The organism is Coprococcus sp. HCN-4056 (assembly GCF_037892645.1).
Lineage (GTDB): Bacteria > Bacillota > Clostridia > Lachnospirales > Lachnospiraceae > Coprococcus > Coprococcus ammoniilyticus.
Window position 1 is genome coordinate 230,685 of record NZ_JBBKBL010000005.1, and the last position, 115,343, is coordinate 346,027.

Consider the following 115,343-nt stretch of genomic DNA (forward strand, 5'->3'; position numbering starts at 1 on the left):
CATTATTAATCCTCCATTGATCTGAATTCTCTTGATATTTTCAGTCTATCATGAAGCAGCTCCGCATTCTACAACAGATTTCATTTTTTTGCATCCGCTACATGAAATGTCACTATATGTGCATGAAATGTCCGTCGATTTGATCAGAACTATGCTATAATGAACTCAGGTCAATGAGTACGCCTGTACAAATGACGATCAACGACCGGCTTATCATATATTTGTTAAGCCATGATAAGGAGTAGATTTTTTGATACATATAGCGATTTGTGACGACAGCAAACAGGAACGGCAGATACTGGCAGCGCTTTTCAAACGATATCAGGAGCTTCATGCCACACCGCTTCAGATTCATATATTTCAAAATGGCTTCTCATTACTAGATGCCATTGATCAGGGAAAACGATTTGATATTACGATCCTGGACATTTTAATGCCAGGAGAGAACGGAATTGAAATTGCGAGAAATATCAGAGCCTCCGGAACAGATACCGAAATCATATTCCTGACAAGTTCTCCGGAATATGCGGTAGACAGCTACGAAGTAAAAGCCCAGAACTATCTGTTAAAACCGGTAACCGAAGAAAAATTTTTTGCCTCCATAGATTCCATTCTTGCCGAACTGGATGAGAAAGATACCGCAAGCTTCATCATTTATACGACAGAGAAGCAGTACAGCCGGATCCGGGTATCCTCTCTGGTCTATGGTGAGGTCACACACAGAACCATCACCTTACATCTGGCAGATCAGACCATAATCTCTGCCGTAATGACCTTTACGGAATTTCAGGATATTCTGAAAGCCTATCCGGACTTTATATATCCACACCGTTCTTATGCGGTAAATATGCATTACATTCAATATGTTACGAAAAGCGATATCATCCTGACAGACGGTCAGAAGATTCCACTTTCCAGAAATAACTACACGAAGATTTCGGAACAGTTTTTAAATTTTGCCTATACAAACTCTTTTGGGAAATAATAAGGAGACAATGATATGAGTTTTCTCTGCGACAGTATTTATTTTATTACCGTATTCCTCTTTGGTACAGTAGCAAGCGTATGTTTTACCGGTGTTCCTTTTAACCGGAAAAACATACTCACTCTGTCTGTTTTCTGTGCCCTCGACGGAATACTTCAGATCATTTCTTTCGCAGTCTTCGGACAGGAGATTTCCCGAGGGCTGTATCCGGTCGTTGTACATCTTCCGTTGGTGCTTTTTCTCTGGCTGATATACAAATGCTCATGGATCACTTCGATCGTCAGTGTCTTGACTGCCTATATGTGTTGTCAGATCCCTCTCTGGTGCGGGCTGGCGGTTCGCTTATTTTCTGACAATAAGATCATCTATACGATCGTTTATGTAGGATGTGCCTTTGTAACCTTTTATTTCCTATACCACTATGAATCAAATCTGGCGCAGCATTTTATGCCAAAAGCAAATAAATCCGTCTATATTCTTGGCATCCTTCCTCTCTGCTACTATCTTTTCGATTATGCCTCTACGATTTATACCGATATGCTTTATACCAGCAACGAATTTGTAGTTCAGTTTATGCCGTCCATTTGCTGCATTTTCTATTTTGTTTTTATCTTTTATTATTATCATAAACTGGAAGAACAGGAACAGGCAGAACGCCTGGCAGAATCTCTTCATATGCAGCTTACACATGCTGCCATTGATCTGAATCATATGCGCACCATGCAGACACAGGCAGCCTCCTACCGTCATGATATGCGCCATCATTTTACTTATTTGCAGGCACTTGCAGGAACCGGGAATCTGGATAAGATTCAGGAATATATACAAACCGCCCAATCCGACTTAGATGCGATCACTCCAAAACGCTTCTGTTCAAACGAGCTGATCAATCTGCTTCTGTCCGCCTATGATACCAAAGCGGAATCAGAGGGCATCTCCCTGCTGGTTCAGGCTTCTATCCCTGCGGAACTTCCTCTGTCCGACACAAAGCTATGTGCGATTCTGTCAAATGCTCTGGAAAATGCGCTCCATGCATCGATCGAAACAGAGGAAAAATTCATACAGGTTCAGCTCGCCGAACGGAATCAGACGCTTCTGATCCAGATCAGCAATCCGTTTATCGGAACGGTTGCTTTTCAAAATGGGCTGCCTGTCTCCACGCAGACAGGACATGGTTTCGGAACTAAGAATATTGCTGCGATCACAGACTCCTATCATGGTCAGTTCCAGTTCTTTGCAAAAGACGAGATCTTCACCGTCAGAGTATTACTGCCGCTGGTGGAAACCTGATACTTCTTACTCTGTCCGTCCGAAAAGCTCATATATGATCACATCACGCTATGATCAGCAACCAGCCATCATTCTCAGCTTCATTTTTCCATTTTACAAACAAATATACAATATAGAAATAGCCATGCAACTATTTTCTTTGTTCATCATTTTCCTTCGAACTGCCTTCATTTGCCTTTGCCATCCGTATGAGTTTTTCAAAGGATTGAGCAAAACGTAAATCATCATCTTCTGTACGTTTCCTCGGTCCTTTCATATGATGCTTATGAGAACTTCGCCTTGCTTTCTTGTTAAGATGCCGTTCCATCAGCATCTGGTCAATATTTTCATTTGTATACCACTTACCGGATTGATGAATGGCATATGCTCCTTTACCAAGTGCCATGGCAGCAACGCCATAATCCTGTGACACTACGATATCCCCTTTATGGCATATGCTGATCAGCTTATAATCTACTGCATCCGCACCGGCACCAACCACTATAACTTCACTGTAATCAGAATACAGCACATGGTTCGTGTCACACAAAAGTGTAGTTGGTATATTATATTTTTCTGCGATCGTCTCAACAATGTCCACTACCGGACACGCATCTGCATCAACAAATATCTGCATTATTATTTCTCCATCTAAATCATCCTTATCAGCCTTCACCCACTTAAGAAAAGCCTTATTCGCAAAATCAAATAAGCCTAATGAAATTCCATAAAGATTACACTATACTTTTAATCCAATTTTTTTACAAATGCCTTAATCATAAATGCACAGAAATACGGAAACGTATATATATTGTTTACATATCCAACATTAAAATCACCAAGCTTAATTCCGTTTTTTATATCACTGTAATTTTCATTTTTTATCAGCGAAGACAAAGATTTTGATCTGGCGTTGTTTGATTTAACTTCTACCGGCAGCAACTCACTTTTTGATCTGACAAAAAAATCTTCCTCTAAAGTTGAGTTTTCTTTTTTATAGTAAAATAACCCCAATTTCTGTTTAATAAAGGCTTCAGCTACAAAATTTTCATATAACGCGCCCTTATAAACACCAAGGTTCTTATTTACACGTAAATCCTCCTGTGCTTCTTCATCAAGTGCAGAAATCAGTAATCCCGTATCCGGATAATACAACTTAAATTTTCCTTCATCTACATTTCCTTTAAGTGGCAGCTCAGGATACCCAAGGCACTGACACTCTATAATAACTCCTGCATCAATTAACCATTCAATGCAACCGGTATATTCCCTTGATCTGGCATTTTTATCTATTTTATTAAACTGAAACTTCTTATTTTCTTTCGCTAACTGAGAGGGCACACTTCTATATACACTTATGATTTTTGCCTGATCCAGCCCTTCTGCATATTTACGAACATCCTCCTCATAATCAAGCCTGATCTGTTCTTGCACAGCAGTCGATCCGGAAAATGTACCTGTTTCTATATACCCTCTGATTACATCCGGCATTCCACCTAATACACAGTAATCCAGAAACAATGCCTTATATACATTTAATTCCGTTTCGTTAAATGGCTTGAGCTCAATCATATGCCTTAAAATGTCATCTATGTGTTCCTGCGTATATCCTTTTGCCCACAAAAATTCTTCAAAGTCCATAGAATACATTTCATAATCCGTTTTGTTTCCAACGCTATTACTATGAATCTTCTTATAATTAATCCCAAGCATAGAACCACTGCAAATAATATCGAACCTTCTGTCTATATTAAATGATTTCAAACATGTGGCTACATCCGGATATTCCTGTATTTCATCAAAAATTATAACTGTCTCCCCAGGAACAAATTTCAAATTTGGATCAACCAAAGAAATATTCTTTATTACCGTGTCTACATCATAGCCATCACTTACAATTGCACGAAATCTTTTATCCAACACAAAATTTATATATACAACATTTGCATAGACATTACCTGCAAAATGTAATATAGACTCTGTTTTTCCAATCTGTCTTGCACCTTTTATGATTAATGGTTTATGCGATATATCTTCTTTCCAATTCAAAAAAAAGTCATCTATTTTTCTCTTAAAATACATACTTCTACCTCCTCACAGAATACTATATCACATAATTATAGCTTTTACTAACTTATTTTTCACATTTTATGAGTGTGTATAATTATTAAAATCACATTTTATTATTGCATTCCGCCTGTATCACAAATGGGACCCATTTACTGCTGCGTCCCTGCTTGCTTATTTATTTTTCTCCCTATCCTTTTTTCTTTGATTTTCTGCAATATTTCTAAATATCTTTCTTGAGATAAGATAGGTTTATCATCCATTAATTTTATTATTTCCTTAAGAACACACGCAAAATCATTAATCTCTGTTGTTTTCCCTTCAAATACCCGTACAAAACCGCCTTCATTCTTTGAAAAGCACACCACTTCTCCATCACCATTAATTTCCCCAATTATAACCAATCCTTCTGGTACATATTCAGAATGGAATTCATTCGGTCCCCAAAATGTTGCTATATTACCTGCTATACGACATTTTCCTGAAAATCTAAGCCACTCCTTATATGATTCTGGTATTTTCGCTCTGTTTCTCTCCTCCCAATTTATCATCTCTTCTTCCTAATAATATGTGGTATATATGATTATTTTTTTGTTCACCAGCCACATATTATAGGAAATGGAATTATGAGTCAATGCACTTTTGAATGATTACACTGTCCAAATGTTAGATTGTACAAAAAAGAAGACCGGAAACTCTCCGGTCTTCAGGGTTAAGGGAAAATTTTATGTGAAAAATTGTAGTACACTTACTTTACTGCGAGTCTCTCAAATGTCTCGCTCTCTTCAGGAATCGATCTGAGTCCTCCGCGCTTCTCGACACACAGGCTCGCCACCGCATTTCCATATCTTGCAAATTCTTCAAGCTCGTCTATACTGAATTCCTCCAGGCTCTTGTCCGCCCTTATAAGCTGCGATACAAATGCCCCCCAGAACGAATCTCCAGCTCCGGTTGTGTCGACCACATGGCTGACAAATCCAGGAACTTTTCTGCTGCCATCCCTGCTGCATATCAGCACACCCTCACTTCCCAGGGTGACCGCAACAAGTCTGACGCCTATTCCAAGGAGATACTCCGCAGCCTCCTTCGGATCTTCAAATGGTGTGAGGAGTGCCGTCTCCTCATCCGAAAGCTTCATTATATCTACAAATGGGAGAATACTCTTCATTCTCTCCATCGCATTTTCTCTGTTGTCCCACAGCGGCTCTCTGTAATTTGGATCATAGGATATCACCGCTCCGTATTTTCTCGCCTCTCTCACCGCCTGGAATGTGGTGGTTCTGGCCGGTTCATCCGTGAGAGACAGCGAACCTATATGGAACACCTTTGTGTCTCTTAGCAGGTCGGCATCCACTTCCTTGTAACAGAGCATTGTGTCCGCTCCCGGCTTTCTGGCAAATGAGAATTCACGCTCTCCGTTCTCATCCAGAGTGACAAATGCCAAAGTGGTAAATACCGTGTCATCGACAACTATACCTCTGGTATCTATCCCTGCCTGCTTTGCCGTCTCAATAAGGAAATTGCCATGCATGTCATCCCCGACCTTTCCTATAAACGCGGTCTTAAGTCCGGCCTTGCTGACTGCCGTGAGCATATTTACCGGAGCGCCTCCGGGATTCTGCTCGAAGAGCTTCATCCCGGAATCAGTGCTTCCGGCAGGGGTAAAGTCTATCAGGAATTCACCAAGAGCCACAACATCATATTTCTTTTCCATGTTGGATCCTCCTTGTGAATTTTACTTTCCTGTAATCTCTATGTCATAGAATTCTACTCTTGCATCCTGTGCCAGAAGTCCCGTCTCAAACTCAGGCTTTGCATATATCCTGTATGTAAATGCCACCTGTTCTCCGACAAATACCTCCACCATATCATGGTCAACGATGATCTTCACATCTATCTCGCTGCCCTCTGTTATGTCAAATGTCTTCTCGCACACTCTGACTCCATCAGGGCCCGGCTCCGTTGCAGGAGGCACAGCCTGACAGGACTGAACCCAGAACGGGTCAACTCCCATAGGAAGATTTACCAATGACACTCTCTGCATGGCCACATCGAACTCAAGGAGAAGGCATCCGCTTGCTTCCTTATCTGACTTGAGCAGTATACCGAAATGGTCATACACCTCTCTAGGCATGATCTTGCACTTCAGCATGTAGCTCTCCTCGTTGTGTCCAAGGAATCCGTATGTACATGTGCTTACTGAATCCATCTCAACCAGTCTGTCTCCGTGAAGCTCTGCATTTCCAAGTACAGGGATGTAAGCCCATGCCACAGGCTTCTCAAATACATGCTCATATTCCTTTGGAAGCTTTACGTCAAGTCCTCCATCCGCTGTGGCAACTACCTCGTGCGGCACGCAGAAGGTTCCGCCCCAGTACCATTCACCTCTGTCGCTTCTGTCTGCTCTGTCGTGAGCCCAACCGAAGTAGAAGCGTCTGCCGTCATCATCCTGCATGGACTTGGCTGCGTAGAATCTTCTTCCGCCTATGCCATCCTTCTTTGGCTTTCTCCATGGGCCAAATGGTGACTTTGCAACTCTGTATATTGTATTTACATATTCTGAGAATCTTGAGTATGAGAGATACCAATTGTCTCCCATCTTGTACATCTCAGGGCACTCAGGACAGTTGGTGTGTCCCGGTGAATATATCGGTCCGTAATATTCCCAGTTGACCAGATCCTTTGATCTGTAGAGAACTATACATCCTCTTCTGGTTATCGGCATATCCAACCTTCTCGCTGATATGAGGATCCAGTAACATTTGTCCTCCTCATTGTAGAATACATATGGATCTCTCCAGTCAAGCTTCTCGTAAAGCTCTATCATAGGTGTGATGACCGGATTGGCTGCATCCTTCACCCACGTGATTCCATCGTCACTTGTAGCGTGGCATATGGTCTGCTGATACTCTGCGGTGAGGCAGTAGCCTGTATAGAATGCATGGTATTTGCCCTCGCCGTATATGACTGATCCAGTCCATACTCCTGATGCATCCGGCTCGTCGCCCTCGCCCGGATAGAGCGCTGTAGGAAGCTCCTCCCAGTGCACCAGATCATCTGATACACTGTGGCTCCATGTTGTTCTGAGTCTTGCCGGGTACACTGTTGTTCCCGGAGGGGAAGTCAGTGAGAATATATGATATTTGCCCTCGTGGTAGAAAGGTATTGCATCTCCCGTGGAATCCGCGAAGGACATCTTTCTAAAAATCTCCATATTATCATTCCTCTCTTTCTACTAGTTTGCTGCAAGTTTCTTCTTTTTGAGGAGCTCAAGCTTGCCCTTCTGTCCATCAAGGAGTACCGCACATGCGATGATGAGACCCTTGATGATGAGCTGCCAGTATGATGACACTCCGATAAGGTTAAGACCATTTGAGATGATTCCGATGACCATGGCACCAAATACTGTTCCACTGATCCTTCCTTTACCACCTGTCATAGAGGTTCCGCCAAGTACACAGGCTGCGATGGCATCAAGCTCGTATCCGCTTCCAACTGAAGGCTGGCCTGAGTACATTCTTGAACAGAGTACAAGTCCTGCGAATGCTGAGAGAAGTCCTGATATTGTAAACACTATGATCTCTATCTTCTTGATAGGTACACCTGAAAGTCTTGCGGCCTCGCGGTTACCACCTATCGCGTATACGTATGTTCCGAACTTTGTCTTACTGAGGATGAAGCTGAACAGTATGATGAGCACTACCATGTACACTACCGGAAGTGGAATCACATTGAACAGATATCCTGTACCGATCTCGATGAAGAGCTTGTTTGTGATACGTGTTGACTGTCCACCTGTGTAGACATAAGCTATACCACTTGCTATATTCATCATGGCCATTGTGATGATGAATGCAGGCACCTTGAAATTGGCTACTATGAAACCACTTACAAAGCCAGCCGCTGTGCCGACCAGAAGGCCTGCTGCTATTGCTACACCGAGAGGAAGTCCCTGATTAACTATAAAACCTACAGTCAGAGTTCCCGACATAGCTACTATCGATCCAACTGACAGGTCAATGTGACCAAGTATGATTATGAGTGTCATTCCAAGTGCTATGTATGTGTTGATCGATATCTGTCTAAGCACTGATATGATGTTGTTGGTCGTTAAAAACTTGTCTGTGGCAAGTGCTACGGCCACACACATGATTATCAGAACCACTATGATTCCTATGTTGCCCTTGACTATGGATGTCAGGGGATTGTTTTTTAATATAGAAGTTGCTTTTGAATTCTTCTTTGTCTCGCCCATATTATTCGATACCTCCTGCAGCGTATTTCATTATCTCTTCCTGTGAGAGCTCGTCCTTTGACAGCTTCTTCACGAGTTTTCCGGCTCTGACCACACATACGTTGTCGCACATGTTGATGATCTCAGGAAGCTCACTGGATACCATGATTATCGCTATGCCTTCCTTTGCCAGTTCATTGATTACTGTGTATATCTCAAATTTTGCATTTACATCAACGCCTCTGGTCGGCTCATCCAGAATGAGCACATCCGGCTTGGTTGCAAGCCATTTGCCCAGAACTACCTTCTGCTGATTTCCACCTGACAGGCTGCCCGCCTCGATCTCAGGTGACGCCGCCTTGATCCGCAACCGCTTTGAATAATGGTCTATGACCTCACCGCGCTTTTTCTCGCTTATGGCGATTCCATTCATATAGAATCTGAGGGATGAGAGTGTGAGGTTGAACGCCACGCTGTTGCCGAGCACCAGTCCCTGCTTCTTTCTGTCCTCAGGAACCAGGGCTACGCCTGACTTGATCGCCTGCATCGGATTCTTGAAGTGTACCAGCTTTCCGCCGAGTATCACCTCGCCTGATGTAGGCTGTGTGGCACCAAATACCGCCTCCATGATCTCGCTTCGTCCGGCACCGACCAGACCTGAGAATCCCAGGATCTCACCCTTGTGTACCGAAAAACTTATATCTTCAAAGACACCTGTCTGTGAAAGGTTCTTTACCTCCAGAGCAACCTCTGCCTTGTCCATGTCACAGTAATCCCTGGCATAGAAGCTCTCCAGATCTCTTCCTACCATCATCGCAACCAGCTCATTCGGGTTGGTCTCAGATGTCTTTTTTGTTCCTACGTATGCACCATCCCTGATGACGGTAACTCTGTCAGATATCCTGAAGAGCTCCTCCATTCTGTGGGAGATGTAGATTATACTTACCTGTTTCTTTCTGAGATTCTCAATGATCTCAAATAACTGCTCCACCTCTTCATTTGAGAGTGATGAGGTAGGCTCATCCATAACTATGATCTTACCGTTGAATGAGACCGCCTTGACGATCTCCACCATCTGCTGCTGTGCGATGGTCAGATTCTCTACTATCGTGTCTGCTTTTATATTCACACCGAGGGACGATATCATCTCCTCTGCTCTTCTGTTCATCTCTGCAAAGTCCAGCGTTCCAAGCTTTGTCCTTATCTCTCTGCCGAGAAACAAATTCTGTGCCACCGAAAGATATGGAACAAGTACGATTTCCTGATGTATTATTCCTATACCATTTTCTCTGGCAGCCGGAACTCCGTTGATCTTGACCTCCTTGCCATTTACCTTGATGATTCCGCTGTCGGGCTGGTAAATTCCGCCGAGGACCTTGATCAGTGTGGACTTTCCTGCACCATTCTCACCGAGCAGTGCATGTACCTCTCCCAGCTCAAGGGAAAAGTCGATGCCACTTAAAGCATATATTCCGGAGAAGCTTTTCTTTATCCCTATCATTTCCAGAACTGTCTGTCCCATATTAAACCTCCAAGTTTCTAAAATAAATCTTTTGTTATCCTGCTTTTTCGGGATCTCGGCCGGAGATCTAAGATCCCCGGTCTCTCCCGTGTTATATACACCTACGTTGTGTCATGTATGTCCAGCCGGGGGCAACCCCGTGCTGTTACTGCCAATCGTTAACTGTCTTCTCAGCCTCATCCTTAAGTACGAGGTGTGAGTCAAGATATACCTTCTTCTCGTCGATCGTTGTATCTCCGCCCACATACTTCTGTGCTGCGTTGAATGCGTACTCAGCAATCTGTACAGGAACCTGACATGCAACTGCTGTGAACTCGCCGTCGAGGAGTGCCTGCTTGCCATCTGGTGAAGCATCGATACTGTATACACCAATCTGACCTGTCTTGTTGGCTGCCTTAACTGCTGCTGCTGCGCCAAGTGCTGAAGGATCATTGATACAGAAGAATGCCTGAAGATCTGTGTTTGCTGTGATGATATCCTCTGCAAGGCTCATTGATGCATCAAGTGCTGCCTCGCCATCCTGCTGTGCTACGATGTTGAACTTATCCTTGTTATCACCGAGTCCGTCAAGGAAACCATTTACACGGTCTACACAACTCTCATTTGATGGGAAGTCAAGGATCGCAATGTCTGCTCCGTCCGGATAATCCTTAGCCATCTGCTCACCGACAAGCTGTCCTGCCATGTAAGCATTTGTTCCAACGAACTGTGTTACGAAGTTCTCTATGTCATCCTCGATAACTGCTGTATCTACATTGAAGATTGGGATTCCTGCATCCTTGATCTCTGCAAGACCTGATGTGATACCTGCTGAATCAACCGGGATGATGAACACTGCGTCGTATCCACTATTTGCCACGTCTGATAACTGGCTGAGCTGTGTGTTCAGATCGTAGTCAGGATCAAGACATGTATATGATATTCCGTTCGCATCGCAGAGCTCCTTGAGCTTGGCATCAATTGAACTCTGGAATGTATTGTTGAGTGTGTTTGTACAAAATGCAAATGACAGGTCAGATGACTTTGTGCTCTCCTGCTTTGTACCTGAATCAGATGAACCGTTGCCCGAAGTGTTTCCTGATCCACAACCTGCCAGTAAACTGAGTGACATGCACAGGCATGCTCCAACTGCTAATAATTTTTTAAATTTTCTCATAATTTTTACCTCCACTATCATGTATTTTCTTTGCTAACTCGTTGTCGAAAAACTGTTCTTAACCGGTTTATTTACGTAAATTTTAAACTGTTTTTCGTCCCTTGCATGTTTTGATGATATAACTTTTGTCGGTTATTGTCAATATCAAGTGTTTTATTTATTGTTTATTCGTCGTTTTGCACAAATAAGACTCTATTGTATTATAGGGTTCGCAGGTCTTTTGTCGTTTTTTACGTAAATATTTTACCAGATGTCATGCTTATGGGATTTGTAGTGTATGATTGACACCCGTTACTTGTCACCTTGTCTCTTGTGTATAAACGCAAAAAATCCGCCAGAAAGATACAATTTTCTCTCTAACGGATTCTTTTTTAGATAAAAAGATACAGTTTCTAACTCTGTCCGACACAGACTAACTAAAGATGTCATATCACCTCACTCTGTCCGGCACGGACTAACTAAAGATGTCATATCACCTCACTCTGTCCGGCATGGACTCATGGAAGATTTCCTTCCATGCAAGCCTGAGCTGTTTTGGCTCAACCTGATATGGCTGAACTCCCACATACTTTGGAAGCTGTTCTTCACTTACCAGGGACTTGGCAACAACTGCCGCGGCCGCTCTTCCCTGCTCGTATGGTCTCTGCGTGCTGAGTCCCTTGACGATTCCTTCCTCCATGCACCTGGCAATTCCATGATCAAGGTCCGTGGTAAACACCGCCACATCCTCCCTGCCAAGCTCCTTGAGTGCCTTTATAACCAGAAGTGCCGGGCGATCCCAGCTCACATACATTGCCTCAATTTCAGGATTGGCAGTTATCACGTCCCGGGCTACCTGATATGCATTGGATATCTCTCCAAAACTCCTGATCGTAACTATGTCAATATCAGGATAACTGTCCTTGATTATCCTCTCAGCGGCGTTATCCCTAACTCTTGTTCCATAGAATGCCGCACCATGAATAATGAAACCTGCCTTTTTTTTCTTGTTCTCCTTGCAGTATTCCCCCAGCATTCTTCCCGTGTTCGTTCCATTCTCCGACTCATTTACTGATACACAGGACACATAGCTGTTCTTGGACATGCCATCCGGAACATTGCTTATGAACACCAGCTTTGACACTTTGGAAAGTTCCTGAAACTTCTCTCTGGTACGGCTATCATCCGCCGGAATAGCTATAACTGCGTCCGGCTTCTGAAGTCTTATTCCATCAAGCTGCGCATTCTGCAGTTCCGAGTCAAAGTGCGCATCCATAACCGACACCACATCTATCCCGAACTGCTCAAGCTCCTCACGGATACCCTTCTCATGAAGCTCAGCCCATGACGTACCTGTGTAATGGAATGATATGGCAACTCTGAAATGTCCTGCCTTCAGCCTCTGTTTTTCCTCCTTCGTCAGCACCACGGAATCAGGGGCAGCTGCCTTATCTCCAAATGGTCCATTATCCAGCATCTTGGTGGATTTCCTGACAACCAGTTCCACATCGGCATAGCAGTCATGGGATATGACCGCACCTGTGTTGATCTTCTCAAAAAGCATTCCAACCGCCTTGGTGCTTAACCCCTTCACATCTCTTCTGATTATGGTAAGCGGAGGATATGTAAGTTCTGACCAGCTCTCGTCACCAAACCCAACCACAGATATCTCTCCCGGACAGTCGATTCCCATATCTCTCAATGTCTTCATGAGGTAGAGCGTTATTCTGTTGCCCCCCGCAAGAACTGCGGTAGGCCTGTATCTGCGGAGCGCCTTCTGGATAACGAGCATACAGTCATCTTCGCCATTTTCCAGTGTCACATCCACTATATTCGCATCGTTTGTATTTATATTGTATTTCTGCAGAGCACTCAGGAAACCTTTTGTTCTCTCATCCCTGGTGGTACTGTCCGTACTCTCTCTGAAAAACAAAACATTCTTGTGTCCACTCGCGAGCAGATAATCTGCGCCCTTAAATATAGCCTCCCTGTCTCGGAACTCAACTGAGTCTATCCCTGATCCAAGTATATTTCTCTCCACGCAGACAAATGGAACGCCTGACTGTATAAGCTTTGTGTAGTTGGTTGCCACATCGCTCACCGGCGCATGTATGATACCGGCAACCTTCTTGTTGACCAGAAGTCCGTCAAGCACCTGTGCCTCCTCCTTAAGATCATTGTCTGTTATCGCCACAAGGAACTGATATCCCTGTACACTGACAAGCCGCTTCACATAAGCTACCATATCTCTGTATATCGTACTTTCAATGTTCGGAATGACTGCAACGATCGTAGACTCTCGGCCAACCAGCAGTTTTCTCTCCTTATCTGCTATCTTATTCTGATATCCCGTCTCTACAATAATCTTCTCTATCTTATCCACAAGCTCAGGTCTTACATACCTTGTCCTGTTGATAACATGGGAAACTGTAGCTATAGACACCCCTGCCATATCCGCAATCTCTTTTATTGTAACCTTTGACTTGCCCATATCTCGTCCTTTCTCCCTTATCACAGATATAACTCTGGCTTCCGTACATTGCCACTGGCAACGCCCTTTTCCGATATTATAATCTACTTTTCTATGTTTGTGCAACCACTGTCATCATCCAGACTGCCGGCTCTGTTGGAGGGCTACTGGCTCTGCGATGGCTACTGGCACCATGCAGTTGCCGGCTCCACCATTACATAAAACAGCACAATTTTTTCGCAAAATGCAGAAAAAAAGATAAAAACGCCAAGTTATTTCATGGTATTTCCCGAGTCCCAGGGGCAGCAGATACTTAGTTCTGCCAGTTGATGTTCTCCCCCCTGCAGCAATGGATATCTGGCAAGTTCTGTGCCTTCTGTGCCTTCCTGCCCATATATCTGAATTCAAACGGATAATTTCTTGGAGTCACGGTGATCTCATCGCCATACGAGAATTCATAATCCAGCGTTCTTCCAAAATAGAAATTCTTTGTCTTATATGTCGCCGCTGTGCACATATTTTGTCTCCTTTCCAATCTCCTCAGATAATTTATATCATCAGTTCAAAGCCATAACAGATCTTTTCAAATCCATAGTGTTCGTAGAAACCATGTGCCCCTGTCCGCGGAAGACCGGAATCAAGGGTGACGGCCTTGCACCCCCTCTGCTTTGCAAGCTCCTTTGCATGATCAACTAAATTACAACCAATGCTTACATTATAAAATATCAAAGTGATTATTAACAGACCGCCACCCATAAATTTATTATAAAATATCCCGGAAAATACTTAGGCAAGGCTCTGTACAGCGGTCACAATGACCACAACTATTTTGAAATTGCGCACATCGTCCATATTTATCTCACCATTATTTACAAAGTCAGCCGACATGACCTCCTTGCCCTTATCATCGTAAAGCACAAGTGTCTTGGTCATTTCCTTCTGCTCTTCAAGTACCTGTTCGGAAGCCATCTTCAGTAATGCTGCCACCTGATCTATGCTTTTCACTTCACAAAATGCAGTATGCGTGATGGAACCATCCGCTCTCGTTACTTCTTTCATATCCATTGGAATATGACTTTTCTTACAGGCTTTCTCCAAAAGCTCCGCTGTTCTCTCATCATTCACATCAATATGCGTGACATCTTTGCCCTCTCTGTTGAATCCCTTTAATGAGCCATGCGTTTCCTTATAATTCGACATTACCTTATCGACAACCTTGCCGAGCAATGTCTCCTTCTGTTCCTCGCTCATACCAGGATTCTGCTGTTCAGACCGCTTGCACGCATCTGCAATGGCAGTAATCAGATCTACGCTGACAGTCACAATCGCCTTTCCTGTCTGGAACGACTCCTGCGTCAATTCATCGACCATTGTTCTGTCCTCCCGATATTATTTTCTCTATGCTTCCTGTCCTGTGTGGGTGGTCTTACCCACGGAATACCATTTTTGCTATACATCAGGTATCCTCCTTCTTTTTTATTTGAACTTCTGGACAATTTGTCCAAAAGCTGCTTTCTTGTTCTTTGTCCATGAAAGAACAAAAAGAGCATTCATGCTTTTACACATAAATGCTCTGACGCTGTTTTATTATAAAATTATCTTAGCTGTTGTTCCCTACAAACTGGAATTCACAGTTCTTCCATCCTTCCCATCTTCAGCGCCATAACAAGAGTTCCGGCTGCCATCACAAAGACACCAATTTCAATCACATAGATGGGAAGAAGCGCCGGACCTGCCACGGCAAAGAAGTCCACGATAAAATGAATCCCATATGCAAGAACCGCTGTAAAAGCCGCTGTCCTGTATTTGCCTGCCTTTACCGCCCGGTAGATCAGCAGTGACAACCCGATATGCAGAATGATAGCACTGATTCTTTCGATTCCGCTTACAAAAAAGAGTGGTGCCGGTGTTGTCCATAGGGCCGACAGCTGTGACACGGTCTGATTTGCAGACTCAGCAGGAAGTGCCGCCAGCGTATTCTGCATGGCTCCGCTGTTGATCATCAGCATGGACACAAGATTGCTGATTCCGGAGAGTCCTCCGAGCAGAATAGCCTCCACACCGCCATGCCCGATTCCATACATCAGTGCATTTGGAAAATCCAGCCATTTCTTCATCCAGAACTTCATGGCAATCAGTCTTCCGGTCTCTTCAAAAACAGCTGCAGCCAAAGCCGCGTACACATAGTAAAGCCATGGCCTGCTCTGTGCGTTCAGTCCGCAGAACCGAATGACAAGAACATGCAACAGCTGCTCCAACAGCATGGCAAACAGCAGATAGGTTCCTGCTCCGATAAAGAACGAGGAAATCCTTGCCTTAAGCTTCACCCTTCCTGCAATGAACAAAGCAATCGGTACCCCCATCGAGAGGACAACGGAGCAGATAACTCCCGCTATCGCCAGACCTGATATTGTGTTCAATTCCATCTTTATATCTCCCTGATTCTCAAAAAATTCCTTTATTGTATTTGAACTGTCCATACAATATAAAGCCTAATCCGACAATAACTGCTGGAAGAATGATATAATCTATAATTATTTCACTCCAAAACGAAACAATAAAACCTAATATAAGAGATATTCCTATAATCAGCGTTCCTGTGCCGACTGTTTTTCCATACTTTGGTATATCTTCTTCCTTTACTTTTCGCCTGTTATAAGAGTGAATTGTGCTGATATTGCCTTTGATATTTACAATTCCCACAACAGATATGAACACTCCCAAAATCAACAGTATAATATTTTCCATAGTGACCTCCTAAAAATAGAATAGTTCCTCAAATTTTTTGTCCAATGCAATACAAAGAATTAGAGCCAATTTTGCAGTTGGATTAAACTGTCCTGTTTCAATAGAACTAATGGTATTTCTTGATACCCCTACCATTTCTGCAAGCTGAGCTTGAGAAAGATTTGCTTCTGTGCGAACTTCCTTTAAGTGATTTTTCAGTTGTAATTGTTCTTTCATATTCTCACCTCTAAAAGGTGGCTAACAAATCCAACAAATGCAAAAATGGAAAGCACAAAAAACAGAACGGTCAAGACCAAATCACTCTTTCGCTTCATTTTGATAAAACGAACTAACCATTGTGTTGCAATAATGCTGAAGTATATAACCCACGGACTGTAAATCATAGTATGAGCAAGCACAGAAGATAACAGCGAAAGCAAACAACACACTAAAGCACCAACTCTGCTTGCGTGACTTCCGGCTTGATATACCACTTCCATTTCAGCCAAGTCCTTATTGCGATGTTCTTTTCTGCTTGCATTTAAGATTTCGTCCTTTTTCATAAAAACACCTCCATGCCAAGTTTTCTTTGCATGTTTTAATTATACACATACCAAGTTTTCTTGTCAATAGAGTTCATAAAAAAGTTACAACCGATATAATAGATAACTTTTCTACCACTTCGATTATACTCGCAACTTAATGACTTCTTGAATACTTGCCGAAAAAGAAAAACTGCCATCGGTTTGACAGCAGTTCTTCTTCGGTTGGTATCCGTTAGGAATACACAATATCATTCATTACAATCTCATCGGCACAGGCTCGAATGTTATTCATCAATCCTATCCATCTCATCATATCCGTTGCTTTCAGTTCTTCTGTTACACCTTGCTTCTTTGCCATTTCCTTTATCAGGTATTCCGCCATATCACGAGCCGAAGTATCAATTTCGGCAAGGTGTTCATATAACTTTCCGCTTGTCAGCAGATTAAAATATAGCACACTTTTCGACAAATTCTTACAAATAACTACAAATTTTTTCACAAGAAACGAAAAAAACGATACTGCATCTCTGATAAGGCTTTTCATACAGATCCATAAAATCATCCGGACAGGAAATCTGATTACCAATATGGTATCTACAATCAGATATAGTGCAAATGCTTCGTCAGACCCCCCCCGAAACAAGTTCCCGGAATATTGATTATCATGAATCCGAAACAACCCAATCTCCCTACTTGTTCTGTGACCTCAACATATTTATTGTTCCACTTATTATCAAATCCATCTTTGCACTTAATCGCAAATACAACATTGGGTATCATAATGACTGCAATAAAAATCAGCCCCAAAACATTAAATCATTCCATATTATCTACCATCACAAACTGGAATTTATACCCGGTACTTGTCTCGATTTATAGTCATATCAACCAAATGAAATACAAGTAAGATAATAAAAAAAACGGAAGCTATTATTATTCCTGCGCCCAGCTTGATAAAATCAATTATACCGCCAAGACAAAAGAGCATTGCCCATGTCTTAATCCGTTTTCCAGTAACTCTGCATATTTTCTCTGTGTTTAATCCAGTATAATCTCCTGATAAAAACAGCACACTTCTTTCTGTATTCCTTGATTTGATAAAAAATCTTCCAACAAAAAAGAGAACAGTTGCCATCAGTAAATCAATAAATATAATTATTATTTTCATTTTCAACACCTCTAATTCTAAGTTCACAACTTCAAATTGTTTTAATTCTTCTCAGTTCCACCTTCTTGCCCTTCGGACAAGAAGTATCCCTCGCTCAAAGAGCTCGGTCAATTCAAATCTTCTGTTGCTTTCAGTCTCTGCTGAAGACTGAAAGTTCCACTATTGCATACTTACATATATCTTTGCGTTGAGATAAAATTTCAAGCAAAATCTGCCCTCCAAGCGATAGTCCTCCCATCATTAAAACAGAACCGCCCAATTTGCTATTTACAAATTCTATAATATCCAAAGCATTATTCTCTATCGTTGTAAACTGCTTATCACATCCTGCATGACCATCTAATATAGGCAAAACCACATGATAATCTGTTTGAAGTCTTTCAGCAACCTCTTTGTAATTCCACCATGATAAACCGCCTCCGTGTAAGAGGATAATTACATCGCTGTTTTCTTTTCCATATTCTACATAATTCAACCTCTTTCACCTCGCTGTAAACTTCCGATTTTTCGTTCTCTGCGACTTCCCAATAAACGGGAAGTTGTAAATATCATTTTACATTTTTATATGAAATCACAATATGACTTGGTGCAAATAATACTGATGCAATAATCAATAGCACTGACCTACTCATAATCCCACTAAATAAGAACAACATTGAAGGAATAATAGAAAGTGCTAATGCTCTGAAAACGCTGTTTTTCTTAAAACATATAATCCAAATAGCACAATAAAGCATTACCAATATGGTATCTACAATCAGATATAGTGCAAATGCTTCGTCAGACCACCACCCGAACCAAGTTCCCGGAATATTGATTATCATGAATCCGAAACAACCCAATCTCCCTACTTGTTCTGTGACCTCAACATATTTTTTGTTCCACTTATTATCAAATCCATCTTTGCACTTAATCGCAAATACAACATTGGGTATCATAATGACTGCAATAAAAATCAGCCCAAAAACATTAAACCATTCCATATTATCTACCATCACAAACTTCGATTTTCTCAATTCTCCAAACTGGAATTTACCTTCTGCTCATATAAAATATATCAATAGCTTTACTTGCAAACTCTGCTGTGCCAACTCCTCCAACATCATCAATATTTTCCGTAAGTTCCCCTCCACCGGCATACATTCTTCCAAGACCGCATAAAATCTTATCAGAACATGTATAAAAATGATTTGTAATGTAATCCTGAAGTTTCCTTACCTGCAACTGCACCTGTTCATCTTCTGGGTCCATTTCTTTCATTTGTCCGAATTCAACAAATAATTGCATAAACTCATTTGCAACAGCAGCTTCATCGTCTTTCGTCCAGTTCTTTGTTTTCTCTTCAAACTCCTTATACTCAGAGGTTTCTCCCCATTGTTCTTTTGCTCGTTTAGAATACTCATCAATCTTTGTTGTATCAAATACTTTAAAATCCATATATTTCACTCCTATTCCTTTTATTCCTCGAGCGAAACTAATAAGATTTTCAAGATGCTCTTTTTTCATAGTTAGCAATTCAATCTGCTGCTCTAATGCTTTGTTCCTGTCAAAGTTATGGGCATCAATTATCTTTTTAATCTCCTTAAGCGGAAATTCCAATTCTTTAAACAGTAAAATTTGTTGCAGCCTTTCCAAGGATGTATCGTCATACAACCTATAACCTGACTCTGTATATTCAATAGGTTTTAAGAGACCAATGGTATCATAATACTGCAGAGTGCGTATACTCACTCCTGTTAATTTACTTACCTCATTCACTGTCATCATTGTCATTTCCTCCTCTCGATAAACATATCGTAAACTATTACGTTGCGTAGGAGTCAATAGTTTTTCAAAGAAATTTTCAAAATTAACAGCTTGATAAATTCCGATTTGTAAAACTGTTGCATTGATTATATCAAAGAATCATGTTTGCATCAATCTCCTTAAAACGAGAGGCAGGTGTGCCCTCCTGCCCCTCAAAAAGGAAGGGGAGGTGAAAATATATAGTCAACTGCTATTTCCAGAAGCTATGAATCGTTACTTACCATAGAAGTCATACAGCAACTATATTTTATCAAGAAAAGCCTTACTTTACTGGTGATAAAATCAAAGTTATGTCTTATCGTGACTGCGAATTAAATCCAGAGCTTGCTTGCTATCTTCTAACAGTAATGAGAAAAGCATTTCAAAATTTTGCATGTGGACAATCTTCGTTTAATGAAAATATATTAAAAAATATGGAAATACGTCTTCCTGTGGATTCAAATGATAACAGCGACTACACATATATTACAACATTCATACAAGCACAAGAAAAATTATCAATTAAGAATGTTATTGATTGGAAAAATAAAATAATAAATACGTCAAAGAAATGTATATAAAAAATAGGACTTCCTCACTTTTATATCGGGAAGTCCTATTTCTTTAGCGTGTTCTCTTTATTTTAATATAATTTCGCTCCAGCGGGAATATGGTTATCAACCATAAGAAGATGAAGCTCCTCATCCTCTGAATCTTTAAGATTATTTAGTTATGTAATAAAGAATAGTACGAGCATTTTTAATTTTATCAGCTATCATAATTCTGTATGCCTCCTTCTTCCATGAGATTACAGCAAACGTAGTAGTAATGTCTATCAAAAGGCTTTTACATATTAGATAAAAGCATGTAAAATTTCTTTTACATAGCTTAATTGCGGTCTATTTAGCTTGTTTCTTGACTACTCAGGAAAAATATTTCTACCCTCGCCCCACCTGTATTTTCAGAATTTGAAAGTTTAATACCTCCACCATATTTTTCAGCCACAGTTTTTGCAAAAAATAGTCCCATCCCATAATGGGCTTCGCCATTTCTACTTGTGTCATCCATAAAAAACTGCTCTGTGCCATGCAATAATGCTTCTTTTGTAAATCCTGATCCGCTATCCTCCACAATGAATGTCAGCCGATCATCCTGCTCCTTTGCGTCAATATAAATGATTCCATTTTCTTTTGTATGCTCCACTGCATTCTGAATCACATTCATTACGGCCCGGAACATTGGATCATAAGCAATCGTTACCTTTTTATCACTTTGTTCCGCCTTCCAATCTATCTTCTGGTGATAGCTTTCTACCAGTCCGAGTGCCTGTTCCTTTATATCTGCGAAAAAATCTTCTAACCTCACCGTTGTATAGGTAACATCACTGCAATTCCATGATTTTGTGACATCTATCAACTGTTTTACATAACTTTGTATCTGTGTTGTGCCGTTCAAAACATAAGTGATATTTTTCTTCTGTTCTGTGGTCAGTTCAGTCTCTGAAAGTAGTTCTGCATTTCCCCGTACAATCGTAAGAGGTGTTTTAATATCATGCGCCAAAGCAGACATCTGCTGTTTCTTTTCCTGCTCTGTTTTCCACTGCTTTTCTAAAGATTCTCGCAATGCATCTCGCATATCATCGATTGCCGATAAACAGTCATCAAACTCTTTGATACCGGAACAGGATGTCTCATATTCCAGATTTTGATCCTTTATTTGTCCGATTGCGTCTAATACAGGCTGCATCTGCTTTTTGATTCTTTTTCCAAAACGTATGGACGGAATGATGATAATCGCTACCGCTCCAATCACAGACATAATAATCATCACATTCTGTGGTCCTATAAAATGCTCCCTCAAAAAAGCTGAATGATATTGAGGTGTCAGGCGATATTGCAATACAACATATTCATTTTCCCTTACAATTACTTTATAAAAATATTTCCCGGATGCGTTTCCGTACTTTGCAACATTCCATGCTATCTGTTCGTATTGTTCTGACAGATCTCCACCTATTTTCTCTCCATTCTCTGAAAAGATTACATAATCACAAAGTGTGGGAATCATCTCAGCAGTCACTTTATCTGCACGTAGAATCGTATCATATGCTTCATTAATCTTTTGCTCTGCATAATTTGCCGGATAAATACAGCCCACACTAATCAAAAGGTACAGCAGCAGATAAGCAACAATCACCAAACCAACTAATGATCCAAGCATGACCAGTACATATCTCATAAAAATCCTGCTGAGTGCATTGCTTCTCTTTACTCTTCCCATTTATATCCAATCCCCCAGACTGTTTTTATCGGTGTATAATCATAATCCGCAAATTTTGCTCTTATATTTTTGATATGCGTGATTATAGTACTGTCATTACTCTCATTGTCAAAGCCAAAGACCGCTTCCAATATCTGTTCCTTCGAGAAAACCTGTCCTCTGTTTTTAGCCAGAAATTCACAGATTTCGTACTCCGCTTTCGTAAGAGGAAGTTCCTTATCATCAACCAATAGTTTCTTTTGAGATATTTGAATACAGACCCTCCCCAAAACCATCCGGACAGAATGTTCCCTGTGCTCTCTTCTAAGATGTGCATTGATCCTTGCCCGAAGTTCCATCACTCCAAATGGCTTTGAAATATAATCATCTGCTCCTAAAGAAAGTCCGTTTACCAGACTGTTTTCCTCCGTTTTTGCTGTAAGAAACAAAATCGGACAATCCACAAGTATCCTAATTCTTTTGCATAATTCGAAGCCATCAATTCCAGGCATCATAATGTCCAGTAAAATCAGGTCATAACGATGTAATTCTTCCATATTAATTTTTAGTGGATTACTTACTTTGGTAACCAGATGTCCATCCTTATTCAAAATGCTTTCTATCATTTCCAAAATTGCCGGTTCATCATCAACTGCCAGTATTTTTGCCATAGTTTCCCTCGATTCTATTCCGATATTCTGTTTCCTTCCCAGTGGTTTACCCACCAAAAATAGTATACCATACTAATCCCTGTAAATATTAAGCAACCTGGTATGAATGACAACCATTCACCTACACTAGTTTCTCCCAATACAGATTGCAGATAAGTATATGGTACTCTTCCCGTCCAGCAGACAAATACATATTTCCACACATAATCTCCAAGTCCGGTAAGCATCAATGCACTAATTAATCCTGATATAATCCCTGCTCCAATGGATACCCCTTTTCCAAACTGAAAAGCCAGAATCAGCTGCCACAGATAAAGTGGAACACTGCTTCCCCACAGCAGCAATGCTGCAACAACACATATTTTTACAATTTCAATATTGCTGTTACTCCAGCTACCACTTGCTGATATCATTCCAAATCCAGTTCCAAATATCAAAGCAGTCAATAAGACAGAGCCAAGACAAAGCATCAGTAACAGCATCAGCTTCGATATAAATGCCACTCCTTTTTTCGATAAGGATAACATATTCTGAAAGTTACCTGCATTTTGTTCTTGTTCCATCACACTTGCTGTAAAAATTCCAATAAGTACCGGAAGTCCTGCTCCTATTGCCTGATAAAATGCAATCACTTTCATATTTTCATTCCATGGTGAAAAAAAGTAATATATTAAAAATATAACGCTGGTTATAATCGGAATCAGTAAGTGTGCCAGAATCACAGATGTTCCTTTCATCTTTCGCAAGTCTGCATTAAGAGCTCTTCCAATCATCTTATTTCACCTCTCTTCTCTCAAACCATTTCAAAAACAGAACCGTTACAAAAACAAACCAGATGATTGAGAGACACATTCCCGGAACAATGACTCCCGTATCCAAAAGAGGATTCCCTGCTTCTGCGGCAAGTCCATTTGGTAAAACATGAAGCAACGGGCACATCATTCGCATAGGGATTGCAGAAACAAGTACATACCAGATTCTGGTTTGTGATATTATCACACCGCTGACGGTAATAAACAGGCAGACGAACAGGTTTACAATCATTCCAAATCGTTCACTTAAAAATAAAGCTACCGGAATCTCCCATAACTCAGAAACCGTCAGAAACAATACTGCAATCAACGCTCCTCCAACTGGAACATGTGTCGTTAGAAGAAAGCCTCCAAGCGTTGCTCCTGCAAACACAATCACATTAGAAAACAAAATCATGTACCCAATATAAATAATTTTCCCCAGCAACAATTTTCTTCTGTCTGTGGGAATAGTCATTAAATGATAGTATTTTATCTTTTTCTCCTGCGCCACAGAAAGATAACAAAATAGAGCAATCATCCCCGGCAGCAAAAGTGTATACCACCAGTTCCAAACACTTTCTGCATAAGCATTTGTCATCCCAAGAGTAAATATAAATGCCATGACAAATGTAAGTAGAGGAAATCCCCAGATAAACTTTTTTCGCATGGTTCTTTTGGCTTTTTGATGTTCTGCTTTTACAATATTAACCATGGATTTCACCTGCTTTCTGGTTTTTTCTTACCACATTCATAAACAAATCTTCAAGATTATCTCCCTGCTTTAATGCTCCTTCGTATCCTAAGATTCCACCTGAAATAATCCCGACTTTATCTGCAAGTAACTGTACCTCTGAAAGAATATGACTGGAAAGAATTACAGTTATTCCCTGTCCTGGGAAGGAGCGAATCAGTTCTCGTAATTCCTCGATGCCTATTGGATCTAATCCATTCGTAGGCTCATCCAATATCAAAAGTTCCGGTTCTCCAAGCAATGCCATTGCAATACCTAGTCTTTGTTTCATTCCCAAAGAGAACTGCCCAGCTTTCTTCTTTCCGGTATTTGTAAGTGATACAATCTGCAAGACCTCATCAATTCTGTTTTCATCTGTACCAAGCAATAATTGTCTTACTTTCAAATTCTCTCTGGCGGAAAGATTTTCATAAATAGGCGGATTTTCAATTAACGCTCCTATTTTTGATAAATCTTTCCTATCCAAAAGTTTTCCATCAAAGTAAATCTTTCCTGCAGTTGGTTTCATCATACCGGTCAGCATTTTCAATGTGGTAGATTTACCAGCGCCATTCGGTCCAAGCAGTCCATAAATCTGTCCCTTTTCGATATTAAGTGAAACATTATTTACCGCTTTCTGTTTTCTAAAATATTTACATAGATTTTGTGTCTGTAACATCATTTCCATCTTTACTATCCTTCCTGCTATATTTCATTTCTTACTGAAATATAACCTAACAGAAAAAAATAAAGATTTGATGAAGATTTATTCCCGTATGGAATAAACCATCAATTGAATATCATTATCAGAACTCGGCTTTCCACTGAAATCAGCAAAGCTGTTACAAATACGAAGTCCTAATTTACAGAATATCTCCGTGATTTCATCCAAACTATATAACCTTATAGGATTTCTTGTCCTTAATTCGCTCCGTAAGCGACTTATCCTTCTTCGGATTATGTTTTCTCGCCGCTTCCTTGATTTCCTCCTTTGCATTTGGTGTGATACTTCCGGATTCCAAAACTTCATTCTTGTGATCCTTGATCTCAAATCTCGTAGAGAATCTTGACAGTGTTTCCACATCATCCATATTTATCTCACCATTATCTACAAAGTCAGCCGACATAACCTCCTTGCCCTTATCATCGTAAAGTACAAGTGTCTTGGTCATTTTCTTCTGCTCCTCAAGTACCTGTTCGGAAGCCATCTTCAGTAATGCTGCCATCTGGTCTATGCTTTTCACTTCACAGAATGCAGTATGCGTGATGGAACCATCTGCCCTCGTTACCTTTTTCATATCCACCGGAATATGACTTTTCTTACAGGCTTTCTCCAAAAGCTCCGCTGTTCTCTCATCATTCACATCAATATGCGTGACATCTTTGCCCTCTCTGTTGAATCCCTTTAATGAGCCATGCGTTTCCTTATAATTCGACATTACCTTATCGACAACCTTGCCGAGCAATGTCTCCTTCTGTTCCTCGCTCATACCAGGATTCTGCTGTTCAGACCGCTTGCACGCATCTGCAATGGCAGTAATCAGATCTACGCTGACAGTCACAATCGCCTTTCCTGTCTGGAACGACTCCTGCGTCAATTCATCGACCATTGTTCTGTCCTCCCGATATTATTTTCTCTATGCTTCCTGTCCTGTGTGGGTGGTCTTACCCACGGAATACCATTTTTGCTATACATCAGGTATCCTCCTTCTTTTTTATTTGAACTTCTGGACAAAATGTCCTAAAGTTACATTCATATCCATTGCCCAACGGGCACAAAAAAAGAGCATCTATGTTTCAATCACATAAATGCTCTAACGCTGTTGTTTATAATAATATGTAATATCGGTTGAAACTGCATTACTACTAGCTAGTATACCATAAACATACTGTTTTAGTAAGAAATGTCCTATTTCATCCATGTATGCATATTGTCAAGTGTATGTGTCATATTTTATATTCAAAATAAAAAAAGCTGCTACTCTCTAAAAAATAACAGCCTTTCTTACTATATCAGCCTTTTGGAATTTGACCATCGACATACAGAATGTGATTAACTAACCGCTATGTGAGATATTTTAAAGTTCCCATAATCTGTTCATCTTGATCTTCTACCTCATCATTGTGTTGTTCTGTAACCTTAATATGTATAAATGCTTTTAGCATTTCCATAATCCATGCAGGTTACAATATGCATATACTTCTTCTACCTGTTCACCATCGCAAAGACAAAAATCTGCTGCCGGCTCCTGCCCTGGATTTAACTGTTTTCTATATATTCCCTGGTTTGTATTTAATGTAATCCACTCAATGAAATGCTCTTCAAGCATTGGATGTTTTGTCTCTCCGACCACGACATGAACATGACTGCCTTCTATCGTATATACAGGTACATGCTTCTCGACAGCAGCATCTGTCACTCCGGCTTTTAATTCCTGCATAGGTTCTCCGCAACAAATTACAGGTACACCCTTATCCTTTACCTTTTCAACAATGTTTCCACAATGCTTACAAATATAATACCTTACTTCCATGACTTTTTCTCCTTCCATGTGTAAAATTTATAATTCAATTGTCTCCATAATCTTTTTCAATGAATCTGCAGATTCCTTAAGCTTTAACGCTTCCTCGCCACTTAAATTAATAGGTATATCAGACTCAATACCATCTGCACCTACAATAGCTGGCATACTTAACGATACTCCGTCAATGTCATATACTCCATGAATCATGTGTGATACAGGAAGTATTGATTTTTCATCTCTCATAATCACTTCGCAGATTCTTTTTACAGACATTGCAATTCCATAATATGTAGCGTGCTTTTTGTTTATAATCTCATAAGCACTGTTCTTGACTTCTGTAGCTATTTCTGCCGTGTTTTCCTTGTGCTTATAATGTCCACGCATTTCACACATTTCACTTAATGGAACACCAGATACATTGGCTGATGACCATGCTACAACTTCGCTGTCTCCATGCTCACCTATTATAAATGCATGAACACTCCTGCTGTCCACAGATAAATGCTCACCAAGCTTATATCTTAATCTGGCACTATCTAACACAGTACCCGATCCAATAACCCTGTTTTCTGGAAGTCCTGATAACTTTATGGCTACCTGAGTCAGGATATCTACCGGATTCGCAACTACAAGCATGATACCTGCAAAATTTCTCTTTGCTATTTCAGGAATGATTGACTTAAATATTGCTACATTTTTATTTACGAGATCAAGCCTTGTCTCTCCCGGTTTCTGTCCCGCTCCGGCAGATATGACAACAATTGCAGCATCAGCCACATCATCATAATCTCCGGCATATATTTTCATCGGACTCGCAAATGGAATACCATGACTGATATCCATCGCTTCTCCTTCTGCCTTGTTCTTATCTGCATCGATAAGGACAATCTCTGTAAACAAGCCACTCTGCATCAGAGCAAATACCGATGCAGAACCAACAAAGCCACAGCCTATCATTACTGCTTTTTTTGAATTAATCACTTTCTTCTTCGTAATAATCTCATCTCCTTAATAATTCTCTTCATGTACTTCAAAATAGCTCTGTGGATGATTACATACCGGACATACTTCAGGTGCCTTAGTTCCTACCACAATATGTCCGCAGTTACGGCATTCCCATACCTTAACTTCGCTCTTTTCAAATACTTGTGCAGTTTCAATATTCTTAAGAAGTGCACGATATCTTTCCTCATGGTGCTTCTCAATCTCACCTACTGCCCTGAATTTTGCTGCAAGCTCAGGGAATCCTTCTTCCTCAGCTGTTTTAGCAAAGCCATTATACATATCTGTCCACTCATAATTTTCGCCTTCTGCCGCTGCCGCCAGGTTTTCCTTTGTATCACCAATTCCTGCTAATTCCTTGAACCACATCTTTGCATGTTCTTTCTCATTATCTGCAGTCTTTAAAAACAATGCTGACATCTGCTCGTAACCTTCCTTTTTCGCTACAGATGCAAAATAGGTATACTTATTTCTTGCCTGTGATTCCCCTGCAAATGCCTCCTGTAAATTCTTCTCTGTCTGTGTTCCTGCATATTTGTTTTCTGCCATCTCTTTTACCTCCGTTTTCTTTACTACTTTTTCAAAATCTGATGCCGGGTGCTTGCACAAAGGACATATAAAGTCATCCGGTAATTCCTCGCCTACATATTCATATCCGCAAATTCTGCAACGCCATATTGTCTGACCATCCTCTGTTTTTCCAACCTCCTGTGGCTTAGGCTTAATATTATTCTGATAATAATCATATGTTACTGAAGGAACATTGCTTAAAACTTCCATATCGGTTATCTCACCAATAAACATCGTATGTGAACCCAAGTCCTCTGTTTTAGTAACTGTCACAGAAATGTATGCATTTGTACCTTCTGTAATATAATAAATACCATTCGTGCCTCTGGCACACTGCTCAAATGTTTCAAACTTATTGGTATCTCTTCCTGATTGGAAGCCAAAATGTTTGAACAATTCAAATTGTGCCTTCTGACTTAAGACTGATACAGTAAATTTTCCGGTTCTTTGAATCATATCATGCGTATAATTTGACTTATTTACACAGATACTTAGCTGGTTTGGTTCCGAAGCTGCCTGAATAGCTGTATTAATGATGCATCCGTTATCTTTTTCTGCTTCTTTAGCGGTCAATATAAACAGTCCATAACTCAACTTATACATTGCTTTCCTATCCATGCTGTTCCTCCTTTACCTTCTCCCTGCATTTCGGGCAAATGCCTTTAAATGAAATATCGTAATCCACAAATTCAATTCCATGAGTGTTATGAATTCTTTCCAGCAAATCCGGTATTTGATCCATATCCACATCAAAAATTTCACCGCACTTTATACATCTTACATGGTAATGATTTTTCAATGTAAAATCAAATCGGTTCGGTTCATTCAAAACTTCAACCTTTCTTAATGCACCTTCCTCTACCAATATATCAAGATTTCTATATACAGTTCCTTTTCCAATTGATGGATATGCTTCTTTTATAAATTCATACACTTCATTTGCCGTAACGTGTCTTCTCATTTCGTATACGGTATTTCTTACGAGATCTTTTTGAATGGTATTTCTCCTTCTTGTCATTCATCCTCCTTATTGGGAATAATTCTTAATAAGGATTATATGCCACTATCATCCTGTTGTCAATAAAAATAGTAATAATTCTCATTATTATAAAAGCTGCCAAACTGAACATCTTTTACCTGAATAACTATTTTATTTTGCGTTCAAATACATATTCTGAATCTGAAGATAAATCAGACCTAAACGAGTATCCGAGTCTGTCAAATTTCTGAATCTCCACCAGATTTTCAATATTATTTTCCGCTATGAATCTGACCATTTCACCACGAGCCATCTTGGCATAGGTACCTTTTGTTACCAATTTATCTCCGGATAACTCACAAAATACAATCGTAATATATCTGTCCTGTGGTGTCAGATACTTTTCTATACATTTTGAGTATTCTTTTGATGCAAGATTAATGATAATCCTACTGTCATCGATTACTGAGCGGTATAACAATTCTCCCCAGTACTCATACAGATTTTTTGCATCTCCAATTCCAACCTTTGCCTGCATTTCAAGACGATAAGGAGTCACACCATCCATTGGTTTTAAAATGCCATAAAACGCAGACAAGATTCTTAAATGATTTTGCAAATACTCAAACTGCTGGATTTCAAACACAGATGGTGCCATATATTGAAATGCAATCCCTTCATATGCTAAAACAGCCGGAGTAAGCCCGTTATAAAGATTCATATTTTCCAATCTGTTAAAGTTCTGCTCTGCAATCTTGTCATTACATTTCCAGATAGCTTTCAGTTCTTCTTTTGATTTGCTTTTCATCCAGTTTAATACTTCTGCTGTCTTATCAATATAGACAGGCAGTCCAACCGGTGCTAAGTTATCGGTATCTACTATCATCTTTTTTGCAGGTGATAAAATAATCTTCATTATGCCAATTCCTTAAGCATATTTTCAGGATCATCTGCCGCCTTGACTTTATCATTTGCCTTTATAATGATTCCCTGCTCATCAATAAGATAAGTAGTTCTTACTACACCCATAGATACTTTTCCATAATTTTTCTTTTCTTTCCAGACATCATATGCTTCAATAACTTTACGATCCGGGTCTGCTAATAGCGTAAATGCCAGTCCGTATTTTTCTTCAAATCTCTTGTGAGACGCTACAGAGTCCTTGCTCACTCCGAGAATAACAGCTCCCTTCTCATTAAACTGTGGATAACGCTCAGAAAAGCCACATGCCTGCTTCGTACATCCTGGTGTATTATCCTTTGGATAAAAATATAGGATCACTTTTTTTCCTGCATAATCGCTTAATTTATGCATTTCTCCATTCTGATCCGGCAATTCAAAGTCCGGTGCTTTTTTTCCTACTTCTAACATATTTTATTCCTCCACTTCTTTCATTCCCATCTGTTTTCTTGTCCTCTTATTGCCAGAAATCATTTTATGACCAGAATAGACTGCCATAATCAAGCATATCAGAGAGCCAAATGCAAAGTATTTGTGTGCTGCTTTTAACCCTTTATATCCTGTATAAAAAGTTCCAACCATTGTAACTATTGCTCCGATTGACCAATATTTATGTGCTTTCATTTTATACCTCCAAATTGATTAAGCTGTTTCCAAAATAAATATCTCTGGATCATTAACAATATTGTACATTCCATCCATTACTTTCGACAAGTAGTGAAAGAAAAATAATCATTCCAAATACAAAAGGATGTATCACGATAATTCTGGCATTACCTTGACGCATCCTTTCGTGTTGTATTTTTTTCTTCTTAATGACAGCTATGGCTTCCGCATCCATGCTCACCACACGTATGTCCTTCCTCATGGTTGTGCTCATGGTGAGAACACTTCACATCCGAATTATAATCAAGCGTATCATTGATAAAAGCTTCTACTGCTTTATCCGCATCTCCTGAAACTCCGCCAAAAAGCTTAATACCCGCTGCCGCTAACGCAGTCTGAGCACCTCCTCCGATTCCGCCGCAGATCAAAACATCGGCATTTAATGCATTAAGAACTCCTGCCAATGCACCATGTCCGCTTCCATTCGTATCTACTACTTCTGAATGTAGCACTTTTCCTTCCTCTACATCGTAAATCTTAAATGTCTCTGTGTGTCCAAAGTGTTGGAAAATCTGTCCATTTTCATATGTTACTGCTATTCTCATGATACCTTCTCCTTTTTCTACTGCATATTTTTGATAAATCTCATGATTGTAACATCCTCCAAAGCTACAGTCGCTGCTCTGACCGTCACAGATTATGAAATCCCCACCCTCAATTTTAAGCGGATGTCCATCAATGAGAGCATCTGCTATTTTCTTTCTGGCAATCTCGTAAATCCGTTGGACCGTCGTTCTTGCGATCTGCATAGATTCCGCACACTGCTCCTGACTGTAACCTTTCTTGTCCAAAAGACGGATTGTCTCGTACTCATCTACCGTCAGAACAATGGGCATTTTTTTCTCAGTATCATCTGCCGGAAGGAATTCTAAAACATTTGGGAAATGGCAGACTTTTCTGCATTTTACTGGTCTCGGCATGAAATTGCTCCTTTCTCGCTTTTCTTATATAATAGTCCTATAAAGGGCATATGTCAATTATTCGATTGACGCATCTTAAAAAAGCAAGTATACTATGTTCATAAAGGAGATAACTATTATGAGCTTCGAAAATTATTTTCCACTATGGAATGACTTAAATACAGCACAGAAAAAACTAATTTCAGACAATTTGATCACACAGCATGTGAAAAAAGGAACAATCATTCACAACGGGAACATGGATTGTACCGGATTATTACTGGTTAAATCCGGGCAGCTTCGAACTTATATATTATCAGATGAAGGACGAGAGATTACACTCTACCGTCTGTTCGATATGGATATATGTCTTTTATCTGCCTCATGTATCATACGATCCATTCAATTTGAAGTAACCATTGAGGCAGAAAAAGATACTGATCTTTGGATCATCCCTGCTGAAATCTATAAGGGCATCATGAATGAATCTGCTCCTGTCGCAAACTATACCAATGAGTTAATGGCTACTCGTTTTTCTGATGTCATGTGGCTGATTGAACAAATCATGTGGAAGAGTTTGGATAAGCGTGTTGCTTCATTTCTTTTAGAAGAGACCTCTATCGAAGAAACAAATGAATTGAAAATCACTCACGAAACTATCGCCAACCATCTTGGTTCCCACAGGGAAGTTATCACTCGAATGCTTCGATACTTTCAAGGCGAGGGTCTCGTCAAACTCTCCCGGGGCAAAATCACAATCCTTGATCCAAAAAGACTGGAAACACTCCAAAGGTCATAAAACTGTTTTTCTGTAACATATAAAGAAGAATCCTCCATTTATCAGAATTATGAAAGTCATTCTAATAAATGGGGGATCTTTTTATGCTATAAGAAAATTATAAAAATATCGTGATTATTTTTTAATAATCCATACCACATGCATATGCCCTTTCAATCAGCGCACGGTCATTGACCACTGCATCATAGAATCGGAATCCGCCAGAGAAATTATACGTTTCATAACCGTTTCCTTCCAGAATACGGCTCGCAATATAACTGCGCAGACCACTCTGGCATATCAGATACACAGGCTTTCCTTTCTCAATTTCACTAATTCGTTCTCTCAGTTCATCTACAGGTATGTTTTTGAATCCATCTATATGCCCCCTGCTGAATTCACCTACAGTTCTCACATCTAGCAACTCCACATCTTTATCTTTAGAAATCTTGTCCATATCTTCCAAATGCCATTGCTTTAATGTCCCTTTTGCAATATTGTCTATCATAAATCCAGCCATGTTTACCGGATCCTTAGCAGAAGAATAAGGTGGTGCATATGCCAGATCCAGATCTTTCAACTGGGTTGCATTCAGCCCCGCATGAATTGCTGTTGCCAGCACATCAATACGTTTATCAACTCCTTCATATCCAATAATCTGAGCGCCAAGCAAACGATAGCTTTCTTTTTCAAAAACCACCTTCATGGTCATCACTTTTCCACCAGGATAGTAACCGGCATGACTCATAGGAGAAAGAATTACTGTATCTACCTCTAATCCTGACTTTTTGGCATTGGTTTCATTGATACCTGTAGTGGCTGCTATCATATCAAACACTTTTATAACGGAGCTTCCCTGACTGCCCAGGTAACGACTATCACCGCCACAAATATTATCAGCGATGATTCTGCCCTGTTTATTGGCCGGTCCTGCCAAAGAAATCAGCGCATCATTACCCGTAACATAATGTTTTACCTGAACTGCATCACCTGCAGCATAAATATCCGGTACAGAGGTTTCCATTCTGTCATTCACTACAATACTTTCCTTGATGCCAAGTTCCAGACCGGCTTCTTTTGCTAATACTGTGTCTGGTGTGACTCCGATTGCCAGAACTACCATATCAGCCTGAAGGGATGGATTATCTTTCAACAGAACCTCCACTCCGTTGTCATTTCCTTTAAATCCTTCTACTGTATAGCCCAGTATCAGTTTTATCCCATGCTTTCTCATTTCATTATGGATCATGGATGCCATATCCGGGTCAAAAGGGTTCATCAGCTGCTTAGGCCCCTGGACAATCGTAACATCCATGCCAAGCTCCCTCAAATTTTCTGCCAGTTCCAGACCAATAAAACCGCCACCTGCCAATACAGCCGATTTTGGATGATTCTTATTTATATATTCCTTTATCCGAAAAGTGTCTTCTACAGTACGAAGTGTAAAAAGTTTATCAATACCTACTCCGGGAAGTCTCGGCTGTGTAGGCTTTGCACCTGGAGATAGGATTAGCTTATCATAGTTTTCTTCAAATATTTCACCGTTTTCTAAATTCTTCACTGAAACAGTTTTACATTCGGGATGTATTGAGATAACTTCATGATGAATTTTCATGTTAATACGGAAGCGTTTAAAAAAACTCTCTGGTGTCTGTAGTGTAAGTGCTTCCGGATCTGTAATCACGTCTCCAATATAATATGGAAGCCCACAATTCGCATAGGATATGTATCCGGATCTTTCATACACAGTAATTTCTGCATGTTCATCCAGTCTGCGTATTCTTGCTGCGGCTGTAGCTCCTCCTGCTACACCTCCTACGATTATTACCTTCATCTTATTTTTCCACCTTTCCTGAGTAAGCTGCAATGCCACCGATATTATTTACTTTAGAATATCCCATTCGTTGCAACATCCCAGTTGCCTGACGGCTCCGGGAACCGGAATAACAGTATACAAACAGAGGGATATCCTTATTCTTCGCTACAGAAACAATATTGTCTAGTTGCTGCAACGGCACATTTTTACTTTCTGGTATATGTCCTTCCTGATATTCCTGCGGAGTACGGACATCCAGCAGAACTGCACCAGCAGTCCTTTTATATTCTTCTATGCCTTGATTAATATTCGACTGTTTAAAGAAATTAAAAAATCCCATTAGCACACCTCTCTAAAGCATTTCTAAAATCGCATTCTTAGATCTCGCCCCTGAAACCTGCTGTACAATCTTCCCATTCTTCATAACCACTAAAGTCGGAATGCTCATAATACTGAACTTATTTGCCAGTTCAGGCTCTTCATCTACATTAATCTTTCCAACTTTAATATCCCTACGCTCACCTGCAATCTCCTCTACAATAGGTACTACCATACGGCAAGGCGCACACCAAGATGCCCAAAAATCTAAAAGAACGGTTTTATCGGAATTCAGTACTTCGTTCTCAAAATTATTTTTATTGATATTAATAGCAGACATTTTACAGTCCTCCTTATCTTTTTCTTTTTGTAGCTTTATTATAGTCTTAATTTCATTTGTTTTCCGTGATTACATCACCATACAACATTAAATTAACTTCTTGCCATACCATCTACACTTAATATAACACCTGTAATGTAACTCGCCTCATCTGAAGCAAGAAACACAAACGCATTGGCAATATCTTCTGGCTGTCCAAGACGACGCAATGGAATTCTTTCAATCATAGGTTCGATAACTTCCTTTGGCACAGCTTTCATCATATCAGTTTCTGTAATCCCAGGTGCAACAGCATTAACACGAATACCTTTGCTGGGATAAGGTCCTTAAGTTTTGGTACAAGAAGCGCACCAATCAGCATAACACCGGCACCCGCCATAAACTGCTTCATGCCCTGTGACTTTACTGATGTGCGATAAAGAAGTAATAGAAGTGTAAAAAATTTTGCCGTTCCTATCCGGCACTTGCGCATTGTGTCGGATAGGTCGGGCGTTAGGCTTCGGGCAAGTCAATCTTGCCGACAAAGCTGTAATAAATCTCAATGTCCTGCCTGCGGGTGCCGTTCTCGTCATAGCTGCACTCATGCACGACGATTTTCTCAATCATTTCCCGCAAGAGGGTGGGGGTCAATTCCTCAAAGGCAAGGTGCTTTCGGACGATACCCATAAACTTTTCCGCGTTGACGGTGGCGGCCTGCGACTTGTCCAGTTCGGCCTGCAAAGCGGCGGCGCGGTCTTTCAGTTCCCGCTGCTCCTGCTCATAGTCTGCCGACAATTCCATGAAACGCTCGTCGCTGATTTTGCCGTTCACATTGTCCTCATACAGCCGCTTGATAATGCGGCTCACTTCGGCAATGCGCTCCTGCGCCTGTTCAAGCTGCTTGGTGGCTGCGGCGGTCTTTCTCTTGCCGCCGATCTCGTTCTGCTGGATAAGCAGCTTCACAAAGCGGCTCTCATGCTTGGCGGCGTATTCCGTCACTTGCCGGAGATTGGAGAGGACACCGGCGGTCAACAGGTCGGTGCGGATAAAGTGTGCCGTACAGTCGCGGGTGCGCTTCTTGTAGCTGCCGCAGATGTAACAGTCCTGCTTGCGGTTCTTGTTCTGATACCGCTGCTGATACATCACATGGCCGCAGTCGGCGCAGAACAGCATACCGGAGAACAGCCCCACTTCATCATAGCGGTTCGGGCGTTTGCGCTGCTTGCGTAACTCCTGCACGCGCTCCCATGTTTCCGTGTCGATAATCGGCTCATGGTGGTCGGGGAAAATGGCCTGCTTCTCCACGGGGTTCTCTACACTGTGTTTGACCTTGTAAGAGGGCTTTTCCGTCTTGAAGTTTACCAGACAGCCGGTGTACTCCCGGTTTTCGAGGATATGAACGACGGTGTTTGTCGCCCATTTGCACTCATAGCCGGGGTGGTAGCGGCGGGTGCTGCCCGTCCTGCGGTATTCCAGCGTCCCCGGCGTGGGGATTTGCTGCTCCGTAAGCATACGGGCAATCTTGGTCGGGCCATTCCCGGCAAGGCAAAGCTGGTATATCTGCTGGACAACCGGCGCGGTTTCCTCGTCAACGATATAGTTCTCGTCCTCGTCCATGAGGTAGCCATAGACCGGCTTGCTGGTAACGGGCTTGCCGCTCATGCCTTTTGCTCGTTTTACTGCCTTGATTTTCTTGCTCGTATCTCTCACCAGCCATTCATTGAACAGATTTCGCAGAGGGGTAAAATCGTTGTCCATGCCGCCGTTTGCACTGTCCACATTGTCGTTGACAGCGATAAACCGCACTCCCTTTTGAGGAAACAGCATTTCCGTGTAAAATCCCACCTGCAAGTAGTTTCGCCCTAACCGGCTCATGTCCTTGACTATGACGGTTCCGACTTTCCCGGCTTCAATGTCTGCAAGCATGGCTTGAAAACCGGGTCTTTGAAAGTTCGCGCCGGAGAAGCCGTCGTCGGTGTACCAGCGCAGATTGGTAAAGCCGTTCTGCTTGGCGTAGGTTTCCAAAATCCTTTTCTGGTTCGATATGGAATTGCTCTCGCCTTGCAACTCGTCCTCATGGGACAATCTCGGATAAAGGGCGGTAATGAGGTTTTGGGTGGCTTGTCTTAACATAAAATCCTCCGTTTCCGACAGCCAGCCCCACTATTCCGTATGTTTATCATACCACATGGGGTGGCGGTCTGTATAGCGGCAAAAGTGTAAAATCCGCTTCTTTATGATTTGTCAAATTGCTGGTTTTTGTGTAGCAGGTTATTGTGGCTCCGTAGTAGAAAAACTCTTGTCCTTATGGTAAAATGAGATTAGTCAATACAAGGGGGTGTGGCAATGAAAGGATTTGTCCGTAATAATCAGTACCTTTCGCTTTGTGGTCTAAATTGCAAACTCTGTCCCATGAGTTTAGCGGGGCATTGTTCCGGCTGCGGCGTTGACAATCAATCCTGTAAAATTGCAAGGTGTAGCATTGAACATGAGAAAATCGAATACTGCTTTCAATGCGGCAGTTTCCCTTGTGACAAATACGCTCACATAGATGATTTTGATTCTTTTATAACTCATCAAAATCAAATGAATGACATGGGAAAAGCCCAGCAAATTGGTATTCCTGCTTATAATGCTGAACAGGAAGAAAAGCGAAAAATATTAGATTTCCTCTTGGCAAGCTATAATGACGGACGCAGAAAAAGCCTATTCTGTATTGCGGTCAATCTCTTAGAGGTTGGCGAGATTGAAAATATATTGCAAGCAGTTAAATCCGATAAAGAGTTTCAGGGTTTGAGTAAAAAAGAGCAGGCTTCTATTATCGCAAAGCAGTTACAGGATATAGCTGCCAATAAAGGCATTGTCTTAAAACTCCGAAAAAAATAAAATTGTCACTGATATTCCAGCGGCCACACTCCCCGGCGTGGCCGCTTTCCCTATGCCCCGGCTCACGCCGGATAAGTCGGCTCCTGTGTAGCAGCGGCTTCCGCTTCCAGTACCCGCGCCATTTTGTCGGCGGCGGTGGTGGTAGTGTCTTTCTTGAAATAGCCGGACACGACAAGGACGGAATTGCCCATGCGGATTTCCGTCACGCAGTCGGGGCGGCGGGCGGTGCGGGTGTCGTGCTGCTTGTTATCTGTCATAGGCAATACTCCTTTCAGTCGGTAATCAGTTTCTTCATGCTCTCCATTTTCCGCTGTGCGGCTTCCTGCCGGAAATTGTCGCCGGTAAATCGTACCGGGACGCACATGGAAAGCAGGCGGTCATAAATCCGGGAATGGGCGGTGTCCTCCGGGTTGTGCAGGTCGTCCAGCGTGAGGTTGGTCGTGACGATCAGCGGCTTGCCGCTGCGGTAACGGCTGTCAATCACATTGAAAACCTGTTCCAGCCCGTATTCGGTGCCGCGTTCCATGCCGAAGTCGTCAAGGATAAGCAGCGGATAGCGGCAAAGGCGGGAAATGTACTCGTTGCGGTTCTCAAAGCTGGCGGCAAGGTCGTTGAGGATAAGGGCAAAGTTCGTCATGTGGACGGAGATTTCTTTCTCCATGAGGGCGTTTGCGATACAGCCCGCAAGGTAGCTTTTCCCGGTTCCCACGCCGCCCCAGAACAGGCAGCCGATATTGTCGGTTCGCATATCCTCCCAGTGTTCCACATACCGGCGGGCAATCCCGGCCTGCGGGTTCCTGCCGTTGTCGTTCTCAAAAGTCCAGTCCCGCATGGTGGGGTCGGTAAAGCCCCGGCGTTTCAATTCTTCCACGGTGTCAAGGTGCCTGCGCCGTTTCTCGGCGGCCTCCCGTTCCTCGCGGGCGGCTCTCTGGCAGTCGCACTCTGCCGGGTGGCGGTCACGGCCAAAGATAGCGGCCTTATCCGGCGCAAAATAGGCTTCTTTCGGCTTGCGGCACTTGCCGCAGTACAGTAAACCGTCCTCGCCGGTGTAGTCCTCCGGCTCCGGGGTGGTGGCCGTCATATTCTCCAAAACAGCGTTGATTTCGTTCTTCATAAACTCTCGCCCTCCTTGCATGAGTAGTCTGGTATGCCCTTTTTCGGGGCTTTCTTGGCTGCGTCCTCCTGCGCCCATTTGTAGATTGTGGCGGCATGGCTGCGGTATCGCTTGCCACTGGACGCGATATGGCAGGATAGCCGGTCAATGTAGTAGTTCCATTTGTCGGGCAGGTCTGCTTTCAGCCCGTCCAGTTCTGATTGCGAAAGAAAGACATTTTCATACCGGCCATAGGCAGCGCGGGTAGGTTGTCCCGTATCTAACTCTCGCTCTCTCTCTTTTTCTATCTCTATCTCTTTCTCTATCTCTATCTCTATCTCTGGTGGACAAATGTCCGCTTGATATGGTGGACATTTGTCCGCCCCGGCCTTTGGCAAGGCTTTTTGCTCCTGCAAAGCCAGCCTTGCCCGCCGTTTTCGCTCCCCCTCGGTAGAGGATTGGCCGATCAGCAGTTCAATGTTGCTCATATACAGCGCGCCGTTCTGTAACGGCTCCACAAGCCCCAGCTTCATAAAAATCTGCAAGGCTCGCTCTACGGTGCCGACTTGCTGGCGGGTAATGGTGGCAATCATCTGCGCGGTGTAGGGGATATTTTCATCAAGCTGCAACTTCCCGCCGTTTTTCAGCGATTTCAGGTACAGTTTCAAGAGAATGTTGGAATAGAGGATACCGTCCTGCATACTTTCCAGCAGCACGATAGCGTCCTCGTCAAAGTAATTCTCTTTCAGCTTGAGGTAGTAGTATTTTCGGTTGTCTGACATGGTTCCTCCTTTGGGTGGATTTGGGGCGTTTGGTACGCATTTAGAACGCCGTTTCCGGGGGAAAAGGATAAATGTATCGCGCACCCTTTGACACCCACGAAAAAAGCCTTGATTTATGCGGGTTTGAAAGGCTCTAAAGCGTGACATTTCTGCCTTTGTTTCCGCTTTCTCTGGGCGGCTTTGATTTTCTTCATGCGTCCGGCGCAGTCGGGGCAGTATTTTCCCCGGTTGGATTTGGGGACAAAGGCCGCCCCGCAGACGGCACACCGTTTCCGGCTCCCCCGGTACATGAGGGCTTCGGCCAGTTCCCCGTCAAGGGGCAGGACAGCCACACGGAACCAGCGGCACATGAGGGAAAGGGAAATGCTCTGGACGCACACGCAAGGCTCCCCATCGTCTAACAGCAGGCAGTTCCCCTCGTCGTAGTTACAGCACTCATGTACCAGCCGCCGCGCTCGCCGGTGCTGGCGGTAGTCCATTCTCGGTAACTTATCGCTCATGGCTCTGCTCCTTTCTGCGGTGGGGTTCCTCCCGGCGTAAAATCTGGTCGATGTTCCGCTTGACGGTCTGCAACTCCTTGAACCGCTGCTTCTGTTCGTGATAGGTGTTATACAGGCCGGATTTCTTGGAAACAAGCTGCTCGATCTCGTCCTGCAACGATTTCCGGGCGGGCAGTTTGGTAATTCCATGCGCCTTGAAATACCGGGCGGCTGCGTCGGCTATGATAAAGTCGCTTTCATGCGCCTGCTGATAGGCGGTGCGGGCTTTCTCGGATTTCTGCGCTTTCAGCCCGTCGCGGGCGGGCTTGGTCTTGGCGTAGGCCAGTACCTGTTGCTGCAACTCCTTTTTCCCTTGTAGCTTCGTTTCCAGTGCTTTCAGTTCGCCGCTGGTCTGGCGCATTTCCTGATAGGCGGTATCAACGGCGGCTTCTAACTGCTCCGGGGAAGTGAAGCCGTATTCCTGATACACATTCAGCGTCGCGGCCATTTGTTTGAGGTTGTGCATGGTCGCCCAGCGTTCATAGCCCCGGCCTTTGCCCTCGGCTTTCTTCTGCTCAATGTCCACAAGCCGCTGCACACCGTCCTGTTTCGGGGCGGTTTGAGGGGCTTTTGTGGGCTGTATGCCAGCTTTCCCACGCCGGGGGCATTCGGGTATGGCCGCGGCCTTTTCTGTGGCTCTGGCGGCGTTCTGCTCCAAAACGGCAAGGACAGCGGCGCGGTCAAAGTCGTCGCCCAGCTTGCGGGCAGTAATGGGCTTTGTCCTGTCCGGCGTAAGGTAGGAAAGCCGCCCCCGGCTCTCCTTGACGGTCACACCCTCCCGCAGCAGCAGAGAGGAAAAGTCCTCGAATGAGGTCGCCGCAGACAGCGCGGCGCGTATGGTCTGCCGCAGCTTCTCCTTGTTCGTTTCAAACTTGGTCTGCCGGGGTGTGATACCCTCCGCAATCATGGGGGCGTTCTGCTTGTCCAGCGCGGCCTGTCCCTTTTTCTGCGCCCAATACTCCCGGTCTGTGACGCGGTTCTTGCTGCCGTTCAAGAGGTCGATTTGGTAAAGCCCCTCCCGGTGGCACATCTCCATGACTTCGGATTTGAAGTAGCGCATGGCAGCGTCGGTACAGCGGTGCTTGCAACCGGCTTTCGTGTCGGCTGGCCTGTCCATGTAGGGCAGGAACGGCACTTCCTCAATCCGCAGGCTGTTAATGACGATATGCACATGAATGTTGCCGCTGTGGTTATGCCCGTCCGGGTGGGTGCATACAAGAGCTTGGTGGCCGGGGAAATGCTCGGCGCAAAACTTCTCGCCCAATGCCTGCGCCCGGTCTACGGTCAAGCCATTGTCCGGGCCGTCCCGTGGGTCAAAGCTGATGATATAGTGGTGGCTTTTCACATCTTCCCGCCGCTGGTTCTTCCCGTAGCGGAGATTTGCCCGCATACACGCAACGGCAAAATCCTCGCCGCCGCAGTTCAGTGTGGACAGCCGGTAGTCCTCACGGGGGATAAGCCTGCCGGTTTCATCAAGAACGGGCTTCATGGTAAACTCGTCATGCTCAAAAAGCAGGTATTGTTCGGCGGCTCCGTAGTCGGCGTTTTTAGAGTTGATATGCTTGAGTGTTGCCAACCGCGTCACCTACTTTCTGTAAGACTTCATACTTGAGGGCGGCAAGGTCGGCTATGGCGGCGCGTACCTCGCCGGACAGCGCATTGTAAGGTACGCCGTACTCGTTCAGATACCGGGCTATCTGGTTGAGGTTGCCGCCGATCTTGCCGTACTCGGCGGTCAACTTCCCGACAGCGGAGAGCAGTTCATCATTGACCGCTGACACATGGATAACGGGGCGTATAGTGGTGCGCCGTATCGCCTGCCGGAGAAATTCGGACTGGCTGATACCATAGGGCGCAAGCCGCGCTGTGAAGTCGGCGTATTCATCTTCGGACAGCCGGGTTTTCACAACGCGGCTGCGGTGGGGTGTGTTGTATCGCTTCGGCATGGGCTGTAAACCTCCTTTCACTTATCACAAAAAATTCTCTTATCTGTTAGCCATTTTCGGGGCGAAAGTGAGAAAAAACTTTTCGCCGGTCGGAAATATTTTTGCGGCGTAAGCCGCCATAGCAGGGTTTGGGGAAGGCACTCCCCAACAAGTTTCCCGCGAGGGGCAAAACCGCAGAATTGCGGATTTTGGCACCGTGGTAGAAACTTGCTCTAAGACTGCCGCAGACTGCCCCTGTCGGGTTTTTCCGTACATAGAACGGACAGGACAGGGCTTCTGGCCCGCTGTGGGGCGGCCTTTTTCCCTTTCCGCTAAAGATACATTTCAAAGACCGCCAGCTACCCGCTGGACGGGGATTTTCTCAAATTTTCTTTTACCTCTGTAATCCGGGCAACAGGATTTTGGCAACCGGCGGGGCAGAGAATTTTTCCTTTCACTCCCCACACCACCACGTTTTGAAATTTGCCAAACAAAACGGCTTATTTTCTCTTTGCTTCTTACTACGGACAAAAATCAAAAATGCCAAACGCTGGGGCAGGAAAATTTCTCCCCTCACTTACTACTACAATCTGAACAGGGCAAAATGGCCGGGAACGGAGCCGGGCAACAAAAAAAGCAGCAAATCTTTTTCAGACTTACTGCTTTCGCTGGCCGCGCCGGTGGCGGCTGGTATTCAGTTTTGAAAACTCATTTCATATTGGTATGATAAACGGAGAGTTATTGCGTTATGTTTTCAAAAGGAAACGATTGCTCCTTGAATATATCCCACAAAATATGCAATCGCTATACTTATCGCAATGCAGCATATACATAGTATTTCAGCAATAACCTTTTTCCCGGTTATTTTGTTTACAGACTTGCCGTAGTCAATAGTAGCCCATACCATTGAAAGTAAAAATAGAATTGCAATCCAATGAGTATGAAACGACAGTCCCATGCTAACAAATACATAGTTTGTGATGATGTAAAAGATGCTTCTAACTACAACTTCCGTCACTGTTGAAAGCTGATTTTTCATAAAACCTCTTGCCTCCTTAATTTCCTGTTTACTATCGGTCAAAGCGAAACTTGAACAGTGCGGCAATTAACTTCTGCTTCACATATTCCTCAACCTCGGCGTTGACCTGACCGTGTACTTTGGAAAAATAGCGGATATATCCGGCGTAGTGGGAAAGAACGGTGTCGATTGCGTCTGGGTCGCCCTCATGGGCTTTGACGATTGTTTCATAGGGGAGAAGTTTACTCATAGCGTTTTCCCTCCATGAGCCGCCGGAGTCGCTTCAAGGCAAGCTGGATATGCCGCCCCGCTGTGCTGCGTGTCCGGCCGATATGTACGCCGATCACGCGCTGCGGCTGGCGCATGAAGTAATAGCGGAAAATTTCTTCCTGTGTCTGCTCCGGCAAACGGGCAAGGGCGTCGGCAAGTTCCGCATGGTACAGAACGGCGGTCTGGCCGCAGGCAGTAAAAAGATATTCTTCAAGCTGTTCCGGCTCGGCAAGCTGGACAAACTTCTCATTCATCAAATAGTCAAGGGAAACTTCCCGTTCCCACCTCCGGCGCAGCTTCAAAATTTCATCTATGGCGGCGTGACGAATGACAACCTTGCAAAAGGCGTTAAAGGTGTACTGGATATACACTTTGTAGGCTTCATCTTCGGTCATGGAAATTCCCCCTCTCTGATAATAGTGCGGGGCGGCAGCACTTTTTGCTGTCGCCCCTTGATTGCCTGTCTGCAAAGGCGGGCGGGGCTGTCAACGGCGGCGCGTATGCGCCGTTCATCTTGACCGTTGACTGGCTCGACTGGCTTTGCTATTCCGTTATCTCTTTCAGTTATTGTCAAAGGAAATGTAGATAGTTAGACTATTGGGTATGTAGCTGATACTTAACCACTTTTCGTCGTTTGATAAAAGCGTCCCGATAGAAACATAGTTTTCTCCCTCGATTTCCTCTGATACATTTTCAATTACGGAAAAGCCGTCTTGGTTCAAAAGCTCCATATACTCGTTATAGTCGTTTTCGCTAATGCCGGTAAGGTTGATATTGCAATTCTCATGTTCTGTATCAAGTGTAGCCCATGCAACCGTACCAGGCGCAACAGGAAGCCCCTCTGTGTACTCATTCGCAGGCCAAACACCCTCGTCCAATTTTGTAACACTATTAGATTGCGTATTGTTCTCATTGCTTGTCGGTGTAGATGATGTATTTTGATTAGAACACGCAGCCAAAAAAATCATAACCATGATTGTGAATACAGAAATATACTTCTTCATTGGTTACCTCCTGTTTTTGTGTATGGTTCGGATAATTAACAAAATAGCAATAGCTGTTGCTGCAAACCCAATAGCCAAAAGGATTTGCGAAATATCAAAGGCAAACGCGCCCTCAATCTGTATATTTGTTGTCGCGTCGGCTTGTCCGATTGCTCCTTCTGGTACTTTTCCTGATTGCGTAACAGCATATGCCGAAAAGGCAGCAACCGCGATAACAAGCGTAGCAAGAGTAGAAATGATGCCGTTCCTTTTTTTCGATTTGGTGTTATCAATACCAAACTGTTCTGCGGTGCTGTCTGCAAATTCTTTTGGCGTCCCCAAACGCTGGATAATCTGCTGCTCTGTTTCTCCATGCTCCATAGCAGACGCAAAAACTTCATTCAAGTCACGCACAACCTCTTTTTTCATTTTGCGTGGTAAAGATAGTTCCTTTTCAACCTGTTTGATATATTGTTCTTTCATTTGGACACCCTCGCTTGTTGATAACTTTCTATAAAGCCATTTACGCAGTTTTCATAGCTTGACCAAAATAAGATTAGTTCATCAAGTACATTCCTGCCTTTATCCGTTAAAGAATAATACTTTTTTGAGCCGCCATTTGCCGCAGCCGGAGCCAACCGGCATTTGATTAGTTCTGCTTCCTGTAAACGATACAAAATGGGATAAATGGTTCCCTCTTTCGCATATCCCAAAACAGACGCACTATTGTTCAATTCGGTTATAATTTCATATCCATAAGTTTCCTTGCGTCCGATTAGGCATAAGAGTATCATTTCCAGAGAGCCTTTTTTGAATTGCTGGACATATTTGTTATTCATATCGTCGCCTCTCTTTAGTTTCGCTATTTAGGTTAGCTAAGTAGCAACTATATTATATCTCTTCCGAAGTATCAGAGTCAATAGGCTTAACGAAAAAGTTACAAAGTGTGTGCGTAAGATAATAACGGAATAGTGGACTGCTGTCTATCAAATTCTTGTGTGTTACTTTATCGCACATGAGCATTTGCACCCGGGTTATCATTACCATAACCTTCAAGCAGATTTACAACGCCAAGAACTGCAAGACCACCGCCTACTGCAATGATAACGACCTTGAGTGCTGATACACCGCTTGTAAGGAACGATGTATAGTCAAGCAGGATAAGCAGGTTTGCAAGCAGCTTGTGTGAAGCAAAAAATGACGCAACACTTGAAAGTAAGTTAGAGCCTGACATGGCAGTCATGGCATAATTCATAAGTAAATTCATAATAAATAATCTCCTTTTAATCTCTTATTTTTCGACCCTCCGTGATATAATAAGAGCGGTCTATTGTGGTGATAGATCAGGAGCAGCGGCAAATACACACATGAAGGATTCTCCCCTCATTTATTCTTTTTACTGTAAAGCCGCTGCTTCGTTTTGCTCTGCTTTCTTCATCATCCCGGCTTCCTCTATGGCAAAGTTCACCAGATCATCCGGATACTTCACTCCGGTAAGGTCAAGTTCTATGAACTTATCCTTCTTGGAAAACTTCGGTCTGCCATATTCGGAAACATATTTCTCAATATCAAATTGATTTTTCTTGTCAAAATCCGAAAGCTCTTTGTACATCTCGTGTGCGGTTATATCAACCTTATCTGAAAAGAACGGTCTTACTCCACGCACCTGCAATATACATTTGCCGCCATCCATAAGAGCCAGGCGGTCTTGGCTCATAAGCTCTCGTCCAAGTTTCTGATAGTTCAGACCATAGGACTGAGATGTTCCTCTGGTATCAGATGTGTTGTATGTGTCAATAGTTTCCTTACCCAGCACTTCCGACAGATCTTTTAATGTTGACTTTTCCTTGCCACCTAAAAACAGAAATGTATCGCAGTTACCCTCGATCGTCTCTGCGTTATCCTTATAAATTGACTTTAACTGTGCCTTAGACTGTAGGATAATGGAAGCCGATATCTCTCTGCTTCGTATGGTTGCAATCAGCTTGTCAAACTTCGGAATCTGTCCGATGTTTGTGAACTCGTCTAAGATACACCTAACATGTACCGGGAGCTTTCCATGGTATTCATCGTCTGCAATCGTACAGAGCAGATTGAAAAGCTGTGTGTACATGATTGATACCAAAAAATTAAGGGAATCATCTGTATCCGAAATAATGACAAACAATGCTGTCTTTCTTCTACCGATGTCCCCTAAGTCGAGTTCATCATATGCTGTTATCTCCCTGACTTCCTTGATGTCAAATGGTGCAAGTCTCGCACCACAGGAAACCAGAATACTCTTGGCTGTCTTACCTGAAACAAAATGTCAAAGACTTTTTAGTACCCATACATTTCATTGCATGAAAAAAGCCACTGTAGATTTCTCCACAATGGCTATAAAGTCATTTTTATTCACTTTTGATTTTCGGCAACCTCATGCCCAAACTGGAATAGGTTTGACACTTTATTCGGGACTGAACTCCTTATCGGTAATGACATAATGAAATTCATCTGCACCAAAGGTATCTTTGTCCAGATCTGTAATAGTAAATGTAGTTCCATCAAATTTCATATAGCCGCTGGTGCCGTCAACAACAACGCCATCTTTTACAATGTCCAGATAAACAATTCTATCGATGCTATTCAACTCATAGGCCTGCCAACCGTCCACACCCTGAAAATAGGCTGTAACATTGGCAAACGGTTCATCGTTTTCCTTCTTGCAGACAAGATAACTGGCACTGTCCTCCGATACCCAGGTGGCAGTCATTCCCCAAGGACCTTCCGTTGATACATATCTCCCAAATTTATGGTCGTTGGTACGGTTAATTATGAGTCCTACAAAAGAACCAACAACGAGTACAAGAATAAGCACAACGACACCAACAATGATTTTTACATTCTTCCTCATGATAAATTCCCCCTTCCATAAATTCATCTGTTAAGAATATTCTTATTTTTCGCTCTTATTGAACATACTAATTATACCACAATATATGCAAGTTTTCCATATGCTTTTCTACCTATGCCGTATGCTGATTTGCCCTAACATCATTCTCAATCAGCCTCTTTATCTTGTCCTTCATGCTTTCTTCGGCATCCTCATTGAAATGCACTCTCACAACATACATTGTGCCACCTATCTGCTTTCTGAGTGCTACCGGTGTGTGTGATTTTCTATTCTCCATTTGTGTTCTCCTTTATGTCTGCCTGGTAAGGAAGAGCCTCTTTCAGCTGACAACCGGAAGCTGACAACCGACCTCTAAAAACTCTCAATTCCTTTTATTTATAGTTACTTTTCCTAAATTTACTTTTTCTCAAATATTCCGTTGCTTTCGTTGTCAGAACTATATATATCCCTTAAAAACATAGTAAATATAAGGTTTTATAGAACATAGAACCGACAACGGGGTTGGCAACGGGATAGACAACCAGCCGACAACCTATCAGGCATTTATCTCTCCATCCACTCCGGTGGCAATGATAACTGCTCCATCTGCTCCTTGGTTATCGGTTGAAAATCCTGACCTCTGTTGTCAGGCTTCTCCCATCCTTTCTGCCTGCGGTATGGTTCAGGAAAATGTCTTGGATTACTAAAGGCAATCCAATCACTGCAGTTATTCATAATGTCATTAATCTCACGAATTTCCCATTGTGCCGGATTTCCGTCATTTCCCAATGCCTCAGAATATAACTGCCTTGAACATACCATGCTTCCCTCGTAATGCTCCAAATAGTCAAGAATCAGCTCTTTCTTGGTATCTTCCTGCATAAACTGCTTCTGATACTCACAAAGCTCTTTTTCCATCTCTTTCGGAAGCCTCAGCTGGCATTTGCCACTCCTGTAGATTTCCATAGCCTCTGCCCACATCTGGTCGATATATTCCCTTGATGTCTTTTCATCATCGAGTATATGAGTTTCCGCCTCTTCCATATTGCAAAGAATAGGCAGAAATCTTCGGTTTCCCGACCTGTCCATAGGCAGGAAATCCAGCGAATTTGATGAACCGGCAAACACGCACTGCCTCTTGTGGTCTTTGGGATGCCTGTCGTATGGGGTCTTGTAAGTGTCTTTCTGTCTGCTCATAAAGGACTTGGTATCTTCCACATTCTTGGCATTGAGAATTGCCACCATTTCAGGGAACTCTATAATCAGATGCCCCTGTATTTTTCGGTATACATTATCATCATCCATTTTCTTCAAGTCATCCGTAAACCAGTCATCTTCCATGGCAAGGAAACGCAGAAAAGTGGATTTACCGGCTCCCTGACCACCTACCAGGCAGAGCATTACTTCAAACTTGATGCCCGGGCATGAAATTCTTGCTATCGTCCCTATCATAAAAAGCTTCATTACCTCATAGGTGTACTCACTGACCTCTGCCCCTAAGAAATGATGCAGTGCATAGCGTATCCTCTCCCTGCCATCCCATGTTATGGAATTGATGCGGTCAAGAACCGGATGGTATCTGTTTTCATTTGCCACGACCTTTATCACATCCTCAATCCGCTTTTCGTTGGATAATCCATAATGCTTTTCAAGGTAGACAACAAGGAATTTCAAATCAACATCCGTCAGGCTGTCGCTTTCACGATACCATCCCAAATCCCTTGTAATGTCGATTTTATCCGTAAACATGTTCAGACGGAATGCACCCTGCAGATTAGGGTCATTCATCAAAATCAGACGATAGTTACCGACTGTTTTCCTGACTTCTCCCTTTTCTGTGCTCTCCAGCATCGCCCTGACTTCTCCGATACTCTTCAATTCTTCCTGCAATCGACTTCACCCCCTTTCCAATGTCAGAAACAACAGAAGCTCTGTCAGGGATATCCTTTTCAAGGAGAGTATCAAGCTGATATTCCACTTTACTGATATTCTGCAGAGCTTCTACAAAGCAGGGATGCCATTCCTCATCCATGCTCTTCAGTGCATATTCTGTTTTCCATTTCCTTAACAGATGATAATAGTCTGACAGAACACAAAAACACTGCTTCTGCTCTTCATCCAGTATCTGCTCCGGTGTTTTCTTTGGTGCCATCTTTTTCGGTGGTGCCCGGTTGGTTGCGTCATAATTCAGTCCAAAGTCAGATGCAATCTTCATTGCAGCTTCCTTTGGTGCAAGCCCGAAATATTTTGCCACAAAATCTATCGCATCTCCGGTATCTCCACAGCCGAAACAATAGTATCTCTTATCAATCTTCATGCTGGGAGTCTTGTCTTTATGAAACGGACAACAAGCCAGCCCACTCCGGTTGATTTTGATGCCATACTGCATAGCCACCTGCCTTGCAGTGACATTTTCTTTCACTACTGCAAATACATTCATGCTTATCCCAATTCCTCTCCCCTTGCTTTTTTGTGCTTTCTGTCATGTGTGGGTGGTCTTACCCACGGAATACCATTTTTGCTATACATCAGGTGTCCTCCTTCATTTTTATTTGAACTTCTGGACAACTTGTCCAAAAGCTGCTTTCCTGTTCTTTATCCATAAATGCACAAAAAAGAGCATTCATGCTTTTTACACATAAATGCTCTGACGCTGTTTTATTATAAAATTGTCTTATCTGTTGTTCCCTACAAACTGGAATTTGACTAATTATTGTGTTTTAATGATTCTATAAACTACCCCCAATTGAGCAGGGTATGTTTCTTGAATCATTCCATTAAACCATATTGTAACGATATCTCCCACCTGAACATCTTCCGCTAAATTTTCTGCCGATACATAATACTCTCCATCATTCATCTGACAAAAGCCTTCAGCTGTACTCACATGCGTTACAAGAAGTTCTCCATCATCGGTAATTTTTTTTACTTTTGCATTAAAATTGATAACCTCTATTGGAATAGACGTATCATCTTTTTCAATATCTCTAAATATGATTCGTTCGTCATCAATGACTACTATGAGCTGACCTTCAGAACTCCTTTGATAATGATATCCGCTTCCGAAATTTGATTGATTATTTTCAGATGGTAACTCTGTCCCTGCCACTGTTGACACAATTTCTCCATCCATTGTTCCACAACCAGGCATTGACGCTACATATCCTGTGTCTTTATATATAACACCATCAACCATAACACATGGAGGATATGAGCCAGTATCTGCTATTTGCTCATTTTGTACTACATCATCATTTTCTTTATTTTCTGTTTCTACGGACACATTTCCAGACACAGGTTCTTTATTTTCTTGATTCGTTCCACATCCAGCCATTCCCAGCACCATACATAATACAAGCAGATAGATTACTTTTTTCATAATACATGCCTCCTTAACTTATATTTTTTAACTCTATAAACTGGAATTGTATATTAATTTTTCTTATTTAGTCTAATATGGAAATCGTTGGCTTTAGAACATTCTTCATATGTAAGATTAGTTTCATTCATTAAAAAACCAACGGCTTCCTCCTTTGTATTGTAATTAGATTTTTCTTTCATATATCTTAACAAATTGGTCATATATATTTTTCCGTACTTCTTCTGACAAACCGGCGTATTTTGTATCCAACACCTTTTTTACGGCTTCGTACTTCCTATTTTTATCTTCTATATCCGGACCACGGTCATAATTAAACCTCACATCATAAAAAATGTGTTTCATATCGTTACTTAAAGCTTGTAACACTCGAAATCCTTTCATAGAAAACTTTCCTTCTTTTATACCATTCTCCACACAGGGCTGTATCGCCCAATCCATCATAAACCAATTCTCCATTGGCATATTTACACCATATCCGGAATCTGACAAAAAGTCATTTATCTCATTCCAATTTATCTGTAACGGCAAATCGTTTTCTTTCGCAAATAAATAGTCATCACGCTGTAATTCCTGTTTTTTTCGCTTTCTTGTATTTCTTTCATAAACAATCCAGTATATTACCATTGCTGCTATAATACACACGCTAAATATCTTTGTAATCATGGTATTTCCTTTATAAATAATCAAGTATACTACGGTTACTACCGCAATACTTATGCTGAGTACCTTTATAATCAAACCATTCATTGTGTATCTCCCTATCACTAAAAATTGGAAATTAACAAGTCGACAAATTCAAATAAACGCGTGCTTTTATAGCTCGCCTCTCAAACGTGCTTCTATATCAGATGCCGTGTATAACACATCCGTTACAATTACCCTTTCGTCACGGATTGTGTAAAATACTGAATAATTATCGACGAGCATTCTACGCAACTCCATTCTCTTTTCCGGCTCAGAATCCATAATCCTAAATCGTTCCGGGAAAGTGTCTAATGTAAGTATTTCATCAGCAATGCGATTATATTGTCCCATTGCATTATCCGGAGCAAGCAAATCTATAGCAATATAATTGTATATATCTTCCATATCCTGCAAAGCTTCTTTTGTAATCTCTACCTTATAGTGCTTCATTAATGCCTCTCTCTAAATGCCACAAACGCACTAGTTGCATCCTCAACATTTCCTTTCTCTATATCGGCATATCCTTTTTCTAACTTTTGATGAATCTGTGTAACAGACATCATATCTGCATTCACTGAATTAGCCGCTTTTGGTAATACAACAGAAAAAGGAATTCCTCCTACTAATGATATTTGTTTTAAATACATATCTATAGCAGTAGCCATTGGTATCCCTAATTGTGCCAATACACTTTCTGCATTTTCTTTTACATCTGGATTTACTCTTATATTTAATGTTGCTGTTTTTCCCATAGAATACACCTCCATCTTTCTTTTATTGTAACGTCTTTTGCGTTACAAATCAATCTATGAAATATATTTTCGATGCGATAGCTTCACATTGTTTTGATTAACCATTGCATATCTGAGCGTTGTATCTATTTGCTCATGTCCCAGAATTTTCTGTACCTGTTCAATCGGCATACCTTTCTCAATTGCTCTGGTGGCCATAGTCCTTCTGAACTTATGTGGGTGTACCTTTTCTACACCTAACTTCTTCCCCATTTCTCGTAATCGTAACTCCACACCGCTTTCAGTAAGTCTACTGTATGGTTTGTTTAACGACACAAATAACGCTATATTATTATCTGTCCTTGATTCAATATAATTCAACAAATGAATTTTGGTCTTAGCATCAAAATATGCTTTCCTCTCTTTGTCTCCTTTGCCATCTGCGATGCATTTAATACTTCCGCCATGTCATTGATGATGTCATAAATTTCTCTACCCATAAGAGCACACTCCTTTTTGAAGGAGTATATCGTAGAAAAATCAGCGTATCAACAGAGCGTATTACTGGAATTTACCTTCCGCTCATATAAAATATATCAATAGCTTTACTTGCAAACTCTGCTGTGCCAACTCCTCCAACATCATCAATATTTTCCGTAAGTTCTCCTCCACCGGCATACATTCTTCCAAGACCGCATAAAATCTTATCAGAACATGTATAAAAATGATCTGTAATGTAATCCTGAAGTTTCCTTACCTGCAACTGCACCTGTTCATCTTCTGGGTCCATTTCTTTCATTTGTCCGAATTCAACAAATAATTGCATAAACTCATTTGCAACAGTAGCTTCATCATCTTTCGTCCAGTTCTTTGTTTTCTCTTCAAACTCCTTATACTCAGAGGTTTGTCCCCATTGTTCTTTTGCTCGTTTAGAATACTCATCAATCTTTGTTGTATCAAATACTTTAAAATCCATATATTTCACTCCTATTCCTTTTATTCCTCGAGCGAAACTAATAAGATTTTCAAGATGCTCTTTTTTCATAGTAAGCAATTCAATCTGCTGCTCTAATGCTTTATTCCTGTCAAAGTTAGGGGCATCAATTATCTTTTTAATCTCCTTAAGCGGAAATTCCAATTCTTTAAACAGTAAAATTTGTTGCAGCCTTTCCAAGGATGTATCGTCATACAGCCTATAACCTGACTCTGTATATTCAATAGGTTTTAAGAGACCAATGGTATCATAATACTGCAGAGTGCGTATACTCATTCCTGTTAATTTACTTACCTCATTCACTGTCATCATTGTCATTTCCTCCTCTCGATAAACATATCGTAAACTATTACGTTGCGTAGGAGTCAATAGATTTTCAAAGAAATTTTCAAAATTAACAGCTTGATAAATTCCGATTTTCTTGATTCTACAAACTGAAATTTGTTAGTGCGATTGAATATCCATTTAATACTCAATCCCTCTTCTTCTTTACACAAATAATGACCGCCATAACAATCATCGGAATCATACTGATAATACCGATATATGCCGGTCCCAGTATTGCCATATTGGAATAATCAGGTTTTACCAGATATGCAAAAATAGTAAATGCATTGGTAGCACCATGCATAAGAGATGGCAACCAGATGGTCTCTGTCTTTTCATATACATAATCAAATAATATCCCCATCATAATAGTAGCGACACAGAACACAATCGGACCAAGTACCGGTGCGCCAATATATTCTTTACCATACTCATATCCAGCCAAAATCATAATCGGCCAATGCCAAGCCCCCCAAATAGTACCACCTACAATTCGACCCTTAGTAACACCCAGCTTCTTCTTCAAATATGGATACAGCGCACCTCTCCAACCAACCTCTTCGCCTAATGCGACAAACATATTCAGAAATGGTGCAATTGTCACAGCTTGAACAGACGTAATCAGCAGATACATTGGTATCGTGATACCCTGTGCCTCGAACTGTTCCAACGCTCCCGCTTCCTCTAAAAGACCTCTTAACGTCATAAATTCAGAGTCAAATGTATCCGGGAAAATCACAAAAAACAAGACCCCTCCAAGGATACTTAATAACGCCGGCATCCAAAGGGCAAAGAATACATAACGAAGTTTCCCTTTTAAATGTGGTACCCATCCCATACCTTTTAGCGGGATTCTGGCTACCAGTACACCAAGGAACGGCATAAACATGGTAATCATCACTATAACAGTAAACACTATCTGATTTCCATTATTACTAAAAACACTTGCTATCATTTCTAAAATCCAAGCTAGTCCAAATGCGACTGCCATGTATATCACAAATTGTTTCTTACTCAAATTAATTGTTTCCATTATGCATCCACCTCTTTTCTATATACTTCCAAACTCCAGATTCTCCTCCTGCAGGTAGGGCAAGTTAGCTTTCGTGTCTTTGGCGTATGATTTCCAAAGAATGCTTCTAATTTCTTTGGCTGAAATCTGGTATGGCATTCCGGACAGAGATACTCTACCCGCTTGTACCAATAGCCAAACATAATTGCTACACAAATAGGAATCACTGCCATGGCCACAAAAAATGGCAACCAGATTCCTTTTAATATACCAATCACAAAAGTAACAATTTCGACAATTTCTAACGGAATTGCTATGATCAGCATTTTTTTGTACATTTTCTTTCGCTTTTCTTTTTCCTCCATAATCGATGATATGTCATGAATTGTTTTTTGCGACCCATCCTTGAAAGAAGCCAAAGAACTTCTTATGCCTTTAATATTTTCTAATTGTTTCGTTTTTTTCTTGACATCCGCCTGAATATTTTTTTCTTGCTCATCAAGCAAAAGTTCGATTACCTTTTTTGACTCTTCGGATTCCAATATTTCAGCAATATCTTTTATAGAGATATCCAAATCTCTTAAAAAGCAAATCGTTTCCAATGTGGCAACATCCTCTTCGGAGAACAGTCTTCGTCCCCCTTCCGTCAAATCTGTTGGCACCAAAATACCTCTTTCATCATAGTATTGAATCGTTCTTACTGAAACGTTGCACTTCTTTGCAAGCTCTCCTGTTGTGTATAATGACATATCCTGCCTCCTTTCAAGGTCCATATTAGTACATAACGTAGCGTGACAAGCAATATATCACGCTACGTTATTTTTTGATTTTTTCAAATAATCAAATTTTTATATCAAACCAGACAGCGAGAGAAATTCAAATTTGCTTATTTTAACCAAATCGGACCGACAATAAATATTCCCCAAAAGAGAACTGTAATAATGACTAAGGCTTCAGATACAGACCAGTAAATGATTTTATATTTTTTTACCGTAAGAGGATATATAAAATATATCAGTACAACTAATAGCTGTAAAATGATAAATAGTATTGTTTCCTCAACCGTTGCAGATATGAAAAAGTCAGCAGCGCCCTTTGCTACACCCTTACCTATAAGCCAGATATTGACTGCCAAAAAAGAAACGATTGAAAGAATTAGCTTTACACCAAATCTATTCATGTTATTCCCCTCCAAATTCCGATTTGTAAAACTGTAGCATTGATTATATCAAAGAATCATACTTGCAGCAATCCCCTTAAAACGAGAGGCAGGTGTGCCCTCCTGCCCCTCAAAAGGAAGGGAAGGTGAAAAATATATAGTCAACTGCTGTTTCCAGCAGCTATGAATCGTTACTTACCATAGAAGTCATGGTTTACTTCTGCTTTATAGTAATTACTACATGTTACAGGAGCATTATACAGTGTCGTGAGCATATAGCTTCGTATGTTGCGTACCTTTGTAGTATTATTCCGCAGGCATTCCAGCACATACTCCATCGTATGAAAATCTATCTTCTCCAATCTGCTCCGAACAACATCATATGGGAAATCATATTTATTGATACGGATTACTGGCTGTTTAACCGCTATGGTCTCAACCATCAGCTCCACCAATTCGTTTATGTCCATCTTCTCTGTAGGATGGCATTGAAGCAATCCGTCATAATCAATATTATCTTTGATAAATGAGCGCACTTCATCCATCCTATCCATCGTATCAGTTTTCACGCCTGTGCCTGATGGAATGATAGGATAGGTAATCTCCTCCGTATTCTCTGTAGTATTCTCTGTATTTGTCTTACAAAACTTTGTATGAGGTGGTACATCGTTTTGTGGTAGGGTGTTACAAAATTTTGCAGGAGGGTCATACGAAATTTTGTAGAGGGTGGTACAAAATTTTGTAGGAGGGTCATACAAAGTTTTGTATGAGGAGGTACAAAATTTTGTAACAGACTTATTTGCTTGGTTTTCAGCCTGTTTTTGTATTTCTTCCCCTGTGTTTTCTACATCTTCGTCATCTCCTGGTATGTTCAGATATGTACATGTGTAAAGTCTATCAACGCATAGATCAATATACATGACATTATTTAAAACCATTCCGCTATTTGTTTCTATGTTACGGAATTCACGACGGATCACACCGATTTCCTCTAGTCTGTCAAACGCTGCCTTCACACTTCTCCGTGATTCTCCAAACTGCTCGGCAAAATCATTGTAGGTTTTCTGTAGCAAATCCTCTCGAAACTTTTTTCTGTAACCAATTGTCATGCCGCTATGCTCGTCCCGTACTTCCACAGGACGATACCAATACACGATTTCCGACAACACACAGATAGCGAGAAGGTATGGCTTGCCATTTTCACGCAAAATTGTTTTATACCAATTTACCGGTGTAACATTGCCACTAATGCTCATCTCTGCCAGCGCATCCACCGACGCATTACCGGTATTTACAATATTAGTCATGCCCTCTCACCTCTTTTCTTCCATTCATCTAAGAGGTTTATTATAACCTCTGTAATCTTTTCTTCCGTATATCCTTCATCAAAGTAGTCATCCAATCTGTCTGCCTTGAACGTTACCTTTCTCGGCTTTGCTAACACCTGTTCCGGAAGCATGATGTTCCTCACTTCTTCCTGTGTAAGCATATTTTCCCGGCAGGATGCCTTTAGTCTTGCCGACTGCTCTATATTAGGGAATATATTCCTGTCGAGTATTATATCGAGTACCCACTGCTGCTGCTCCTCGTTCAGATACGAAAGATCAACACCCTGAATAAAACCAATCTTTTTCCTGTCAACAAAGTCAAGCAGTTCATCAGAGAGCTTTGCAAGTCTGATATATCGCTGAATCTTCTTTGCGTTCTCGCCGGTTTCCTCACTCATGATATCAAGGCTACTACCCTTATCTCCCTTAATGCCCTGATGTTTCATGGCATAGTAACGCATACTATACGCCCTTGCCTTTTCGCTTGGAAAGATATCTTCTCTCTGAATGTTACTGTCCACCATGACAATGGTAGCTTCTTCATCATTCAGATTGCGAATGAACATCGGCATGGTATCAAGACCGGCAAGTTCACAGGCAGCTTTTCTTGTGTGTCCGGCAATGATTTCATAACCACCCTGCGGTCGCATTCTCGCAATCCCTGGAACAAGCACGCCATACTGTCTGACACTCTCTACTATTTCCTCCAGCTTATCTTCATGAATCTGAAACGGATGATTTCTGAATGTATGCAGACTTGCTAAAGGTATTTCTCGAATTTCACCACCATTTGCATTTGCCTGTTCCAGATTTTCGTTTGTACCAAACAGATCGTCAAATGATTTCATCTTTATCTTGGAAGCACTATTGGATTTATTCATCTGCAAGCACCTCCTTTGCGAGCTTCTTATACGCCGCCGCAACTTTTCCTCTTGGGTCATGCTTGAATATACTCACACCCTCTGCGGAAGTCTCTGCCGCTCTCACAGAATGTGGGATAACCGCACCAAACACACGGACATTTTTGCCATAAATTTCTTCCACCATGGACTTGATTTCCTTTGCGTAATTGGTACGTCCAACCATCTTTGTAAAAACGATTCCCTCTATTCCAAGGTTAGGGTTCAAATATTTCTTAGTCCTGCCAAGAGTGGTAATAAGCTGCTGTAAACCCTTTACGGAAAGGTACGCTGCTTCTATCGGTATGATGACTGAATCAGCCGCAGTAAGGGCATTCATTGTCACCATGCCAAGACTGGAATTGCAGTCAATCAATATATAATCATAAAGATTTCTTACACTTGTTATGTACTCTTTCAATATGTACTCTCTCCGCATGGTATTTACCAATGTGACTTCCAGTCCGGAAAGTTCGATATTGCATGGAAGAAAAGATACTCCCTCCTCATGTACAATAACCCCTTCCCGCTTTCCATAATCTTCATCATTGATCACTTTACCCATGATTGTCGAGAGTGTCACGTCAAGCTCATCCGGCTCTGCCACGCCGAGGCTTGATGAAAGGGATCCCTGACTATCCGCATCTATAAGCAGTACTTTCTTACCTTCTCTTACCAAACCTATACCTAAGTTTACTGTTGTCGTAGTCTTTGCCACGCCACCTTTTTGATTCACGATTGCTATCACCTTACACATACCGTTGTACCTCCATTTCTATCGAATCACCATGCCACTTCCTACATAGTGGCATTGTTCATTCAACTGTTTTGCATTGATGGATTTCTTATCAGAATCCGTTTTCTTTCTCGACACTTCTGCATATACACGCTTGTATTTATCTGTCCCCACATTGTCAAAAAAAGTCGAGACATTATTCAATTCAAATCTTTTATCTCTCTGAAGCAGACGGACAAACCAGCGTATATCATTCTTTGTTCCCTGAAGTCTAATCTTTAACATCTGATCACTCCTCTTAGTTTTATCTCATGACACAAAAAGGACACCTTCCAAAAATTTCTTAATGGAAAGTGTCCTTAAAATTTTGCAAATATTTAATTTCTATGCACTAAGCGGAATATTATTGTATTTTGTTTTTGAATTTTGTCGTACTAAGTGTCGTACCATCTCCTGTAATATCTCTGCAAACCCGCATAAATCCTAGTTCTCGCTATTCAACGACTTCATTGTTGGGACCCTTTTTGTGGTTCTTTCATACTCGACCAAGCTGGTGTTAATACTATTAAATTCTCCATATTCCAATTATCCCCCCTACTTCATATTTTTGCTCTACTTTGAGTCACTTTGCGGGCAAATGATGTAAAATATGATGTAAATGATGTAGGGCGATAGTAGTATATGCAAGAGCATATTCATATACAAGAAATTATAACTTCTCTTATTTACAATGTCAATCCACATCAAAGTAACGTTGCCTTATCTTTTCCTGCTTCAGAACAAGAAAAAAGAACACACAACACTCTGTATGTTCTCTTTCTGTATGTGAAGTCCAATATTATACTTTGAAATAGCTATCCAATCCTTTGAACTCTGCCGCTTTCATTTCTTTTGTAACATCAGCATAGATGTTCAGTGTAGTTGAAATATCTGAATGTCCAAGTGCATCTTGAATGACCTTTATATTTACTCCAGCTTCACACATTCTTGTTGTAAATGTATGTCTAAGCGAGTGACAGCTAAAATGAGGAAGTAACACATCAGGTTCATCACTGTGCAAAAACTGCTCATCATTGCAATCACGGATAATTCTTCGGATTGCTTTGTTGAGTGTGGCTTGGTGCTGTACCTGACCAAAACGATTGATGAAAATAAAATCTGTATATCCGTCAATCGTGACCTCGCAATGAAGTCCTAAATCTTCCTGCTTCTGTTTCTCATGTTCAAATGCTTCTTTCACAAAACCGAGCATTGGAACCTGCCTCATACTCGCCGGAGTCTTCGTTGTATTTACATTGAAATAACAGCCACTTTTACTTTCAATGTATAAGCCTGTGCAATGCTGTTTGCTGCTGCTTCATTCTGTGACCTCCAAGATGTCGAGATTGTCCCACGGTAGCCATACTGTAAAATACGACCAACGAAAAGACGGATTTCATCTCCGGAAATAACCCCGTTGGATGCAAGGTTATTAAAATAATTTTCGTCATACTTATTCATTGTCTGACCGACCTTGAGCGAAATTCCCGGCTCAATACAATAAGCAACATTGCCTGAGTATGAGCCAATAGCCTTAAGATTGGTAAAATTAGAACGTCCGGTATGCCAACCATTTTTCAAGGTCAAATTACTGTGTCCCCATACCCCATCGTAATTAGCATCGCCATCACGAGGGAAATCGACCATATAAACATCGGCTTTTTCTCCCGAAGCAGCATATGCTGTTGTCGAGCCAATGCCTGCAAAAGTGGTCACACACATAAGGGTCGCCAAGAAAAGCGACGTGACTCTTTTGAATTTTGACTTTATCATTGCGTTTCCTCCTGTAAAAATTGAAAAACACACCGTATCTCTACGATGTGCCTTTGTGGATTTTCTCTTACGACAAGATTTACCTGCCGAAAAACAAATGCGAATTTTTCGTTAATTTTTCATTTTACCATACACCTCCTGTCCGTTCATACTGTGCGATTGCCCCTTAGAGATAGACATATACTTTGAGATAGTTATATTCAAGTGAGATAGTATATATCATTTTCGGTAGGTAAAAGTATAACTAAGGGGTTAGAGTGTGAGAAAGGGGAACTGTAAAACAGGCTATCTGCTGTCACGCTCTGCACGATTACGCAAGAACTTGTTGTAATGCTCCAATGCCTTGCAGACAAAATCCTCCGTCTGACTGACGGGAATATTTTTCGGGATAAGCTGTCTTACTCTGTCGCCCCTCAACACGATTTTTTCCTTTTGGTTCGGCTTTTCCTCAGACATAACAGCGTGGATTGCTTCTGTTGTAAGGTTGCCCTCGTTGAATAACTTTCGCATACGGATTGTCTGGTCGTGTGACGGGGTAGCGTCATTCAGGTCGATTTCATCAACCACATCACGCTGGCAATCTTCATCAAGATAGGAAAGTTCTACGGCAGGACGCATTTTAATACGCCCCTCGTCAACAAATTCAAGCAGTTCGGGGACAAGATTTGTCAGACGAATATAACGCTGTATTTGCGTCTTGCTGTCATTTGAATTATCAGCGATTTTCTCAACAGAGAACTTCTGCCCCACTGGGTCAGAAGTCAAATCAGAACGAAACCCCTGCCTTTTCATTGCTTCCAAACGCATTTTATAGGCAAATGCTTTTTCACTCGGCAATATCTCTGACCTCTGGAAATTACTTTCAACCATTAAAATGGTCGCTTCATCTCTGTTCAGGTCTACAATCTCACTTCTCAAGGTTTCAAATCCTGCCAGTTCACACGCTCGCTTTCGTCTGTGTCCTGAAACAAGTTCGTATCTGCCGTCCACTTTCTGCCTTACCGTTGCCGGAGTAATCACTCCTCTTTCCTTGACACTCTCCACAAGCTGCATCATATCTTCATCGTCCCTGACCTTAAACGGGTGGTCGGGAAAATCATCAATCAGCTCCAATGGAATATCTCGGATTTTTGAAAGCTGTTCTTCATCTCTCTGTGCCTGCGTGGTAAATAAATCATCGAGCTTCGTGAGAGTGAAGTCGCTCTTTCTTCCTGCCATCGGCTAACACCTCCTTTGTAAATTCAGCGTATGCCTTAGACACTGTGCTGTTTGGCTCATAAGCATAAATACTTTTGCCTTTGGAAGAAGTTTCAGCAGCTTTCACGGCAATCGGGATTTGTGTTCGATACATTCTTATCTGATTACCGAAGTTTGCCCTGAGTGCTTCCACCGTACTCTTTGCAAGGTTTGTTCGGCTATCCACCAAAGTAAGTAGCATACCATCTATCTTAATATCTGGATTGATATACTTCTTTACTTTAGAAATGGTCTGCACAAGCTGTGTCATCCCCTTTGCAGGCAAATACTGAGCCTGAACCGGAATGATAACACTGTCTGCCGCCGATAAAGCATTGAGAGTAACCATACCAAGTGAAGGCATACAGTCTATAATTACATAATCATATCTGTTCTTCACTTGACTCAGATAATTCTTGAGTGTAGTTTCTCTGCTCATTGCGTTTACAAGGTTAAATTCCATTGCTGAAAGCTCAAGGTTTGCCGGAACAAGGTCAACACCTTCTTCGTGGTGCAGGATACCAACCATAGGGTCTGTCATCGTTTCATTGATTACATCTGTGAGTTTCGTTGCAAGCGTGATACCCAAGCCGTCTGTATCCTGCCAACCAAGACAAGTCGTTAAATCGCCCTGCGGGTCTGCGTCTATGAGCAATACTTTCTTGCCCTGCATTGCAAGCCCGACTCCAAGATTAACTGTTGTGGTGGTCTTTCCGACTCCGCCTTTCTGATTACATACGGAAATCGTTTTGCAGTTTGACACTTCTTTTTGCCCTCCTTTCTGAAAATTCATAGCCACCGCATTATGGCTATGTACCTGACCGACTCATTTCCTAATCGGTCATAGCAATACTTGTTCTCAACACCCCTTGCCAAGCAAAATGCTTATGGGAAGTCACTAAGGAACAGACTGCTTATCTGTATCATAGGATTCTAACCTCTGCCGGGTACTCCGCCAGCTCCGTAGAGAAGTATCATTATCATTCTGACTGTCATCGCCATATCAGGAGCAACCTGATACTCATAACCGGAGTTCTCGCTATTCTGAAATACAGAAATCACGGCGTACCTGCTAAAGTGGCTATCATCAGAAATAAAGTCTTAGTGAATGACTTATTCAATTTTCAAGCGAAAAGGCTTCCGTTTTTGCTATCCGGAATGAACCCCTTCACTCATTTGGACAAAGGGGTATGAAATGCACACCCAAAATCTCCGCTTTTCCAAAAATATTTCAAAAAAATTTTTGAAATAAAAAAGCCGCCTGCTCCGGTTAGGAAACAGACGGCAAATCAACGTTCTAAATGTATTCAATTTTCAATTTCTTTTTCTTTGCTCCAAGCACTTTGCAGAGGACATCATCTACTGCGTCTGTGTATCGTCCCTGGGCTGCTAAATTGTTCTTCAGTTCAATGAGCGATTGTATCACTCGGCTTCGTTCTTCTTCATTTAAGTATAGATGATAGGTTTTCTCTCTCATTGGCTGTCCCTCCATCTTTCAAATGTATTTTTGATTATCTCTACATCTTCCTCGGTATCGGAAGAAATAAATATATGTACGTTCTGAAAAGCTCTTTTTAAGCTGTCGGCATAATCCAGTTCAGTGCCTTTCATCGGCAGTTTAATCAGTCTTATTCCTCGTTGCTCACACATATATGCTTTCATTATTTCTATATTCTCGTCAGCACTTCCTGACTCAATAGCCAACTTTTCTGAAGGTATGTATGTTTCAAGCGGAACTCCAAGCAATCGGTCAGAACCAAGTTCTGCTTTCAAGCCTTTCTTATTAGAATAATAGCTGACAGCCAAAGCAGGAAATAGAGATAAATATTCTTGCTCACAAATTCGGCAGCCTTTATTCAATATCGTCCTTTCATTTATCTTCATACTCCATGAATGACCGTGCCTGCATTTCCACCACGCTCTCTTTGCTGAAGTTCGTGATACCTCTGTCGGCTTCAATTTATTCTGTTCATAATCCCATTCACTGAGAAGCTGACTGTCCGTTGTCGCCAAATCATTATATCCGGCAAGGACTTCTCTCTCTGCACAAACGGGGCATACCGTGCCTTTCACACGGGCATTGACAACGGATTTCCACTCATTACCGCATTTTCTGCACTTCCACCAGACGTTTTTCCTCGACTTTGCATTTACTTCATCAGGTTTCAAAGGCAAGTTCTTCTCCGACCACTCCGAAGCAATTTCAGGGTGTGTTGTCTGCAAATCGTTAAACCCTTTCGAGAATATGTACCCACTGCAATACGGGCATTTACTCCCACCGGAACGGGTAGAAATAAGGGTGTTCCACTCTCTGCCGCAATCCTTACACTTCCACCACGCCTTACGATTGGCAAAGACCGTAACCTGAGTTGGAAGTAACGGATAATTTCTGTCCGACCACTCGGCAGCTATATCCGGCAGAAGCGTTGCAAGGTCATTAAATCCTGCCAACACTTTATTATGAGAGCAATACGGGCAACCCGTTTTATTTATTGTCCTGCTCTTAACGACAGCTTCCCACTCGTGACCTTTTTTACATCTCCATATCACTTTCTTATGAGAACCAATAGAAACCTCTATCGGTTTTATCTTATTCTTTTTCGACCACTGCTTTACCAATAGTGGCTCTAATGTCGCCAAATCGTTAATACCTGCAATCACTCTCGCACCGGAACATATCGGACATTTCTCTCCATTAGAACGAGCCTTAACGCTTGTCTGCCATACATGACCGCAAGCACCTCTCCACCATACTTTTCTATTTGAACCGAAAGTAATGTCATCAGGCGTAAGCGTTAAATTCTTTTCCGACCACTCCGAAACAAGCTCTGGGTGTACTTCTGCTAAACTGTTATTCATAGCCAAACCTCAACCTCCTTGTGCTTAGAGTATATGAAGTTTTGGCTTTATCTTGTAGTTTGCGAATATCCGTATAAATAGAAAAAGCCCTTTGAGAAAGGGATTTCTCCTCTCTCAAAGGGCAAGTTGGCAAACTTGAATTTCTATTTGTGTTGCCATGTCATTACATAATCTTTTTCTCCGGTAGCCTCATCTAAGCCACTATGCTGAATCTCAAATCCTTCTCTCTTATAAAAAGATATTGCCCGTGCGTTCTTTTGGTATACGTTCAAGTGCAACTTATTCCTTTTATCCTTTGCATAATTCAGCAGAATTTTACCTATACCCTGCGATTGCATTTCACCAGAAACAAAAATGCCCTCAACATATTCATCATTTAACCCTATAAAACCCTGTATTTCTGTATCATACTCATACACATAAACCTCTGCTAGTAACAACGCTTCTTTTACTGATTTGAAATTGCTTTTCCAGTATTCGGCGGGGATAAAATTATGTGCCTTTATATTTGTATCCAACCATATATCTGCAACTTTATTTATATCATCCATTTGAAATTCTCTAATCATAACGGTGACTCTCCATAAACTTGAATTTAAATTATAACGGTCTTTGCAAATACACCATATCTACCAACTGTATTCCACTCTCATAGATTGGGTGGTCATAATTATCTATAAAGAAATTTGATATGATATGCGAACGGACAAAACCACACTTTTCATAAAATGGTATTGTCAGTGGGCTATCGCCTGTTCCCACTTGTAGAATGGCATATTGCTCTCTGTAATTATTAACAATAAACTCAATTAAGGCTCTTGCATAACCTTTCCCTTGATATTCTGGAACTGTCGCAATGTTCTTGATTTCAAGTATGTCATTTTCTTTATCGGTTATGACACACTCACACTTGACCCCATTATCATCAAGTACATACATCTTGCCGTTATCAAGATAACGGTCAACCATATCTTCCTGCTCATCTGCTAATAGGAGCAAATCAAGATATTGTTTTTTATTTTCTTTAACTTCAATAATTTTCATCAATCGCACCTACAAGTTCCGATTTCTCAGTTTCAAAAATTAGAATTTGTATGGCTCAACTCCTTATCGACCGTCCATAGCTCGTTTATAAAGTAGACCTTCTTTTATAAGTAACAACAGAAAAGCCACTGTTACTGCATATGGTTCTCTCGCAATCGCCAGATACAAAACAGTAATAATACTAAGCCCTACAGACAAAAAAGTAATCACCTTTTTTCCCTTTTCAAATTTGAAATTGACCATTAAAATATTCACAATTCCAATAATCGTTAATGCGATAAAAAGACCCCAGTATGTCATACGAATCCAAATTTCATTATCTACATACTCAATAAGACTTACTGAATAGATATATCCATCAACCGGTTTGGAATACAATGGAAGAAAAATAAGCATCAAAGAGAGCAAATCGGTAAATCCAAATAACAAGTCACATAGACCATTGAGATTTGACTTGTTTTCTTTTTCAGCAATCAAAACCAACTGATCTCCGGATAACAGCTCATCAATGGACACAGAGAAATATCTGGATATTTCCTTTAATGAATCTATGCTCGGATATCCTCTTCCGGATTCCCATTTTGAAATTGCAGTTCTTGAAACAAATAATGCCTCGGCTAGTTCTTCTTGTGTCAAACCTCGGCTCTTTCTTAATTCCTGAAGCTTTTCATGGAATTCCACCTCCTTCACCTCCTTTTTTATTTCACTTTTTTATTGTTAGCATAACTACTGCCTTATAAACAGTAAATAATCCGGCACTTAACAATACACCACCCACAATATCCGTAAACCAATGTACTCCGGAAATCAATCTGCCGATAACCATGAATACAGAAAAAGCGATTGCTAGAATCGTTATGATTCTTTTCAATGTAGAACATGACATTCTTCGCTGGATCTGTTCAACCAAAGTCGGCATCACGCACAATACCAGTAGAGTCGTTGAAGAAGGATAAGAAGCCTCCATAATTCCATTGATTAAAATTGGTCTGTAATTGATTGGGATGATCTCAAAAATGAAGTATGCCAGTATCACTATAACATAATAAACTCCCAGGATAATGATATCGGGATCCACTTTGAAGAGACTTCTTCTCTTTATTAACTGAACCAGTCCAATACCTGCAAAAATCAGGCATACAACTAAAGGAATCAGACCCATCCAATCGGTAATCGTATAAATTGTCATATTAACATTTGTTAAACGATGAAACCAGCAATTGAATGTTGCAAATCCAATATTCGTTGCATTCTGCCCCAGTGGCTGCACGTCTACCATCTGAATCAAAGCTGTCCATATTGCAAACGCTATAATAAATATACCTCCTAAAAATAAAACTTGTTTTCCATTCTTTTTCATCATTATACGTCCTTTCTATATTGGTTTGTCTTTTCGACGATTTCACCTTATCAAAAAGCGTAAAATGACGCAAGAATCGCTCTTTCACATGTATGACACGATTCGTATCATCCCCACAAATGCGTGATTTTCTGTATATTTTCCTGAATACCTATTCCTACAAATTTCGATTTGTATTTCTGTTTGTTTTAAAAATGGGCAACTCCGATTGGAATTGCCCACTCATTGCACTAATTATGCGATTTTTTCTTGCTTGCACCGATTTCTGCATCAAATGATGTAAGTTTGATGTAAATCGCTGTTTTTTCAGTTTTTTATCAAATGAAGTACGTCCCGTCTATTTGGTAAAACGGTACATCTTTACATCATCTTAATAGAGCTTTGCACCTGCCGGAATGTGGTCATCAACCATCAGAAGATGAAGCTTTTCTTCGCCTTCTTCTTCATGAATAGCACTGAGGAGCATACCGCAAGAGTCAATGCCCATCATAGCTCTCGGTGGAAGATTTGTGATAGCAATAAGAGTCTTTCCAACCAGTTCTTCCGGCTCATAAAAGCTATGAATACCGCTTAAAATGGTTCTGTCTGTGCCTGTTCCGTCATCAAGAGTAAACTGTAACAGTTTCTTTGACTTCGGTACTGCAACACACTCTTTAACCTTTACTGCACGGAAATCTGACTTGCTGAATGTATCAAAATCAACAAATTCCTCAAATAAAGGCTCTACCTTTACCTTAGAAAAATCAATCTTTTCAGACTCAGTTTTTACATTTTTTTCAGGTGCTTCAGAAGCTGTATTATTTACATCATTTTTCTTATTTACACCATCTAAGGACTTCATTGTTGGGAAGAGGAGCACATCACGGATTGCCTGCGAATCAGTTAACAGCATAACCAGACGGTCGATACCATAACCGATACCACCTGTAGGAGGCATACCAATCTCCAATGCATTTAAGAAATCCTCGTCTGTGTGTTCTGCTTCATCATCACCGGCTGCTGCATTTGCATCCTGTGCTGCAAAACGTTCACGCTGATCGATCGGATCGTTCAGCTCGGAATATGCATTACACATCTCCCATGTGTTAATGAACAGCTCGAAACGCTCAACCTTACTTGGATCAGAAGGTTTCTTCTTGGTCAGTGGTGAGATCTCGATTGGATGATCCATGATAAATGTAGGCTGAATCAGCTTTTCTTCACAAAACTCCTCAAAGAACAGGTTAATGATATCACCCTTCTTATGACGTTCTTCATATGCAATATTGTGTTCATCAGCCAGCTTCTTAGCTGCTGCATCATCTTCTACCTGATCGAAGTCGATTCCGGTATATTTCTTGATTGCATCATTCATGGTCAGGCGCTCAAATGGCTTACCAAAATCAATCTCGATTCCATTATAGGAAATCTTTGTGCCTCCACAAACTTTCTCAGCAAGATAACGGAACATGGACTCTGTCAGTTCCATCATACCCTCATAGTCTGTGTATGCCTGATATAATTCCATCAGCGTAAATTCCGGATTGTGTCTTGTATCAACACCCTCGTTACGGAATACTCGTCCAATCTCGTAAACTCTTTCCAGTCCACCTACAATCAGACGCTTCAGATATAATTCCAGAGAGATACGAAGCTTTACATCCTCATTTAATGCATTGTAATGTGTCTCAAATGGTCTTGCTGCCGCACCGCCTGCATTTGCAACAAGCATAGGAGTCTCAACCTCCATGAAATCACGACCTGCAAGGAAGTTACGAATCTCCTTTAATATCTGTGAACGCTTGATAAATACTGCCTTGCTCTCCTGATTCATGATAAGGTCTACATATCTCTGACGATATCTGACATCTGTATCTGTTAAGCCATGGAACTTCTCCGGAAGGATCTGTAATGACTTGCTTAAAAGTGTCATTTCTTCTGCATGGATAGAAAGCTCTCCTGTCTTTGTACGGAAGGCCCATCCCTTTACACCATAGATATCACCGATATCGGATTTCTTGAAATCTGCATAAGCTTCTTCACCGATCTGATCTCTTGCAACATACACCTGAATGTTACCCTTCAGATCCTGAATATTACAGAAGGATGCCTTACCCATAACACGCTTGAACATCATACGTCCTGCAATGCTAACATGGATCGGTGATGCATCCATGATTGCTCTTCTCTCGTTATAATCGTTGTTCAGCACTTCCTTCTTCTGTGCATCATCCAGCCCTTCTACATCCGGTTCCTGTCTGCCTGCGAGAAGCTCTGCTTCATGTGCTGTATATGCTTCCTTTACATCTGTGCTGTGATAAGTCACATCATACTTTGTAATCTCAAATGGATCCTTGCCAGCCGCCTGTAAATCTGCCAGCTTCTCACGACGAACCTGTAACAGCTTATTTACATCCTGTGGCTTAGCCTGATTGTTCTGCTTATTCTCTGCCATCTTTGTTTAATCTCTTTCTATACTATACTATATTGATCATTCTGTTTATTAGATTGCTCTCTTGATATCTAATATTCTGTATTTGAATTCTCCGTCCGGTGCTTCTACCGTTACTTCTTCGCCAACGCGCGCACCCTTTAATGCCATACCAACCGGTGATTCATCAGAGATCTTGTTCTTCATGATATCTGCTTCTGTTGAACCAACGATGTGGAACACAACTTTCTCGTCAAATTCATAATCATATACTGTTACGGTACGACCGATACCGACAACCTCTGTATCAACCTCGTCCTCGTCAACGACTTCTACATTTTTCAGGATAGCCTCTAACTGTTCGATTCTTGCCTCGATATCACGCTGCTCGTCCTTTGCTGCATCATACTCAGCATTCTCAGATAAGTCTCCCTGCTCTCTTGCTTCCTTGATCTTGGCAGCAATCTCTCTACGTTTATTTACCTTCAGATCCTGAAGTTCTTCTTCAATTTTTTTAAGTCCTGTATAGGTAACTACCTGTTTCTTTTCAGCCATCGCCGACTACCTCCTAAACAATATCTGTGTTTTCCGTTAAGTTCTCACAAGTATCCTACATTATATTCCAGTTTCCCTGTAATGTCAAACCTGTATATAGAAAAAAGAAGCCTTAAAACTAAGACTTCTTTTCCTTAATATCAATGCAGTTGATGGGACTTGAACCCACACCCACGTAAGTGGACATGAACCTGAATCATGCGCGTATGCCAATTCCGCCACAACTGCATGAAAACGTGCTTTATCTCACGCACTCGTTTAATATAGCACGTCATCTGCTTCTTGTCAAAACAAATTTTGTAAAAACGTCAATTTTTTTATTCTGCCTCTGAAGCTGCCTCTGTTGTTGACTCTGTGCTCTCTGCTTCAGTGGAACCATCTTCCGATGCATCTTCTGAACTTGCTTCTGTTGAATCTACCTGAACAGCTGTACCCATCAGATAATCAAGAACCTTTTCCTCTGTTGCATAGAATTTCAGATCGCTCGCTGAATATTTGGAGTTGATCGTATCCTCGTCTACTTCATTATCATCCATCAGCTTCTGCTTATATGCATCAGTCTCTTTATCATTTGCGACCAGATTTTTTTCTAACGCGATCGAGCTGACAACGATCTTCTCCTGCATTACAGATTCAACTGTGCTCTGAAGATAGGAAACAAATGCAGATTCATCTGTATATCCATAGAAATACTGTAAGAATGTTGGTACGCCGATTCCATACTGGGAGGCACTGGACTCGATATTATCCATAACACTCTTGACATAGGAATCAATTTCGCCTTCCGGATACTGATTAAATGTTGTTTTCTCTTTGATTGCCTTTAATACATTTGCACGATCAGTACTGTCTGCAGTTTTGTCTGTATCCTTCTGAAGCTCATCTGTCAGATACTTGGTATAATCCTCCGTCGTTGTATATTTACCATCTGTAGCCGACTTCACAAGGTCATCTGTATATTCCGGTGTCGTCGTTATCTTGATATAATTGATCTTTATATCAAATACAGCTTCCATTCCTGCTACTGTTGTATCAGAATAATCATCCGGATATGTGATCGTGATCTTCTTCTCTGTACCAGGCTTTAATCCGATCATCTGATCATCAAGTCCCGGTGCTAATGCATCCTTGCCTATAACAACACTGGTTCCGGCTTCATCATCATTCTTATTCTTTTCCTGACCATTGATCGTTTCTACATAATTGATGTTGACATCATCACCATCTTTAATGGCACTGTCATAATCCTTTGTCTCTATATTATTATCTGTACAGAATGAATCAATCTTCTCATTGATCTGATCCTGTGTCACCTCTCTGGATGCCGGAACATATTCAACGCCATCATAATCACTTACCTCTGCACATTTTGCATACTGCTTGAATTCACTCTTTGTGCTTCCACATCCACTAAGCACTCCCATGCCGACAACGGTTGCCAGGCAAAGGGTCATTACCTTCTTCATTTTCATAATATAATCTTTCTCCTCAAGGCTTCATCTTATTATTTTATCATCCTCATTTTAAGGATCCTGTTTCAACATCCGCTTTAGTTTGCCTCTGTTGTTACTTCAGTGGTTTCTTCAGAAGCCGTTGTTGCTTCTGTTGCAGCTTCTGTACTCTCTACCTTCTTGCCATTATCAAGCAGGAAAGTCATAACCTTATCTGCCAGTGTATAATACATCAGATCTTCAGAAGAATACTGCTCTCTGATCTGATCCTCTGTTGTAGAATTATTGTCTGCCAGCTTCTTAATATATGCTGTTTCTTCATCTGCATCAATCGTAATATTCTCTGCTTTTGCAATCGCACAGACAGCCTTCTTTTCCTTTACGGACTCTTCACAGATCTGCTTTACATATTCTGCAAATGATTCCTCATCACTGTATCCATAGTAGTAATTGATAAATGTTGCATAATCGAAATTATAGGAGCTTGCCTGAGCTTTCAGGTTGTCAATAATTTCGCTTGCAAGGCTTTCAACCTCATCTTCCGGTACATTCTCGATCTGTGCTTTATTAATAACACTTGTCATAACCACATTCTGTGCAGAAGTAAGTGCTGCAGTCTCATTGCTTGCTTCCAGTTCTGCTTTGATTGATGCTTCATATTCATCTACGGTTTTATAGGAAGTATTATTGGCAACCAGTTCATCGTTGTACTCTGGTTCAACCGGAATCTTAATGTAGTTTACAGTCGTCTTAAATACTGCATCCTTTCCATTCAGTTCTGTGTTTGTTGTACTGTAATCCTCCGGGAATGTTACATTTACATCAAATGTATCTCCGGCTTTATGACCTACGATCTGATCTTCAAAATCATCAATAAAAGATTTGCTTCCCAATGTCAGATCATAACCATTTCCATCAGAATTACCACCTTCAAATTCCTTACCATCTACAGTTCCGACAAAGTCGATATTTACAATATCACCCATCTTTGCTGCACTTGTCTTATCTTCATTATAAGTAGTGCAGGATGAAATAAAAGAATCTACCTTGCTCTGAATATCATCTGCAGTTACCGCTTCCGGTGCATATTCATATTCAATTCCTTTGTACTCTCCAAGCGTAACGCCATCTGCATATTTCTCGATATATTCATCGATCGTCAAATCTTCTGCTGCCTCTGTGCTGCTGTCTGATGAAGTCGCATCCGTTTGCGTTGCATTGTCAAGCTTACCGGTTGTATTCTTTTTATCGCCGCATCCCACAGCCATAGATAATGTCATTGCCATTGCAAGAGCAACCGCAAGTCCCTTTTTCAATTTCCTCATTGTACTTACCTCTATATTATTATAAAATTAGGTATCACCTATCATAGCTTTATATCACATTTCCCATTAAAAATAAAGCTATTTTAAGTAATTCATAGAAATGTCACAAACTATGCAACGTTATTGTTAAATGCCTGATTGTTCGCAATACTTCGACAGTATCCATACTTTCAGATACAATTTCCGACAATTTCACATAATGTCAATCGCCACTCGAACAGTAAATCACATTTTCCCATGCAACACAATATCTAGTATTATTTCTTTGATTTTTTCTCAATATTTTGTACTGATTGATATAGACAAACCAGAATGGTGATGCTATAATGTGTAACTGTCGGGGACATAGAGTTACAAAATATTCCAAACGATTTTTTAGTCTCACAGATTTTAAATCGTTCATTTTTTTGTCTTTTTTTCACACGCGACGCAATATGTTGGGGTTTGAGAAAATATTGCACTCAATATCTAGATAATCAATTTTGAAGGAGAATGTAAAAATGCAGGTAATCAAAAGAGACGGTCGAGCCGTATCCTATGATCGCAGCAAGATTATCGTTGCCATCCAGAAGGCAAATGCCGAAGTCGAAGACTGCGAAAAAATTTCTGAAGAAAAAATAGAAGAGATCATAGACGGTATCGAAGCAAAAAACAGAAAAAGAATGCTGGTCGAGGACATCCAGGATATCATCGAGCAGAAGATTATGGCAGAAGGGAAATTCGTTCTTGCCAAAACTTACATTATATATAGATACAGCCGTGAACTGATCCGTAAAGCAAATACAACTGACGATTCCATTCTCAGCCTGATCCAGAACAGAAACAAAGATGTTATGGAAGAGAATTCAAATAAAAACGCAACTGTTGCTTCCACTCAGCGAGATCTGATCGCCGGTGAGGTTTCAAAGGATCTTACCAAACGACTTCTGCTGCCTGAAAAGATTTCAAAAGCACATGAAGAAGGTGCGATCCATTTCCACGATGCTGATTATTTCTTACAGCCGATTTTCAACTGTTGTCTGATCAACATCGGAGATATGCTTGACAATGGCACTGTCATGAACGGCAAACTGATTGAGAGCCCTAAGAGCTTTCAGGTTGCGTGTACGATCGTTACACAGATCATTGCTGCCGTTGCCTCCAGCCAGTATGGTGGTCAGTCCGTTGATATCCGTCACCTCGGAAAATATCTGCGTAAGAGTTACAATAAATACAAAGCATTATATCAGGAAGAATTTGGCGAGAGATTAGATGCTGATACATTAGAGGAACTGGTAAAAGAAAGGCTGAACGACGAGCTTCGTTCCGGTGTTCAGACGATCCAGTACCAGATCAACACTCTGATGACTACAAATGGTCAGTCTCCATTTGTTACCTTATTCCTGAATCTCGATCCAAATGATGAATACATTGAAGAGAATGCCATGATCGTAGAAGAAATCCTTCGTCAGCGTTTAGAGGGTATTAAAAACGAAGTTGGTGTTTATGTAACACCTGCATTTCCAAAGCTGATCTACGTTCTGGATGAGCACAACTGCTTAAAGGGCGGCAAATATGATTACATCACCCGACTTGCGATCAAGTGCTCCGCAAAGAGAATGTATCCGGATTACATCTCCGCTAAGAAGATGCGTGAGAACTATGAAGGTAATGTCTTCTCCTGCATGGGATGTCGTTCTTTCCTTTCTCCTTGGAAGGATGAAAATGGCAACTATAAGTGGGAAGGACGTTTCAACCAGGGTGTTGTCAGTCTGAATCTTCCTCAGATCGGTATTCTGGCAAAGGGTGATGAAGATAAATTCTGGTCACTCTTAGATGAACGACTTCAGTTATGCTATGATGCCCTGATGTGTCGTCACAGAGCATTGGAAGGCGTAACTTCAGATGTCAGCCCGATTCACTGGCAATATGGCGCGATCGCACGATTAAAGAAGGGTGAGGTTATCGATCCATTACTTCACAACGGCTACTCTACTCTGTCGCTTGGATACATCGGATTGTATGAAACTTCTATCCTGATGAAGGGTGTCAGCCATACAGATCCGGTTGGTGAAGAATTTGCATTAAAGGTTATGAACAGAATGCGTGCAGCCTGTGATAAATGGAAGGCTGATACCGGACTTGGCTTCGGCTTATATGGAACACCAGCCGAAAGCTTATGTTATAGATTTGCACGTATTGATAAAGAACGTTTCGGTACGATCAAGGATGTTACTGATAAGGGCTACTACACAAACTCCTACCATGTTGATGTCCGTGAGAAGATTGATGCATTCAGCAAGTTCAGATTTGAGAGTCAGTTCCAGACGATCTCATCCGGTGGTGCGATCTCCTATGTCGAGATACCAAATATGCGTAACAATCTGGATGCTCTCGCGGAAGTGGTCCGCTACATTTATGAGAATATCCAGTATGCTGAGTTCAATACAAAATCAGACTACTGTCATGTATGCGGCTATGATGGCGAGATCATCATCAATGCAGATGGTGAATGGGAATGTCCGCAGTGTGGCAACAAAGACCACGCAAAGATGAACGTTACAAGAAGAACATGTGGTTATCTCGGTGAAAACTTCTGGAACGTAGGCAAGACTAAAGAAATGGCTTCCAGAGTATTACACCTGTAGGATTCAGGTCTGATGCATGTGATTCATCCGTAGCACAAACAGAATAATATATACCACATACGATCAGAATATACCGGAATTTTTATAAAAACACTTGCTATATTGAAAAAATTGGTTTATATTAAAGCTATGCATAAAGTATTTACTTGTATGAACAGTTTACATCCGATTTTTAACTAAGTGCATTAATAATTTCAATTTGTATGGTCTGCATGTCGTAGAGGGCAATGCGGGCCATACTTTTTGTATGGGAGAAATAACGATTATGAATTATATGGATATCAAACGGTGTGATATCGCAAATGGAACCGGAGTCCGAACCTCTCTGTTCGTATCCGGCTGCACACACCACTGTAAGGGTTGTTTTAATCAGGATACCTGGGATTTCAACGCAGGTAAGCCTTTTACTCAAAAAGAAATTGATACGATCATTGAACTCTGTAAGCCAGATCATATTGTAGGGCTTACCCTGCTTGGCGGCGAACCATTGGAATTCGTCAATCAACAGGGACTGCTTCCACTTCTGGAACAGTTCAAGGCTGCTTATCCGGATAAAACGATCTGGTGCTATACCGGCTATGATTTTGAAAAAGACGTTCTGGACAAGATGTATTTCCAGTGGGATTTCACTCACAAATTCCTGTCCTATCTGGATGTTTTAGTCGATGGAGAATTTGTTGAAGAAAAGAAAGTTCTGGATCTGCGATTCAGAGGTTCTACAAATCAGAGAATATTGGATGTTCCAAAATCATTAGCTGCCAAAAAAGCAGTCTTATGGGACGAGAAAGGAAGGTACTTCTAATGACCACATTTGATATTAACATTAAGAAATTGAATGAAAATGCGACAATTCCTTCTTATGGTTCTGAATTTGCTGCCGGCGCAGATCTGTATGCCTGCATGGATGAGCCGGTAACGATTGCTGCCGGAGAAACCCAGTTCATCCACACCGGACTGGCTATCGAGATTCCGGTCGGCTATGCCGGACTAGTCTATGCAAGAAGCGGTCTTGCCTGTAAACGTGGTCTTGCTCCTGCTAACAAAGTAGGCGTTATCGATGCTGATTACCGCGGAGAGATTATGGTAGCGCTCCACAATCACTCTAATGTTGATCAGACAATCGAAAGTGGTGAACGCATCGCTCAGCTTGTTATCACCCCATACATTACCGGTTGTTTCCATACTGTAGATGAATTATCCGATACCGCACGCGGTGAAGGGGGCTTTGGCTCAACCGGAAGAAAATAAACAGGCGAAAAAATGTCCATGGCACGAAATGTACCATGGACATTTTTATTCTATCCCATTAATTAAACGTGATCATACTATACACATCAGTATTTACACTCTTAGAATAAGTGTAATCTTTATCAATCTTTGATACCCAGTTCGTTAAAAGGTTATTAAAATAGGCATCATTCGCTTCTTTTGTTAACTCCGCTTTATTCGCAGCGGTTGCCTTCTCATCCGTCAGATATGTCATCTGGAAGATATGATAACCATTCTCAGTCTCGATAACCTGTGAGATATCTCCATCCTGCATATCATATAAAGTATCCAGAACCTCCTGTCCATAGCTTTCCAGGATCTGATCCTTACTCATGGTATGGCTTCCTGCATATTGCAGACTATTTGTGTGACCAAGGAAAGTAATATTCAGGTTCGGATTGTCCGATAACTGCTGTTTGATTGAAGTATAAGCCTCGTCCGCTTTTTGTTTCTGTTCTGCAATCTTATCCTTACTATATACTACGATATTTCCAAAATCATCCTCATAATAACACTCAAAGAACATATCGTAAAATGTCGTCATTCTTGCCTGCTCATCGGATACCTCTGCAGAGGAGTCGCTCATGACATGATCGTAGATCTTCTTTGCGAGTGCATTCTCCTGAAGAACACGGGATGGTGTATCTGCCTCCATGCCGGTTTCTTTCAACTGCTCATCGGTCAGACTGTTATAGAAATCTTCCGCTTCCTGTTCTGCCTGTGCCTGTTCTTCCGCCGTCAGACTGATCTTATATTCATCCGCCTGTGCGATCAGCGCCTTGGTCTGGACAATATTGGAGATCACTTCACGTCTTGCCATTTCCTCGACGTTCATCTCGATGCCACCATCCGTCTCGATCGTTTTTCCCCAGATATCGTTGCCGTATTCCTTTTCGTACTCATCAATGGTTGTCTGTGCATAGATATACACCTCGTCCAGATAAATGTTGTCATTTCCGAATTTGAATACAATATATTTTCCTGTATTATCCTGACTTTCTTCTCCGCACGCTGCAAGTGTAAGTAACATCACACATGTACAGATCAAAGAAATAGCCTTTAGAATTCTACGTTTCATCCACCAAACCTCCTGTTCTTCCAGCTCACCGATTCCGGCATCTGCATCATCCTGCAAACATTACAGATTTCGGTATGCTGATCATCCTTTATTCTTCTGCAAGCTCCGCAATATCAGCTACAACTGCTCTCGCCTGCTTCCAGATTTCTTTCTCTGTGATCGTCTTCATCTTAAGCACAAAAGATGGACTGTTGCCGATCACAAATTTCATGCTTCCTCTATATTTATCTAATAACGAATCAATCTTTGCTGTGTCGATCTTCGCCTGTTTAAACATCGAAAACCGCAGCTCTGCACCCGCCAGCATAATGCTGGTTATATAGGCACGATTTGCCTTTGCCTTTAATAACGATACATCAAGCAGGTTCAGAACCTCTGTCGGCATCTCTCCAAATCTGTCGTTTAATTCGTCAATGATATCGTCGTAATCATCATCCGATGCGATATGAGATATCCTCTTATACAGATCCAGCTTAATGAATTCATTCTTGACATATTCAGCCGGTATATAAGCATCCACCGGAAGCTGTACGGTTGTCTCAAACCGTTCTTCAACCTTCTCGCCCATCTCCTGACGGATCGCATCATTTAACATCTTACAGTACAGATCATAACCAACTGCTTCCATATGACCGGACTGATCCTCGCCTAAGATATTTCCCGCGCCGCGGATCTCCAGATCCTTCATGGACACCTTGATTCCGGAACCAAGATCGGTAAATTCCCGGATCGCTTTCAGTCTCTTTTCCGCAGTTTCCTTAATAAGTTTATCCCGACGGTACATCAGAAATGCATATGCATTCCGATCTGAACGGCCGACACGGCCGCGGAGCTGATACAACTGGGATAAGCCAAATGTATCCGCATCATGAATGATCATGGTATTTGCATTCGGAATATCCAATCCTGTCTCGATGATCGTCGTAGTAACCAACACATCAATCTCATGATTGATAAACCGGTACATGATGTCCTCTAGTTGCCGTTCATGCATCTGGCCATGCGCATACTCAACGACTGCATCCGGTACAAGGGATGCGATCTCCGATGTGATCATCTCTATATTATTTACCCGGTTATATACATAATATACCTGACCATCCCGCGCCAGCTCACGCTTGATCGCTTCTTTGACAAGTTCGGGATCAAGCTCCATAACATAGGTCTGGATCGCCCGTCTGTCAACCGGCGCTTCTTCCAGAACACTCATATCCCGGATACCGATCAGGCTCATATGAAGTGTACGAGGAATAGGAGTCGCTGTCAAGGTCAGAACATCTACATTTGTCTTCATCTGCTTGATCTTTTCCTTATGTGTGACGCCAAACCGCTGTTCCTCATCTATGATCAGCAGACCGAGCTGCTTAAATGCCACATCCTTGGACAACAACCGATGTGTTCCGATCACGATATCCACCTTGCCGGCTTTCAAATCAGCAATCGTCTCCCGAACCTCCTTCGGTGTACAGAAACGGCACAACAGCCGAATCTCGACCGGAAATTCCTTCATACGTTCTTTAAATGTATTATAATGCTGCTGTGCAAGGATCGTAGTCGGCACAAGATAAGCAACCTGTCTGCCATCGTATACTGCCTTAAATGCCGCACGGATCGCGACCTCGGTCTTACCAAAGCCCACATCACCACAGATCAGACGGTCCATAATCTTGCTGCTCTCCATGTCTGCCTTTGTCTCTGCGATCGCTTTCTTCTGGTCATCCGTTTCCTCATACGGGAACATTTCCTCAAATTCCTGCTGCCAGATCGTATCCTTCGAATAGCAGAAGCCCTGTGATGCCTGTCGTTTCGCATACAGGTTCACCAGCTCTTTCGCGATCGTTGCAACATGACCTTTCACCCGGCTTCTGGTCTTCTCCCAGTCCTTACTGCCCAGCTTGTTGATCTTCGGTCGTCTGCCCTCTTTATCACTGTATTTCTGGATACAGTCTACCTCAGAAGCCAGCACATAGAGCTTTCCGCCCTCTGCATAATTGATCGTTACATAATCCTTTAAGACACCGTCCACTTCAACCTTCTCGATACCGCCATAGATACCAACACCATAGCGTTCATGAATCACACAGTCACCCACGCTGATATCAGAGAAATCCTTGATCACTTCACCGGAATACCGAGGCTTCTGGTTCTTCTTTTTCTTCATACTGCTCCGTGCAGTAAAGACGTCGCCTTCATTTATCACAACCAGTTTCAGCTCCGGGAACTCAAATCCTGCCCGAAGTCTTCCTGTCGTAACCATTACCTCTTTCTCAGAAAGAACACGGTCGGTATCCTCTGAATAGAAGCACGCCACATCATGGCCGGCCAGATTCTCAACCATCCGTTTGGCTCTGGTCGTCGATGGTGAGATAAATATGATCCGATAATTCTTTTCTCTCCATTTTCCGATATCCGCAATTAACGCTTCAAAATTATTCCTGTAAGAATTAACTACACGGCTGTCATATGTTACATCATGCCGGATCGTAAAATACCGATCTTCATGATACAGAATAGAAAATGCGAGCGTCTGAAATGCCTGCATTTTCTGCACGATTGCCGGATAAGTAAATAAAATATTCATCATACCCGGAAGGATATAGCCCCCCTCCAGACGGCTCTCCATACTCTCAAGGAAAGTCGCCATATAGTTATCCGCATAATCTGATATCCTCGAAGTCTCATCCAATAAAATAACTGTATTCTTTGTACGGAAGCAGTCTAACAGTGATACAGTCTTACTGTAGAAATACTCTACATAACTGTCGACTCCTGCCATTCCATGGAACTCCGTCAACTGCTCTTTGATCTCCCCGATCTGCTTCTTCAGGCGGGCAGCTTCCTCTGTCTTGAATTCTTTCCGCAGCTTCTCATAATATGGTTTGAATTCCTGCTCCAGCTTACGGATCCCCTGCGCCGTCCTGCGATCAGACAACACCATCTCGCTTGCCGGATAGATCTGGATCTCCTGTACCTGCTCGATCGACCGCTGGCTTTCCACATCAAAGCTTCGGATCGTGTCAACCTCCGTATCCCACATATCGATACGATATGGGCATTCCTCTGTCAGAGGAAAAATATCAATGATACCACCACGCACCGCAAACTGTCCGACACCGTCTACGCTGTCCGCCTTTTCATACCCCAGTTCCACCAGACGCTTCTTAAGTGCCTCGACGTCCAGTTCTTCTGCCTCACGGATCGTCACCACATTTTTCTTAATATAGGACAGATCTGGCATCCTATCAAATAACGCATCTACCGTCAGAATGATCGTACAGGCTTCTCCCTCGATCAGTCGTCTGAAAATATCCATCCGCCGCCTGGTGATAGAATTTCCATGGATATCTGAGCTGTAAAATAAAATATCCTTCGATGGATACATATACACCGCTTTATCATAGAAACGGAAGTCCTCGTATAGCTGTTCCATTCTCTGTTCACTGTAAGTTACGACCAGCCTTACATGTGCATCGGATGAAAATGCATGCATCAGATACACCCGGTCTGTTCCGTCATTTCCGGATATATTGACGATGCCATCCTGCTCTTTTAACCAGCCCTTTATCTGTATATAATTTTCGGTATGTTTTACAGGCTCATTGATTGCCTTCATATCGACGCCAAATGCCAGGCTGATACAGCCTGGCTCCCTTTCTTTTTTATTTTCTGATTATTTATACCTGTCTGATCGTATCCACAGCTTTACCCTGTATACGACCTGTTCCGATCAACACATTTTATCTTTCAGTTAATTATATTTATTCATTGCTGCTGCTGCGCTGTCTTTTAAGATCAATGTGATCGCATCACCGGCATTATCACAGCCTGCCTTGATCTCCGGAAGTTCATCTTTTCCAAATCTGGATAATACATAATCTGCAAGATCCATACGATCCGGTTTCTTTCCGATACCGACACGAACCCGGACAAATTCCTGTGTTCCCAGATGTGAAATAATATTCTTCATTCCATTATGTCCGCCGGCACTTCCCTTTTCACGGATTCGAAGCTTGCCGACTGCCAGATCGATATCATCATAAGCAACGATCACATCGGATGGATCGCATTTGTAATAATCGACCAGCTCCCGGACACTTTCTCCACTCAGATTCATAAATGTCTGTGGCATTGCAAGGATCACTTTCTCTCCTTCTATCATGCCCCTGCCATAGATCGCTTTATGCTTCTTTTCACTCAATTCTATATTATATTTATCTGCAAGCCCTACAATTACGGAAAATCCTACATTATGTCTGGTTCCTGCATATTTGGTTCCCGGATTTCCAAGTCCTACTATCAGTTTCATCTTATCTTGACCTCATTATCTCTTCTGCTTCTGCAAGCTGTTCCAGTGTATTGACACCTTTAATCTGGTCGGCATCCTCCATGGCTGCCGCATCAACCGGAAGTCCCATTTTCTTGATGATCTCAATGGTATCCGGCAGATAATATTCACCCTGTGCATTATCATTTGTAATCTGTGAAAGTGCTGCCAGTAATGCATCACATTTGAAAATATACATACCGGAATTTACTTCTTTAACCGCCTGTTCTTCCTCAGTTGCATCCTTCTGTTCTACGATCTTTGATAAGCCTTTCTCATCACGGATAATTCTTCCGTATCCAAATGGATCTGAAAGCATCGCTGAGATAACTGTAACACCATTTCCTGCTGCAACATGCTTCTTGATCGCCTGCTCTAATGTCTTACCGGTTACAAGTGGTGTATCTCCACAAAGGACAACAACATCGCCCTCTGTACCGATAAAATCAGAAGCACACTTAACCGCATGACCGGTTCCAAGCTGTTCGGTCTGTAGTGCATAACTTACTACATCCTGCATTTCTTCTGTCTTACCAAGCTTCGCATAAGTATCTTTAATACTCTTTTCTACTTCTTCTGCCTTGTATCCAACGATCACGCAGACTTTATCACATCCGGCAGCTCTTGCCGCCTCTATCGAATAGTATACCATCGGCTTACCAAGCACCTCGTGCACAACCTTTGGCTTTTCAGATTTCATTCTTGTTCCCTTGCCTGCTGCAAGGATGATTGCTTTCAGCATTGTCCTAATATCCTCCAACCTATGAAATTCCTACAGCTAATTTTACTTTATCCCTATTTCATTTTCAACCTCTTTCCCAAAATGTTTTGTCTGCCCTGTTATAGCACGATATGCTCTGTCCTGTCGCCTCCGCTATAAGCACATGCTTCGGATAGCACTGCCCTGTAATATGTATCGACTATGTGACGCTTCGTTATGAGACTTGCACTAGCTATCAGCACCAAGCCCATGTCTGAACCCGAAAGGGTGAGTTTGGGCGACTGCTGATCAATCAGCGTGCGAGTCGAATAGAAGCAGAACATATCGTGCATATTACAGGGCTGTACTATCCAAAGCATGTGCTTATAGCGGAGGCAACAGGACAGAGCATATCGTGCATATTACACAGGGCAGACAAAAAGCCAGCCACTGCATCTACAGTGGCTGGCTCCGTTTCACGTCTTAAGCTTCCAGTGATTCCTGATATTTCTCAAGTATCATCCGCTGCAGACGTTCTCTTGTCTCAGTATTGATTGGATGTGCGATATCTCTGTACTCACCATCTGCTGCTTTCCGGCTAGGCATCGCAATAAACAATCCCTTATCACCCTGGATCACTTTGATATCATGAACTACAAATTCATTATCAATTGTGATCGAAACGACGGCTTTCATCTTACCTTCTTTTTCAACACCCCTGACTCTGATATCGGTCACCTGCATCGTGTGTACCCCCTTGTCTTTCTTATCTGCTACAATGCGTATCTGAAATTCTTCTCCACGATAACCTTGATGTCATCCGGGCTACCCTGATGAACTGTATTTGCACGGATCGTATCTCTACTTTCTACAATACAGTTTTCGATTACACAATTATCCCCAATGTGTACATCGTTCAGAATGATAGAATTTCTGATCACACAGTTGTTGCCAATGTATACCTTCTTAAATAATACTGAATTTTCTACAGTACCATTTATGATACATCCACTTGCTACCAGGCTGTTATTCACAACCGCTTCCCCATTATACTTTGCTGGTGGAAGATCCTCCACCTTGGAGTAGATGTCAGGATGCTGCTTGAAGAAATAGTTTCTTACATCTCTGTTCAGGAAATCCATGTTTGTCTTATAGTAAGACTCCTTGGTTCCGATGTTTCTCCAGTAAGTATCCATCTTATATCCATAAATCTTCTTTACATTCTTATATCTTACAAGAATATCTCTTACAAAATCAGTTCTGCCTTCATTTGCACAGGTTTCCAGTAATTCGATGAGCTGTCTTCTTCTGATCACATAGATACCGGTTGAGATCGTATTATTGCCTGCAACCAATGGCTTCTCCTCGAAATCTACGATACGATTGTCCGCATCCATCTGTACTACACCGAAACGGTTCACATCATCTTCTCCAGGTTCGAGATCCTTACATACAACTGTAATATCTGCGCCTTTGCTGATGTGCTCTTCCAGAACCTTACCATAATCCAGCTTGTAGATACCATCACCGGATGCAATAACTACATATGGCTCATGACTTTCCTTCAGGAAATTAATGTTCTGATAAAGGGCATCTGCTGTACCCTTATACCAATAGCTGTTCTCTGATGTAATGGTTGGTGTGAATATATAGAGACCACCCTGTTTTCTTCCGAAATCCCACCATTTGCTGGAATTCAGATGTTCATTCAGAGATCTGGTATTGTACTGTGTAAATACCGCTACCTTCTGGATATGGGAATTTGTCATATTCGAAAGGGCAAAATCAATAGCTCTGTAACCGCCAGTAATAGGCATAGCTGCAACAGCTCTCTTTGCTGATAATTCGCCCATCTTGTTGCTATTACCACCTGCTAAAATTATACCTAATGCTCTCATCTCTATTCACCTGCCTTTATAATACTTCCGCCACTCTTTAAGTTACCATCCGGATAATCTTCCGGAGTAGTCACACCAGATATAGCAGTATTCTTACCGATTGTTACACCATCAGGAATAACTGAGTTTTCTCCGATCGTAACAAGTCCAAATGAATAAATCTGTGGCTTGAATTCATTGACAGCTTCTTCTCCGATTCCAAGCTTAGCATCCTTACCAATCTTAACATTCTCTGCGATGATAGCCTTGTCCATATATGCATTCTCACCGATCGTTGCGTTATTCATAATGATCGAATTACGGATGACTGCACCCTTTTCGATCGTAACACCGGAACCGATAACGGAATTCTCAACATCGCCGTATACCTCTGTTCCTTCACCGATGATACATCTGCTTACTCTGCCGCTTGCATCTATGTACTGTGGTGGGATCGCATCTGTCTTGGTGTAGATCTTCCAGAACTCCTCATACAGATTGAATTCAGGAACAATATCTACTAACTCCATATTTGCTTCCCAGTAAGAACCAAGTGTTCCTACATCCTTCCAGTAACCCTTGAAGTCGTATGCACAGATCTTCTTGCCATTTGAATGGCAGTATGGAATGATGTGCTTACCAAAGTCACATTCCGGCTGATCCTTCATCTTTACAAGTGCCTCACGAAGCACCTTCCAACTGAATATATATATACCCATAGATGCTTTGTTACTTCTAGGATTTGCAGGTTTCTCCTCAAATTCTGAAATAACATTGTTCTCATCTGTAATTACAACGCCAAATCTGCTAGCCTCTTCCCATGGTACCTGATATGTAGCAAGTGTAATATCAGCATCACAGGATTTGTGATATTCCAGCATGTTTTCATAGTCCATCTTGTAGATATGATCACCGGATAATATCAGAACATATTCAGGATTATAATAATCTATAAACTCCAGGTTCTGATAAATAGCATTTGCAGTACCTGTATACCATTCGCTGTTATCACTTTTCTCGTATGGCGGAAGAACTGTCACGCCTCCTATGTTACGATCCAGATCCCAAGGGATACCGATTCCAATATGCTGGTTAAGCCTCAGTGGTCTGTACTGTGTAAGAACACCTACTGTATCAACACCTGAATTAATACAGTTGCTTAATGGGAAATCGATAATCTTGTATTTGCCGCCAAAAGCTACAGCCGGCTTAGCCAGATTAGAGGTCAGAACACCTAAACGGCTTCCCTGTCCTCCTGCAAGAAGCATGGCTATCATTTCTTTTTTAATCATAATGTCACCCCTTCGTGCGTATTAATATAAATGCATTATACCACTGTTTTTGTAATAAGCAAAGTTTTTTATTGCATTTTCACAATAAAAGTTGAAAGAATATAGAAATTTTAAACATTTTTACAAAACAAGCACATATTTTGCATGAATTTTTCATGTATCTTTTAACAATTTTTACTGGTTATTTTTGATTAAAAAAATTTCTTTCCTATATTCTCCGGGTAGAAATGGTTTTCTACTTGTGATAAACTCTACTTAATTATTTTACCGATATACTTTCAGGCTGTTACACAGATTTTGACCTGTCATAATCCCACAAATGCCTGAGTATACGAAGATGAAAGGAAGAAGAACTTATGGCTGAAATTTTAGTAAAAGAATACCGTGGCGATGTTGTTGAAAATGTACATTATGGATCTATTGCTATTGTTTCATCAACCGGCGAAACAATTGCTTATACCGGTGATATTGAGCGCCAGACTTATATGCGTTCCGCAAGCAAACCGATCCAGGTGCTTCCTACCCTGCTTGCAGGTCTTCATAAAAAATATAACCTGAGCGAGGAAGAAGTAACGATCTGTAATTCCTCTCACTGGGGCAGTAATCATCACATCTATGTACTTCAGAGCATCATGGAAAAAACGGGCTTAAAAGAAGAAGATATGATCATGAATCCAACGATCTCCACATCTGCAACACCGCTTGCGGACAAGCTTGCACTTGGTTCCAAGCTGAATCCTGTAGAGGGCAAGAGCCGTTTGCAGCACTGCTGCTCCGGCAAGCACTTAAGCCTTATGATGCTGCAGCGTGAACTGACAGGAAAAGTCACCGGCTACCAGCTTCCGGACTCTCCTGTCCAGAAGCAGATCATTTCATTCTTATCCATGCTAAGCCAGACTCCGACTTACCGGATCAGTCTGGGAATCGACGGCTGTGGTGTTCCGGTATTTGCACTTCCAATGCGTAATATCGCACTTGCTTATGCAAAACTTGCAGATCCGTTCAACCTGCCGGATGATATACGGGAAGCAATCACCTATAACTTCGACTGTATTAACAAGAATCCTGAAAAGATCAACGATTACTTTACACCATCTTACTATGTAAATAAGAACCCGGATCTTCTTATGAAGGACGGTTCCAGAGGTGTGATCTGTATGGCGATCCGAAGCCGGAAGCTCGGTATCGTGATCAAGCTCGAAGATGGCTGGAGCGACGAATATCAGGGAATCATTGTTGCCCGTATTTTGGAGCAGCTTCAGTATGATGATAAAGAACTGATCGAACAGCTTAAGAAAACGTATAACACAAAGATTTATAACGACTGCAAGGATGAGGTCGGACATGCCGAAGCAGATTTTGATATCCATATCGAACAGTCCTATTTCGATGAATTATTCGGAAATGCAGAACCGGAAGAAGACGATTCGGATGAATCTGATGCAGGCACTGCAGACGAAAGCGCTGATTCCAAAGATTCCGATATTGATTCTTCAATCGAATACGAAGACATGGAAGAACTTGAAGATGATGAAGATACCAACGAAACCGATAAATCGTCCGGTCAAAAAAGCAGCTTTGAAAGCTCCGACTTTATAAGCACTCTTTTGAATATGCGCGGCAAAAAAGCCCGGTCAAATTCCGAGCATAAGCCTGTCACAGATCATAATGACATGGATGAACCGGAAGACATCGACGAGGGGCCCGAAGCAGATGAGGATATGGAAGATGAGGAACAGCTCCCTGCAGAAGAACGTGCCAGACGCCGTGCGATCCGTGACCGCAGATCCATTCTTGGTCAGAATGTTGTCCTGCCATCATCAAACCAGACTTTCATCCAGAATCCAATGACCGATCCGATGCGTCCTGTAAAATCTGCCAAGGTGATCTCCACCATCCAGAATAATGACGCCGAATTCGAAGTCTTTGACAAGGAAGACGATACAAGAGACAACGAGCAGGAATAACACCATGCTTTGACAGGTTGTTCAAGTTTTATATAAGATTGCAATATAGCACGCACATACAGCAACACCCATATGGTTATTCCACTATAAATGACTTACTGCGGTTTCTGTTCGCAGCACATGTCTGATTCGTAAATACTCCTGTGCCAACTCGCCTTCGGCTCAAACAGGCATTCGTATTTACTGACAATGTGCAGCTCACAACGAAATCCTCGTATATGTCATGTTATAATGGAACAACCATATGGGTGTTGCTGTATGTGTGTGCTATATTTTATGCAATCTTATATAAATCCTGATAGTGTTATAAAGCATGGTGTTATTCCTGCTCGTTCTGACATTCAGGGCAGATGCCGACATATTCAAGATTGTGGGATGTTATCAGAAAGTCCTCATCCGCCAGTCTGCCTCGCTCATCGATCTCAGGATCATATGGCACATGGCTGTCGAAGATTCTTCCACATTTGGTACAGATAATATGATAATGCGGAACCGGATTGCCGTCAAAATGTTCATTCTTATCAAATGAGAATACATTCATGATAATGCCGTCATCAACCGCATCCGCCAATACTCTGTATACAGTCGATGCACCTATATTATATCCCCTCTCCACAAGAATCTGATGAAGCTGCTGGGCAGTCGGATGACATTTTAATTCTTTTATAACCGAATATATAACCTGTTTTTGTTTTGTATTTCTTTTCTCTGCCATACCTGTTCACTCCAATGATTTATTCCGATCTTACTTTTGATAAGTCTATACTAACATATATTTTGTCAAGTTTGAATACCTTTTTAAGAATTATTCTCATTAATTTTAGCCTATATCCGGCAATTCACCTGTAAATGAAAGTTTTGCTGCCAAATGAATAGTTATAAATTTAATTTTTGTGCTTGACATCCCAAGTGTATTGGTGTACTATCCAACTAGTACAGTAGTTAGGAGGGAAGCATTTGGAATTTAAATCAAACCTGCCGATCTACCTTCAGGTCATCGATGATATAAAAAAGAAGATTATTACAGGTGCCCTGCCACTTGGTACCAAGCTCCCATCATCCAGAGAGCTTGCCATCCAATATGACATCAACCCAAACACCGCAGCCCGGGTTTATAACGAGATGGAATCTCTCGAACTGTCATATACGAAACGTGGAATTGGTACATTTGTAACAGAAGATCCTCAGGTAATTGATCGGCTGAAACAGGAACAGTTAAAGCAGATTCTTACAGTTCTGGATGAACAGCTCACCGGCATGGGATATACGCCGGAAGAGATCATCCGATTATTGCAGGACTACTATTCCCTGTAAAAACAAGTATTGAAAGGAATGAATACTATGATTAAATGTGAACACTTAGTAAAAAAGTATATGAGTACGACCGCTGTTTCGGACCTGTCACTGGATATCATATCCGGTAACATTTATGCTCTACTCGGTCCGAACGGAAGCGGTAAATCCACCCTTATGAAAATGATCGCCGGGCTTTCAAAACCGTCCTCCGGTACGATCACAATGGATAACCGGCCATTAGATTACAAAGCCAAAGCGCATATCGCATATATGCCTACAGAAGCCTATTTCTTCGGTTATATGAACTGCATCGATGTCGGAAAATATTACCGTGATTTCTTCGCTGATTTTGATTATGACAAATACATGCGCCTGTTACAGGAAATGGATCTGTCGCCAAAGCAAAAAGTGCGTGAGATGTCATCCGGTATGATGGCAAAGCTGAAGATCGTTGCAACGCTTTCAAGAAATGCGGAAGTTATTATGTTAGACGAACCGTTAAACGGCATCGATATCATTGCCCGCGAGAAGATCATTCATACAATCGTGTCTAATATCTCAGATGACACTGCCGTTATCATGTCAAGCCATCTGGTGGATGAACTGGAAAAGATCATTGATCATGCCATCTTCATCAAAAACGGAACCTGTGTATTACAGGGTAATGCAGAAGAACTTCGTATCGCACAGGGCAAATCCATTGTTGATATGTATAAAGAAATCTACGCATAAACTGGGAGGTATTCAATTATGTTAAAAATGTTAAAATATGAATTTCGCCGTGGAATCTTTCCACTTCTGATCGTAGGGATCGTCATAGCTGCCATTGAGCTTTACTTTCTCATTGGTACGTTAACCGAACATGCAGATCACTCTGTTATTGCTGTTTCCCTGCTTATTCTCGCGGCTTTCTGCTGTTACCTGTTTGTATTGATCTACGGCATAATCAGTTACAGCCAGGATCTGAAAAACAAATCAGGATATCTGGTCTTTATGGCTCCTATATCCAGCTATAAAGTAATCGGCGCCAAACTGTTATCCATCCTGCTGACAGGTGCAATAATCGTTGCTGTTATATTCGGATTACTGACCTTAGATCTCAGCCTGGCATACTCCACATATGACTCCATTGATACTTTTTATGATTTTCTAAGCAATATTCTTGAAATGGGGGGATATTCCCTGGGCGGCGTTATCTTAAGATTACTGGCATTTATCCTTGTATTTCTGATTCAGTTCTTTATGACGATCACTCTTGCCTACCTTGCGGTATCGGTATGCTCCACCATTCTTCAGACAAAGAAGATTAAAGGTTTTATCAGTTTCGTACTGTTCATCGTCTTCTATGTGATCCTGTCTGTAATTGCTTCTAAGATTCCCCATCTGTCCAATCCCGGACCGAATGCGACATTTATGGAAGCCATGTATGCCATGATCCCACAGATCGCACTCTACTTCGTAGTAATGGTGGCAAGCTATATCGGAAGCTCCGTGCTCCTCGAAAAAAAGATCAGCTTGTAACGCAAACGAACAGGCGGTAACTCTCAGCCGGAGCATTCTCTAACACGCATGACTACCTTCATTTCAACTTCGATTCGATCTGCATGCTGCGCCGGACACGATAAATTCGTTGTGTCCGGCGCAGTAGCACCGAATCGTTGAAACTCAGTCGTTCATGCTATGATTTGAAAATGCCCCGGTTGAGGGTTACCACCTGTTCTGTTTTTATTACTAAAATGTGTTTCCGCCCCTACACCCCTATGGTGTGCAGGTCGATCCAGTTATAGATATCGTAATATGCCTGAATGTTGTTGATCTCGTTTATGACTTCGTGACGCGCATCCTTGTACAGGATGCATTTGACATCATCTGTGATATATCTGCTGTATTTGTTGTATAAAAGCTTCACGTCCAGGCCATAGTGTCCGACTGGATCTTTGCTTCCTGATATGAACAATACCGGCATATTCTTTGGCACATTTGCCAGATTATCCTCATCCTGAATAAATTCCAGTGTTTTGAATAACGTCTTGTAGCCCTTTACCGTAAAAGTATAGTCATACATCGGATCTGCCATATATTTGTCAACCTGAACATAGTCTCTGCTCAGCCAGTCTTTCACGGTACGCTTTCGCTTCTCACCGTTCATGATCGTCATTCTGGGAATACCGAAAAGGTAAGTACCAAATGCAAGCACCTGCAACAATTTGCTTCTATGCTTCTCGCCACGGAGCATACTCTCCACTCCGGCTACCGCCTCTCCGATCTTCAGCATACACTTCGGATGTCCGCCCGTTCCCATACAGATAAAACCATCTATGCTGGCATTTTTCTGCAGCTTTGCAGGGTACTTTGGATCTTTTGCATATTCGCACATATATCTTCTTGCAATAAATGATCCCATGCTGTGTCCCATAAGAAAATACGGAAGATCCGGATATGCCCGTTTTATGCATCTGGTCACACGATGAACATCTGCTGCCATCGTCTTACTTGCATCATAAGCATACATATAACCCATCTCGGATTTATTTCTGGCTGTCAGTCCATGCCCCAGATGATCATTTCCGCATACCAGAATTCCTCTGGCAGCCATAAATCTTGCAAAATGATCATAACGCTCCATGTCCTCTATCATACCATGAGAGATCTGAAGCACCGCCTTGATCTCACCCTGTGGAATCCAGACGATGACATGTAATTTATCTCTTCCGTTGGATGATGGAATATATGTCTCTTTTTTCTTTACGTTCTGTTTCATAAGCAACCTCCCATTGTTAGTATCCGCTTTCGAAAAAAAATTTATGTATTCGGCTCCTGATTTTCTTCCTTCCAGTAGATATTTCTGTGTTCTACAGAGGTCGAGAATGCGATCAAAGTCTTTGTTTTTCCAAATCTCTGCAATTCACCGATAAACAGATCCAGTGCCATCGTTGTCTCAAAGATAACCTCGATCAGCATGGAATAGTCACCGGTCACACAATTACATTCCACAACATTTTTGCAGTTCTTGATAAATGGATAAAAATCCTGTTTGTCGTTTGGCTCTACCTCTAAATTAATAAATGCTTTTGTATAATATCCCAGTGCGATCGGATTGATCTGTACCTGAAAGCCCTCGATCACCCCTGCTTCCTTTAACCGCTCTATTCTTGTAGATACTGCTGTTGATGACAGAAAAACACATTCCGCAATATCCTTTAAAGACATACGAGCATCCTTCTCTAACAGTTCCAGAATCTTCTGATCTACCTCATCCAGACAGTAAGCTGTCTCTTTTACTTCATGCATAGTTTTACTCTCCATTTTCTTATACATCTCATCTGCCAAATACCTTTATTTATATAGAAACTTTGGTATAGAAAAAGGACATCCTTCATCTGAGAAGGACATCCCTTTCATATTTCTGATATCAATGTACTTCTATCTATCCTGTCTGTATTTTACTACTAATAACAGGATAAATCCAGCACTAAAAATACCATGTAGTATTGCATCTGTATATTTTACGGGAATATACCCTTGATCTCTTCCGTATGGATCAATCGTTTTAAAGCAATGATATAGGCTGCCATCCGCAAAGTACAATGACTCTTTTTGCTCTCCTCCACGATTTCTCCAAATGCTTTCGTCATGATCGTTTCAAGCATCTCATTTACCTGCGGTTTTTCCCATGTCATTTCCTGAATGTTCTGTACCCATTCAAAATAAGAAACAATAACACCGCCGCTGTTTGCAAAGATATCCGGCACAAGCTTGATTCCTCTTTCTGCAAGGATCGGATCTGCATCTGCTGCCGTCGGTCCATTTGCACCCTCAACAATATAAGAACATTTTAATTTCTCCGCAACCTCTTTTGTGATCTGATTTTCAAGCGCTGCGGGAACCAGCACATCACAATCACAGGTAAGAATATCTGTATTCGAAATATGAGTAACACCATCTTCCTGATAGTCTGCAAGCAGACCACCGGCTTCTACATAAGCTGTTACCTTATCTGCATCCAATCCGGTCTCCTTATAGATTCCACCCGACACATCACTGATCGCTACAACAACCACACCTCTATGTCCAAATATTCTGGCTGTATTGCCGCCAACATTACCGCATCCCTGAATTGCAACTTTAGCCCCCTCTAACGCCTTGCCATCTTCTGCAAGAAGGAGCTTGGTGCTGATCACAACTCCACGTCCAGTTGCCGATGGTCTTCCCTTGGAACCGCCAAGCTCCAGCGGTTTTCCTGTCACAACTCCGGGACAAGGTTTTCCCTTTAACTGGCTGTATGTATCTAACACCCATGTCATAATCTGTGCATTTGTATTTACATCAGGAGCAGGTATATCGGTATCTGCTCCGATGATCGGCTCGATCGCATAGGTATATCTTCTCGTCAATGCACACAATTCCCGTCTGGAAAGTGCAGCCGGATCTACTTTGATACCACCCTTCGCTCCTCCAAATGGTATATTTGCCACTGCACATTTTAATGACATCCATGTTGCAAGTGCTTTGACTTCATTCAGTGATACGTTCTTGTGATAACGTATACCTCCTTTGAACGGTCCTCTGATATTTGAATGCTGGACTCTGTATCCTTCAAATACCTTAACACTTCCGTCATCCATCTCCACAGGAAGGTAAACCTTAGTCTCACGCTGTGGATTTTTGATGATCTCAAACATCCTCTTGTCAATTCCACCAATGTTCATGGCTTCTTCCATCACTGCTACCACATTCTCATACGGGTCGTACTGTCTGCTCATCTTCGTATCTCCTCATTTAACAAATATTTTATTGTCACGAGTTATCCGGTGTTACCTGTAAGGGATAAACCTTTTGACAAGAGGCATTCTAGTTCTCCTGCATTTATACGTCAATATCTCAAGTCAAAGACCATCCAAAATGATATTTTCAAGTATTTTATCTTAATAATGTATATTTATAGCAGTTCAAACTTGAAATAATCAAGTTTAATTTGTAACATTGATCACATATAACTGGTGCAGTGCTCTTGTACAGGAAATGTAAAATGCGTGCCGGCTGATCCGGTTTTCCATCACATCCTGTTCATTGATAACAAATACTGCATCGAATTCCATACCCTTTGCAAGAAACTTCGGAAGAACAACCACACCGCCATTATAGACGGTCGACTGGTTCGTAAGATATGTCACCTGCTCATATTCTTCCAGTTCTTTATACATGGCAAATGCACGTTCTTCATCATCACAGAGAATTGCCACATTATCAAAATCATCCAGTTCTCCATAATCAAGCTTCTCTGCGATAAATCCGGCAGCGTCCTCTATGCTCTCTGCCTGCTCCGTCACCGGCTCCATGCCATGGCGGTTGAGTGGATGGGCTTCCCCCTCGTCTGACGCCCGGTCTGCTTCCAGAATCCTGTTACAGAATTCTGTGATCTCACAGGTTGAACGATATGCAGTATCCAGAGTCTTGATCTGGCAGCCGCCTGTTCCTCCATGCGGCACAAATACCGTCTGCAATACATCCAGCACCGTTTCCTCCGGATTATAATAAAGCACCTGCAGGCTGTCTCCCAGTATCGTCTTCCTACATTTAAAGATGCGATCCAATACTGCATACTGGAATATATTGTAATCCTGCATCTCATCGATCACGAGATGCTTGATATTGTCATAGGACTTGCATCCATAGAAATAAATTTGCAGATAAAAGACCGCCAGAATATCTTCATAGCATATCTTGCCATATTCATTCCGGTATTGTTCGATGCCCGGATGCTGTTCAGCCTGACTGTTAAGAAAGTCCTGATATAATTCGATCAGGTTGCGCTCCGCATACTGATAGATCATCTCTTTTGTGATCTGGTTCTCCATCTTCTGATGCTTCTCATCCGTAAATGCCTGATCCTGTTCATCCTCTACCCGGTCTGCTATAAAATATGCGATCTTCTCAAAACGTTCATAGACCGGATATCTGGCAAAACGATTATAGAACATCTTCTCAATCTGATCCTTTGTAAATTCTGTTTTCTCAAAATGGAAATCTTTAAACTTAATATTTGCCGTATACTCTTCCAGATATTTGTTAAATGCCTGATAGAACGCAATCGATGATTTCCATGCAATATTCTTCATCTCCGGACTTTCCATATCGGGATGTGTCGTGATCCGGTCTGCCTGTTCCAGCTTTGTCTCATAATCACAGTCCACAAACAGGATTTCCTCCATCAGAGAATCAAATTCCTTCTCCGGTACATTATCCTCGCCGACCTCCGGCAGCACACCGGCAATATAATCGCCAAAGATTCCATTTGGCGACAGGATCATAACATTGTCTGCCGACATCGTCTTACGATTGTTGAATAACAGCCACGCCAGTCTGTGCATCGCAACTACTGTCTTACCACTTCCTGCCCGTCCATCCACAATAAGATTATAAGCTGTCTTATTACGGATCAATGCATTCTGTCCTTTCTGGATCGTTGCAACTACGGATTTCATCTTCGTTCCGCTGTTCTTTCCCAGTGCATCAAGCAGGATCATATCATTGATCTTCTCATCGGTATCGACTGCATTATGCAGTCTTCCATTGCTGATATCAAATTGCTTCTTCTCTACGATCTTTCCAAAATATTCTTTATCGGGTGCCTGATAGGATGCCTCGCCCTTCTCATAATCATAATACATCGATGCGATCGGAGCACGCCAGTCATAGACTTTCTGATCCTGTTCTTCCATCGACCAGTAGCCGTTTGTTCCGATATAGACCGGAAGAACCTGTCCATCCTCCTGATACTCAAATGCGATCTTTCCAAAATACGGACTCTCGATCTGGTGCGCCAGTACATCTACCTGCTTTGCCGCATGTTCGATAAAAAATGTATCGTTATTTACATTGTTCATGTTCTGCAGGAATTCCTCATCGTCCATATCTCCGTGGCTGTCACGCATATATTTCTTCTGTGCTTTGATCGCCTGATTCCGGTAGTCGATGCTCTCCTGTGTGGTCTGAAGATCACACTGCAGCTCATTTTCTACTTCTTCAAAATATTCCTGTTCTTCTTCCGGCGTTGTCTCTCTATATGCTTCCTGAACCTGTTTCTTGTCCATTTTCTTTCCTTTCAAAACAGACATCATCCAAAATCAAATCCACCTGACTTCAAATGATGCCTGTACATTTTACTTCTTTATAATTGTGATTCTTTTTGCTGCACAGCTCTGTGCACTGCCGCTTACTGCCTTTACCGTATATACATAGCGATAACCGGATCTTGCCGTCTTATCTTTCCAGTAAAGATCCGTTGTTGTTCCAATCTGTTTCATGGAGCCTTTTTCTTCCTGTCTATATATCTTATACTTCTTTGCTCCTTTGATTGATTTCCATTTTACTGCAACACCATAGCTGCGTTCTTTTACCGATATTGCCGGTCTGGTCAGTCTCCGGGTTACTACTGCGTCGCTGTAAGCACCAAAAGATATGCCCTTTCTAGCCCGGATTCTATATGCATACCATGTGCCTGATTTTGCAGATGTATCTACATAAGTCAATGTGTCTCCGGAATTGACATCTCCGATTCTCTGCCATTTTCCTTTATATGTTCTGCGATAGATCCGATAGCCCTCTGCTCCCGGTACGCTGTCCCAGGTCAAAGACAAGCCGCTCTTCTGGTTTGCTACCGTTTTCAGTTCTGCTGCTGCAAGCCGGATCGTATATGAACATTCGATCTTTCCGGTATAATTTCCGGTTCCGGTCACAACACAGGTTGCACTTCCTACTTTTTTAGCATTTCTGTATGTTACCGTATAATCTTCTTTATTCAATCCGGCAACTGCCACGGACGGCTTACAGCTCTTACCTGCATACTGATATACTTTCTTTGACAGTGTTGCTGTAAGACCGGATATGTCCTTCGGTGTTACAGTCAGTGTATAACTTGCCAATGTCGTTTTATATGCTGCATCTGCTCCGACCGTTGCAGTGATCGTGCAGCTTCCCACACCCTTTATCGAAATATAGCCTTTTTCATCTGCTTCCGCAATTCTGGTATTAGATGACTGGTATGTCACTTTTCCCTCTGAATTGGTCGTAACTTTATACCGATATGCCTTGCTTCCATATTCTCTGGTAATTGTCTGCCTGGAAAATGCAGTCTGCGATTCCGGCTTTTCATTTCCATTTTCATCATAATCTGTATACTGGACCTTCAGACCTGACTGATCAAAATAATCATGAAGATTAACATAGCCCCAGCCATATTGTGGATCCCAGCCATAGGTTCCCTTATCAACGGCATATTTCTTAAGTACCTTCTTCACGCCCTTGTAGTTCAGTGATGGCTGGATCATCTTCACATATGCCACCGCCGCTGTTATATGTGGCGTTGCCATAGAGGTACCGGACATCTTCTGATACTTGCCCTTCAGATATGTTGATACAACACTGGTTCCCGGTGCGCAGAAATCAACAGTATCTCCATAGTTGGAATAGCTGGCTGCAAAATTCTCATTGCTGTTCATCGCAGTTACCGTTATTACATTTCCTCTGTTTGCAGGGTAAGTTGTGCTGACATCCGTTGCATAATTACCGGCTGCACAGCAGACAACCGTTCCAGATGCCTCTGCCTTCTTTAATACATCCTTTAATAATGTAGAATATTTCCAGAATAATCCTGTCCATCCAAGGCTCATATTTACTACATCTGCCTTTTGGGATACCGCATATTGTAATGCGCTCCGGATTGCAAGATTTGACGATTTACCTGCATCATCAAAGGTTTTAAGGATCATCAGTTTTACATTTTCCGGTGTATTATCTGCAATGATACCGGCTACATGGGTTCCGTGTCCATTTCCATCCGTATATGCCTTATTTCTACTTACTTTATCTTTTCCCTGAAAACAATAACTATGCTTGGTATCTATTCTGCCCTTAAAAATCTTATTCGTTGCATCCAGACCTGTATCAATAATGGCAACTGTCACTTCCTGATTGATCACATAATAATCGTATTCTGCTTTCAGATAGCCAAATCCCATCACGCTGCCGCCCCAGGACAGGGAATTATGGTCTTCAATGTCCGGAACATCTGCAAGAATATCACTATCTACCACCTGATCGATAAAACAATGATCCGTACCATAAGCATCCGTCAACTCATAATAAGCATATTCCGTATCCGCAGTTGTATCAAATTGCAGCACATATTCATTATAATCTCCATAATGAAGGATCTCGGATGCACCATAGCTGTCTGTAAGCTGCGCTCCATCCGTCAATACCATCAGACGCTTTAACTGATATTTGTCATTGGAGTCTGTACTTCCATCGGATCCTGGTTCTGTTGTTTCTGTATCCGGTACTGTGTAGTCCTGATCCCAGTTATCATTGATCAGTTCTACCACATCAGAAGCATCTTTCGCTTCCTTCACCGGAACCCCGGCAATATATTCTACCGGATCCCGATTCTCCGCACTCTCATCCTGTATATCCTGATCACAGATCTCCATTGCTTCGTCCGTCTGCTCTGTCGTATCACTCAGCCCGGCAACCGTATAATCTTTCCCATTGATCTGTACTGTACGATCCCGCCGTTCTTTCGAAGCAAGCTCACTCATATCATATGTATGAATCGTTGTATCTGTCTGTCCTGTACCGGTTCTATTGGCATCGTGCAGGCTGTCCCAGGAAAAAACCGTGCTCGCTAATACAGCCGCCATCCCTATGCAAATGCCGGCTTTTTTATAATTCTTCTTTTTCCTATAAAACTGCTTTTCTCGTTTCTGTCTATTGTTCATTTCTTTTCTCGTTTCATCATATCACTTATGTTTGAATCCAATTTTCCTTTTTATTTTAAACCATCTTGCTGATAACTTCTATAGTTAATTTTCAGGTTCTGCTAATATATTTACCGCAAATATATTTATGTGTCTTTTTTTGTACATCGTTTTTTGTATCCTCTATATAACAAATACCTGTATATATTAACCACAATTCCGTTTTTCTTATTTTTCTCTATAGACAAACGGTAGGTTGATCACATTTTCGATCGGAGGGATTCATATGTCACATTCAAATTCTAATTCGGGAGGATGCCTCCCAGGCATCATTATTTTTCTTATTATCTGTTACATCATCGGTGCTGTCAGTGACAGCGGAAAGCATACCTGCTATTATATCGGATGCGACCGGGAAGTGGATAAAAGCGAAACCTACTGCTGGTACCACAAAGATTACGGTCACCGTAAGTCCTATAATGTTACAACACAGGCAACGACTGAATCCAATTATCATAAACAGTCCTCTTCATATAAAACAAAGAAAAAAGCCACATATAAACCGGAACCAAATACAACCGAAAAACCAACAGCATCCGGTTATAATAAACATTCCGGTTCTTCATCCCGTTATTCTACGGCAACTGAAGCTGCTCATTCCCAGGATGTTTACGACTCCTATGATGATGGATATGATGACGTATATGACAATATGGGAGATTACGATGAAGATCGATATGATGAAGATGACGATTATCGGGACGGTGTAGACGATGCCATTGATGAATTTGGTTACTACTAAAATCTTCAGGATATCGTTTTCATGAACATTTTATAGTCATTCCTCTGATTTCATGTTAGAATAAGACATTCAATGAAATCGGAGGAATTTTTTATGAGTAACGAAGGCAAGAAATGTACGGTTCACTATACAGGAACATTTAACGATGGAACAAAATTTGATTCATCTTATGACCGTGGTGAACCGATCGACTTTGTATGCGGTGCAGGCATGATGATCAAGGGCTTTGACGAAGCTGTTAAGGGCATGGCGATCGGTGATATCATCGATGTACACCTTATGCCGGAAGAAGCATACGGCATGCCAGATCCCGACAATATCTTAACTGTTGAGATCAGCCAGCTTCCCGGTGCTGAAGATCTGGAAATTGACCAGAAGGTATTCCTGTCAAATCCAGCCGGACAGTCTTTCCCTGTTAAGGTAACCGCCAAGGATGATACTACGATCACCTTTGACGCAAACCATGAGATGGCAGGCAAAGAACTGAACTTCAAGATTGAACTTCTGGATGTAGAATAAACAGAAAAAAATTATGTACACCTGATATAAAATCTCCCAGACGTTCCGGATATGATATACTACGAATTTCTACTCGTCACACGCATCTATTCGCTCATGCTCCTGTGCCAACTCGCCTTTCAGGCTCAAACAGGCACCCGCATTCGCTGATAGCGTGTTTCTCGCAACAAAATTCTCGTATCTATCATATCCGGAACGTCTGGGAGATTTTTTTTACCAAGTGTACATAATTTTCTCCTGCCATACATTTTTCCAACTCATCCATATACCGCACCATCCTTTCAATTATCGTTGTTCCAAGTATACCACATTATATCCTCTAACATCTTCTCAACCTACATAAGCCTGAATCCAGCTTGTAATACAAAACTGCCATATTAAGACCTCAAGCGAGGATTTCGTTATGAAATGCATATACCAGCAAATGTGGATGCCTGTCTGAGCCCAAAGGGCGAGTTGGCACAGGAACATTTGCGAATCAGGTATATGCAGTTCATCGAAACCACAGCGTGTCTTAATATGGCAGTTTTGTATTACATGCCAATTCAGGCTTTATTCATTTTACTCGTCGAATTCGTAGTCTTTGCCCGGAAGGATTGCGTTTAAAGCAATTCCAAGGATAGCTGCGATAGCAAGTGATGTTAATGTGATAGATGTTCCTGCAACTGTGAAGGTAATACCATTACCGAATCCAAGTCCGCTGACAAGGATAACAGCAGCAACGATCAGGTTACGCGACTTTGTGAAATCCACCTTGTTCTCAACAACATTACGAACACCGATAGCTGAGATCATTCCATACAGCATGAAGCTGACACCACCGATGATCGATGCAGGAAGTGAACCAATACACTCAGCAACCTTTGGTGAAAAGCTGAGAAGGATCGCATATACAGCAGCCAGACGTACGACTCTTGGATCGTATACACGGCTAAGCTCAAGAACACCGGTATTCTCACCGTATGTTGTATTTGCAGGGCCGCCGAATGCAGCAGCAAATGCTGTAGCAAGGCCATCACCGATCAGAGTTCTGTGAAGTCCCGGATCCTTGATGAAATTATTACCTGTTGTAGCTGAGATTGCTGAGATATCTCCGATATGCTCCATCATAGTTGCAAGAGCGATAGGTGCCATTACAAGGATGGAAGTAATATTGAATTTACAAAGCTGAAATGGAGGAAGATCCACCCATCCGGCATCCTTTACTGCCTTAAATGTGAAGATCGCAGATCCGTCCGGATTGTGAACACCACATTTGAAAAGAATAAATGCAACTACATATGAGATCACAACACCCATAAGAATCGGAATGATCTTGAACATTCCTTTGCCCCAGATATTAAAGATTACAATAACTGCAAATGCGATAATTGCAAGAATCCAGTTTGTCTTTGCATTATTTACGGCTGATGGCGCAAGACTCAGGCCGATACAGATAATGATCGGACCGGTAACAACAGGTGGGAGGAAACGCATAACACGTTTTACGCCAACCAGTTTTACAACCAGCGCAAGAACCAGATACAACGCACCTGCTACTACGATACCGCCACATGCATAAGGTAATTTCTCACCCATAGACATATCTTTGAAGATTCCGGTATCAAGATTTGCGACTGTATTAAAGCCTCCTAAGAAAGCAAATGAGGAACCCAAAAATGCAGGCACCTTTAATTTTGTACATAAATGGAAGAATAATGTTCCGATTCCGGCACAGATCAGTGTAACCTGAATGGATAAGCCCTCTCCATTAAAATAAGTATTTACCAGAATCGGTACTAAAATAGTTGCACCAAACATGGCAAACATGTGCTGCAAACCTAACAGCAACATTTTCGGGACACCCAGTTCCCTTGCATCATAAATCGCTTCTTTTTTCTGATTCATAATAATCTCCCTTCTTCTATTGTACCTGTTTTACTGTGATCCTATCGATTGAAATGCACGCCTTCTTTCGACAAAACCTCCAGCACACCATCTTTACGATGATAACATAAGAAGGGAGATTTGTGAACTGCAAATCTCCCTGTTTTTTATAAATTTGTTATATTTGTAAAAACTTTCGATATTAAAAGTTTTTAGGTCGTTTTTTATTTCAGATCATTCAATTTTGAACATTATGGCCAAATGACTTATTCAACATTTTTCAACGCCTCATCCATCGGGATCCGTTTGATCCTTTTTACCTGGAAGACAGCGATGATTCCATAGGCTGCCATTGCCAGGATAAAGATCGCAGGATAAATATACGGAGCAATATAGATCGTCATCCATCCACTGATCGCTTCCTTCATCATCACATAATAGATCCCGGAGATCGCCACCTGTGAGAGAATGATTCCGAGGATGACACACACTGCCATCACCCAGGTTGTTGCAGACAGGTACAGCTTGTTGATCTCTTTGTTCTCATATCCAAGGATCTTTACCATGGATATTGATATGGTATTCCTCTCAATGATCAGCTTTGTAAGCAGATAAACCATCAGCATGAACATCGCCAGTGCGAATACCTCAAACATATAAAACATCTGGCCCATGGAACGATCAAGCTGTCTTGATACCTTTGTCAGATCTTCCTCTGTGACGACTGTCGCGATCAGCTTCTCATCAATATCAGTCAGCTTCTCATTTGAGAAATATCCGGAGAAATATCCCTCTTCGACATCGAACATTTCCCGATATGTCTTCTCATTCATAAATACTGCCAGTGCCGCAGGATATGTGCACACACCGGAAACCTTTATCTTATAAGAATCGGATGAATATTCCTTATCCAGCGTGATCGTATCCCCGTTTTTCAGTTTATATTTGTCACGAAGTCCGTCAGAGATCAGCATTTCTCCATCTGCAGGCTGTACCTTGGAATACTTGCTGTCATCCGAGATACCATAGACCATGACTTCTTCATCTCTTATATCTGTTTTATAGATCAGGGAAGTTACCAAGTATTTCTCTGCATCCTTGTTCTCTGTTTCCACAGGCATTTTCAAAACGTACTGATAATCCGCAAGCATGTTGTCCAGTGTTTCATCCTGATAGTGTTTTAAAAGCGGCGACATCATCATTCCGAACATCAGCAAAACGATCGCAAATGTTACTCCGATAAACAATACGATATAGCTTGGCAGATTCTGCAGGATCACACGTATACGGAATCTGGTAAAGAAACGGAAATGTGGCAGCTTGACCGCTTTCTTTCTCTTTGACTTTGAAAGATCCCGTCTGATAAACCGAAGCGGTGACATACGGAGCTTCGAATAGATCATCCATGCTGTTATGACAAGCATCAGCACGATCGGAATAACCGTCGTCTTTACAAATGCTTCCGCATTCCATTTTGTCACATATTTTGTCAGACTGTAACTGCCATAATACATCGCCACGCAGACATTTTTAAATACTGTATATCCCAGAACATTTCCGATTACAGCTGCTACAAATGTAACCAGGATCGGAAGAGAAATGTAATGCGCCAGTAATTCTCCTCTTGTGTAACCAGATGCCCGAAGCGTACCGATCGTGCCGGCTTCCTTTACGATCGTATTGTTGATCGTAATCGCAAAGATAAATGCCATGATCACGATTATAATATAAAGCAGTGTTTCCACCATTATCGAATCACCACCCATATCCTCTCCGGTAAAATTAATTGCCTGATTCGTATATCTTGGAATAAACTTCTCCACTTCTCCATACTGACTGATCACCTTTGCAAGATCATCGGATACATCCTTCTCCGCTTTCTCATCTTCAGGTTCATCGTCATAGATCCAGGCATAAGAATAATGCATCAGCCCTTTGTCAAAGCTTTCAAACCGTTCATCCGTTACGATCGCAACACCAAACAACACGGAATCAAACATCGTATCATTATTATTCTGGAACAAAGCGCTGTAATCAGATAATGCTACAAAGCCCGATACCTTATATGTCTGCCCATCAACCGACAGATCCTCTCCTACCTTGATCCCATTATTTTCCGCATACATACGGTCAATTGCAATCTCATCTTCTGCCGCAGGGAACGCTCCCTCCATCAGACAGACCTTATCCACATCTGTACGATTCTTAAAAATACGGAGTATGCTTTCATCCCCATCTTTTTTTACAATTTTCTCATAGTAATAATTCTCATACAGCTTTACCCCCTCATCTTCAATCGCTCTCTTCGCCTCGGATGATGCTTCATCCTTGTACTCAAAATTACCATTCTCGATATTATACTTATCAAAGCTCTCATCATATGTAGCGATCATACTCTTACCGGCTACCAGAAAGCCGGACACAAAACCAATACTCAAGATCATAAACAGGAAAATAACCAGATACTTTCCAAGATCGGCAGCCAGCTCCTTCGGCAGCCGTTTCCATAATGGATTCTTCATATTATAAATTCTCCTTTTCTCTCTGCCACTTCTGTATTACCAGTCAAGCTCCATTGCAGGAACCTTTACATCATTTACTATATTCTTACGGATCATTCCATCACGCAGCTTGATCACACGGTCAGCCATATTCTTGATCGCATCATTATGTGTAACCATGATAACGGTATTTCCATATTTCTGATTTACATCCTCGATCAGCTTCAGGATCTCCTTCGAGGTCTTATAATCAAGTGCACCTGTCGGTTCATCACAAAGCAGGATATCCGGATTCTTAACAATAGCCCTTCCGATCGATGTTCTCTGCTGCTGTCCACCGGACAACTGATTCGGAAGCTTATGTCTGTGCTCATATAAACCAAGCGTCTTTAAGATATCATCGACATCGAGCGGTGAATCACTCAAATATGCACCAACCTCTACATTTTCCTTTACGTTCAGATTCGGAATCAGATTATACATCTGGAATACATACCCAAGATGCTTTCTTCTGTACTGTGTCAGTGTCTTCTCATCCATATCAACTGTTTTTTCCCCATTGATCGCTATATAACCACTGTCGGCATTATCGATTCCGCCTATGATATTCAGTAACGTAGACTTACCGGAGCCGGATGGTCCAAGCAAAACACAGATTTCTCCCTTCGTCACTGTAAAATCCAGTCCTCTTAATACCTCTGTCCGGTTCTCCCCTGATCCGAAGCTCTTTTTCAGACCACTGATCTGTAAAAAATTCTGATTTTCCATTTAATTGTTCCTCCTTTTTAACTCGTCTAACAATATTCTTTCAAACGCTGTGTAATTATTTATTCTCTTCTCTGAACATTTGATTATTTGTTCATATGATTAATAACACATGTATAAGTCTTTGTCAACCCTTTATCTGTTTTTAGTTAGTTTCTTCTAACATTATACTGTCAAATTTCTGTTTTTGTATACAAAAAGCCGGTACTTATTGATAAAAAATATCAACAAGTACCGGCTTTTTACCGGATGACTCATTTAAAAGTTATATTCTCGGATCTCGCAGTTCTTAATCCCGAAATGCGCGAATTCTTCATTTGTCATATCATAGAAATATGACTGTACGATTCTTGAAATTCCATTATGTGCAACCAGCAGATATGTCTTATGATCGGACTCCGCCTTTACATCATCTAACAGATTATAGACACGCTGGCACAGATGCATCATCGTCTCTCCGCCATCATAATGATCGAGGAAATGGGATTTTGCTTCCATGAATTCTTCCCCATTTCTAGGTGTTGATTCAAACCGTCCAAAGTTCTGTTCCTTTAATCTCGGCTCCATCCGCATCGGAATTCCTGTCATTTCCGATATATGTCTGGCAGTCTCTGCTGCACGAACAAGCGGTGAATATAATATCTCATCGATCCCCGGCTGTTCCTCCGCCAGCTTTCTTCCAAGCTCCTCTGCCTGTTGATGTCCAAGCTCTGTAAGTTCAATATCAGTTGCACCGCATATCTTATTCTCCACGTTCCAGATCGTCTGTCCGTGTCTTGTAAAAAATACTTTTCCCATGTTGTCTCCTTATTCTTATACTATAGAATTGGATTATATATACTATAATTTCACACCGGCTGTCAACGTTATTCCATAGGATTTCACAGGCTCATTCATGTAAGAACCTCTACAGACGTTCAGCAACCGCCATTCCGGTGGCGGTGGCTGCGAGTCCGCCTTTTCCGGTCTCTCGGAGATCCTTATGCATCAGGTCGCCGATTTCCCGCATCGCATCGATTACCTCGTCTGCAGGAATAGCACTTTCAATCCCTGCCAATGCCATATCAACAGCGCACAGCGCATTCATGGCACCGGAAGCATTCCGCTTCACACATGGCACTTCTACTAAGCCCGCTACCGGATCACATACCAGTCCAAGCAGACTCTTTAATGCCATTGCTGCTGCCTGTGTGATCAGATGACTGCTGCCGCTTTTTAACCATGCAAGTGCGCCCGCCGCCATAGCCGATGATGCTCCGATCTCTGCCTGACAGCCTCCTCTTGCGCCTGATATGCTTGCCCGTCTTGCAATCACATCACCGATTCCCGCTGCCACAAATAAAGCCTTCACCATATCATTTTCCGAAGTATTCGTCATTCTTTCATATGTGATCAATATCGCAGGCACAACACCACAGGAGCCTGCCGTCGGTGCTGCAACGATCCGCTTCATACAGGCATTGCTCTCCGCCATCTTGATTGCCCTTGCCATGACTGCCCCGCCAAATTCACCACACATGCATTTGTGTGTTGCAGCATAATCTGCCATCCTCTTACCATTTTTTCCGGACAGACCACTATGTGACGTCAGTGTATCGTCATAAGTTTCATCCGCCTCCTTCATCGCGCGGTACATCTGTGTCATCCGGTTTACGATATCCATTTCCGGCTGTTGCGAATCCCTTGCTTCTTCGCGGATCACCGCTTCCCAGAACTCACATATATTCTCCTTCATATAATTATCTATTTCTGCCAAAGATGAAAATGCCATTCTTTCTCTTCCTTTCTATTCCTTCAAACTCAGATATGTTACCTTAAGGATTCCTTCCAGATGCTCCAACCATTTTAATGATTCTTTCGGAACCTCCTGATCACACTCTAAAACCATGACCGCATGTCCGCCCGGACAGGCACGATAGAGCTGCATGGTCGCAATATTGATGGATTTGTGACCGAGCATAGATGTAACCTCCGTCACATGTCCCGGCTGATCTAAGTTGTGTACGATCAGTGTCGGATAATCTCCACTGAAATTCGCATCCAGTCCATCGATCTTACAAATGCGGATTCGTCCGCCACCAACCGATTCCGCTACAATATCAAGCTCTCTGCCACTTTCACCTGTCATATGAAGTGCGACTGTATTCGGATTTGCATGTGCAAGCTTTGCTTCATAAAAGGAGAATTCCATACCTGCCTCTTTTGCCAGTTCAAAGCTCTGCGGCACTCGGATATCATCCGGCTTCATTCCGAGAAGTCCGGCGACCAGTGCTTTATCCGTTCCATGACCTTTTCCTGTCGCCAGAAACGATCCGTATAACCCGATCTCTACCTTTCGGATGGGTTCATCCATCAGCTTATAACAGATATATCCAATCCTTACTGCACCTGCCGTATGCGAGCTGGACGGTCCGACCATGACCGGACCTACAATATCAAAAATACTCATTCTGCCACCTTCCTGTTAATAGAAAAGACCACCGATATCTTCTGCATTCCATACAACTCCGTCACTCAGAGATTCTATGAACTGGCATCCGATGATCCGGTGGCCTTTCACCTTATGTTATGTAATTATCGCCTTCCATATACATAGTCATATGTATTTGGATACTCTACTTTACTTTTTTGTAAGTTGCTTTTGATGGAACATTTCCTTTCTTCATAAGACTTACATATTTCTTATACTGCTTTTTCGGCACATTTACAACTACTTTTTTATTGATTCCCTTAAATGCCTTCTTTCCGACCTTATTTAGTTTCTTTGTTTTAAAGGTAATTTGTTTCAGTTTTGTACATTTCGCAAATGAACTCTTACCAATCGTAGTCACACTCTTACCAATCTCAATATTTGTAAGTGCCTTGCATCCGTAGAATGCCTGATCGCTAATCTTTGTAACTTTATCACCAATCTGAACGCTAGTCAGGTACTTATAATTTGCAAATGCCTTCTTTTCAATAGCAGTAATCTTATACGTCACACCACCGATCTGAACAGTATTTGCAATTTTCAATTTCTTATATTTCTTGTTCGTCTTCTTTGTACTTCCAACTACCTTTACAGTACCTTTTCCATTCTTTGCATCCTTGGTTACTTTGTACTTAATGTCTTTGACAACATACGCCTTCTTCTTGGAAACTTTAATCTGGAATGTCTTCTTTACGGTTCCCTTATAATTACCCTTACCGGTAATAGTGATCGTTGCCTTACCAATATTCTTATTATTCTTATACTTAACTGTATAATCCGTCTTAGCTGACAGTTTCTTGCCCTTGACAGTAACTGTAAGTTTACTCTGTTTTAACGCCTTTCCTGTATAGGTCACCGTTGACTTAATTCCGGAAATAACTGTCTTACTTGCTGCCTTACTGATATCTGTTACCACCGGTTTATCCGGTGTCGGTGTTGGTTTATCCGGTGTCGGGGTTGGCTTACCTGGTGTGATATCTTCCTTCTTCGGCAGGACTTCCTGCTTCTGATATCCACACACCTCACATTCGTATGTCTTAATACCTGTTGCAGTCGTTGTCGGCGCCTTTGTAATCTCACCTGCATTAAATGTATGAGCAGCTTTCTCTGTCTTCTCACCACATTCACATTCCTGCCAATGCTGTGTAGCATCTGATTTCCATGCAAGTGTATGTGCATGTTCACTCTGCACCGTTATCTTCACTGTCACGATAATACCCTTATGAGCATTACTCCATCCAGGATTCTCTGTCCAATCATAATTTGTAATATCATTTGGCTTATAACACACCTTGTAATCTCCGGATTCATTTATAACGGTTGTCTTCGCTGTATACCAGTAATAATAACCACCGTCAACATCCGGAAGTTCCACATCACCTAACACAGTTCCCTTTTTCACAGTTAATGTATCAATCGCAGATGTGAATCCCGCTTTTGCCGGTTCAACTGTTACAGTAATTGCAACATCCTGTACTGCCTCATAGACATCTTCATTTTTTGGAATATATGTTGCCTTAAATGAACGACTTCCTGCCTCTCCAAGAGACATATGGTCATCCACCCATGCAAATGTTCCACCTTCTGTCTCCGGAATTGTTACATCTGCAAGTGTCTGTCCATAGATTCCCTTCAGATCTGTCGGAACCTTATATTCCGGAATCTGTTTGTCTGCTTTCACCGTAATCTTTACTTTAATCCTTACAGATCCATTTGCCAGCACTTCATAAGCATCTTCTGCTATATCTGCCTTGCTCCAGTCATAATTTGTAATATCTGTCGGAATAAAATATGCATCATATTCCGCTGTTCCTGCCTTTTCAATCACAGTTGTCTTATCAACCCACTGATATTTACCTTTCTTTGCAGCCGGAAGCGTTACACTTTCCAATGTTTTACCTGCTATGCCAACACATACGTTCGATGTGTCCATAACAGGAGTTCCTTTAGCAACCTTGGTAAATGTCAGTTTAAATGCTGCAACTGTCTGATTCTTTCCACATACTTTAACGGTCACGATCTGTGATGAATCAGAAGCCTGCTTTGGTGTTCCATAGATCTTTCCATTCTTTAATTCCAGACCGGAAGGAAGAACCGATCCTTTTGCCAATGAATATGTCACCTTTGCTGTCGCACTGTCAATATCATTTGAGATTTTTAAAGCTGTCAGATCATATAACGGCTGATCCGCTGTTGTCGTAACGCCTACAACAGCTGTATCTACAGAATCCTCTTCTTTATCCAGTGTGATCGCTGTTGCTGTATCGCTTGCCATACTTACGGTAAATACAGTTGGTTCATATGGCATATTTGCTGTCCAGCTTGCATCATCACTCTTTGTCATCGAGCTGTCAGAAGAACCATATTTGATTGCATCCACTGTCAGGTCATCGATCGGTGTACCTGTTACAGTTACACTTACTGCTGCTCCACCTCTGATATAAACAGAACCATCTCCCTCTATACCCGTAGTCTTCATATTTGATCCCGTGGATGCAGCTAATGAAACAGGTGCATCTGTGCTTTCTGCAAAACAGAATTCCGGATATTCCAGTTCTGCTTTATAGTAAATATTTGAATACGTTCTATACATATCCGGTTTGGTAGATGTAAGGATATATCCATCTCCTATAGAGGCTGCATTTACAGTCTGATCCAGAATACCTTCATTGATAATAGTTCCTTCATTTTTCAGTTTACCAAAGCACAATGATGCATCCGCCTTATTTATAAATCTGGCTGTTGTATCCATTGTTAATGTCGTTGCAGTTGACAATGTCACATCACCTGTGTTGGTAAATGTTCCTGATACTGTTGTATCAGAATACTTGTCTCCTTTGCAGTAGAATGAACCATGGTTGGTGATCGATCCATTCAGCTCTGCATCTCCTGTATATGTAACCGTAGTGCCTTCTGCTATTGTAATATCCGACTTGTTCAGTACATGCAGATCTCTTGTTGCTACATCTTTATTAATCGTATAAGTTCCGCCAACATATACATCCTGATAATCTTCAGCATATAATCCGCCATTTAATGTATAGTTGCTATCCTGATACAGGTATGTCACAATACCTCTGGATGTTCCGGCCACTGTACGTTTTCCAACTATATTATTAACAGTACACTGCGCCGCTACAACATAGTTACTGCATCCTGTTTTATCTGTAACTGTTATATTTCCTACAGATCCTTTGTATACCAGAACGCTTCCTCCCAGATTTGTACCGGTTGAGTTACTGATTCCAAATGATGTGGTATCCAGTGTTATATCCACATTCCCCTTAACGGTCGAATCATTTAAGAACCAGCTCTTGCTCTTACTGCCAAGACTCCAGTTACCAACAACATCAAAGGTTGCATTTCCCTGAATCGTACTTTCATAAAATCCATATGAATTGCTCTTATTTGATATCATACTGTTTTTATAATCTGCAAATGCTACCTGACTGCCACTTGCACCGATCCTGATATCTGCATTCTTTCTTACAGTTCCGCTTTTTGCAAAATACATGCTATAGGTCTCTCCGAATGGTGTCTGCGCCATATGAGCCTTATCTGTAAAATGGAATACAAGATCATCTGCACTTGCCTCCTGCAAACCGTAAACATACTGATAGAAAGATCCGCCGGTCGCATAAAGTTCCACTTTCTTTACATCTGCATTATATGCTCCTGCAGTCCGATAAGAAATTGTTCCGCCTTTCACATACAGACTGACTGTACCATCTACCTTCGCCTGAGCAGTTCCCTTACTTGATGTACCCGCGCCAAACAAACCACCGATGGATCCACCATACATATAAATAGAGATATTCCCCTCATAAGGTGTATTATCTTTATATCCATAGATCGACCGGCTGCTCAGATCATAAGATGTCTTTCCACCAATTTTTAATGCCCGTCCGCTGTCGGCAACACCATCATGATCATCATCCGGATAGATCGATACTTTTTTACCGGAGCCATCGGATGCATCCGACATGATAACAACGGAATGTCCTTTCAGATCAATATCGCTATACTCTTTTACATCCAGTTCCTTCGTCAGATCCGTTACCTTATATCCTGCTTCCTCTACTGTAAATACTACCTTACACTCTGCCTCAGAACCGTTTCTTCCTGTAATGCGGAAAACCGTTTCTGTCGTTTCTGCTGTATCAGCAGGTGTACCAACTACCTTTCCATCCTGCAGAATCAATCCGTCCGGAAGCTTGGAACCGGCTTTGATCCTATACTTTTTCGCTGATCCGTATCGAAGAGATGTATCGTTCTCAAGTTTTAACTGATTCAGATCATATGCCGGATCTTCTGCTGTATACTCGGTATCTTTTACAACGACCGGATCCGAATACTGTTTTGTACATGTGATCTGCTTTGCTATATATTCCACATATATCTCTGACTTCTCCTGTGGAAACGTCAACGCGCATCTTCCGTTTGCATCTCCCTCAACAGCCTCTCCGCCATTTACCGAAAGTACTGCTGTATATCCCGGAACATCTACATAAGTAATATTCTGAGTCGTATTACCCGGCAGATAATAGTCAAGTCCATTTCCATCTTCGCTGTCGCTCCATCCAAAATCCTCAGCAGATGAATATCCGGTGATACCTTCCATATTCGATGTTGCCGTTACTTTAAAATACAGTTTCGACCAGTCACTGATATCTGTATCTTCCGCAAAAGAACCGATCACCAGCCATTTCGCGGTACTGTTGAATGTCTTACCGGATACAACGCCCTTATGAATGATCTTGCCGGATGTATTCTGTGCCTTGATGTCATCAGCAGTAAGCTTTGCATCTTCCTCTATCGTTACCCAACAGTAATTTGGTTCAAATGATCCAAATTCGCAGTTATCATGGAACCAGATCTTTGATAAATTGCCATTTGTTGTAAACTTATCTGCTTTTACGCCTTTATTGATCGTACATTCTGTTCCACGTTCCAATGTGAATGTTCCTGTAAGCTCAACTCGTGCATTCGCTATGATCGTTGCAAATTCTTTTACTACCAGAGAATCTCCACTCAATAACTCATTAATCACATATTTCTTATCCAATGTGATTGCTCCTGCTTTATCAAGTAGAGAGCCTGCGAAGAATGCATATGACGCATCCTTGATAGCTGCAGTTCCAACTGTTGCATTTTTTCCTGTTTTAACAGCTACACATCCATCTAATGAAGCTCCGGATCCCAGTCCATATACATTATTTACGGTACCTCCCTGAACATCAACGACAACCGCATCGCTGTCTGTATATGACATCTGAGAATTATACGCGCCATATATCGTACCCACAGAGCCACTTAACATGGTGATTCTGACTGATCGGTCACTATTCTGTCTGTCAACTCCCTTGATCACATAATCAGACAGATCTGCACTGTACATAGCACTCTTTCCATCCGGTTTACCATCCTGGTCATCATCCGCATAGATTCCAGTAACTGTAGTACCATCTGCCAGCTTCATCTCCTGAATAACTGCTGAAGTACCATTTAAATTGATTTCTTTCTTCTCTTCGTCAATCGTCAACCTCTCACTGGTACTTTCCTGTACCTGCTGTTTGGTTGAAACGATCACATTCAGTTTTAATACTGCTTCCGTTCCGTTCTTACCTGTTACATGAATATCGGTCCGTTTTCCATTTTCATATAATACCGTAGGTGTTCCAATAATCTTTCCATCTTCAATCTTCAGTCCCTGTGGAAGATCATATGTAGTATCTTCTTTATATTGTACTGTACCTTCTTTTGCATCATTGATGATCACAAGTCTGGTCAGATCGTATAATGGTGCCTCGGATGTATATTCTTTATTTATAACAGCACAAGGATCTGCTGCCGCTTTTTTTATCGTAATCGGCAGGCCTTCGAATGTTACAACGATCGTTACCGATTCATCCGGCATATCGAAACTGTAATTATAACCCGATACTGCAAGTTCGGAACCCGTTGTTTCCGAATCTTTCTTTACAATTGCCGATTTCATCTGGTATCCGATGGAAGTTGAAATATAAACACTGATGCTTTGTTCATTTTTTCCATAATACACACCGGGATCTAATGAGATTGTTTCCCCCGATCCGGTAGAAACAGCACCCGCATTTTTATTGTACGCCAGTTTTATTGGATAATAGATCTCCGCTGCATTCTCTTCTGCATCGATCTGTCCGCCATTCAGATAGATCTTTGGATTTGAAGACGTAAGGCTCTTTATTGCATTTGCCTTTATCGTTCCCTTATTCAATAGCTTGGTAGACGATGTTATATACAAATGCTCTTTTGCTGTTACTGTGACATTTTCTGAAACCTGAATGATCGCAAGCGCAGTTGAATAATTTGCATAATTACCAAAATATACATTGTCAGCAGAAACATCCTCATTCAATACAACCGTTCCACCATAGTAGATATCGTTTCCGATCGTTATGATTGCAGAACCGGTTTCATTTGTATTCGGAATAACATAACATGTGGATGGCAGTTTACAATCATCTTTTACTGTCATTGTAAGTTTTGTATTATCTGCCAGAGTATTACTGAACCGAAGTGAACTCATGGCACTGAAGTCCGTATTTTCAATCTGTACATTTACATGATGTTCGTCCGTCGATGTCGCATAAGAAGCAAATTGGACTGTATCATTAGAGCTTCCAAATACTTCACTGTCTCTTATAGTAAAGTCAGAGTTTCCATAAATCGTAGATGAACTTAACGGTTGCATTGCCTTACAACGAATACTTGTTACATCTGCTGTAAAATCTCCATTTATTGTTGCTCCCTGCAACATATAATATGTACTCGAACCTGCAGACGAATTTGAATCGATCACCGGTTGACCATTCTCATCCAGGATTGTACTGTCATTTTCATGTGCAGATGTAAACATTACATTCTTATCTGCTTTCGCATAATAAAAGCCAGTATATGTAGACCAGATATTTTTTGAACTGTTAATAATACAGTCATCTCCGAAATAACCACTATATACTATATAGATCGACCAGCTTGCTGTACAATTGGTCACTGAGATCTTCTGTGCAGCCGAGGTCTTATAGTTTTCAGAAGTATATCCTGAATAACCATAGATACTGTATCCCTTACAGTTATCCAGACTGATATCAGCCGGACCGGTCACATTCGCAGAACCGGATTGATAACCATATATACTTGCACTTCCACCATCAATATCCTGCATGGTAAGTTTCAAAGAATAGATCTGCTTTACACCGCTCAGGCCATACACGATACCGTTTACTTTACAATTCTTTATTGCAACATCAACGGTATACCCATCCTTTGCGCTTCCCCGACTGATAAATGAACATTCGGAGCTACTTCCCATGATCGCCCCGGAA

The 115,343-nt window shown here is 41.7% G+C and carries 118 protein-coding genes, 1 tRNA gene and 6 pseudogenes (2 of these 125 cut by a window edge); 15 read left to right on the forward strand and 110 right to left on the reverse strand.

What is annotated here, in order from left to right; all coding sequences use genetic code 11:
• Positions 1–3, reverse strand: partial view of a Ferredoxin thioredoxin reductase subunit beta gene (locus WKT03_RS09395; protein WP_021944545.1) — the start only. It extends 198 nt beyond the left edge of the window; only the first 3 of its 201 coding nucleotides appear in the window; the start codon lies at positions 1–3; its stop codon lies off the left edge, out of view.
• A gap of 247 nt (positions 4–250) precedes the next feature.
• On the opposite strand from WKT03_RS09395, the gene WKT03_RS09400 reads away from it, so the two are divergent.
• Together WKT03_RS09400 and WKT03_RS09405 are read left to right on the forward strand one after the other, a co-directional pair.
• Positions 251–985 carry a LytR/AlgR family response regulator transcription factor gene (locus WKT03_RS09400; protein WP_340391673.1) on the forward strand — a complete coding sequence of 245 codons (735 nt, stop codon included), beginning with the start codon at positions 251–253 and terminating at the stop codon, positions 983–985.
• A gap of 15 nt (positions 986–1,000) precedes the next feature.
• Positions 1,001–2,275: a sensor histidine kinase gene (locus WKT03_RS09405; RefSeq protein ID WP_340391675.1), complete on the forward strand. Its 1,275-nt coding sequence runs from the start codon at positions 1,001–1,003 to the stop codon at positions 2,273–2,275.
• Between the two features lie 130 nt (positions 2,276–2,405).
• Here WKT03_RS09405 and WKT03_RS09410 read toward each other — a convergent pair whose 3' ends face one another.
• The 21 genes and pseudogenes from WKT03_RS09410 to WKT03_RS09510 form a co-directional block, all read right to left on the reverse strand.
• Positions 2,406–2,891, reverse strand: a complete 486-nt coding sequence (locus WKT03_RS09410) for a YaiI/YqxD family protein (RefSeq protein WP_117808614.1) — start codon at positions 2,889–2,891, stop codon at positions 2,406–2,408.
• Positions 2,892–3,001: 110 nt separating this feature from the next.
• Entirely contained in the window at positions 3,002–4,336 is a 1,335-nt protein-coding gene (locus tag WKT03_RS09415; protein ID WP_340391677.1) for an ATP-binding protein, read from the reverse strand.
• A 137-nt stretch (positions 4,337–4,473) separates the two neighbouring features.
• Positions 4,474–4,872, reverse strand: coding sequence for an SMI1/KNR4 family protein (locus WKT03_RS09420; protein WP_340391678.1), 399 nt, complete (start codon positions 4,870–4,872; stop codon positions 4,474–4,476).
• A gap of 197 nt (positions 4,873–5,069) precedes the next feature.
• The gene (locus WKT03_RS09425; protein WP_173783638.1) at positions 5,070–6,035 is read right to left on the reverse strand and encodes a carbohydrate kinase family protein; all 966 of its coding nucleotides are present in this window, start codon (positions 6,033–6,035) and stop codon (positions 5,070–5,072) included.
• A gap of 21 nt (positions 6,036–6,056) precedes the next feature.
• Positions 6,057–7,535 carry a glycoside hydrolase family 32 protein gene (locus WKT03_RS09430; protein ID WP_340391679.1) on the reverse strand — a complete coding sequence of 493 codons (1,479 nt, stop codon included), beginning with the start codon at positions 7,533–7,535 and terminating at the stop codon, positions 6,057–6,059.
• 21 nt (positions 7,536–7,556) lie between these two features.
• Positions 7,557–8,576, reverse strand: coding sequence for an ABC transporter permease (locus WKT03_RS09435; RefSeq protein ID WP_008402271.1), 1,020 nt, complete (start codon positions 8,574–8,576; stop codon positions 7,557–7,559).
• Position 8,577: 1 nt separating this feature from the next.
• A complete protein-coding gene (locus tag WKT03_RS09440) occupies positions 8,578–10,077 on the reverse strand; it encodes a sugar ABC transporter ATP-binding protein (protein ID WP_008402270.1) in 1,500 nt (499 codons plus the stop codon).
• Positions 10,078–10,222: 145 nt separating this feature from the next.
• Positions 10,223–11,233, reverse strand: coding sequence for a sugar ABC transporter substrate-binding protein (locus WKT03_RS09445; RefSeq protein ID WP_161116810.1), 1,011 nt, complete (start codon positions 11,231–11,233; stop codon positions 10,223–10,225).
• A gap of 472 nt (positions 11,234–11,705) precedes the next feature.
• Positions 11,706–13,703: a LacI family DNA-binding transcriptional regulator gene (locus WKT03_RS09450; RefSeq protein WP_340391681.1), complete on the reverse strand. Its 1,998-nt coding sequence runs from the start codon at positions 13,701–13,703 to the stop codon at positions 11,706–11,708.
• Positions 13,704–14,064: 361 nt separating this feature from the next.
• Positions 14,065–14,199, reverse strand: a pseudogene (locus WKT03_RS09455) (linear amide C-N hydrolase); the annotation flags it as partial.
• Between the two features lie 32 nt (positions 14,200–14,231).
• Entirely contained in the window at positions 14,232–14,438 is a 207-nt protein-coding gene (locus tag WKT03_RS09460; RefSeq protein ID WP_340391683.1) for a GNAT family N-acetyltransferase, read from the reverse strand.
• A gap of 30 nt (positions 14,439–14,468) precedes the next feature.
• Positions 14,469–15,053, reverse strand: coding sequence for a hypothetical protein (locus WKT03_RS09465; protein ID WP_340391684.1), 585 nt, complete (start codon positions 15,051–15,053; stop codon positions 14,469–14,471).
• A gap of 257 nt (positions 15,054–15,310) precedes the next feature.
• A complete protein-coding gene (locus WKT03_RS09470) occupies positions 15,311–16,108 on the reverse strand; it encodes a YhfC family intramembrane metalloprotease (RefSeq protein ID WP_227909633.1) in 798 nt (265 codons plus the stop codon).
• A gap of 19 nt (positions 16,109–16,127) precedes the next feature.
• On the reverse strand, positions 16,128–16,430 hold the full coding sequence (locus tag WKT03_RS09475) for a hypothetical protein (protein WP_004853440.1): 303 nt from the start codon (positions 16,428–16,430) through the stop codon (positions 16,128–16,130).
• Between the two features lie 9 nt (positions 16,431–16,439).
• A complete protein-coding gene (locus tag WKT03_RS09480) occupies positions 16,440–16,646 on the reverse strand; it encodes a helix-turn-helix transcriptional regulator (RefSeq protein ID WP_003865061.1) in 207 nt (68 codons plus the stop codon).
• Complete coding sequence (locus tag WKT03_RS09485; protein WP_005363298.1) at positions 16,643–16,972, reverse strand: DUF6442 family protein; 330 nt, start codon at positions 16,970–16,972, stop codon at positions 16,643–16,645. Before WKT03_RS09485 ends, WKT03_RS09480 begins: the two co-directional genes overlap by 4 nt.
• A gap of 214 nt (positions 16,973–17,186) precedes the next feature.
• A complete protein-coding gene (locus WKT03_RS09490; RefSeq protein WP_317258984.1) occupies positions 17,187–17,498 on the reverse strand; it encodes a TnpV protein in 312 nt (103 codons plus the stop codon).
• 306 nt (positions 17,499–17,804) lie between these two features.
• Complete coding sequence (locus WKT03_RS09495; protein ID WP_117732503.1) at positions 17,805–18,122, reverse strand: hypothetical protein; 318 nt, start codon at positions 18,120–18,122, stop codon at positions 17,805–17,807.
• A gap of 130 nt (positions 18,123–18,252) precedes the next feature.
• Entirely contained in the window at positions 18,253–18,597 is a 345-nt protein-coding gene (locus WKT03_RS09500; RefSeq protein ID WP_340391688.1) for an alpha/beta fold hydrolase, read from the reverse strand.
• Positions 18,598–18,670: 73 nt separating this feature from the next.
• Complete coding sequence (locus WKT03_RS09505; RefSeq protein WP_445293050.1) at positions 18,671–19,105, reverse strand: hypothetical protein; 435 nt, start codon at positions 19,103–19,105, stop codon at positions 18,671–18,673.
• 49 nt (positions 19,106–19,154) lie between these two features.
• Positions 19,155–19,889 carry a MerR family transcriptional regulator gene (locus WKT03_RS09510; RefSeq protein WP_055249488.1) on the reverse strand — a complete coding sequence of 245 codons (735 nt, stop codon included), beginning with the start codon at positions 19,887–19,889 and terminating at the stop codon, positions 19,155–19,157.
• Positions 19,890–20,137: 248 nt separating this feature from the next.
• Between WKT03_RS09510 and WKT03_RS09515 the strand changes: the two genes are divergently transcribed.
• Positions 20,138–20,488 carry a restriction endonuclease subunit S gene (locus WKT03_RS09515; protein ID WP_340391809.1) on the forward strand — a complete coding sequence of 117 codons (351 nt, stop codon included), beginning with the start codon at positions 20,138–20,140 and terminating at the stop codon, positions 20,486–20,488.
• A gap of 322 nt (positions 20,489–20,810) precedes the next feature.
• Here WKT03_RS09515 and WKT03_RS09520 read toward each other — a convergent pair whose 3' ends face one another.
• From WKT03_RS09520 to WKT03_RS09590, 15 genes and pseudogenes are all read right to left on the reverse strand, one after another.
• Entirely contained in the window at positions 20,811–22,187 is a 1,377-nt protein-coding gene (locus WKT03_RS09520) for a sensor histidine kinase (RefSeq protein WP_340391689.1), read from the reverse strand.
• The gene (locus WKT03_RS09525) at positions 22,175–22,837 is read right to left on the reverse strand and encodes a response regulator transcription factor (RefSeq protein ID WP_005359225.1); all 663 of its coding nucleotides are present in this window, start codon (positions 22,835–22,837) and stop codon (positions 22,175–22,177) included. The genes WKT03_RS09520 and WKT03_RS09525 overlap by 13 nt, the downstream gene beginning before the upstream one ends.
• 14 nt (positions 22,838–22,851) lie before the next feature.
• Entirely contained in the window at positions 22,852–23,610 is a 759-nt protein-coding gene (locus WKT03_RS09530) for a lantibiotic immunity ABC transporter MutG family permease subunit (protein ID WP_340391691.1), read from the reverse strand.
• Between the two features lies 1 nt (position 23,611).
• The gene (locus tag WKT03_RS09535; RefSeq protein ID WP_340391693.1) at positions 23,612–24,343 is read right to left on the reverse strand and encodes a lantibiotic immunity ABC transporter MutE/EpiE family permease subunit; all 732 of its coding nucleotides are present in this window, start codon (positions 24,341–24,343) and stop codon (positions 23,612–23,614) included.
• Positions 24,336–25,049: a lantibiotic protection ABC transporter ATP-binding protein gene (locus WKT03_RS09540; RefSeq protein WP_340391694.1), complete on the reverse strand. Its 714-nt coding sequence runs from the start codon at positions 25,047–25,049 to the stop codon at positions 24,336–24,338. The genes WKT03_RS09535 and WKT03_RS09540 overlap by 8 nt, the downstream gene beginning before the upstream one ends.
• A 205-nt stretch (positions 25,050–25,254) precedes the next feature.
• Positions 25,255–25,971: a hypothetical protein gene (locus tag WKT03_RS09545; RefSeq protein WP_340391696.1), complete on the reverse strand. Its 717-nt coding sequence runs from the start codon at positions 25,969–25,971 to the stop codon at positions 25,255–25,257.
• A 549-nt stretch (positions 25,972–26,520) separates the two neighbouring features.
• Complete coding sequence (locus WKT03_RS09550) at positions 26,521–26,895, reverse strand: desulfoferrodoxin family protein (RefSeq protein ID WP_044945872.1); 375 nt, start codon at positions 26,893–26,895, stop codon at positions 26,521–26,523.
• A gap of 27 nt (positions 26,896–26,922) precedes the next feature.
• Positions 26,923–27,867, reverse strand: coding sequence for an L-lactate dehydrogenase (locus tag WKT03_RS09555; RefSeq protein ID WP_008402259.1), 945 nt, complete (start codon positions 27,865–27,867; stop codon positions 26,923–26,925).
• A 27-nt stretch (positions 27,868–27,894) separates the two neighbouring features.
• Positions 27,895–28,437 carry a rubrerythrin gene (gene rbr / locus WKT03_RS09560; RefSeq protein WP_226801037.1) on the reverse strand — a complete coding sequence of 181 codons (543 nt, stop codon included), beginning with the start codon at positions 28,435–28,437 and terminating at the stop codon, positions 27,895–27,897.
• An 18-nt stretch (positions 28,438–28,455) separates the two neighbouring features.
• Positions 28,456–29,076, reverse strand: a pseudogene (locus WKT03_RS09565) (flavin reductase); the annotation flags it as partial.
• A complete protein-coding gene (locus WKT03_RS09570) occupies positions 29,069–29,476 on the reverse strand; it encodes a Fur family transcriptional regulator (RefSeq protein WP_340391699.1) in 408 nt (135 codons plus the stop codon). The pseudogene WKT03_RS09565 and the gene WKT03_RS09570, both read right to left, overlap by 8 nt.
• A 127-nt stretch (positions 29,477–29,603) precedes the next feature.
• Entirely contained in the window at positions 29,604–30,353 is a 750-nt protein-coding gene (yaaA, locus tag WKT03_RS09575) for a peroxide stress protein YaaA (RefSeq protein ID WP_008402255.1), read from the reverse strand.
• Complete coding sequence (bcp, locus tag WKT03_RS09580; RefSeq protein ID WP_008402253.1) at positions 30,353–30,808, reverse strand: thioredoxin-dependent thiol peroxidase; 456 nt, start codon at positions 30,806–30,808, stop codon at positions 30,353–30,355. Before bcp ends, yaaA begins: the two co-directional genes overlap by 1 nt.
• Before the next feature lie 3 nt (positions 30,809–30,811).
• Positions 30,812–31,021: a DUF6219 family protein gene (locus tag WKT03_RS09585; protein ID WP_008402252.1), complete on the reverse strand. Its 210-nt coding sequence runs from the start codon at positions 31,019–31,021 to the stop codon at positions 30,812–30,814.
• Positions 31,022–31,209: 188 nt separating this feature from the next.
• The gene (locus WKT03_RS09590; RefSeq protein WP_008402250.1) at positions 31,210–31,983 is read right to left on the reverse strand and encodes a DUF134 domain-containing protein; all 774 of its coding nucleotides are present in this window, start codon (positions 31,981–31,983) and stop codon (positions 31,210–31,212) included.
• Between the two features lie 118 nt (positions 31,984–32,101).
• On the opposite strand from WKT03_RS09590, the gene WKT03_RS09595 reads away from it, so the two are divergent.
• Complete coding sequence (locus WKT03_RS09595; RefSeq protein WP_226801021.1) at positions 32,102–32,761, forward strand: Crp/Fnr family transcriptional regulator; 660 nt, start codon at positions 32,102–32,104, stop codon at positions 32,759–32,761.
• Positions 32,762–32,882: 121 nt separating this feature from the next.
• On the opposite strand, the gene WKT03_RS09600 is transcribed toward WKT03_RS09595, so the two are convergent.
• From WKT03_RS09600 to WKT03_RS09625, 6 genes and pseudogenes are all read right to left on the reverse strand, one after another.
• On the reverse strand, positions 32,883–34,574 hold the full coding sequence (locus tag WKT03_RS09600; protein ID WP_008402248.1) for an FAD-dependent oxidoreductase: 1,692 nt from the start codon (positions 34,572–34,574) through the stop codon (positions 32,883–32,885).
• Between the two features lies 1 nt (position 34,575).
• A complete protein-coding gene (locus tag WKT03_RS09605; protein ID WP_117808620.1) occupies positions 34,576–34,896 on the reverse strand; it encodes a rhodanese-like domain-containing protein in 321 nt (106 codons plus the stop codon).
• Between the two features lie 12 nt (positions 34,897–34,908).
• Entirely contained in the window at positions 34,909–35,214 is a 306-nt protein-coding gene (gene trxA / locus WKT03_RS09610) for a thioredoxin (protein WP_008402246.1), read from the reverse strand.
• Positions 35,215–35,306: 92 nt separating this feature from the next.
• Positions 35,307–35,525: pseudogene (locus WKT03_RS09615) on the reverse strand (SDR family oxidoreductase); the annotation flags it as partial.
• Entirely contained in the window at positions 35,474–35,686 is a 213-nt protein-coding gene (locus tag WKT03_RS09620; protein WP_445293051.1) for a Maff2 family mobile element protein, read from the reverse strand. The gene WKT03_RS09620 and the pseudogene WKT03_RS09615, both read right to left, overlap by 52 nt.
• 20 nt (positions 35,687–35,706) lie before the next feature.
• Entirely contained in the window at positions 35,707–37,326 is a 1,620-nt protein-coding gene (locus tag WKT03_RS09625; RefSeq protein WP_340391702.1) for a recombinase family protein, read from the reverse strand.
• A gap of 213 nt (positions 37,327–37,539) precedes the next feature.
• Here WKT03_RS09625 and WKT03_RS09630 point away from each other — a divergent pair, with 213 nt between their 5' ends.
• Positions 37,540–38,079: a DUF3795 domain-containing protein gene (locus WKT03_RS09630; protein ID WP_182429168.1), complete on the forward strand. Its 540-nt coding sequence runs from the start codon at positions 37,540–37,542 to the stop codon at positions 38,077–38,079.
• 62 nt (positions 38,080–38,141) lie between these two features.
• On the opposite strand, the gene WKT03_RS09635 is transcribed toward WKT03_RS09630, so the two are convergent.
• The 6 genes from WKT03_RS09635 to WKT03_RS09660 all read right to left on the reverse strand — a co-directional run bounded on the left by WKT03_RS09635 (position 38,142) and on the right by WKT03_RS09660 (position 42,439).
• Positions 38,142–38,336, reverse strand: coding sequence for a transposon-encoded TnpW family protein (locus WKT03_RS09635; protein WP_089701073.1), 195 nt, complete (start codon positions 38,334–38,336; stop codon positions 38,142–38,144).
• A 14-nt stretch (positions 38,337–38,350) separates the two neighbouring features.
• A complete protein-coding gene (locus tag WKT03_RS09640) occupies positions 38,351–39,193 on the reverse strand; it encodes an ATP-binding protein (protein ID WP_340391705.1) in 843 nt (280 codons plus the stop codon).
• The gene (locus WKT03_RS09645; protein WP_340391708.1) at positions 39,190–39,954 is read right to left on the reverse strand and encodes a phage replisome organizer N-terminal domain-containing protein; all 765 of its coding nucleotides are present in this window, start codon (positions 39,952–39,954) and stop codon (positions 39,190–39,192) included. Before WKT03_RS09645 ends, WKT03_RS09640 begins: the two co-directional genes overlap by 4 nt.
• 113 nt (positions 39,955–40,067) lie before the next feature.
• Positions 40,068–40,454 (reverse strand): cysteine-rich VLP domain-containing protein, encoded by a 387-nt coding sequence (locus tag WKT03_RS09650; protein WP_340391710.1) that lies wholly within the window; start codon positions 40,452–40,454, stop codon positions 40,068–40,070.
• Positions 40,444–42,069, reverse strand: coding sequence for a relaxase/mobilization nuclease domain-containing protein (locus WKT03_RS09655; protein ID WP_340391712.1), 1,626 nt, complete (start codon positions 42,067–42,069; stop codon positions 40,444–40,446). The genes WKT03_RS09650 and WKT03_RS09655 overlap by 11 nt, the downstream gene beginning before the upstream one ends.
• Positions 42,041–42,439, reverse strand: coding sequence for a plasmid mobilization protein (locus WKT03_RS09660; RefSeq protein ID WP_076776077.1), 399 nt, complete (start codon positions 42,437–42,439; stop codon positions 42,041–42,043). The genes WKT03_RS09655 and WKT03_RS09660 overlap by 29 nt, the downstream gene beginning before the upstream one ends.
• Positions 42,440–42,840: 401 nt before the next feature.
• Between WKT03_RS09660 and WKT03_RS09665 the strand changes: the two genes are divergently transcribed.
• Positions 42,841–43,122: a hypothetical protein gene (locus WKT03_RS09665; protein WP_270358777.1), complete on the forward strand. Its 282-nt coding sequence runs from the start codon at positions 42,841–42,843 to the stop codon at positions 43,120–43,122.
• Between the two features lie 50 nt (positions 43,123–43,172).
• Here the strand turns inward: WKT03_RS09665 and WKT03_RS09670 are convergent, their stop codons facing one another.
• From WKT03_RS09670 to tig, 41 genes and pseudogenes are all read right to left on the reverse strand, one after another.
• Positions 43,173–43,457, reverse strand: a complete 285-nt coding sequence (locus WKT03_RS09670; protein ID WP_117530247.1) for a hypothetical protein — start codon at positions 43,455–43,457, stop codon at positions 43,173–43,175.
• A gap of 31 nt (positions 43,458–43,488) precedes the next feature.
• Positions 43,489–43,686, reverse strand: coding sequence for a helix-turn-helix domain-containing protein (locus WKT03_RS09675; RefSeq protein WP_270358778.1), 198 nt, complete (start codon positions 43,684–43,686; stop codon positions 43,489–43,491).
• Positions 43,679–44,101, reverse strand: a complete 423-nt coding sequence (locus WKT03_RS09680; RefSeq protein ID WP_270358779.1) for an RNA polymerase sigma factor — start codon at positions 44,099–44,101, stop codon at positions 43,679–43,681. The genes WKT03_RS09675 and WKT03_RS09680 overlap by 8 nt, the downstream gene beginning before the upstream one ends.
• A gap of 165 nt (positions 44,102–44,266) precedes the next feature.
• Positions 44,267–44,710, reverse strand: coding sequence for a hypothetical protein (locus WKT03_RS09685; RefSeq protein ID WP_117530250.1), 444 nt, complete (start codon positions 44,708–44,710; stop codon positions 44,267–44,269).
• A gap of 3 nt (positions 44,711–44,713) precedes the next feature.
• Positions 44,714–45,172, reverse strand: coding sequence for a DUF1700 domain-containing protein (locus WKT03_RS09690; protein ID WP_270358780.1), 459 nt, complete (start codon positions 45,170–45,172; stop codon positions 44,714–44,716).
• The gene (locus tag WKT03_RS09695; protein ID WP_015534245.1) at positions 45,169–45,528 is read right to left on the reverse strand and encodes a PadR family transcriptional regulator; all 360 of its coding nucleotides are present in this window, start codon (positions 45,526–45,528) and stop codon (positions 45,169–45,171) included. Before WKT03_RS09695 ends, WKT03_RS09690 begins: the two co-directional genes overlap by 4 nt.
• A 167-nt stretch (positions 45,529–45,695) precedes the next feature.
• Positions 45,696–45,956 carry a Maff2 family mobile element protein gene (locus tag WKT03_RS12650; protein WP_008402226.1) on the reverse strand — a complete coding sequence of 87 codons (261 nt, stop codon included), beginning with the start codon at positions 45,954–45,956 and terminating at the stop codon, positions 45,696–45,698.
• Positions 45,957–46,085: 129 nt separating this feature from the next.
• Positions 46,086–46,988: pseudogene (locus WKT03_RS09705) on the reverse strand (VirD4-like conjugal transfer protein, CD1115 family); the annotation flags it as partial.
• A 147-nt stretch (positions 46,989–47,135) separates the two neighbouring features.
• Positions 47,136–47,582: a hypothetical protein gene (locus WKT03_RS09710; protein ID WP_226801020.1), complete on the reverse strand. Its 447-nt coding sequence runs from the start codon at positions 47,580–47,582 to the stop codon at positions 47,136–47,138.
• Positions 47,583–47,694: 112 nt separating this feature from the next.
• Positions 47,695–47,859, reverse strand: a complete 165-nt coding sequence (locus WKT03_RS09715; RefSeq protein ID WP_004853612.1) for a transposon-encoded TnpW family protein — start codon at positions 47,857–47,859, stop codon at positions 47,695–47,697.
• 266 nt (positions 47,860–48,125) lie between these two features.
• Positions 48,126–49,412, reverse strand: coding sequence for a virulence-associated E family protein (locus WKT03_RS09720; protein ID WP_023923443.1), 1,287 nt, complete (start codon positions 49,410–49,412; stop codon positions 48,126–48,128).
• Positions 49,366–50,001 (reverse strand): CHC2 zinc finger domain-containing protein, encoded by a 636-nt coding sequence (locus WKT03_RS09725; RefSeq protein WP_008402222.1) that lies wholly within the window; start codon positions 49,999–50,001, stop codon positions 49,366–49,368. Before WKT03_RS09725 ends, WKT03_RS09720 begins: the two co-directional genes overlap by 47 nt.
• A gap of 270 nt (positions 50,002–50,271) precedes the next feature.
• Positions 50,272–50,940, reverse strand: a complete 669-nt coding sequence (locus WKT03_RS09730) for a hypothetical protein (RefSeq protein ID WP_117808631.1) — start codon at positions 50,938–50,940, stop codon at positions 50,272–50,274.
• Positions 50,941–51,105: 165 nt separating this feature from the next.
• Positions 51,106–51,690 carry a hypothetical protein gene (locus tag WKT03_RS09735; protein WP_008402217.1) on the reverse strand — a complete coding sequence of 195 codons (585 nt, stop codon included), beginning with the start codon at positions 51,688–51,690 and terminating at the stop codon, positions 51,106–51,108.
• A gap of 66 nt (positions 51,691–51,756) precedes the next feature.
• Positions 51,757–52,077 carry a type II toxin-antitoxin system RelE/ParE family toxin gene (locus WKT03_RS09740; protein ID WP_008402216.1) on the reverse strand — a complete coding sequence of 107 codons (321 nt, stop codon included), beginning with the start codon at positions 52,075–52,077 and terminating at the stop codon, positions 51,757–51,759.
• Positions 52,077–52,379, reverse strand: coding sequence for a type II toxin-antitoxin system RelB/DinJ family antitoxin (locus tag WKT03_RS09745; protein WP_173784188.1), 303 nt, complete (start codon positions 52,377–52,379; stop codon positions 52,077–52,079). Before WKT03_RS09745 ends, WKT03_RS09740 begins: the two co-directional genes overlap by 1 nt.
• Positions 52,380–52,433: 54 nt before the next feature.
• A pseudogene (locus tag WKT03_RS09750) lies at positions 52,434–52,811 on the reverse strand (tyrosine-type recombinase/integrase); the annotation flags it as partial.
• 118 nt (positions 52,812–52,929) lie between these two features.
• A complete protein-coding gene (locus WKT03_RS09755; RefSeq protein ID WP_008402212.1) occupies positions 52,930–53,664 on the reverse strand; it encodes a MerR family transcriptional regulator in 735 nt (244 codons plus the stop codon).
• 160 nt (positions 53,665–53,824) lie between these two features.
• Positions 53,825–54,712, reverse strand: coding sequence for a CPBP family intramembrane glutamic endopeptidase (locus WKT03_RS09760; protein WP_117808633.1), 888 nt, complete (start codon positions 54,710–54,712; stop codon positions 53,825–53,827).
• Positions 54,712–55,440, reverse strand: a complete 729-nt coding sequence (locus WKT03_RS09765) for a MerR family transcriptional regulator (RefSeq protein WP_055223570.1) — start codon at positions 55,438–55,440, stop codon at positions 54,712–54,714. Before WKT03_RS09765 ends, WKT03_RS09760 begins: the two co-directional genes overlap by 1 nt.
• A 137-nt stretch (positions 55,441–55,577) precedes the next feature.
• Positions 55,578–55,871, reverse strand: a complete 294-nt coding sequence (locus WKT03_RS09770; protein WP_004853536.1) for a hypothetical protein — start codon at positions 55,869–55,871, stop codon at positions 55,578–55,580.
• Between the two features lie 170 nt (positions 55,872–56,041).
• Positions 56,042–57,157 carry a DUF6017 domain-containing protein gene (locus WKT03_RS09775; protein WP_117551426.1) on the reverse strand — a complete coding sequence of 372 codons (1,116 nt, stop codon included), beginning with the start codon at positions 57,155–57,157 and terminating at the stop codon, positions 56,042–56,044.
• Positions 57,154–58,059, reverse strand: a complete 906-nt coding sequence (locus WKT03_RS09780; protein WP_117551424.1) for a ParB/RepB/Spo0J family partition protein — start codon at positions 58,057–58,059, stop codon at positions 57,154–57,156. The genes WKT03_RS09775 and WKT03_RS09780 overlap by 4 nt, the downstream gene beginning before the upstream one ends.
• The gene (locus tag WKT03_RS09785; RefSeq protein ID WP_008400179.1) at positions 58,052–58,834 is read right to left on the reverse strand and encodes a ParA family protein; all 783 of its coding nucleotides are present in this window, start codon (positions 58,832–58,834) and stop codon (positions 58,052–58,054) included. Before WKT03_RS09785 ends, WKT03_RS09780 begins: the two co-directional genes overlap by 8 nt.
• Positions 58,835–58,852: 18 nt before the next feature.
• The gene (locus WKT03_RS09790; protein ID WP_008400180.1) at positions 58,853–59,098 is read right to left on the reverse strand and encodes a hypothetical protein; all 246 of its coding nucleotides are present in this window, start codon (positions 59,096–59,098) and stop codon (positions 58,853–58,855) included.
• 553 nt (positions 59,099–59,651) lie between these two features.
• Complete coding sequence (locus tag WKT03_RS09795) at positions 59,652–60,065, reverse strand: tyrosine-type recombinase/integrase (protein ID WP_347475211.1); 414 nt, start codon at positions 60,063–60,065, stop codon at positions 59,652–59,654.
• Positions 60,066–60,103: 38 nt separating this feature from the next.
• Positions 60,104–60,625, reverse strand: coding sequence for a hypothetical protein (locus WKT03_RS09800; protein ID WP_242996175.1), 522 nt, complete (start codon positions 60,623–60,625; stop codon positions 60,104–60,106).
• 285 nt (positions 60,626–60,910) lie between these two features.
• On the reverse strand, positions 60,911–61,843 hold the full coding sequence (locus WKT03_RS09805; protein WP_117808635.1) for a ParB/RepB/Spo0J family partition protein: 933 nt from the start codon (positions 61,841–61,843) through the stop codon (positions 60,911–60,913).
• Positions 61,800–62,624, reverse strand: coding sequence for a ParA family protein (locus tag WKT03_RS09810; protein WP_054754259.1), 825 nt, complete (start codon positions 62,622–62,624; stop codon positions 61,800–61,802). Before WKT03_RS09810 ends, WKT03_RS09805 begins: the two co-directional genes overlap by 44 nt.
• Positions 62,625–62,794: 170 nt before the next feature.
• Positions 62,795–62,923, reverse strand: coding sequence for a hypothetical protein (locus WKT03_RS09815; RefSeq protein WP_255601781.1), 129 nt, complete (start codon positions 62,921–62,923; stop codon positions 62,795–62,797).
• A gap of 235 nt (positions 62,924–63,158) precedes the next feature.
• Complete coding sequence (locus WKT03_RS09820) at positions 63,159–63,338, reverse strand: hypothetical protein (RefSeq protein ID WP_055182540.1); 180 nt, start codon at positions 63,336–63,338, stop codon at positions 63,159–63,161.
• On the reverse strand, positions 63,335–64,720 hold the full coding sequence (locus WKT03_RS09825) for a zinc-ribbon domain-containing protein (protein ID WP_117808636.1): 1,386 nt from the start codon (positions 64,718–64,720) through the stop codon (positions 63,335–63,337). Before WKT03_RS09825 ends, WKT03_RS09820 begins: the two co-directional genes overlap by 4 nt.
• Before the next feature lie 143 nt (positions 64,721–64,863).
• Positions 64,864–65,289 (reverse strand): N-acetyltransferase, encoded by a 426-nt coding sequence (locus tag WKT03_RS09830; RefSeq protein WP_117808637.1) that lies wholly within the window; start codon positions 65,287–65,289, stop codon positions 64,864–64,866.
• Positions 65,290–65,320: 31 nt separating this feature from the next.
• Entirely contained in the window at positions 65,321–65,764 is a 444-nt protein-coding gene (locus WKT03_RS09835) for a GNAT family N-acetyltransferase (protein WP_034880612.1), read from the reverse strand.
• A gap of 63 nt (positions 65,765–65,827) precedes the next feature.
• Positions 65,828–66,445 (reverse strand): helix-turn-helix domain-containing protein, encoded by a 618-nt coding sequence (locus WKT03_RS09840; protein WP_072522499.1) that lies wholly within the window; start codon positions 66,443–66,445, stop codon positions 65,828–65,830.
• A gap of 22 nt (positions 66,446–66,467) precedes the next feature.
• Positions 66,468–67,124, reverse strand: a complete 657-nt coding sequence (locus WKT03_RS09845) for a phosphatase PAP2 family protein (protein WP_340391732.1) — start codon at positions 67,122–67,124, stop codon at positions 66,468–66,470.
• 370 nt (positions 67,125–67,494) lie between these two features.
• Complete coding sequence (gene lysS, locus WKT03_RS09850) at positions 67,495–69,558, reverse strand: lysine--tRNA ligase (protein WP_117808638.1); 2,064 nt, start codon at positions 69,556–69,558, stop codon at positions 67,495–67,497.
• A 48-nt stretch (positions 69,559–69,606) separates the two neighbouring features.
• Complete coding sequence (gene greA, locus WKT03_RS09855) at positions 69,607–70,089, reverse strand: transcription elongation factor GreA (RefSeq protein ID WP_340391734.1); 483 nt, start codon at positions 70,087–70,089, stop codon at positions 69,607–69,609.
• Between the two features lie 144 nt (positions 70,090–70,233).
• Positions 70,234–70,317, reverse strand: a tRNA-Leu gene (locus WKT03_RS09860).
• Between the two features lie 89 nt (positions 70,318–70,406).
• Positions 70,407–71,561, reverse strand: coding sequence for an FKBP-type peptidyl-prolyl cis-trans isomerase (locus WKT03_RS09865; protein ID WP_340391738.1), 1,155 nt, complete (start codon positions 71,559–71,561; stop codon positions 70,407–70,409).
• A 77-nt stretch (positions 71,562–71,638) separates the two neighbouring features.
• Positions 71,639–72,865: a trigger factor gene (tig, locus tag WKT03_RS09870; protein ID WP_117823185.1), complete on the reverse strand. Its 1,227-nt coding sequence runs from the start codon at positions 72,863–72,865 to the stop codon at positions 71,639–71,641.
• 500 nt (positions 72,866–73,365) lie between these two features.
• Between tig and nrdD the strand changes: the two genes are divergently transcribed.
• The 3 genes from nrdD to dut all read left to right on the forward strand — a co-directional run bounded on the left by nrdD (position 73,366) and on the right by dut (position 76,740).
• Positions 73,366–75,492, forward strand: coding sequence for an anaerobic ribonucleoside-triphosphate reductase (gene nrdD / locus WKT03_RS09875; protein WP_117823187.1), 2,127 nt, complete (start codon positions 73,366–73,368; stop codon positions 75,490–75,492).
• A gap of 265 nt (positions 75,493–75,757) precedes the next feature.
• The gene (gene nrdG / locus WKT03_RS09880; protein ID WP_021943173.1) at positions 75,758–76,294 is read left to right on the forward strand and encodes an anaerobic ribonucleoside-triphosphate reductase activating protein; all 537 of its coding nucleotides are present in this window, start codon (positions 75,758–75,760) and stop codon (positions 76,292–76,294) included.
• Entirely contained in the window at positions 76,294–76,740 is a 447-nt protein-coding gene (gene dut / locus WKT03_RS09885; protein WP_340391742.1) for a dUTP diphosphatase, read from the forward strand. The genes nrdG and dut overlap by 1 nt, the downstream gene beginning before the upstream one ends.
• A 58-nt stretch (positions 76,741–76,798) precedes the next feature.
• On the opposite strand, the gene WKT03_RS09890 is transcribed toward dut, so the two are convergent.
• The 7 genes from WKT03_RS09890 to WKT03_RS09920 form a co-directional block, all read right to left on the reverse strand.
• Positions 76,799–77,839 carry a peptidylprolyl isomerase gene (locus WKT03_RS09890; protein WP_340391745.1) on the reverse strand — a complete coding sequence of 347 codons (1,041 nt, stop codon included), beginning with the start codon at positions 77,837–77,839 and terminating at the stop codon, positions 76,799–76,801.
• Positions 77,840–77,927: 88 nt separating this feature from the next.
• Complete coding sequence (mfd, locus tag WKT03_RS09895) at positions 77,928–81,452, reverse strand: transcription-repair coupling factor (protein WP_340391748.1); 3,525 nt, start codon at positions 81,450–81,452, stop codon at positions 77,928–77,930.
• Between the two features lie 135 nt (positions 81,453–81,587).
• Entirely contained in the window at positions 81,588–82,145 is a 558-nt protein-coding gene (gene pth, locus WKT03_RS09900) for an aminoacyl-tRNA hydrolase (RefSeq protein WP_340391750.1), read from the reverse strand.
• Between the two features lies 1 nt (position 82,146).
• Positions 82,147–82,905 carry a sugar phosphate nucleotidyltransferase gene (locus WKT03_RS09905; RefSeq protein ID WP_118662801.1) on the reverse strand — a complete coding sequence of 253 codons (759 nt, stop codon included), beginning with the start codon at positions 82,903–82,905 and terminating at the stop codon, positions 82,147–82,149.
• Positions 82,906–83,346: 441 nt separating this feature from the next.
• Entirely contained in the window at positions 83,347–83,607 is a 261-nt protein-coding gene (gene spoVG, locus WKT03_RS09910; protein ID WP_008400199.1) for a septation regulator SpoVG, read from the reverse strand.
• A gap of 29 nt (positions 83,608–83,636) precedes the next feature.
• Complete coding sequence (gene glgD, locus WKT03_RS09915) at positions 83,637–84,761, reverse strand: glucose-1-phosphate adenylyltransferase subunit GlgD (protein ID WP_117808643.1); 1,125 nt, start codon at positions 84,759–84,761, stop codon at positions 83,637–83,639.
• Positions 84,762–84,763: 2 nt separating this feature from the next.
• Positions 84,764–86,032 (reverse strand): glucose-1-phosphate adenylyltransferase, encoded by a 1,269-nt coding sequence (locus WKT03_RS09920; protein WP_008400201.1) that lies wholly within the window; start codon positions 86,030–86,032, stop codon positions 84,764–84,766.
• A 356-nt stretch (positions 86,033–86,388) separates the two neighbouring features.
• Here WKT03_RS09920 and WKT03_RS09925 point away from each other — a divergent pair, with 356 nt between their 5' ends.
• The gene (locus WKT03_RS09925; RefSeq protein ID WP_340391755.1) at positions 86,389–87,999 is read left to right on the forward strand and encodes an asparaginase; all 1,611 of its coding nucleotides are present in this window, start codon (positions 86,389–86,391) and stop codon (positions 87,997–87,999) included.
• A 319-nt stretch (positions 88,000–88,318) separates the two neighbouring features.
• Here WKT03_RS09925 and WKT03_RS09930 read toward each other — a convergent pair whose 3' ends face one another.
• On the reverse strand, positions 88,319–88,714 hold the full coding sequence (locus WKT03_RS09930) for a Fur family transcriptional regulator (protein ID WP_117785221.1): 396 nt from the start codon (positions 88,712–88,714) through the stop codon (positions 88,319–88,321).
• A gap of 242 nt (positions 88,715–88,956) precedes the next feature.
• Between WKT03_RS09930 and WKT03_RS09935 the strand changes: the two genes are divergently transcribed.
• From WKT03_RS09935 to WKT03_RS09945, 3 genes are read left to right on the forward strand one after another with little or no spacing between them, the layout of a single operon-like run.
• Complete coding sequence (locus tag WKT03_RS09935; RefSeq protein WP_161116783.1) at positions 88,957–89,313, forward strand: GntR family transcriptional regulator; 357 nt, start codon at positions 88,957–88,959, stop codon at positions 89,311–89,313.
• 27 nt (positions 89,314–89,340) lie between these two features.
• Positions 89,341–90,027, forward strand: a complete 687-nt coding sequence (locus WKT03_RS09940; protein WP_186847846.1) for an ABC transporter ATP-binding protein — start codon at positions 89,341–89,343, stop codon at positions 90,025–90,027.
• Between the two features lie 18 nt (positions 90,028–90,045).
• Positions 90,046–90,816: an ABC transporter permease gene (locus WKT03_RS09945; protein ID WP_118675583.1), complete on the forward strand. Its 771-nt coding sequence runs from the start codon at positions 90,046–90,048 to the stop codon at positions 90,814–90,816.
• A 229-nt stretch (positions 90,817–91,045) separates the two neighbouring features.
• On the opposite strand, the gene WKT03_RS09950 is transcribed toward WKT03_RS09945, so the two are convergent.
• The 5 genes from WKT03_RS09950 to WKT03_RS09970 all read right to left on the reverse strand — a co-directional run bounded on the left by WKT03_RS09950 (position 91,046) and on the right by WKT03_RS09970 (position 99,074).
• The gene (locus WKT03_RS09950; protein WP_021943152.1) at positions 91,046–92,056 is read right to left on the reverse strand and encodes an alpha/beta fold hydrolase; all 1,011 of its coding nucleotides are present in this window, start codon (positions 92,054–92,056) and stop codon (positions 91,046–91,048) included.
• 41 nt (positions 92,057–92,097) lie between these two features.
• Positions 92,098–92,556 carry an Lrp/AsnC family transcriptional regulator gene (locus tag WKT03_RS09955; RefSeq protein ID WP_117785369.1) on the reverse strand — a complete coding sequence of 153 codons (459 nt, stop codon included), beginning with the start codon at positions 92,554–92,556 and terminating at the stop codon, positions 92,098–92,100.
• 245 nt (positions 92,557–92,801) lie between these two features.
• Positions 92,802–94,058: a Glu/Leu/Phe/Val family dehydrogenase gene (locus WKT03_RS09960; protein WP_117808650.1), complete on the reverse strand. Its 1,257-nt coding sequence runs from the start codon at positions 94,056–94,058 to the stop codon at positions 92,802–92,804.
• 207 nt (positions 94,059–94,265) lie between these two features.
• Complete coding sequence (locus WKT03_RS09965) at positions 94,266–96,404, reverse strand: HelD family protein (RefSeq protein WP_340391771.1); 2,139 nt, start codon at positions 96,402–96,404, stop codon at positions 94,266–94,268.
• Positions 96,405–96,458: 54 nt separating this feature from the next.
• Positions 96,459–99,074, reverse strand: coding sequence for a S8 family serine peptidase (locus tag WKT03_RS09970; RefSeq protein WP_340391772.1), 2,616 nt, complete (start codon positions 99,072–99,074; stop codon positions 96,459–96,461).
• Between the two features lie 265 nt (positions 99,075–99,339).
• Here WKT03_RS09970 and WKT03_RS09975 point away from each other — a divergent pair, with 265 nt between their 5' ends.
• Together WKT03_RS09975 and WKT03_RS09980 are read left to right on the forward strand one after the other, a co-directional pair.
• Entirely contained in the window at positions 99,340–99,855 is a 516-nt protein-coding gene (locus tag WKT03_RS09975; RefSeq protein ID WP_340391773.1) for a hypothetical protein, read from the forward strand.
• Between the two features lie 99 nt (positions 99,856–99,954).
• A pseudogene (locus WKT03_RS09980) lies at positions 99,955–100,374 on the forward strand (FKBP-type peptidyl-prolyl cis-trans isomerase); the annotation flags it as partial.
• Positions 100,375–100,935: 561 nt separating this feature from the next.
• Here the strand turns inward: WKT03_RS09980 and WKT03_RS09985 are convergent.
• From WKT03_RS09985 to WKT03_RS10015, 7 genes are all read right to left on the reverse strand, one after another.
• Positions 100,936–102,261, reverse strand: coding sequence for a uracil-xanthine permease family protein (locus WKT03_RS09985; RefSeq protein ID WP_117823217.1), 1,326 nt, complete (start codon positions 102,259–102,261; stop codon positions 100,936–100,938).
• Between the two features lie 245 nt (positions 102,262–102,506).
• Complete coding sequence (locus WKT03_RS09990; RefSeq protein WP_340391779.1) at positions 102,507–104,762, reverse strand: FtsX-like permease family protein; 2,256 nt, start codon at positions 104,760–104,762, stop codon at positions 102,507–102,509.
• 36 nt (positions 104,763–104,798) lie between these two features.
• The gene (locus tag WKT03_RS09995) at positions 104,799–105,509 is read right to left on the reverse strand and encodes an ABC transporter ATP-binding protein (RefSeq protein ID WP_008400229.1); all 711 of its coding nucleotides are present in this window, start codon (positions 105,507–105,509) and stop codon (positions 104,799–104,801) included.
• A gap of 255 nt (positions 105,510–105,764) precedes the next feature.
• Positions 105,765–106,304, reverse strand: coding sequence for a histidine phosphatase family protein (locus tag WKT03_RS10000; protein WP_117785211.1), 540 nt, complete (start codon positions 106,302–106,304; stop codon positions 105,765–105,767).
• 109 nt (positions 106,305–106,413) lie between these two features.
• A complete protein-coding gene (gene sdaAA, locus WKT03_RS10005; protein ID WP_340391783.1) occupies positions 106,414–107,277 on the reverse strand; it encodes an L-serine ammonia-lyase, iron-sulfur-dependent, subunit alpha in 864 nt (287 codons plus the stop codon).
• A 15-nt stretch (positions 107,278–107,292) separates the two neighbouring features.
• Entirely contained in the window at positions 107,293–107,955 is a 663-nt protein-coding gene (gene sdaAB, locus WKT03_RS10010; RefSeq protein WP_117785209.1) for an L-serine ammonia-lyase, iron-sulfur-dependent subunit beta, read from the reverse strand.
• A 166-nt stretch (positions 107,956–108,121) separates the two neighbouring features.
• Positions 108,122–115,343: the 3' portion of a leucine-rich repeat domain-containing protein gene (locus WKT03_RS10015; protein ID WP_340391785.1), read on the reverse strand. The gene runs 1,058 nt beyond the window's last position; only the last 7,222 of its 8,280 coding nucleotides appear in the window; its start codon lies beyond the right edge, outside the window — the gene reads right to left on this strand; it ends in the stop codon at positions 108,122–108,124.

Bases quoted from the DNA above. Each gene is read 5' to 3' on its own strand.
- WKT03_RS09780 (WP_117551424.1), bottom strand. From the start codon at position 58,059: ATGAATAAATCCAATAGTGCTTCCAAGATAAAGATGAAATCATTTGAC.
- lysS (WP_117808638.1), bottom strand. From the start codon at position 69,558: ATGGCAGAGAATAAGCAGAACAATCAGGCTAAGCCACAGGATGTAAAT.
- WKT03_RS09625 (WP_340391702.1), bottom strand. From the start codon at position 37,326: ATGTTAAGACAAGCCACCCAAAACCTCATTACCGCCCTTTATCCGAGA.
- WKT03_RS09830 (WP_117808637.1), bottom strand. From the start codon at position 65,289: ATGATTAGAGAATTTCAAATGGATGATATAAATAAAGTTGCAGATATA.
- WKT03_RS09470 (WP_227909633.1), bottom strand. From the start codon at position 16,108: ATGGAATTGAACACAATATCAGGTCTGGCGATAGCGGGAGTTATCTGC.
- WKT03_RS09445 (WP_161116810.1), bottom strand. From the start codon at position 11,233: ATGAGAAAATTTAAAAAATTATTAGCAGTTGGAGCATGCCTGTGCATG.
- WKT03_RS09770 (WP_004853536.1), bottom strand. From the start codon at position 55,871: ATGAATAGATTTGGTGTAAAGCTAATTCTTTCAATCGTTTCTTTTTTG.
- WKT03_RS09925 (WP_340391755.1), top strand. From the start codon at position 86,389: ATGGCTGAAATTTTAGTAAAAGAATACCGTGGCGATGTTGTTGAAAAT.
- WKT03_RS09715 (WP_004853612.1), bottom strand. From the start codon at position 47,859: ATGGAGAATAGAAAATCACACACACCGGTAGCACTCAGAAAGCAGATA.
- WKT03_RS09620 (WP_445293051.1), bottom strand. From the start codon at position 35,686: ATGCGCAAGTGCCGGATAGGAACGGCAAAATTTTTTACACTTCTATTA.
- tig (WP_117823185.1), bottom strand. From the start codon at position 72,865: ATGAGGAAATTGAAAAAGGGACTTGCGGTTGCTCTTGCAATGGCAATG.
- WKT03_RS09755 (WP_008402212.1), bottom strand. From the start codon at position 53,664: ATGATGACAGTGAATGAGGTAAGTAAATTAACAGGAATGAGTATACGC.
- greA (WP_340391734.1), bottom strand. From the start codon at position 70,089: ATGGCTGAAAAGAAACAGGTAGTTACCTATACAGGACTTAAAAAAATT.
- WKT03_RS09540 (WP_340391694.1), bottom strand. From the start codon at position 25,049: ATGGAAATGATGTTACAGACACAAAATCTATGTAAATATTTTAGAAAA.
- WKT03_RS09720 (WP_023923443.1), bottom strand. From the start codon at position 49,412: ATGCTGGAGAGCACAGAAAAGGGAGAAGTCAGGAAAACAGTCGGTAAC.
- nrdG (WP_021943173.1), top strand. From the start codon at position 75,758: ATGAATTATATGGATATCAAACGGTGTGATATCGCAAATGGAACCGGA.
- WKT03_RS09650 (WP_340391710.1), bottom strand. From the start codon at position 40,454: ATGAGCGATAAGTTACCGAGAATGGACTACCGCCAGCACCGGCGAGCG.
- WKT03_RS09835 (WP_034880612.1), bottom strand. From the start codon at position 65,764: ATGAAAATTATTGAAGTTAAAGAAAATAAAAAACAATATCTTGATTTG.
- WKT03_RS09940 (WP_186847846.1), top strand. From the start codon at position 89,341: ATGATTAAATGTGAACACTTAGTAAAAAAGTATATGAGTACGACCGCT.
- pth (WP_340391750.1), bottom strand. From the start codon at position 82,145: ATGAAACTGATAGTAGGACTTGGAAATCCGGGAACCAAATATGCAGGA.
- WKT03_RS09525 (WP_005359225.1), bottom strand. From the start codon at position 22,837: ATGGCAAAAATACTGGCAGTTGATGATGAACCGGCAATTTTGGAAATG.
- WKT03_RS09970 (WP_340391772.1), bottom strand. From the start codon at position 99,074: ATGAACAATAGACAGAAACGAGAAAAGCAGTTTTATAGGAAAAAGAAG.
- WKT03_RS09890 (WP_340391745.1), bottom strand. From the start codon at position 77,839: ATGAAACGTAGAATTCTAAAGGCTATTTCTTTGATCTGTACATGTGTG.
- WKT03_RS09600 (WP_008402248.1), bottom strand. From the start codon at position 34,574: ATGAAGGTAATAATCGTAGGAGGTGTAGCAGGAGGAGCTACAGCCGCA.
- WKT03_RS09985 (WP_117823217.1), bottom strand. From the start codon at position 102,261: ATGAATCAGAAAAAAGAAGCGATTTATGATGCAAGGGAACTGGGTGTC.
- WKT03_RS09805 (WP_117808635.1), bottom strand. From the start codon at position 61,843: ATGGCAGGAAGAAAGAGCGACTTCACTCTCACGAAGCTCGATGATTTA.
- WKT03_RS09785 (WP_008400179.1), bottom strand. From the start codon at position 58,834: ATGTGTAAGGTGATAGCAATCGTGAATCAAAAAGGTGGCGTGGCAAAG.
- WKT03_RS10000 (WP_117785211.1), bottom strand. From the start codon at position 106,304: ATGGGAAAAGTATTTTTTACAAGACACGGACAGACGATCTGGAACGTG.
- WKT03_RS09440 (WP_008402270.1), bottom strand. From the start codon at position 10,077: ATGGGACAGACAGTTCTGGAAATGATAGGGATAAAGAAAAGCTTCTCC.
- WKT03_RS09820 (WP_055182540.1), bottom strand. From the start codon at position 63,338: ATGAGAGAGAAAACCTATCATCTATACTTAAATGAAGAAGAACGAAGC.
- WKT03_RS09795 (WP_347475211.1), bottom strand. From the start codon at position 60,065: ATGCTCGGTTTTGTGAAAGAAGCATTTGAACATGAGAAACAGAAGCAG.
- WKT03_RS09420 (WP_340391678.1), bottom strand. From the start codon at position 4,872: ATGATAAATTGGGAGGAGAGAAACAGAGCGAAAATACCAGAATCATAT.
- WKT03_RS09485 (WP_005363298.1), bottom strand. From the start codon at position 16,972: ATGAAAAAGGACGAAATCTTAAATGCAAGCAGAAAAGAACATCGCAAT.
- WKT03_RS09640 (WP_340391705.1), bottom strand. From the start codon at position 39,193: ATGAAGAACGAAATCAACGCTGTTTTGGAGAATATGACGGCCACCACC.
- WKT03_RS09450 (WP_340391681.1), bottom strand. From the start codon at position 13,703: ATGGGCAAGTCAAAGGTTACAATAAAAGAGATTGCGGATATGGCAGGG.
- bcp (WP_008402253.1), bottom strand. From the start codon at position 30,808: ATGTTAGAAGTAGGAAAAAAAGCACCGGACTTTGAATTGCCGGATCAG.
- WKT03_RS09765 (WP_055223570.1), bottom strand. From the start codon at position 55,440: ATGTCATTATACACAACAGGAGAGCTTGCAAAGAAGTGCAACGTTTCA.
- WKT03_RS09605 (WP_117808620.1), bottom strand. From the start codon at position 34,896: ATGGGATTTTTTAATTTCTTTAAACAGTCGAATATTAATCAAGGCATA.
- WKT03_RS09435 (WP_008402271.1), bottom strand. From the start codon at position 8,576: ATGGGCGAGACAAAGAAGAATTCAAAAGCAACTTCTATATTAAAAAAC.
- spoVG (WP_008400199.1), bottom strand. From the start codon at position 83,607: ATGCAGGTGACCGATATCAGAGTCAGGGGTGTTGAAAAAGAAGGTAAG.
- WKT03_RS09930 (WP_117785221.1), bottom strand. From the start codon at position 88,714: ATGGCAGAGAAAAGAAATACAAAACAAAAACAGGTTATATATTCGGTT.
- WKT03_RS09660 (WP_076776077.1), bottom strand. From the start codon at position 42,439: ATGCCGAAGCGATACAACACACCCCACCGCAGCCGCGTTGTGAAAACC.
- WKT03_RS09990 (WP_340391779.1), bottom strand. From the start codon at position 104,762: ATGAAGAATCCATTATGGAAACGGCTGCCGAAGGAGCTGGCTGCCGAT.
- WKT03_RS09645 (WP_340391708.1), bottom strand. From the start codon at position 39,954: ATGTCAGACAACCGAAAATACTACTACCTCAAGCTGAAAGAGAATTAC.
- WKT03_RS09415 (WP_340391677.1), bottom strand. From the start codon at position 4,336: ATGTATTTTAAGAGAAAAATAGATGACTTTTTTTTGAATTGGAAAGAA.
- WKT03_RS09745 (WP_173784188.1), bottom strand. From the start codon at position 52,379: ATGGGAAAAACAGCAACATTAAATATAAGAGTAAATCCAGATGTAAAA.
- WKT03_RS09730 (WP_117808631.1), bottom strand. From the start codon at position 50,940: ATGAAAAAAGTAATCTATCTGCTTGTATTATGTATGGTGCTGGGAATG.
- WKT03_RS09995 (WP_008400229.1), bottom strand. From the start codon at position 105,509: ATGGAAAATCAGAATTTTTTACAGATCAGTGGTCTGAAAAAGAGCTTC.
- WKT03_RS09825 (WP_117808636.1), bottom strand. From the start codon at position 64,720: ATGAATAACAGTTTAGCAGAAGTACACCCAGAGCTTGTTTCGGAGTGG.
- WKT03_RS09670 (WP_117530247.1), bottom strand. From the start codon at position 43,457: ATGAAAAATCAGCTTTCAACAGTGACGGAAGTTGTAGTTAGAAGCATC.
- glgD (WP_117808643.1), bottom strand. From the start codon at position 84,761: ATGAGAGCATTAGGTATAATTTTAGCAGGTGGTAATAGCAACAAGATG.
- WKT03_RS09675 (WP_270358778.1), bottom strand. From the start codon at position 43,686: ATGAGTAAACTTCTCCCCTATGAAACAATCGTCAAAGCCCATGAGGGC.
- WKT03_RS09960 (WP_117808650.1), bottom strand. From the start codon at position 94,058: ATGAGCAGACAGTACGACCCGTATGAGAATGTGGTAGCAGTGATGGAA.
- WKT03_RS09920 (WP_008400201.1), bottom strand. From the start codon at position 86,032: ATGATTAAAAAAGAAATGATAGCCATGCTTCTTGCAGGAGGACAGGGA.
- WKT03_RS09695 (WP_015534245.1), bottom strand. From the start codon at position 45,528: ATGAATAACAAATATGTCCAGCAATTCAAAAAAGGCTCTCTGGAAATG.
- WKT03_RS09570 (WP_340391699.1), bottom strand. From the start codon at position 29,476: ATGACAAGAAGGAGAAATACCATTCAAAAAGATCTCGTAAGAAATACC.
- WKT03_RS09800 (WP_242996175.1), bottom strand. From the start codon at position 60,625: ATGATAAAGTCAAAATTCAAAAGAGTCACGTCGCTTTTCTTGGCGACC.
- WKT03_RS09480 (WP_003865061.1), bottom strand. From the start codon at position 16,646: ATGAAAGAACAATTACAACTGAAAAATCACTTAAAGGAAGTTCGCACA.
- WKT03_RS09545 (WP_340391696.1), bottom strand. From the start codon at position 25,971: ATGGTCGATGAATTGACGCAGGAGTCGTTCCAGACAGGAAAGGCGATT.
- WKT03_RS09590 (WP_008402250.1), bottom strand. From the start codon at position 31,983: ATGCCGAGACCAGTAAAATGCAGAAAAGTCTGCCATTTCCCAAATGTT.
- WKT03_RS09865 (WP_340391738.1), bottom strand. From the start codon at position 71,561: ATGAAAATGAAGAAGGTAATGACCCTTTGCCTGGCAACCGTTGTCGGC.
- WKT03_RS09410 (WP_117808614.1), bottom strand. From the start codon at position 2,891: ATGCAGATATTTGTTGATGCAGATGCGTGTCCGGTAGTGGACATTGTT.
- WKT03_RS09585 (WP_008402252.1), bottom strand. From the start codon at position 31,021: ATGAAAGCACATAAATATTGGTCAATCGGAGCAATAGTTACAATGGTT.
- WKT03_RS09475 (WP_004853440.1), bottom strand. From the start codon at position 16,430: ATGGAAAATATTATACTGTTGATTTTGGGAGTGTTCATATCTGTTGTG.
- WKT03_RS09495 (WP_117732503.1), bottom strand. From the start codon at position 18,122: ATGAAAATAATAATTATATTTATTGATTTACTGATGGCAACTGTTCTC.
- WKT03_RS09635 (WP_089701073.1), bottom strand. From the start codon at position 38,336: ATGACAGATAACAAGCAGCACGACACCCGCACCGCCCGCCGCCCCGAC.
- WKT03_RS09595 (WP_226801021.1), top strand. From the start codon at position 32,102: ATGAGCTTCGAAAATTATTTTCCACTATGGAATGACTTAAATACAGCA.
- WKT03_RS09790 (WP_008400180.1), bottom strand. From the start codon at position 59,098: ATGTTAAAGATTAGACTTCAGGGAACAAAGAATGATATACGCTGGTTT.
- WKT03_RS09465 (WP_340391684.1), bottom strand. From the start codon at position 15,053: ATGGTCGATGAATTGACGCAGGAGTCGTTCCAGACAGGAAAGGCGATT.
- WKT03_RS09430 (WP_340391679.1), bottom strand. From the start codon at position 7,535: ATGGAGATTTTTAGAAAGATGTCCTTCGCGGATTCCACGGGAGATGCA.
- WKT03_RS09425 (WP_173783638.1), bottom strand. From the start codon at position 6,035: ATGGAAAAGAAATATGATGTTGTGGCTCTTGGTGAATTCCTGATAGAC.
- WKT03_RS09510 (WP_055249488.1), bottom strand. From the start codon at position 19,889: ATGATGACAGTGAATGAGGTAAGTAAATTAACAGGAGTGAGTATACGC.
- sdaAA (WP_340391783.1), bottom strand. From the start codon at position 107,277: ATGGCATTTTCATCTTTGGCAGAAATAGATAATTATATGAAGGAGAAT.
- nrdD (WP_117823187.1), top strand. From the start codon at position 73,366: ATGCAGGTAATCAAAAGAGACGGTCGAGCCGTATCCTATGATCGCAGC.
- sdaAB (WP_117785209.1), bottom strand. From the start codon at position 107,955: ATGAGTATTTTTGATATTGTAGGTCCGGTCATGGTCGGACCGTCCAGC.
- WKT03_RS09550 (WP_044945872.1), bottom strand. From the start codon at position 26,895: ATGGAAGTAAGGTATTATATTTGTAAGCATTGTGGAAACATTGTTGAA.
- WKT03_RS09505 (WP_445293050.1), bottom strand. From the start codon at position 19,105: ATGGAATGGTTTAATGTTTTTGGGCTGATTTTTATTGCAGTCATTATG.
- WKT03_RS09530 (WP_340391691.1), bottom strand. From the start codon at position 23,610: ATGATTGGAAGAGCTCTTAATGCAGACTTGCGAAAGATGAAAGGAACA.
- trxA (WP_008402246.1), bottom strand. From the start codon at position 35,214: ATGTCTGCTATTAATATCAATAAAAATAATTTTGAGAACGAAGTACTG.
- WKT03_RS09680 (WP_270358779.1), bottom strand. From the start codon at position 44,101: ATGACCGAAGATGAAGCCTACAAAGTGTATATCCAGTACACCTTTAAC.
- WKT03_RS09460 (WP_340391683.1), bottom strand. From the start codon at position 14,438: ATGGGTGGCGGTCTGTTAATAATCACTTTGATATTTTATAATGTAAGC.
- WKT03_RS09490 (WP_317258984.1), bottom strand. From the start codon at position 17,498: ATGAAAAGCCTTATCAGAGATGCAGTATCGTTTTTTTCGTTTCTTGTG.
- WKT03_RS12650 (WP_008402226.1), bottom strand. From the start codon at position 45,956: ATGAATTTACTTATGAATTATGCCATGACTGCCATGTCAGGCTCTAAC.
- WKT03_RS09520 (WP_340391689.1), bottom strand. From the start codon at position 22,187: ATGGGAAGAGTAAAGAGAAGCAATGCACTCAGCAGGATTTTTATGAGA.
- WKT03_RS09760 (WP_117808633.1), bottom strand. From the start codon at position 54,712: ATGGAAACAATTAATTTGAGTAAGAAACAATTTGTGATATACATGGCA.
- WKT03_RS09725 (WP_008402222.1), bottom strand. From the start codon at position 50,001: ATGAATGTATTTGCAGTAGTGAAAGAAAATGTCACTGCAAGGCAGGTG.
- WKT03_RS09685 (WP_117530250.1), bottom strand. From the start codon at position 44,710: ATGAAGAAGTATATTTCTGTATTCACAATCATGGTTATGATTTTTTTG.
- WKT03_RS09740 (WP_008402216.1), bottom strand. From the start codon at position 52,077: ATGAAGCACTATAAGGTAGAGATTACAAAAGAAGCTTTGCAGGATATG.
- WKT03_RS09975 (WP_340391773.1), top strand. From the start codon at position 99,340: ATGTCACATTCAAATTCTAATTCGGGAGGATGCCTCCCAGGCATCATT.
- WKT03_RS09950 (WP_021943152.1), bottom strand. From the start codon at position 92,056: ATGAAACAGAACGTAAAGAAAAAAGAGACATATATTCCATCATCCAAC.
- WKT03_RS09845 (WP_340391732.1), bottom strand. From the start codon at position 67,124: ATGAAAAAGAATGGAAAACAAGTTTTATTTTTAGGAGGTATATTTATT.
- mfd (WP_340391748.1), bottom strand. From the start codon at position 81,452: ATGAAGGCAATCAATGAGCCTGTAAAACATACCGAAAATTATATACAG.
- WKT03_RS09905 (WP_118662801.1), bottom strand. From the start codon at position 82,905: ATGCTGAAAGCAATCATCCTTGCAGCAGGCAAGGGAACAAGAATGAAA.
- dut (WP_340391742.1), top strand. From the start codon at position 76,294: ATGACCACATTTGATATTAACATTAAGAAATTGAATGAAAATGCGACA.
- WKT03_RS09535 (WP_340391693.1), bottom strand. From the start codon at position 24,343: ATGGTTAATATTGTAAAAGCAGAACATCAAAAAGCCAAAAGAACCATG.
- WKT03_RS09630 (WP_182429168.1), top strand. From the start codon at position 37,540: ATGAAAGGATTTGTCCGTAATAATCAGTACCTTTCGCTTTGTGGTCTA.
- WKT03_RS09405 (WP_340391675.1), top strand. From the start codon at position 1,001: ATGAGTTTTCTCTGCGACAGTATTTATTTTATTACCGTATTCCTCTTT.
- yaaA (WP_008402255.1), bottom strand. From the start codon at position 30,353: ATGAAGATTATTTTATCACCTGCAAAAAAGATGATAGTAGATACCGAT.
- WKT03_RS09775 (WP_117551426.1), bottom strand. From the start codon at position 57,157: ATGACTAATATTGTAAATACCGGTAATGCGTCGGTGGATGCGCTGGCA.
- WKT03_RS09735 (WP_008402217.1), bottom strand. From the start codon at position 51,690: ATGAATGGTTTGATTATAAAGGTACTCAGCATAAGTATTGCGGTAGTA.
- rbr (WP_226801037.1), bottom strand. From the start codon at position 28,437: ATGGCAGAAAACAAATATGCAGGAACACAGACAGAGAAGAATTTACAG.
- WKT03_RS09690 (WP_270358780.1), bottom strand. From the start codon at position 45,172: ATGAAAGAACAATATATCAAACAGGTTGAAAAGGAACTATCTTTACCA.
- WKT03_RS09710 (WP_226801020.1), bottom strand. From the start codon at position 47,582: ATGAGGAAGAATGTAAAAATCATTGTTGGTGTCGTTGTGCTTATTCTT.
- WKT03_RS09945 (WP_118675583.1), top strand. From the start codon at position 90,046: ATGTTAAAAATGTTAAAATATGAATTTCGCCGTGGAATCTTTCCACTT.